Raw genomic sequence first — 115,343 nt, 5'->3', positions numbered from 1 at the left:
TGTCGCACTTTTCGTAACTCTGTTTGCAATTGGAATTTCACTCTTCCTTGTATACGCAAATCGCTCCCCTTCTCCCAATTCTACAATCAAACTTGCAACACAAACGGGTATCCGCATTTCAACAATTGGATACGCGCTCCCGGGGACAGTTCTAGCTGTTGGGTTACTAATGCCAATAGGACCGTTAGATCAATTCCTTACGGGCACTTCACGCAATCTCTTCGGCACCTCACATGGACTATTACTGACAGGCTCAATATCAGTTCTCGTATATGCGCTTACTGTCAGATTTCTGACTGTTTCCTACAATGGAATATTGGCTGGTAGTGAGAAAATTACTCCATCTATGGATGCGGCAGCTCGTTCTCTTGGTGCCTCATCATTTCAAGTATTCAAACGGATACATTTTCCACTTCTCAAGCCCAGTATCGCGGCGAGTGCCTGCTTAGTATTTATAGATGTTATCAAAGAGCTTCCTGCGACTCTAATTCTTCGTCCTTTCAATTTTGAAACTCTTGCAACACGTGTCTATCGATTAGCCAGTGATGAAAGGTTGAACGAAGCATCAACTGCTGCGCTTCTCATTGTCATTGTAGGGCTTATTCCAACTCTCACATTCAATAGAATACAAAAATAGTTTTCCCATTTTGTCACAAACACGCTTGGTCAATCGTCTCTTATAAATAGTCACTATTAATAAGAGGAAATTATGTGGAAACGACTTCTCGCCTTAATTGGTGGATTCTCAATTTTGGCCGCGTTTATAATGTGGTTCTGTCCATTAACGTGGTACAATAATACTCCCGGCGTATCTATGACGGGTCCCTTAAATTACCATTTTGTTCGGGATATCTCACTTTCCTATTTGGTCAGTGGTTTGGCTCTTATATGGGGAGCAAGAACTTACAATAAATCAGTTTGTATTTTTGGAAGTTCTTGGCTTTGTTTACATGCCCTATTTCACGTTTGGATCTGGTTCCACAGAGGAATGAGCTTCGACGCCATCGCTCTTACGAACCTAATTGGGATTCAACTCCCTGCCTTTATCGCAATGATCTCTTCTCTGGAATTATCCAAGTCCGAAGAAAAACCATGATAAAATCTCTTTTAAAAGCAAGCTTTCGGAAATTTGGTGATCAGTACAATTATGACACCGCATATATGCAGGAAGTTGCTGACATATCGACATCGGCCGGATTGAGATTATCCTTTTTACCTTTCATCAGCCAATACCGTGCACCAGATGCATCAATTGGTGTTTGGGCTGGCTCTTTACTCGCCTCTACGCTTAGTGAAGATTGCGGCCCTTGCGCACAGCTAATTGTCGATATGGCATTGGAGGCTGGGGTTAATGCCAACCACATTGAGGAATGCATAAGCGGACAAGCTAAGGAAACAACAGATGCTGGATTAGGCTTTATTTTTGCATCCATGGCAATTTCCAACGATTTGAAAGTAGACGAATACCGCAAACTCATCATTAGGAATCATTGCTCACAAACTCTTTTAGCTGCATCATTCGCAGCAAGCAGTGGTCGGGTGTATCCTGTGTTAAAACGAGCCCTAGGGCATGGTGCCGCTTGCCTTGAAATCAATGTAAATAACAAATCAGTTAAAGTTGAGCGCGCGATATGAACGAACACACTGCTCAATTTGAAAGTGAAAGACCAAAACTCATATCACTATGTTATCGGATGCTTGGTCAACATTCCCACGCCGAAGATGCTGTTCAAGACACATGGATAAAATGGGCTGCCGCTGATAAGTCCACAATTCACAACCCGTCAGCTTGGTTACGAAAAGTCGCAACTAATATTGCCATAGACACTTTAAAATCGGCCGCACATGAACGAGAAGTTTATTTCGGCCCTTGGCTACCTGAACCAATCCTCAGTGATGACAACGCCTCTTCCCTTGCGCACTTTGAACTAGCGCAAGAATGTGAGCTAGCGCTTCTTTGGGCTATGGAACGGCTTAACGCAAAAGAACGCGCAGCATTCATCTTAAGAGAGGCATTCGACGCAAGTTATGCAGAAATTGCGTCCACGCTTCAGACAAGTGAAGCAGCATGCCGACAACTTGTGAGCCGATCGCAAAAGAAACTTCAGGATTCCGGACCACGCTTTGATGCAACGCCTGCTGAAATTATGGATTTAACTCAAAAGTTTTTCTTAGCTGTTGCTACAGAGGAATACGATCAGGCTCTTAAATTGTTAGCACCCAATGCAACGGCAATCTCTGATGGCGGCACTAAAAAGAGAGCCGCTCGTCGACCACTGCACGGTTGCAGCGAAATTTTGCAAGTTCTTTCTGCCATATGGAAGAAAACGAACTCAGAAGATGGCTGGTCCACTCGAATGGCAGTTGTAAACCGCAACCCTTCTATCCTGCGGTATAAAGATAGTGAGCTTGATTCTGTCATCACAATCGCTCCGAGCCAAGATACTCAAATTGGGTGGATCTATATTTTGAGGAACCCTGAAAAATTATTATTTATCAGGCATCAATTAGAAAAACAAACTTGAAGTAATTAAATTTCGTCGAAAATTGTAGGTCAAAAACACAAAGGGCCCAGCCAATCGGCTGAGCCCGTTTGTATTTATACGCGATCGCCATTCTAAATCGAATGGCGCGAGTGACGAGGTTCGAACTCGCGACCTCCGCCGTGACAGGGCGGCACTCTAACCAGCTGAGCTACACCCGCGTATCGTACCAAACTATGAGAAGTCAATGATGATTAATCATCGTTTGGAGCGCTGTGTTTAGTCTTTATCACACCTAATCGTCAAGCACTATTTTTAGGAAAAAGTGCATTTTTTATATTTTATTTTATCACCCCACACACGAAGTCGCGCCCCCAACCGGAATTACCATTTTCCATCCAGCTGAATCACTAATTCTAATTGATGCTTTTGTAATTTGTGACCCACCATCTCCGGGAACCGCTTCATTGATAGTCACTTTAAGCTCTACATTTTCAACAGGAGAATGGAAAACTTGTTCAGTGTAGTGCAAATCAAGCACATCACCCTCGGTCGATGATCTAGCAAATACTGTAGGTTTGCCATTGAGCACCACTTTTGCTGTTCCCTTGCCTGCTTCACTAAAGAAAACAAACCTTGGTTCAGGGCGCGCGGCAAATAGAAACAACCCGCAATCTCCTGCATCTAACTGCTGGCGTTCCAATTCACCTAATTCATAGAAACCCTCAATGCTTTCTTGGGTTATCTGGTCAGGCACATCATTTTTTTGAGCGGAACTTGCACAACTAGCGGTCAACAATGCAGCTCCCATCAAACATATGTTAGCCATTGAATTGCGCATGGTGTTTTCTCCAATATTGCTCTTATTGCTGGGCTGCAAAATCCGCTGATGTTCTAGCATACCTAAAATGCCCTTGCTGAGACTGTCCTTCAAAACCAAAACTGATTAAAGCATTTGATAATCTGCCATTGCGTGTCGTCACATTTGATTCAACTTCATAAGTTAGATCGCTTTTCAGCACTGCCAGCGCCTCCAGCTTATCTGGACCGGCAGTGTTTGACAGAAGAATATGATAATCTTCTCCCTGACAAGAAATTCGACCATTAATCTCAGGACCATCCCATGCCCATGCCCGTCCTACTGCCGTCAACAAATCTGACTTCAATCCACCATTGGCTTCTCTACATTGACCAGTCGAACTGATACGCACCAATGGGACCGAAAGATTTAATGTCGATGGAGAACGCCTCAATTGAACATCTAAGTGCTTAAAGGCGTTTAAATGAATTCTGGCTATCAGTTCACGAATAGAAACCACTTTGTCGAGGCCGACTGAAACTTTTCCCTTGCCGTTTCCAACAGCACCGTCGAATTGAAAGTGTGCAGTAGGTGATAGTTTCAACACGCTCAGGGGCATTAGTTTTATATTGACCTGTCCCAACACCTCTCCCTTTATATGCACATCGGAAAAACCACCATTCCAAATAGTCCCAACGGCACGACTATAATAAACTTCTTCGGACTTTAATCCCGACACATTAGCCAAAAAACTCATTGGCATGTTCGCGATCAATGCACCTGCAAGCGCAATGATGAACAAGACTATACAAAGAAAAATACGCATATTCTCAGCTAATTCCCTCTGCTCACAAACACGTTCGCATTCACTGTCTGTGTATCTTGGTTTATTCTAATGGAGGCCTTGCTGACAGAAATTCCGTAATTTGTTTCAAGATCCGTCAACCATGCATACAGAGATTGAGGGTCTATTTCTTCAATCCAGAGTGTTAGGTCGCCAGTTGATGTCGGCTCTATTCTTGAAATTGAAATTCCAAATACCGCGGAGCTATCAGATACAATTCCCTGCACAGGTCCATTTGTTGAAGAACGCGTCCGACGCGGACTGTTTTCATATACCCTAAGCGTCTGTGTGACTTCTGAATGCATTGCTGCTTGGGATGCGTATCTGTTTGATGCTCGATCCTTAAATGTTTTTGAAGGCACATACACAAATTGAAATGTGATCACGACCAAAGTCAGCAAGCCACCTATACTGAGCAAAAGCCTTTCGCGCGGCTCTAAACTTGTCCACCAAGCCTTAATCATCACAACGTCACCGTTATTTCACCGGTGCGGCGATTACCCACTTGGCGTGATCCACCTTCGCGCATATTCCCACCTAAGCTTTCGATCTTTTGCTTGAACTGCGACAATTGTTCATAGTTTTCGTAAACGATACTGACCTGCATTTCGTCACGTCGTGAATCAAACCTAAGCACTTCCACGGAAATACCATCCACTTCATTCACACCAGTGGAAATCAATCCTGACAATTGCAAAAATATAGATCCCTTACCGCTTGATGCTGTGAGTGTTTTCAACTGAGCCCGAGAGTTAACAATCCTTTTGACTTCAGGAAATACACGTCTAATTTCCTGGCCAATTCCCTCTTTTAATTCTTCGGCCTCTTTTTTAAATGCCATACCTTGAAAGACATTAAACCCAATTGAGGCGATCATAGCTGCTGCCGCAATCCCCAAAGGCAAACGCCATTCTTTTAAACCTACATTGCCGACGCTAGCGCGATTTTCGTACTTCCCCTGCAAAAGAGTATAGTTCTCAGAAATCGCCAACTGAGCCATAACATCCAAATGCGATAAATCATTTTGAGTTATATCTGCATATTGTCTTGTCGTAGCACCTTCATCTTTATCATACTGTTCAACAGCCGATTGCATCACTCTATCAATAACCCGATCATCTTGATCCGTATCGAAAGAAGCTCCCCAATCCCGATATCTGAAGACTTTAGAATGTTCTAATTGCACGAATGAGATGTCATTTTCTTCTCGCGGAAGACAGTAATAATCGGGAATGACTTTATCGACAGTAAGTCCCAAATCATTTGCCACACTTTTCCATTGCACCAATTCTTCATGGGAAATTACATTTAAAGAATATGATTGAGTTTCCGAATGAGGATAACCAACACTTACATGCAGAGTTTCAACATCCGCCCCAACCTCATCTTCAATTGCATACGGAGCTATGGAGCGTAATTGGTTTAAGTTTTTAGCTGTCAGTTTCGTTCGGAAAGATGAAATTTGTTGTCCAGGTAAGATCAATGCCAATCGATCGTGTTTTATGCTCGCCAAATCATGAATTTGTGAATTGCCGCGAGCGGATACTTTCCCTGCATCAGACACGATACGCCAGTCCACTCCCGAAACGGGTTCATCATTTGCAAATATTACTAGCCAATTACCCATTAAAAACTACCATACCTTCTCGAGACCAATGTGATGTCGCCACCTCGTGATATTTGCAAGAGTGAATGCAGGCTAATAAGGGTTTGATAGTAACTTATTTGCGCGTGCAGTTCATAGTAATCAGATGCAAGTCCATAAAACTGTTTTTCTTCTTCAGGAAACTTATCTTCTTGAAAAACATCCAGCTTAAAAAAATCTTCGACTTCATTGAACCCCGTCACCGGGCGTTGTGACAAAATATTGCTTACAACGACTTCATCATATTTGTTACCTAAATAAGATAACACCAGAGGCAGATCTTCAATCGACAATGTATTTAAATTCAATTGATTCAAATTCACATCAGGCCGCACACAAACCCATCTAGCTATCGTTTCCACAAGCTCTGGTGAAAATCCCTTAATAACGTTTAATTCACTCACGTCAGCCAACAACGTGCCTGAAGTTCGATAAGGTGTTTGCAAGACAGCGTAATCGGGATCTTCTGCGCCACCATAGCCAGGACTGGAATTTGAATCGATCCAATCAATTATACTGTTTGCCAGTGATTGTCCTTCTGAAGCATGTACTCCTACCGCCTCTAGCAAAACAACAAACTTTTGCAGAGAAACTTCATCAGCAACTAAAGTATTGCGTTCACCAATTTTCACTAAAGAATTTAGATTGAAACAATTGGAACCATCTTTAATTGAGCCGCTGATTGAACCACCGTCGATTGGGAAAAAGATCGGATTAAGCGTTAAAGTATCCAATTCTGGATAACGTTCTAGCTTAGTTTGTCGCCCGATTTGGTAAGTTGCCTTGATGGTAGATTTAGCTAATTGTTCTGCTCCCAATGCATATAATCTAGCTTGCTCTCTCTGCCCCAAATTACCTGTTAGCTTCATCGAAAATCGAAGATTTTCTATCACGGCCAATGCCGTCAATGACATGACTGAAACGATAAGCAAAGCAGAGATTAAAGCTGCACCATCTTGACCACTACTTACATGCGCTTTTTGTTTCTTCAGATACTGCAAAACCATTGTTAATACCCCACCGGAGTAGAAAACAATAATTGCAGCGGCCCATATCTATTCGTATGTAAAGTCAATGATACCGCTTGGGGCGCAGGTATCTCATTTCCGAGTGAACTTCCACCAGTCCAGCTATCAGCCCAAATTTCGCCATCGAAAAACTCGACTTGAACAGACTTTAAATCACTCATCAAAACACGATCAATCAACGGTGTATCTGATATAGAATCAACACGTGCGCGAACGCGACGGATAAGATTACCGTGTTCAAAGCGGTACTCTATATGCTGCAATAAAGAAGAGACCATAACCAAGCCGGGCATTTCATTGCCGTTGCGCACAAATTGCATAAGTTGCACAGAGTCCAAATCAACCCCACCTACAAATACTCCTGCAGTAGCAAAGCCAAACTCATCTTTTGTTTTACGGTTAGCGATTTGAGCTAAATCACTCTTAATGATTGCTCGTGCCTGCTCTACTTTTTCGACTTCAGAAAGCACACCATCCAGTGTTTCTTTGGTCGATAAAGTATCATCCAACATTACTAAACCGATTATAGACAATACACCCATAATGAACGTGGCAACCATCACTTCAACAAGCGTAAAACCTTCATCGGATCGGGTCATGGCTTTTTCCCCTTAAATGCATTCAATACGACTGCAATTGTGGGGGCCTGCGCAATTTCCGGATCATACTCCCATGCTTCAAGTTTAACGTGCTGGATCAGTGCGTTTGGCGTGGCACTTATGGTTTTTCGCCATTCCCAATCTCTTCCACCATAAGAAACACGACCATTGGACACGCCTTCTTCCAGTTTTTCCTTTTGGATCAATGTCAAAGTCATCTCATTATCAGCAACTATCGCTGCTAACATTCGGCTTTCTATGGCCGCAGCGCCTCTAGTGTTTTCGGATGAGATGTGAACCAACCCCACAGCGGCAATCGCAAAAATACTTAGCGCTGCAAGAACTTCAATTAAAGTGAAGCCTTCTTCCTTTTGCTTTCCCAGCAATCCGAGAGTGAGATCAAATTGTAGCACTATCTAGCAATTCTTTCTTCTCTGGGAATAAATACGACTTCACCACTCGTCGTTACTTTGTGAACAATATCGAATTCTTCACCTGTCATTCGAACCTCGGCTGGTGTGGCTTCACCTGTAGGAAAAAACACAAGAGGCGGTTCGGCTTCTACTCGCTTATCATCAAGTGTTTTTCTTTTGGTCTCTACTCCTAGCAAAACGACACTCACTTTGACGTTCGACGTTTCAGAAATTCGATTAATGGTGCGCGAAGGCGCGCGCAGCGCAACCCATTGCCCTTTTCGATATTGTTCGAATAAGTTTTGCCCCTCAATATGCGTCCAACTCACAGGCTCACCGCTAGCTATGGCTTCACGTGAAAGGGACGCAATGGCTGACGTGAGATCTTCAGCTTGTTGTCCCGCGCTCGTTTTCCCGTCGGGTAATGACATCACAACAACGCCGGACATGAGCCCGATGATGAAAATAACAACAAGGAGTTCAACCAGAGTAAAACCACTCTGTTTTTGTCTAACCGTATTTGAAGCTAGTTTTCCCAATTACCGATATCCGCATCTAGGCCTTCTCCACCGAGTTGCCCGTCGGCTCCCAATGAATAAACATCTACTCCGGACGTATTGTACTCTCCGGGAAATACATATTGATACTCATTGTTCCAAGGATCCAATGGCAATCGCTTGATGAAACCTCCAGCAGGAAATAATTCTGGATTAGGTAAGTCTTGAGGCGCAGTCACCAAGGCATCCAAGCCTTGTTCGGTCGTCGGATACTCAATCAATTGGAGGCGATATCTATCCAAACTGCTTTCCAAAGCAGCAATATCCACCTGAGCTTTTTTCACTCTTGATGTATCAACATTCCCCATAACATTGACCAGAACCACTGTTGCAAGCAATCCCATGATGAAAACAACCACCATCAATTCAACTAGCGTAAACCCTTCTTCTCCTGACTGATTTCTAGAAGAAGCTTCTTTAGATTGTTTCATTTGAAATACCTGTTTCAATATTGTCATTACTTATCTTCCAGTTAAATCATTGCACCTGAATTGAGCTGAAGAATAGGTAGCATAATTGCGAGAATGATGATCATCACCAATCCCCCCATCACAACTGTAATTAACGGCTCCAATAGCCCCAGTGCTACGCTTGATGTTTTCTCAAAATCGCGCTCGAGGTATTCGGCACCTTTTTCAAACATTGGACCGTATTCACCACTTGCTTCACCGCCTGCAGCCATATGAGTAACTAACGGCGGAAATTCTTTGGTACGAGCCATCGATTGACTTAATGATCCACCCTCGCGAACGTCTTCAATTACCTGCTGAACAGCATCTCTGAGGATTAAATTTGGAGTAGTTTCTTTAGCAGCCCTAAGACAATCAAGCACAGGAGCCTTGGAAGCTGCCAATGTCGCAAATGTTCTAGCAAATCTTGCAGATGCTACGCTTCGAACAACTTCGCCGATTAAAGGCAGTGAAAGGCTGAAACGATCCAACCTGCGCTTAACAGATTCTATGCGCGACATTCGACCTAATACGAGGACAGCAACAACTATACCTGCCGATAAGAACAAACCATATGCTTGAAGAAATTCTGAAATATTCACCATGGTTTGTGTTAACAATGGTAATTTCTGTCCCATAGTTTCAAATTGCTCGACAACACGCGGAACTACGAACACTAAAAGCGCAACCACAACCATTAGCGCCACAACGCCAACAACTATCGGATAAATGAGAGCCGAGATAACTTTTCCTCTCATCTCTTCGCTTTTCTCCTGATAGTCGGCAAGCCGCCCCATCACAACATCCAATGCACCGGCTGTTTCACCTGCGGCCACAATAGAGGTGTATAGTGCTGGGAAGGCTATTCGTTGACTGGACAATGCGTCCGATAGTGACTGACCTTCGACAACGTTTGATCGAACATCAGCCAAAACAGAACGAACATTTCCTTTTTTAGCTGAATCACCCACTGCCGCGAGCGCTTCTTCAACTGGTGTGCCCGATGAAATTAGCATCGCCATCTGACGCGTTAAAAGAACGCTATCTTTTGAGGTTAACTTTCGTCCCCTGCTTTTCTTCGCTGCTTTTTCTTTGCTCGCTTCAACGTTAATAGGCGTTAGCCCTTGTTTGCGCAGTTCACGGCGCGCACTTTTAAGCGAATCTGAGGACAATACGCCTTTTTGCTTTTTTCCATTTTGGTCGAGAGCTTGATATTCAAATGCTGCCATCTGAATCTCTCGCTTGTTTGACAACGCGCAAAACTTCTTCCGAAGAAGTTAAGCCATTTCGAACATGCTCAGCTCCACATTGTTGCAATGTTACCGCGTTCGCGAAAGCATGTGCTTCTATGTCCTGTTCCCTCGCATTGTCGTGGACCATGCCGCGTAAGGCTGTGTCCATCTCGATCACTTCATATATACCGAGGCGCCCCTCATAGCCTTGTTCATTACAGTGTTCGCAACCTTCAGGCTTGTATAAAACATCCACATCACTGGCATTCAGGCCGAGTAATTTAAGCTCAGAACTGTCTGGTTGATATGGTGATTTACAATGAGAGCACAGACGACGAACCAAGCGCTGTGCAACGACTGCGGTTAATGTAGACGACAACAAGAATGGCTCCACGCCCATGTCACGCAACCGGGTGACCGCAGCCGCAGCGGAATTTGTGTGGACTGTAGAAAGCACTAAATGCCCCGTTAGACTCGCTTGAACAGCGATCTGCGCAGTTTCACCATCTCGTATCTCACCGATCATCACGATGTCCGGGTCCTGACGTAAGATCGCTCTTAGGCCCGCTGCAAAGGTCATCCCCACTTTAGAATTCACTTGAGTTTGACCAACCCCATCAAGGCCATACTCTATGGGGTCTTCAACGGTTAAAATATTACGTGATTGCTCGTTTAACAGTGTCAAAGCGGCATACAATGTTGTAGTTTTACCCGACCCGGTAGGACCAGTAACGAGAACTATTCCATTGGGCTGTTTCAATACTTTTTTCAAAGTATTTAACATTTGCTCCGGCATTCCCAAATCATCTAGATCAAGTCGTGCAGACTCTTTATCTAGAAGTCTCATCACGACACGCTCTCCATAGCGTGACGGTAATGTAGACACGCGGACATCAATAGGTCGTCCACCTAACGATAGCGATACCCGTCCATCCTGCGGGACCCGTTTTTCGGCGATATCGAGACGCGCCATAACCTTGATCCGCGATACCAATAACGGAGCAACGCGACGAGACGGCGTTAATACTTCGCGCATGACGCCATCCACACGCAACCTTACAGACAAACGATCTTCAAATGGTTCGATATGAACATCTGATGCCTTGGTGCGCACAGCTTCAGCAATCAATCCATTGATAAGACGAATTATCGGAGCATCATCGGAAGTGTCCAAAAGATCTGCATTTTCAGTCAGACCAGCAGCAATGGAATCCAAATCACCGCGCTCATCTAGAGCATCATCTAAATCAGAAGAATCAATACCATCACTTGCATAAATCTCTGATAAGCGGCGATCAAACTTAGCTCGGTCTAGTTCTACTAAAGTGAGAGGTTGCCCTGCTATTCGGCGTGCCTCAAGAATCGCCAAAGGGTCAGCATCCTTGCGAACCCCCACGCAGGCAGTGTCGCCATCCAGAAAAAAAACTAATCCCTTTTCTTTGGCAAAACTGTAATTCAAACGTCTTTCGGCGAAACTATCCACACAACACCTCTACTAAGCAGTAAGAAGATTACTCTTCTGAATCCACTCCTAAAACGTCCTTCATAAAGACATCTAAACTCGCACGCTCACTTCTGGAAGCAGCAAGTTGTTCTTCACGAATATACCGGTACTTCTGATCCGTTGCTCTGCGCATGGTCTCCGCATCACGAACGATAGTTGGCTTCAGAAATATCATCAAATTCGTACGTTTTTTTGTTTTGCCTTCTGATGAAAATGCGCGACCCAATCCTGGGATATCACCAAGTAGCGGGATCTTCTGAATGTTCAGCGTCTCCTCTTCTTGGATCAAACCGCCCAAAACAACTATTTCACCGTCATCTGCAAGAATTGTTGTGTTTATTTCGCGATTATTTGTAATAAAATCGCCATCAATTGAATCAAATATCGAAGAAACTTCTTGGCGCAAATTCAACTTGATACTGTCGCCTTCACCGATTTGCGGTTCAACTTCTAAAGTGACTCCGAGAGGCTTTCTTTCAACCGTTCGGAATGGGTTGGAATTGTTGGTTCCAAGTGCTTCCCCAGTTGTAATCGGAACTTCCTGACCAACGGTGATAGACGCTTTCTCATTATCCATCGTTAGCAAGTGTGGTGTTGACAGCACATTAGATGACACGTCGGTATCCACAGCGTTCAAAATCGCACCAAAAATAGTCCCGTCAGAAGTTTGACCGCCAACACCAAGTAAACCACCTGCCGTACCTATTAATGAGTTGATAGCCGCCGTTTGCAGTGAACTACTAGTGGTCTCACCAAAATCATCTGAATCAAGAGCCAATGCTCCAGCAATAGACAGCACATTGGGCGTCGTGCGGGTAAAGTTCGTGGCAGCAAATGGCGTAGAGGAAGATCCATTAGCACCTCCTAAAACAAACTCGAGCCCTAATTCACGCGCAGCATTGTCGGAAAGTTCAACAATAATCGCTTCCACCAGCACCTGAGATCGACGTTTATCCAACTCTTCTACAACACGTTCAAGCTGGCGAAGTACCATCGGGGTAGCACTTACAACCAATGAATTTGTTGGTTCATAGATCGCGATTTTTGGAACGCCTTTAACAGTACTACTAGCACTGGATTGTTCAGCGAGCCTTTGCCCCATTACTTCAAGAATTGGAGCGATGTCTTTTGCTTCAGAGTGTTTAAGAGACAAGACCTTTAAGGATGAATCATCGCTCGCATTTGTTACATCCAGATCATTAATGATCTTCTGTACTTTTATGACGTCGGTAACGTCACCTTTAACGACTAAAGAATTGTTGCTTTCAACCGCAATCGCTGTGACATCGAACCCTGCTGCTCCACGACCATTCCCCTTCATGCCATTGATGGTTTTTGCCATCTCAGTCGCAGAAACATTAATAAGAGGAATTGTCAGAGTTTGACTTTGATCTTCGTCAATTTCGCCAATAACTTTACGAACGCGCGAAATATTCGCTGCATAGTCGACCACAATCAATGTATTTGAAGATGCACTTGCAGTTAATTGACCTTGCGGATTAGTGATCGGTTTGATCATCTTAGCCGCTTCAGTTGCATCAAAGTTTCTAAGCCTAATTACAGCCGTTTCAAATTGATCTCCAACAACCGAAGACCTGGCCAAAGCTGCTTCCGCAGATGCTGATTGCTCAGGAACAACTTTATAAACACCACCGCGTGATGGAATAGCGGTGAAGCCATGAACTCTCAACGTTGACAGAAATACTTGAAAAACTTCTCTATCAGTCAACGGTGTCTGTGAAGAAACTGTTACACGCCCGCGTACACTCGGATGCACAACAAAAGTATGCCCTGTTATCGCTGAAACATCATCGATGAGGACGGAGATATCTACGTCCTTTAAATTCATAACATGAACACTCGTGCCGTCCGCACGAATGGTCGTTTCACCTAAGTCATCAGCAAATGCTTGTTGCCCAATCGGCGCGATCAAACCACTCAAAACAGCTAATGCCGCACTAGGTAGAACCTTATTTTTATTCGACTTCACCATTTCCAACACCGACTTTTCTTTACAAGCTGACATTTACTGTCAAATGTACGATTTCTTGATTTCGTAGCAATTCTATTCTGATTTGCTGAGCATTTTCCAATGTCGCTTTTAAACTTTCAAAATCAGCAACATTATCAATCTCTACGCCTTGAATTTTCTGCACAATATCTCTTGTTTTCAAACCAGAGCGACTAAACCTGATAGTATCAAGCGGAAACACTGTAACCCCTTGAACATTATTTACCGTGTTCTCGTCCCATCTCGCCCAACCTAAAATGTCTTCAAGGTCCGTCTTTTTCATAGTGGCAGTCGCCAATGTTGGCCCCGCAGACACATTTTGTGCAAGCTCTGTGTTTTTCTGTTTATCACGCTCTCGAGCTTCACGAGCTTGATCTACAGTTGGGATTTTTGACCTTTGGTTCTCATTGCTCACATTTACAGATTTAATGCCGATTTTCTCATCATGCAGATTTGATAAACGTTCAATTCTTCCGCTGCGAGATAACAATACACCATCAGAATAGATACTCTCCACAGAGACACCTTGTAGCCCTGCTATATTATCTCCAACTTGATATCTTTGCTGTTGATTGTTGCCAGAAGAGATAAAGGCCACCCCTGCGCCATTTCCATCAGCCCGCACACCATTCAAAACGATATTCAATTCTGTTTCGGGGGCATCCGGTTGATTAGATACGATAGTATTTTCTAAATCGGAGGCAGATAATTGACCACTAAAGGGAGTAAGGCGCGCCAACATACCAATATCTATCGACACATCCGATGAATTATTGGTTCCAACTTTGCTATTAGTGGACGGCAACAAAGAAGCGCTGGGGCCTGACAAAATTAGATAAAAAGATTTAGCGCAGATAATCGCAAGAATGACAATCGAACCCAACATTATTCCTTTACGAACAACATCTTGCGCAATCAGTGATGCAGCATCAAAATTTAAACGACCGATTTGCATAAACCTGCACCACAACGCCACTAAACAGAAACAGATGTCTGTTTCATTTTTACTCCATCCTGCTAATTCAGCTAGGATTGAAGCTCAGTACACATACTGAACCAAAGTAACTCCAAAACCAACTCTGTCCCGCTTTTAGCCTATATTATCAACCTCGTTATATATGAAATTTTTATGACCATACGTATTATTTGAACCGTTAAGCATAACTCCCCATTGGTTCACGATCAAACATCCCTTATTAGTCGCGCCAGATAGATTAATGATCAAAATCGGGATCTTCATTATGAAAAGTGTTTCATTGGCCGCGGCAATTATACTTAGCGGTGTCTTCATTTCCGCTTGTGAAAATACCGTTCAGCAGGATGCTCCAGAGAAGATTCAGTCTTCAGATAATATTGGCGCAAACAATAAAAGAGAATCAAAACTCCCTGGATGCCAAACATTAATTGACATGGGACAATTGGAAAATATGGAAATCCTAAATGTTTCCAACACAGATTTAGATACCATTCTGAAAAAAACGATTGAAAAATACGCCAGCGAAGAATCCGTGTTGATTTTACAAAATAAGAACACCATTAATTCCTGTACCATCCACCAAATTCATTTTAAAGACATCCCCCAAAGCCCCACTTCCCCCAAACAGGCAATTTTAGTATTTCTTGAAGACAAACAGCTCGGCAGTTTAACGTCTGCTGGTGCCAAAGTAACCTGTTGGAAAGATCCAGTTGAAAAATGGCATCCCTTGTCTGAATGCAAATAGACCTCTGTTATAGGATTTGATTCATGTCAGTTTCCGAATACTCTTCTATGAAACTTAAGGCCCAACGAGGCATGCTGTTCGAGACTCCTATTGTTTCAGCCCATTTGGATAACAGCGATAAATTCCTGACAGAATTGAAAAAGGTTATCTTAGAGAAACGAGCTTCTGACGCTGATGGCCTTAAAAGATCCAATATTGGCGGATGGCATTCAGACACTGATATGATGTCTTGGGGTGGTCTGGCTGCGAAAGAACTTTCTAAAAAAGTTATAGCGCTTACCCATCGGATGTCTCATTTTGCTGATGCTAAAGCTGAAAAGGTAAAATGGAACATCCAAATGTGGGCCAATATCACTCCCAAAGGCGGATCTAACCATATTCATGTTCATCCAGGCAATTTATGGTCGGCCGTATTGTATGTTGATATGGGCGGGATTGACGATATTGGAGACAACACCACAGGTCTTGGAGGCGAATTTTATTTCGAAGATCCTCGCTTTCCAACTAACTCAATGCATCATCCGGGATTTCGTGTTCTAGGCATGGACAACAAACCTCAATCTGTACAACCAGAGATCCGGCCAAAGAGAGGAGACATACTCATGTTCCCCTCTTGGCTAAAGCATGGAGTTCGCCCCTATAATGGCGACAAAGAAAGAATCAGCATCGCCATAAACTTGGACCCACAATGAGTTTTTATCCAAACTAGAAATCTCAACTTATGTTATAAATAGGCTGCAATAATACCTATTTCTGCAATTCATGAAAAAACCATTTTCAAGTGATACCCCACAGCAACACCACCCCATAACATATTGATAATTATGTTTTATCTTAATTCCAAGCAGAGCTTTATTTAGTCGGTTTCAGACATATTACACGCCCCGTTATATAACCGTCACATAACTATGTAATACGGCACTCGATCGAAATTGGTGTGATGGGTTTTGAGGGCCTTAGCATCAATCTTTCAAAACTGCTTCACACATAATTTCCTAGTTCTAGGGGGCTTACCGAAATGAAACCGGCTAAAAATTTGCGCCATGCATTGATGATTGGTGCTGCAAGTCTAGCGTTGTTTGCATGTTCAGACACTGACATCTCTTCACCAGGTTCAACAACGGCACCTACGCCAACACCTACGCCAACACCGACACCGACACCAACAGCTACGAGCTTGGTACCGTCTGGTTTTGACGCGAGCCACCCTGCTGTCTCTGTTGTCAACTACACAACACAAGCTGGTACTCTTATTGAAGTCGCTCAAATTACAGGTCCAATTACTTCAGACCTGACACTTCAAAAAGGCGTTGGGTACTTCCTTAACGGTTCAGTATTCGTGGGTGAGGACGGTACAAACAACGCAGTTCTTACAATCGAGCCAGGTACAACTATTTACGGTGAAGGATCTTCCTCTGGTCTTATCGTAACTCGTGGTTCTCAAATTGACGCCGATGGTCTTACAGTCGCAAACGGTGATGCAGACGACATTGACCCAATCGTATTTTCTTCATTTGGCGCTTATGACCGCGCTGAAGGAAATTCAAACGCCGACGCTACAACAGCACGCTCTGAGTGGTTGGGTCTTGTAATCAACGGTTACGCTCCAATCAACAAATGTGATGTTGTATCTGGCGCAACTGGTGGAACAGCTGACTGTCAAGACGACGGTGAAGCTTCTTCAGGTGTTTACGGTGGTGATCAACCTACAGACAACTCAGGTACTCTTCGCGGTGTGCGCGTTGAATACGCTGGTGTGTTCTACAACGAAGAAGACCAATCAAACGGTATCGCGTTCCAAGGTGTGGGTTCTGGTACGACAGTTGACTACGTACAAGTTCACAACAATGGTGACGATGGTGTAGAATTCTTCGGTGGTACAGTTGAAGCAAACCACATAATCATCACTGGTGCAGCTGACGACGCTGTGGACTGGACTGATGGTTGGACTGGTGGCATCAAAAACCTACTTGTTGTGCAAGCCGATGACGCTGGTGACTATGCTATTGAAGCTGACAACCGTTCAACTTCTGCACCAGACACACAGCCTCGTTCATTCCCAACAATTGCAAACTTCACATTTGTAGGTAACGGAACGGGTGCTGACGGTATCCGTCTTCGCGAAGGTACAGCTGCTAACCTCCTAAACGGTGTGGTTACTGGCTTCGACGATGGTATCAAATTTGGTGATAAAGCAACATTCGATCTACTAGCAGCTGCAAGCTCTGTTGATGGTGCAACATCAAACATTGAAGGTCTACTGTTCAACAACGCCGATGAAACTGGCGATGTTGTTGATGACCAAGGTACAGACGACACTGCTGATGATGTAACAACAGTTACTGACGCTGAAATCGTTGCAGCTATCCAAGCTGAAGGTTCATTCTTCGGTGTAAATGAAATCGCGGCCGAAAACTTTGAATTTGTTCCGGGACTTTCTGCTGGCCAAGTTCCTGTTCGCAACGCAAATGGTTTCCCGTTATACAACTATGATGATGGAAACCAGTATGCTCCTGCAGACTCTGATGTATCTAGCGCAGACGGTGCAAATGCAATTCCAACCGGTGCTGTACAATTAAGCCAAGTATTGGAACTAGGTGCACTGAACCAATTTGGTATCAACGATAGTGCCGCATCTGATCCTTATGCCGGTGCTTTCTCTCCAACCGAAACAGTTGCAAGCAACTGGGCTGCTGGTTGGTCTACTGGCGTATTTGCAGCTGCAACACCTCCAGCAGCATCTTGTCCAACAGGAACAACGCAAGCAGGAACTCTGGGTAGCGACTTAGTTTGTAATTTATCTGGTACAATTTCTGGAGACATTACTCTAACTGCTCAAAATAACATTCTATACCGCTTGGACGGTCAGGTATTTGTTGGTGAAGATGGCGTAAATTCCGCAACTGGTGATCTAAACCCAAGTTTCTCTCCTGCCTCATTGACTATCGAGGCTGGTGTAACAGTATTCGGTGACCGCTCGACAGATGGACTAGTTGTCTCTCGTGGGAACCAACTACACGTAAATGGAACATCGACAGCTCCAGTTGTTATGACATCAGGTGATGCAATCCGAGGAACAGCTGACTATGTCGATGGAAGAGGACAATGGTTAGGCCTATCTATTAACGGTCGCGCTCCAATCAACAAATGTGATGTCATTCCGACAGCAACAGGCGGTGACGCAAATTGTCAAGACGACGGTGAAGCCTCTTCAGGGACTTTCGGCGGTAACATTTCCGATGACAATAGCGGTGACATCAACTACTTACGTTTAGAGTTTGCAGGTATCTTCTTCAACGAAGAAGACCAATCAAACGGTATCGCATTCCAAGGTGTTGGTTCTGGCGGTAATTACGACTACATCCAAGTTCACAACAATGGTGATGATGGTATTGAATTCTTCGGTGGAACAGCAAACGTAAAGCACGCTGTTATTACTGGAGCTGGTGATGATTCAATCGACTGGACAGATGGTTGGACTGGTAAAGCTCAGTACGTGATCATCGAGCATAACAACTCAGATTATGCTTTTGAGGGAGACAACCGCTCGACATCTTCACCTGACCAAACACCTCGTTCTGCTCCTTCAATCTCCAACTTCACTATTTTGGGTGACGAAGGATCTAACGGCATGCGTTTCCGCGAAGGTATGGCTGGTGACTTTGTAAACGGTGTTATTGTCGACACTGGTTTCGGTTTCCGTATCAATGATGAATGTGACGGATCTGGAAACCCACACGGGACTTTCCAAGCTCTGACCGAAACAACAGCTAACTCCGCTGAAGGTAACTTAAGACTAGAATCTGTTATTCTAGATACTACTGGCAGTCGCCCATTCCGGGCTGATCCGGGTAGTGGCTGTACAGTTCAATACACTGACGCTGATGTTCAAGCTGAAGCTTCAAACTTTGCAACTGATGCTGCACTTCAATCAGGTTTCACTTTCTACAACAAAGCAGGCAAAGGCCTTCTTTCTGGTGCGAGTGTGACTGCAGTTGATGCTTCCACGATCGACAGCTTCTTCGATGCAACAACTTATGTTGGTGCTATCGAGAACAGTTCTGACACCTGGTATTTGGGTTGGACAATCAACTCTGCCGGTGAAGTGACATCAGCTAACTAATCAAACCAATCTAGATAGGGCTGCAGATATTTGTCTGCAGCCCCATTCTGTCTTTTTTTAAACAGTCTTTTTTCGGGGAATCCCATGCTCTATCGTCTATCTCTCGGAGTAGTGGCTCTGCTAGCGTCAAGTGCTTTGACACAAGTGAGCACAGCCTATGCTCAAGAAACTCAAACTTCTGAAGCGTCCGTAGACACCGGAGCACAGGAAGATATCGCGCGTCAGGATACAATCGTTATCCGTGGCCAATTCATTCCCGATGAAAAACGAGAAACTGCAGAAGTTGCAAGCTTGCTAGACGCAGAAGACTTCGCTCTTCGTGGTGATAGTGATGTTGCCTCTGCCCTTCGCCGCGCAACGGGTGTTTCCATTGCAGACGGTAAATTCGTAATTATCCGTGGTTTGAATGAGCGCTACGCTTCTTCGACACTTAACGGTTCTATTCTTCCAAGCCCTGAGCCACTCAGAAAAGTGACTCCTTTGGACTTGTTCCCAACATCAGTTCTTGAATCAACATTGGTTCAAAAAACATTCTCTCCAAACTTTTCTGCTGAATTTGGTGGTGGTTCTGTAGATATTCGTACGAAAAAAGTTCCACTTGAAAACTTCTTTGAAGTTGGCCTTTCAACAGGTGGAGACACTCAAACAAACCTTCAAGATGGTTTTCAATATGACGGTGGCGGCAACGACTATTTGGGGTTCGATGACGGAACTAGAGACCTTCCAGCTGGCCTAGAAGCAGTTTTCAATGATGGAACATACGCTTCAAGCGACAGAAACGCGTTTTCTCAAGCACTAACTAACGACCCTAGCCTTTTAGTTGTTCAAGAAGGTTATGTCGGCCCGGACATGGGTGTCGACGCAACAATTGGTCGTCGCTACGATGTTAACAATGCTGTTTCCATAGGTTTCCTTGGAACACTAGGTTATTCTAACGAATGGCAAACAAAAGATGGCCAACAAGGTATTGGTCAATCTTCTTTTGCAGATGCTGAAAACCCAACCCCAGTTCGTTCTCTGTCTAATTTCCAGACTCGTTCGACAACTAACTCTATTGGTTTAAACGGTCTTGCGTCTGTTGGACTTGATCTTTTTGATGCTCACTCACTGAACTTTTTGGCTTTTGGTACTCGTTCAACAGACAAAGAAGCTGAAGTACAACTTGGTCGCACAAACGATAACTCAGGTCTGCGTCGTGATTCAATTGAATGGATTGAACGTCAACTTTGGACAACTCAGGTTCAAGGTGAGCACACATTCGACGCTCTTTTGGGGTTAGAATTTGACTGGCGTGCCTCTTATTCAGAAGCAAAGCGCGATGCTCCATTTCAGTTCAAGACACAGTATCAAGCGGATGAAGACACTGGTGAATTCGAACTGTTTCTAGACAATAGTGTTGAATTCTCTCTCATCGAAGATGAAAACATGGATTGGGGTTTTGATGCCACTCTTCCTCTCTACATCGGTGACAAAGAGATCAACATTCTTGCCGGTTACGCCTACACTGAAAAAGATCGTGAATCACAAAGTGACTTCCTGATTATTCAAAACTTCAACAGAGAGTGTCGCGATCTTCGCATTGATGTCGCTTATCAATGTGAGTTCCAAGATGGCGGCGGATTCCAAAACACACGCTCCTCTCAAGCACCATCATTCTATACTGCAACTCAGGAAACTGATGCTGGTTACCTCCAGGTAGACGCCCAACTAACAAACTTTTTGAGAATGTCCGTTGGTGGTCGTTATGAGGACTTTATCCAAGTTGTTCAAACACAAACTGCCCGCAACACATTCGGTTTGATCTCTCCTCCACTGGAGCAATCAGAATTCTATCCTGCCGGTACATTGACTTGGAACTTTGCCGATGACCTTCAGCTACGTATTGGTTACTCAGAGACTGTCAATCGTCCGCAGTTCCGTGAGGTTGGTCCTAGCCGATTTACAAACACTGCGACGAATGAAAGTTTCATCGGTAACCCATTCTTGAAAACAACTGACATCACAAACTTTGATGCGCGTTTGGAATGGTATTTCAGTCGCGATCAATTCCTGACATTAGGTGTGTTCAAGAAAGAACTAGAAAACCCAATTGAAGCGTTCAATGTTGGGTCTGGTGAAAGCCGCTTGGTGACATTCATCAACATCGACGCTGCTGATGTGGAAGGTTTTGAAGGTGAATACCAACAAGACATTCCAATAAGCAGTTGGGTTGATTGGTCATGGTTTGCGTCAAAAGACTTTCAATTGACTACGAACTACACATACACAAGCTCAAGCATCGAAGCGAACAACCCTGTGCAGATCCTGAATTCTTCGGTCACTGCAAATATTGCTTCTAACTTGACTGAAAACCAATTGTTGGCAAATGACGACCTTGTGCGTGCAATCACACTTCGTACGCCAGATTTCGAAGCTGGTCGTAAACTTCAAGGACAATCTGAGCACATGGCTAACTTCCAAATCGGTTACACCGACTTTGAAGCTAACTCCAGCTTGAACCTCTTGCTTAACTACCAAAGTGATCGCATTCGCTCTGTTGAATCATTCTCAGATGAATCTCCAGCCATTATCGAACAACCACCAATGCTTCTAGACATTGTCTATAAGCGGGAATTCGAATTCATTGGTGGTACGTATGATTTTGGTTTCAAGGTGAAGAATATTCTTGGAGAATCTTATGAAGCTTATCAGGAAGCAGGCGGCAACCGTGTGGATGTTGACGTATATGAACTGGGAACATCAGTTTCAGCTTCGCTAAGCCACAAATTCTAATCTACTTCACAGGCTTATAGAGCTTCAAAATATCAGGGCGTGCTTCATCGAAGTACGCCCTTTTTCTATGCTTGCTTTACAGTAAGAGAGAAAATCTATCTTGGAATAACCACACTAACCAGAACCCTACTGCTAGATGCGGTCCAAATGCGATGCGCTGCTTTAAATCAAAACTTCTTTTTGTAATCATTAAGCTGATACTTAACAAAAGCCCTGACAAAGACGATATCAATAAAACATAAGGGATACCGATCCAACCAAGCCATGCGCCAGCGGCAGCCAATAATTTTGCGTCCCCTAGTCCAATTCCTGCGATACCTCTTTTTTTTATGTAATACCACGCGATGGTTGCAATCAAACCATACCCAATTACCGCACCAATAATATGATGCCCAAGGTCAGATAGATGATAAATGCTAGCCCATATTAAACCGATAATCACCAATCCATAGGTCAACGGATTCGGTAGAATATGACGTTCGATATCGATAAATGACATCCAAACGAGTAACACCGCAATTAGTACGCTTGGATAAAATAGTTCTAAGGGCTGCAACACAAGTGAAGACAAAAGCGCAATGAGAATCGTCACCACGCAGAGGAAGACCCTCAATTTAGACTTCAGACGTAAATGCTCAATCATGCTGATGTCCCTCACCGCATAGCGCCAAGTTTATTATTCAGCAGCATCCTCAAAGGGGGTGATTGTAACGCTTTCTCCACACCCACATGCGTCTGTTTGATTGGGGTTTTTGAACACAAACTTCGAGTGCAAAGGAGAAATTTCATAATCAATCTGTGAACCAAGCAGAAACAACACTGCTTTTGCATCAACGACAATTTCAACACCATTGTCTTCAACACGTTCATCCAACATCTCAGGTGATTCCGCGTAATCCATGACATATTCCATGCCCGCGCAACCGCCGTTTTTCACTCCAACGCGCAAAAAACCTGCACCTTTATCAGACATGATACGCTTAACTTGGTTAGCAGCTGCATCCGTCAAAGTAACGATTTTGGGTCTTGGTCGTCTTGCCATTGGATAATATCCTTTAAACCAGATTACAGCATGTTCAATTGTAATCGCGCCTCATCAGACATGCGGGATTGGTCCCAAGGCGGATCAAATACGAGACTTACCTTACACGTGTGAACACCATCGACCTTCAATACAGCCTCTTCAACCCAGCCTGGCATTTCACCAGCCACAGGGCAACCTGGCGCAGTCAATGTCATTTCAACATCTGCATGGCGATCATCATTCAAATCAACTTTATAAATCAAACCCAATTCATACACATCAACTGGAATCTCAGGGTCGTACACCTCTTTAATCCGCGCAATAATATCATCGGTAATTCGATCCAATTCGTCTTGAGGAATGGGACCATTTGATACAGGCGTTTCAGCTGCAGCAGGTTCAATTACGTCGCGTTCAATCTCTTCAGACATACTTTTCTCAACCTAAGCCAATAACATTGTTCGCGCTTTTTCAAGCGCCTCAACAAACACATCGGCTTCTTCTAATGTATTATATATTCCAACACTTGCGCGCGCTGTTGCACTCACATTTAAGTGATCCATCAAAGGCTGCGCGCAGTGGTGTCCTGCACGGATAGCAACACCATAACGGTCCAATATCTGTGCCAAATCGTGCGGATGTGTTCCATCTATCGAAAATGTCAGAACCGGCCCTTTGTCAGAGGTAGTACCATGCACTCGCAGACCATTTATACCACGAACCCCGTCATACAGGCGCTGATACACCGCTTTTTTATTTTTCTTAGCACCTGCAGTATTGTGTTTGCCAAGCCATTCAACAGCTGCGCCAAAACCAACTGCTTCGAGTATGGCAGGTGTTCCTGCTTCGAAACGATGAGGCGGCGTATTGTATGTCACATTATCACGAGATACGGAATCAATCATCTCTCCGCCTCCCTGATAAGGTCTCATGTTCGCTAATATATCGAGTTTGCCGTAAAGCGCACCAATTCCGGTTGGACCATAAAGCTTATGCGCAGAACACACATAAAAGTCGGTTCCTAAGTCCTGAACATCCACATCTAGGTGCACTGCCCCCTGACATCCATCCAAGAGAACCAGTGCTCCGACACTGTGTGCATCTTCAATAATTGTTTTAACGTCAGGAACAGTACCCAGTACATTGGACATATGCGCAACAGCTACAAGTTTGGTCTTTTCAGACAACTGAGACCGAAAGCTCTCCATGTCGAGTGAGCCATCTTCTGTCACTTCTATCCATTTGATAACGGCACCAAATCTCTCACGTAGAAAATGCCACGGCACAATATTAGAATGGTGCTCCATGACAGAAACCAAAATTTCGTCGCCCGCTTGGATTTTTTCTGCCAGTCCAGACGCAACGAGATTGATCGCTTCGGTTGCACCCTTGGTGAAAATTATCTCATCCACTGAAGCGGCATGTAAATGGCCACGAACAGACTCACGTGCTTTCTCAAAAGCATCAGTCGTTTCATTTGCAAGAGTGTGAAGACCGCGATGCACATTAGAATAAGCAGTGCGTGCTTGGTTTGCCATCGCGTCGATCACAAAGTCAGGTTTTTGAGCTGATGCAGCACTATCGAGATACACCAACGGCTTGCTTCCAATTTGCCTATTCAAAATTGGAAACTGATCCCGGATAGCCTGGATATCCAAAGGCAAGTTTAAAGAGACGTCATCAGCCATTGGTTAGCCTCCTCTTCCAGAATTTCACGTAAAGCATCATCTGAAATCGTCGCAAGCCCTTCGGCGATGAAGCTTTGGGTCAACATCGCCTTGGCTGTCACCAAAGGTATCCCGCGTTGACGCATATAAAACAACGCATCTTCATCCAGAGAACCTGCAGTATTTCCATGCGCACATTGCACATCATCAGCATAAATCTCTAATTCCGGCTTTGCATTTACCTCGGCACCATCTTCGAGTAATAGCGCATTATGTGCCATAGCTGCATCTGTCTTTTGAGCATCACGGGCCACATAAAACTTGCCTTGGAATGCGCCTTTTCCACCTTTTTTGACAGCACCTTTTGTCACTTGAGCAGTTTCACAATGCCCCGCGGAATGGCGAACATGGCTAGTTACATCCACATGCCGGCCATCATCCAATAGATAAGCGGCATTTATCACAGCCTTAGCACCTTCAACCTGATGATCTACGCGAGTTTCCAATCGACACAATTTTGCACCTTTAGCGAGCGCAGATTGAGTAAATTCACTATCACCAGATAAGCGCACATTCGTTGTCACAACTTGAACAGCAGTTTCATTCGCTGACTGATAAATTACGCGTTCAACAGATGCGTTTTTTTCGACATTGTATTCTATCACCGTCGATGAAAAACCACCTTGATTGAAGTGGCTTTCAACAATCGTTGCTTTAACGCCTTCGCGGACATTTAGCTCTATCCGAGAAAACATGTCTGAGGCATTAGCGTCGATCACCAAACGAACAGGTAGACTTTGATCAGCCGATATCTCAATGCGTAAGACTCTCGAATTCTCACATAAAGCAGCGGTCAAAGCGGCCATAGGCAGATCTTCAGAAGCAACAAAAGATGTTTCTAAAAGCTCTTCAGACCAATTTAAGCCTTCTGGCTGGGCATTAGGTGTTTTCACACCTTGTGCTGAAAACGTAAATGTCGGCCCAGCTATCTCCGCAAAAACATCTCTAATAGAATTGCCCTGCACACCACTTGTTTTCAAAGCAGCTCGCAAATCCGACCAACGCCAGTTTTCAATTCGACGATGTGGCAATCCTTTTTTGGCAAACGCTTCAAAAGACCGTAAACGACTTGCATCAGTACCGAGAGTTTTAAATGCAGATATGAAACGCTCTTCTGCCGGAGATGGCTTGGCAATCAATGTGGATACGTCTGTCTCGCTCACGCATTCGCCTCCGCCAACACGCCATCATAACCTTCTTTTTCAAGGCGCAGCGCCAGTTCTGGTCCGCCAGTTTTAATAATCTGACCCGCCGCCAATACGTGCACTTTGTCTGGCTTAATGTGGTCTAGAAGACGCTGATAGTGTGTAATAACCAACATTCCACGATTTTCAGAACGCAACGCATTTACGCCTTCAGATACAATACGCAACGCATCAATATCCAAACCAGAATCTGTCTCATCAAGGATCAAAAAGTTTGGTTCGAGCATCATCGCTTGGAAGATCTCTAAACGCTTCTTCTCACCACCTGAAAAACCAACATTTAGTGGGCGCTTCAGCATGTCTGGTTGTATTTTAAGAACCTTAGCTAGCTCACGTGCTTTCTTTAAAAATTCTGGCGCAGAGATTTCATCCTCACCACGCATTTTACGCTGAGCATTCATAGCCGTACGTACAAATGTCATCACTGGAACGCCGGGAATCTCTAGCGGGTATTGAAAAGATAGATAGAGACCTTTAGCTGCGCGCTCTTCAGGGTCCATTTCCAGCAAGTCTTCATCGTTTAGAGAAGCAGAGCCTGATGTTACTTCATACCCATCGCGTCCAGTTAGAACATAAGATAGTGTCGACTTACCAGCACCATTTGGCCCCATAATCGCGTGCACTTCCCCAGCAGGCACATTCAGGCTTAGGCCTTTGATAATTTCCTTTCCTTCGCCATTTTCGTTTTCAACACGTGCGACGAGGTCATTAAGGGCTAACACGGGGGCTTACTCCAAACTTCTTTTTCTTCCCCACTCACATAGGGAGTTTCATTCTTTTTCACAATACCCGACAAGGTAGGTATGTTATTTAACCGATCAAATTAATTATTGGCACAAAATGTTCTAATCTTCTGCCTTTAGAGGGTTTGTTCGAGATTGGATGATTTTTTCCCGGTCAGTGTCACTAGCTGACAGCCATATCAATTGATCAATTCGATCAACTCCAACGGCGACACCCCATAACAATCCAAAGATTGCGATATAGTAGAGAATGCTCAACACGGAATCAGTAGTTTGAGAAACCAGCATAGCTTTAGCGTAGTCCTCCAAATTGCCATATTGCCCTCTAAATTGGACATAGGAAGAACCTACCGAAACCAAGTTAACTAGCACAGAAATAATCCCTGAAAAATATGCAAATTTTCTAAGAATTCTCATCGAATTCATGGGAGGTCTATCGGCTAAGCCCAACGTTCTTTCCATTCTATTTCCCCTAACCCACGCTACCTTCAAGACTAACTTCCAGAAGTTTTTGCGCTTCCACGGCAAATTCCATTGGTAGTTTCTGAATGACATCGCGCACGAAACCATTCACCAAAAGCGCGACAGCTTCTTCCTCACCCAATCCACGCTGGCGACAGTAGAAAAGCTGATCTTCTGAAAGGCGTGTTGTTGTTGCCTCATGCTCTAATTGAGCATCAGCGCGCTTGTTCTCGATATACGGCACGGTGTGCGCACCACATGTTTGTCCAATGAGCAAACTGTCACACTGGGTGAAGTTACGAGAACCTTTTGCTTTACCGCCAACAGACACCAATCCGCGATAGGTTTGATCAGATTTACCCGCAGAAACACCTTTTGAGATAATGCGGGACTTGGTGCGCTCTCCAAGATGGATCATCTTGGTACCTGTATCTGCTTGTTGATGGCCATTCGTCACTGCGATTGAGTAAAACTCACCAACGCTTTCATCACCGCGGAGAATACAGCTTGGATATTTCCATGTAACCGCAGAGCCTGTCTCAACTTGTGTCCATGAAATCTTGGACCGTTTTCCGCGACAATCACCGCGTTTGGTCACAAAATTATAGACACCACCATTACCTTCAGCATCACCTGGCCACCAGTTTTGAACCGTTGAATATTTGATCTCTGCTTCATCCAGAGCCACAAGTTCAACGACCGCCGCATGAAGTTGGTTTTCATCACGCATAGGCGCGGTACAGCCTTCAAGGTAAGAAACGTATGACCCTTCATCTGCAATAATGAGAGTACGCTCAAACTGGCCTGTACCTTGCGCATTCATGCGGAAATACGTTGATAATTCCATTGGGCAACGCACACCTTTAGGAATGTAAACAAATGTCCCATCCGAAAAGACCGCGCAGTTCAATGTTGCGAAGAAATTATCTGATTGAGGTACAACCGTTCCAAGGTATTTCTTTACCAGTTCAGGATATTCGTGAACTGCCTCAGATATGGACATGAAAATCACGCCAGCTTTCTTTAGCTCTTCTTGGAATGTCGTCACAACTGAAACTGAATCAAAGACAGCATCAACAGCAATACGAGGTTTTTCGCGCGCTTCAGCAGCAGACTCAGCTGCACCTTCAACACCTAGAAGCACCTCTGCTTCACGAAGTGGAATACCTAGTTTTTTATATGTCTCTAGAATTTCTTCTGGTACGTCGTCTATAGACTCGTATTTCGCCTGCCCCTTTGGAGCCGCGTAATAGTAAGCATCCTGATAATCAATCTTGGGATAATTGACCATCGCCCATTCCGGCTCTTCCATGGTCAACCAACGCTCGAAAGCTTGCAAACGCCATTCAAGCATCCATTCAGGTTCATTCTTCTTTTCAGAGATGAAACGCACAATGTCTTCGTTTAAGCCTTTGGGCGCAAATTCTTGTTCAACATCTGTTGTGAAGCCCGCTTCATAATTCTCAGCTTCTAGCGCACGCGCTGCATCAACAGTAGCCTGATCTACACCGTCTTTTACAATCTCTTCCGGACGCACATCGTCAGCCATCAGGCAGTCTCCTTATCAGAGGTGTTCATTTTCACCCCTTTGCGCTTTGCTGCCTCAATCCAGGCATCACCAGCTTTTGTGTAATCTTCTTCTTTTGAGGCCCAGCCAAAGCTAAACCTGATAGCACCCTGAGACAGCGTTTCTGCAACTCCCATTGATGCTAAAACATGCGATTGTTTGACTTTACCAGAGGAACAAGCAGATCCCGAGGAAACCGCAACGCCCGCAAGATCCATAGCCATCACTTGGGTTTCAGCTCGCAAACCTTCAACGCTCAAGCAAGAAGTATTTGCCAGTCTTCGAACTTTTTCCCCAAATACAGTCACATTTGCCACAGTTTTGAGGCGTTCTTCTAAGCCATCTCTATATTTAGCTTGAGATTGATATTCTTCAATCTGACCAAGTGCCTCACCTATTGCAGCTGCAAATCCAGCTGCGCCTGCAAGGTTTTGAGTACCAGAGCGATGCCCCATCTCTTGGCCACCACCCAGCAAAGTCGCTCTGAAAGGCGCTCCAGCTTTCACAAAGAATGCGCCAATCCCAGCGGGGCCTCCAACCTTATGACCGGACAAAGTCAGATAATCTAAATCTCCATCAATCACTGACACTGGAATTTTTCCTAATCCCTGAACAGCGTCACAATGCACCAAACCGCCAAAAGAATGAATGATGTCTGCCGCCGCCTCGACGGGCTGCACTACACCAGTTTCATTATTCGCCAGCATAAGAGACAACAGAGGTAATCGACCTTCATGCGGCCAATTTTCAAGCAAGTCATTCAACGCTTCCAGATCAATCACCCCATCAGGCGTTGCGTCTAACTTAATCGCTTCAGGTAGTTGAGCTAAAACTGCATCATGTTCAAACCCGCATACGATCGGCATAAGCAAAGGGTCATGCAGGCGTGCACCATTCAGAACCGCAGCATTCGCCTCCGTACCACCACTCGTAAAGGTCACGTCCTCACGGCATGCGCCTACCGAAGAGGCCACCACTTCCCGTGCGTTCTCAAGGCACGCCCTAGCAGAGCGGCCCAAACTATGTACTGAAGAAGGATTAGCGCCGATTTCCATTGCAGAGAGCATTGCTTCTTTGGCCGAAGGCCGCAAAGGTGCCGTTGCATTATAATCGCAATATACGGCGCTATTTTTCGCCAAACTCATAATACTATAATTGTTCCAATACGCCAGACATTCCCTTAACTTCACCCGAGAGAATATCGGTGATCGAAACCTCAGAAAGGAATTGAATGATGTGCAGGCGCAACTCACGCCAAAGATCATGTGTCGCACAACGCTCTAACCGTCCTGTGCAAGGCTTTCCGCCCATTTCTCCACAACGAGTTGTTTGAATTGGCTCGTCGACTGCGACGATTATCTGGCTAACCATTGTCTTGTCTGCACCGCGCTGAAGAAGGTATCCACCGCCCGGCCCACGTACACTTTTCACGAGTTCCGCTTTACGGAGTTTTGCAAACAATTGTTCAAGATAAGAGAGTGATATCTTCTGCCTTTCAGCGATGTCAGATAAAGAAACAGGTCCATCTCGATCGTTCGACGCAAGATCAACCAAAGCCATAACTGCGTAACGTCCCCTAGAACCTAATTTCATAAAACGACTCCCGTACTCTATTTTTCGAGTTTGAATATATACCCGATGAAAATAGTCAAGTACTCTCAATTCTACAATGTCTGTTGAGAAAAACTTGAAATTGCCCCCCAATTTAGGGTATCGCCATTTCTTTCACTAGATTTGAAACTAGAAGGATTTCGTTTCATGCCAGAAGTCATCATCCCTGGACCTGCAGGCCGCATTGAAGCCCGTTATGAAGAATCCGAAGTTCCTGGCGCACCGATCGCACTAATCTTGCACCCGCACCCTAAAGCTGGTGGAAGCATGCAAGACCCTGTTGTTATTACACTTTATGAGATGTTTGTGAAACGAGGCTTCTCAACTCTTCGATTCAACTTCCGTGGTGTAGGCCGCTCTCAAGGATCGTTTGATGCTGGTCCTGCAGAGCTATCGGATGCTGCTTATATTCTAGACTATCTAGAATCAATCAATGATAGCGCGCGCGCATGTTGGGTATCAGGATACTCATTTGGTGCATATATTTGCCTTCAACTTTTGATGCGCCGTCCAGAAATTGACGGTTTTATCGCAGTCTCTCCACCTGCAAACCACTATGATTTAGCGTTCCTTGCACCTTGTCCTGCTTCAGGAATCATCATTTCAGGTGATAAAGATGGTGTCGCGGCACCTTCGGACATTGAACGTTCACTAACTAAGGTTCGCGTTCAAAAAGGTGAAGAAATCGAGCGCACAAGTGTTCCAGGTGCAAACCATTTCTATCAAGACAAACTAGCTGAACTTGAAGAAGTTGCCGCTGAATACCTCGACCGACGTCTCGCTGAAGCCAATCCCGATTCTGCGCTTCCATCTATTGAAGAAATGGAAAGTGAGTTGGACGATATCGACGAGGACGAAGACGAGCTATAAGTTTTATAGACTTAGTCTGACTATTTTCGACGGGTGGGTGTTGCAAAACGTCCACCCGTTTTTGGTTCTGCTACACCTGTTGTTTCTGGAAAGCTTATTGGCAAACCAACAGCTGAACGCGCGGCTAGATAGGCAAATGCTTCTGCCTCAATCGCATCGCCACGCCAACCAACTTCACCCGCATCAATTAGCGCATCACCAAGTTCATCCCGCAGGTATTGCATAATGAGTGGGTTATGACGGCCACCACCCGTCGCGACAACAATCTCAGGCATTTTCGGCATTTCCTCCAAAGCCCTCAAAATTGTTCGTGCAGAAAATGCCGTTAGAGTCGCCGCACCATCTTCTAACGACATATTTGAAACAAGCTTGTGAGCCGAAAAGTCGTAACGATCCAATGACTTTGGTGGGCTTGTTGAAAAGTAAGGATGCGCCATCCATTTCTCGATCAGACCTTCATCAACTTGGCCCGCCTTAGCAAATTGTGCATTTTCATCAAATGAACCCTTACCATGCTTTTCAACCCACTCATCAATTGGGCCATTGCCCGGGCCAGTATCAAATGCGATCGGTGCACCACCATTTGATTGCCATGTAAAGTTTGCTACGCCACCGAGATTGAGCACCACACCTGTGAATTCATTTTGTTTTCGATTAGCAGCCTCTTTAGCCAATAATGCAGTATGATAAATTGGAGCCAATGGCGCGCCGTGCCCTCCTGCTTCCATATCCGCTGTTCGTAAATCAAACACGACAGGCATTTTCAATTCTTTTGCTAGAAGCTCTCCATCCCCCAATTGGAGCGTTTGGCCTTTATTTCCATTTTCTGGTGGTGAATGAAGGACCGTCTGGCCGTGAAATCCTGCGAGGACTGGTGTCTCTCCTTTACCAAACTGCAACAATTTCTTAGCTGCATCCGCATGGGCGAGTGTCATCATACGTTCGGCTTTGGCGAAACTTTTTGGTTCAGGTCCATTCCAGTTCCATTTAAGCGCATCCTGTGTAGCAACTGCCAGTACTTTCCGTTGATCGTCAGTATAACTAATTGTTATCCACGATCCAAACTCCTCAATGATTTGACCATCTGTTTTTATGAGTGCGACATCCACGCCGTCCAATGAGGTTCCGCTCATAAAACCAAGTACCCATTGCGGACCAGATTTAAACAAATGCGCCAAATCACTCGACATAACGTCTCTTCCCTCTTTCAAAACTTACGTCTCTTGTGTTAATCGCCCACATTCAAACTTAGGAGACGAATCTTATGGCCGATGATGCCTTCATGCCTGAATCTGAATTACTTCGCACCCTTTATGATCGCGGATATGTTTATCAGATAACAGATGAAGCGGGTTTGGATGAATATGCCAAAACCGAAATTCCGGTCGGTTATATAGGATTCGATGCCACGGCGAAAAGTTTGCATGTTGGTTCGCTAGTGCAAATCATGATGCTTCGTCGGCTGCAACAAGCCGGTGGAAAGCCTATTGTATTGATGGGTGGAGGCACGACCAAAGTTGGCGATCCAACGGATAAGGAAAAAACGCGTCCGATTTTAACTGAAGAAGCAATTCAGGAAAACATCGATTCCATCAAAACTGTGTTCGAAAAATTTCTAACATTTGGAGATGGACCGACTGATGCTGTGATGGTTAATAATGACGATTGGCTATCTACTATCCACTACATCGATTTTTTACGTGAATACGGAAAACTCTTCACGATCAACAAAATGATCATGCAAGAAACTGTAAAACGCCGCTTAGAAAACGAACAACCATACACATTCCTTGAGTTTAACTATGCACTGCTTCAAGCTTATGATTTCCTTGAGTTAAACAGACGTCAAAATGTGCGCCTCCAACTAGGTGGATCTGATCAATGGGGAAACATCACAAACGGAACTGAACTTTGTCGTCGATGCGAAGACACCAAAGCTTTTGGTTTTACAACTCCCCTAATCACCACTGCATCGGGTGTAAAAATGGGCAAGACCGTAGGTGGCGCCGTCTGGCTGAATGCTGATATGAAAAGCCCTTATGACTACTGGCAATTCTGGAGAAATACCGAAGATGCCGATGTGGGACGTTTCCTCAAATTGTTTACTGATCTTCCACTTGAAGAAATCACTGAATTGGAAGCACTCAAGGGCGCAAAGATCAATGATGCTAAAATAGCCCTCGCCGATGCAGCAACAGAAATGCTGCATGGAGAAGCTGCCGCGAAAGAGGCTAAATCTGCCGCTGCGAAAGTCTTTGCTCAAGGCGCAACAGCTGAAGGCATGCCATCTTTTGAAGTTGAATTTTCGGCTATTGAAACAGGCTATATTGCAATTGATGGATTTATAGCCTCTGGACTTGCAAAATCAAAAGGCGAAGTCAAACGTCACATCAAAGCTGGCGCAGCTAAGCTCAATGGTGAAACCATCACCGACGAGTTGGCCAAGATTACATTGGCAGATCTTGAAGACGACAAGACAGCTCGTCTATCCATCGGTAAAAAGAGACATGCACGATTGATTGCAAAATAGTAGAACGGGCAAGCAAACGGCTTGCCCAATTTACATGAGACTAGTTGAGATTAGCTGGCAAACAGCGAGACACCCCATAATCAACGTATGCGTCATAGGTTGCTAAATCCACCTGCTCTACATTGGTCAACTGATCATATCCTGAATAATCAGCGCTATCTTTTTCTCCCCAATCAATGCGAACCGCAACCGATTTTTCAGGTAAGAAGGTAGTAATCTCAGGTGTTTCCCAATCCGTACGAACGTCAAATACTGACTTTGGTCCAAATTCTCCGACGTTCTGTTCGTGGGTATTAAGAATTCGCACTGTGACTGGCATTTGCCCACCGGCCAAATCCGTGCCGCTCAATGTCGTTTCAGCGCCAGTTTGAACCGGCCACATTGCCTGTAAATTACGTCGTTCAGTTGCACTTGGCGCGATATCACCGCAAACATGCCAATACAAACCGGAAAACTCTAAAAAGAAATCTTCTTGCTCAACTGCTGTACGGTCTTCAGGCAGATTCACATACAATGCATAATCTTCACCGGTCGCGACAACTAACTGCCTGATTTCAGAATCGGGTTCACCTTCGGATACAGCATTGTAAGTGACTAATGTTCCTACAACGGGCGGTACATAGTTTGAGTAAGGGCCTGCTGGAGTTCCGGGTCCAGTTGCACAACCAGCCAACAAACCTAAACCCAAAACGGATGCTGAGAGAATACGCATAATTTTAACTCGCTTTTAGCAACGACCAAAGCCCAATTTAATTCTATGGAAAACATCAATCCAGCATGTGCGTCAATAGTATTCCCCAATGACGCTAACGCGTTCAATGTACTATTTAGTCACTAATTGCTGCATGTTCATTTGCAGCACAAGCAGCCTTAAGTACCCCAATAGTAGCACTCGCACCTGCTCCTTCAGAACAGCGAAGCCCTAGATCAAGCAACGGTTTTTGACCAATGCGATCCAATAATGCTTGATGCGCAGGTTCAGAAGAAAGATGCCCCGCTAAACAGTGGTCAGCAGCACCTGGTTTCATAGCATGCACCAACGCTGCCGCCACACATGTTGAGAACACGTCCAGAATGACTGGAATACCCTGCATGCGAGCTGCGATGATTGCACCAACCAATGCAGCAATTTCACGTCCACCCACGCGTTGCAGTATCTCCAAGGGATCAGCAAAATGTCCGCGGTGAGTTTCCATTGCCTTTTTTACAACGTCTACCCGCGCTTCAATGACCTCTTTGGATACCCATGAACCAGCGCGAACCCAGTAAGTCGCATTTCCGCCGAACATGGCGCAGGCTACTGCAGCTGCGGCCGTTCCGCCGCCGATACCCGTTTCTCCTAACACCAGTAAGTCAGGCTTTTCAGCAATAGCTTCCATACCAAAAGCGATTGTTGCAGCAGTCTCTTTTTCAGACATTGCCGGACCTTCAGTGAAATCAGCTGTTGGCTTTTCAATCGCCATCTCAAAAACACGAAGTCCTGCACCGCCAGCTGCAGCGATGTGATTAGTAGCTGCTGCCCCAGTCCGGAGCATTTCTACCATTTGCTGTGTACTAGCTTTATTGTGCGCTTTTATACCGTGCTTCGCAATTCCGTGCGACGAGGCGTAAATAGCGACCATTGGGCGTTCAATTTTTGGTATTGGGCGCCCCTGCCATTGAGCCATCCAAGCGACTATCTCACCCATACGACCTAAACCGCCAGGAGCCTGTTTTAACAGATTGTGTCTGTTTTCTGCTGCCTGCTTTGCAGACATATCCCCATCTGGTGCACTCTCAACAAGCGCACGAATATCATTGAGAGGTGACATTGTCCCGTACCAGTACTAGATCTAAATTTTTAGCGAGATTCATTTATGCCCTTTTCAAAGCTTTCAATCAACACCCAATTCACATAGTAATTCAATCTATATAGTTCAAAACACGATCTTTTTGGAATTTGCTGAACTCAAGACTGATTAGAAATTTAAAGGCAGATATTGATGCGTTCGCCCTGTAAAAAAACATGCGAATTAGATATTGAATTGTTAAATTGCGTAAGCTGTAAGCGGACGCGAAACGAAATAGCAAGATGGTCGCAAATGACACCGTCTGAGCAAGATGTTATTATGGATGACCTACCGAATCGACCACAACCAAAGAAACAAGACAGATAATTATTATTCTATTTAAGCAATCATGATGTTAACCCGCATTCTAACAGCGATCGCACTGATATTAGCGACACTTCTACTCATAGCCTTCTTAACCAATGGCAACTTCCAAAGCCGTGATGGTGAAGATGTATCTATGACCAGAATTGCGACTGCTCTTGGATATCTTATTCTAGTATCGGGTGGATTTTATGGTGCGGCAAAATCAAACGCGACGCAAATGATTAAATATGCAATTGTTTGGGCAGGAATCGTCGGATTGATCGCTCTAGTTTATCAGGTGACACATTGAGTAACAAAATTGGATCTATTCTCTTTGTGTTTATCGCTGCATTTGCAATTGCGATTGGTGTTCGGGACCATTTGGCGGTCGACCAAGATAATTCTCGTGATGAACAAGTTCAATCTGCAGTCACTTCACCCAAACCAATGAACCAATTCCAAATTGAGGCCCCCGGCCACTTGGCTGCATCATTGCGCAAACAAACTGACGGCCACTATTGGGCAAAAGCAAAACTCAACAACAAATATCAATTAAACTTCATGGTTGATACTGGGGCCAGCATTTGTGTTTTAACCCCAGCGGATGCCAAACGATTGGGTTATAATTTTGATACAATGGAAAAAGACATCAAAATCAAAACCGCGTCTGGTACAACTTATGGCGCTTCAATAACTATCGATCGATTTGAAATTGGACGCGTCATGCTTAAAAACATTGATGCGGTTGTCCTTGACGACAATCTTGAACAATCCCTGCTTGGAATGTCTTTTCTTGAACGCCTTACCAAATGGGAAGTTTCAAAGTCCGCGATTATTATCCATCAATAGTTGAAGGCAACTCATCATTCTGATGAACAAATGTAGCAGCTTCATCAACTATTTTGATCGTATCCACACCTTTGGCTCCAGGTGCATTTTCAGATAAAAAACGACGCCATTTTTTGGCTCCCCGTTTCCCATTGAAAAGTCCCATCATGTGCCTTGTCATGGCGTGTAGATGTATACCGTTTTCTAGTTGCTCTAAAATGTATGGCCGATAATTGATTAAAGCCTCGAACTCATCAGTATCTTCTACGTCTTCACCAAATATCACTCTATCTACGCTGCCCAGTAGGCCAGGCGTATGATAAGCAGCTCTTCCGAGCATAATTCCGTCAAATCGAGGAAGCTGTTCAACGCCGGCCTCAAGGCTCCCCAAACCGCCGTTTAGAGAAATAGTCAATTCTGGATGTTGTTTTTTTAAATCCGCCACGAGATCATAATCTAAGGGCGGAATGTCTCTATTCTCTTTTGGACTGAGCCCTTTTAACCAAGCCTTACGCGCATGAACAATGAAAACATGACATCCGGTTTCTGCGACCGTTTCGACGAATTCAAACAACCGCTCTCTTGGTTCATCATCGTCGATTCCGATCCGACATTTAACTGTAACAGGGATGTCAACCGCATTTTTCATAGCCGAAATGCACTCAGCGACATGCTGAGGTCGGGCCATTAAACAGGCTCCAAAAGCACCAGATTGAACACGGTCTGATGGGCAACCACAGTTTAAATTGACCTCAGAATACCCAAAATCTTCCCCAATTTTCGATGCCTTGGCCAACTTCTCCGGATCAGATCCTCCCAATTGCAGCGCAAGAGGCTGCTCCTCAGGGTTAAAGCCAATCAGGTATTCTAAATCACCATGGATCAATGCGTCGGCTGTAACCATTTCTGAGTACAAAAGAGCACGTTTTGTAAATGCACGATGGAACATACGACAATGCCTATCTGTCCAATCCATCATTGGAGCAACAGAAAATCTGTATGATTGTTCGTACATCGAGAGATAGCCTTCTTGGACACCCCAAACAAACGTATCATTTGCGGGTAGTTAGCAAATCAAAGATCGTGTGCTTATTCTAGTACTCCAGCAAAAGCAATTGCTAGGTCCCCTGCCTCACCTACCCAATGTCGCTTCTGCCATAGATTCAAATTCAACAATATAGAATTCACTAGACTTCATTTCCTCATTGTTGAAAGCGGCAGACTGATGAAGCTTATTGGCAGTTGCCAACATTCTATTGGCACCGGCATTAGCAAACCCTTCAACCCAACTCAAAACTTTATCGTCTTTATGTAAAATGGAATATTCTCTTTCCGTATTGATTACGCCAATAGCATTGTTGGTGAGATCAGAAACATAAAGATTCCCTGCAGCATCTATAGTTATGCCATCACCCATTGGTTTATCAGCGTATTTCTCAACACGTGCATCCAATTCAACACTAGATAGAGAAGCATCTATTAGATCACTTGTCTTAACCCGATAAATTACCTCACTCGTCATGGGAGCATAGTAAACCCACTCATCATTAACATCGATAGTGATGGGGTTTACGCCAACACGTGCCTCTACCCCCTGCATATGTAGCACTTTAACTTCTACCACCATTTGCTTGTCTTCAGCGACTGTAGAAACCGAACCTTCTAATACCCGCCGCACATCACCTGTATTCAGATCTAAAACCAGCAAAGCAGATGTTTCTCCCGCTGAAGTATCTGTGATGTACATCATGTCATTCGTTCGATCGACAGCCATATCATTGAGGATGTAAGCATCTTTAAATATCGGACGGGTAATATAGAATACTTTATGCAGCTCATTCTTGTTGATATCCCAACCAATGACTCGCCCTAAAGGAAAGTCCCAGTTCGTATTCAGCATCCAGAGAATATCGTGTTTGTCTACGATAGTTCCAAGGACACCAGTTAGTTCAGGATTAAATTTTGCATCCGGATATTTACGTACTTCACCATTAGGAAGAAGCTCCACGACTTTATTTTCAGCGCCATAAGCTTGGTGGGTGCTCATAAAGACACGTCCCTCCTGGCTGACGGCGATATTTGCAGGTGGAACATCCATCCCCAACTCACGGAAAACGACAAAATCATTCTGTGTTTGCGCGCACGCTGACAAGGATAATGACGAAATCAAAAGCAAAAGGCCCGTGATAGTTTTCATAACAAACTCCGCGAAAAATTTCGGTTAAACAATTGAAGGGAGCCAAAGTGTAAGTGGCGGAAACAAGACCAAAGCAAACAACACCAATATCAACGGCACCAGAAATGGAATTGTTGCTCGAATACATTCTTCCAAAGGCGTATCTGACACTTTAGAAAGGACAAACAAAACCATCCCAACCGGTGGTGTAAGTAAGCCAATCATTAAATTTAGAACCAACAGGATTCCCAATTGTATTGGATCAACTCCTACTGCGATGGAAACCGGTAGAAGTAACGGCACAAGTATTGTGATCGCGGCAATCGTTTCAAGGAAGAAACCAACCAAGAACACAATCCCCATCACAATAAAAAGAATAAGCAGTTTGTTCTGCGTGATATTGAGCAATCCAGCTGACATTTGGTCAGCTATTTGATTAGCTGATAATACCCAAGCGAACAAAGACGCTGATGCGACTATCAAAAGAACTGCCGCTGTTGTTGTGACGGTATCGACCGCTGCTTTGAGCAGATCATCAATCGACAATGACCGATATATCGCCAACCCTAGAATAGACACATAAGCCACCGCCGCTATTGCCGCTTCGGTCGGTGTAAAAATTCCTGAAACTATACCACCAACAATTATCAATGGTGACAATAAGGACAGAAATGCTTGTTTTCCTGTTTCGATAATGTTGGACAGGCTCAATTTAGTGTCTGTGGGATATTCACGAGACACTGACATCCAGAACACCATTATACTTAATGACAGTGCCATTAGTAGACCTGGTATGATCCCAGCTACAAACAAATCACCGATAGAAACTTCAGCCATTACACCATAGATGATCAACGGCAATGAAGGTGGAATGATGGGCCCTATAGTTGACGAAGCCGCTGTAACGCCGACTGAAAATCCCTTTTCATATCCAGCCTTCTCCATTGCTTTGATCTCGACAGCTCCAAGTCCTCCTGCATCGGCCACAGCAGCGCCTGACATGCCAGCAAAAACGACGCTAGACGCAACATTCACCTGCGCCAAGCCGCCTGGGGCTGCCCCTACAAGTGCTCGCGCAAAATTGAAAATTCTATCTGTTACACTTGCCGCATTCATCAAATGACCAGCAAAAATAAACAGGGGAATAGCGATGAGAGTAAATCCATTCACACCTTCAATCATAGTGTGAACTGCAGGTGCTAAGGGAAGACCATCAGCTAAAAAATATGCTAAAGAACTTAGCCCAAGTGCGACATGGACCGGAATTCCCATTACAATCAGAGCGAACAACAATATCACGACAACAAGGAGTTCTATCACTGGACTATCCCCCCTTTGTTGTCTGGGGAATATATTGCAAAAATTTCTTCAGAGGAGAGTTGTAGCAACCCTAAAAGTCTCCGGATACTTCCGAAAAGCAATACAATGAGACACACGCCAACCAAAATATAAAAATATACTTTTGGAATCTCTATGGAAATTAGAGATTGTGAGACTGAGCTAGAAAGTAAAAAAGTTCCAACTGCAAACAAGCCATAAAACACAATACAGCAAGCTTCTCCAATGATTGCCATTGGCTTTGCATTGCTTAAGGGCGCATAGCGGAAAATAACTTCTAGAAAGATCAACTCTCCACGGTTCATGGCAGAAACAGCTCCCGTGAACACAAGACAAATCAGCAAATATCGAGAGATTTCTTCCGTCCACGTCAGACTATCATTCAGAAAATAACGCGTAAAAAATTGTAGCAGGACCACTCCAATAATGGCGAATAGAATAACCACTGCAGGCCAATCAAACCATCTCATAATTTCAGTGTTTTCTTTGCGACCTTCAATCATGTGGCACGAGCGCCTTTAATCGCTTCAATTGTTCATCAGAGAACGGTTTGTCCGTTTCGTTCATTTTTTCAAAAACCAAACGCTGAAAAGCTTCTCGATCAGTATTGTTTATCGTCAGCCCCTGTTCTTCAAACCACCCTTTCAGCTCTTCTTCTTGATTAAAAATCGCATCAGAAGCGCGTTCAGCGGCCAAACGCAGCTCTTGAGTAAGCAGTTCATAATCATCAGGTGAAAGTCGAGAGCGCGTTGCTTTAGAAACCATAACCAGCAAAGTATTGGACATATGGCTCGTCAAATTAATGTTGGTCTGCACTTCGTAAAAACGTTTAAATTTTATGGTTGGTAGTGGGTTTTCTTGTGCGTCTACAACCCCTTGCTGCAATCCAAGATACACTTCTGAAAAAGGCATTGGTGACGGGTTTGCTCCAACAGCTTTGGGCATAAGTAAAAAAGCTGGTGAGTTTGGGACACGTATTTTTAATCCAACCATATCCTCAGGGGAAAGAATTGGTTTATTTGAAGTGACATGACGAAAACCGTAATAGACTGGCGCAATTATTGTGTTTCCGGTTTCTGCTTTATATCCTTCAACAAGCTCATCAAACAACTCGCTGTTTCGATAGGCTTTCCAGTGCTGGTAGCTTTCAATCGTATATGGATAATCTGAAATCACTAGAGGCGGATAATCCGCCGAAGCCAACGTGGCACCTGTGTAGATCATATCCACAGCACCAAGCTGAATAGCCTCATTCAACCCAGCTTCTTTTCCCAAAGTAGATGCAGGAAAAACGAGTATTCGGTACCGACCATTTGTTTTTTCTTCAAATGCCCTAGCAGCTTGCAAAGCCTGTTTGTGGTATGGCGTGTTAACCTCATACACATGCGCCCAACGCAGCGTGCGTTGCTCACTCTTCCCTTTCGAAAAGAGATAAGCAACACTACTGACGACGAAGATCATCAAGATTAGAACGACTGCATATTTGCGTATAAAAGACATGATGTTTACCGCTAATCCACGCAAACAACCTACTTTCCGTATCGACCGGAATAAATAGTGGCGTTCACTTCTTTTGCCGCATCGATTAACTCAGGATATGGAATATCGGCAACGTTGACCAACCCAATATTGGCATTTTCACCATCGTAAGAACGGCCAGTCAAAGGCTCATCGATATATTGGAACCAATGTGCCCCAACCATGTTCGGATGGTTCAACACAGTTTCCATGTATTTCTTATACATTCTTGCACGATCTGCCTGATCATAAGCACTTACAATACCAGGGCTGAAAAGTCCGGAATCAGCGATTGTTCCCATATGAAATTCGCCAATAACCGTCGGTAGATCGACATCTTTTAGAAATGCCCAATTGTTTTCTTGCACACCCTCTTCGTAAATGTTGAAGCTCAACGCATCAGAATATTTTACAGACGCCTTAATGATCTCAGGAGGCATCCCCCAATTCGCCATACGTGCGCCCATGTAAAGATGATTTGGCAAATGTTTCTCAAGCGTCTCATGCACAACTGTAAAGTACTGCTCGCCTAACATTTCTAACATTTGAGATAGGTCGGCCACGTGTTGATCGGAATAAGATGCGAACTCAAGTGGTCGTTTAAACGCTTTCCAATCAGAATAGTTCGTTTCCCACGCCTTGTTTAGCTCTTCAATACTCGAATATTTACTTTGCAGATGCTCGGTGAATGCGGCTTTGGCATAACTTTGCGATGCATCTTTAGAAAGAGCGTCAGTAATGACACCATATTTAGCAACTACACTTCCCTCTAATTCGCCCCAGGCTTTTTCATTGTCTATAAATATTCCGGCACACCAGGGAGAGCCTTGCACCTCTTCAGCAATAACTGAGATTGTCGCCTCTGCGCGTTCACGAAACAATGGGTCATAGAAATCCGGCATTGGGCTCCATCTTGACACACCGGGCTGCAATGTTTGGAAATCTCCAATAATCCAACCATTTGCAAAATAAGGAACTTGTTCATTTGGATAAAAAGCTGGATCCACCCAATTTCCAAAGGAAGTGAACCCCCAGTGTTTCATACGATCAAGGGTTACCTCTTCCCATTTGCGAATGTAAGATTCAGGTTCAGATTGACCATATCTACGTTCTAAGTTTGCGCGATAAAAACTAAATGTTTCTCCGTGTTTTACCGGTCCAATATGTGTTGATCTACGGTATGAATAGTGTTCAGCTAATTCATCATCATAATCTGGCAGCCACTCGAACATTTTATGGCGCATTTCTGAAGTCACATAACGCGTAGCTCGAACCTCGTCAGACACATTGATAATGCCCATAGAATCTTCTGGCGTTACCTCATTTGGATCTACGTATCTAACTGAATCGTCTCTAAAATCTATTCCTGTCGGGGTAGTCATGTTCGCCATGCGAACATTTGCTGGTCCATGAGAGAAAAACAGATATCCCTCTGGATCAACCATCCACCATTTACCATCTACCTTTTGAGTTCTAAAAAAACCTGTTGCTTCCAACTTAGGGCCATTTTTATATCCACCAAATTTTGAACGATCATCAAATTCCGGAGGCTCCGCAAGTTTAGCTAACTCTTTGTCTGCTATAGATTTTAATTGTTCACTCGAAGATATTTTCAATGGAAAATCACGTTTGGCGTCTTGACCAAACTCATCAACAAGCCCAACCAACCAATCGCCTTTTCGATCAGGATTTTTTCTAATGCGTATGTTTGAAACATCCACTTCTCGATCTTCAATCAATCCAACTGATCTAAAGTTTATCAAAGCAATCTCATCAGCGGATACTTTGTCTTTGTTCTTTGAGCGCCAAGTCATTCTAAGGTCTTCACTTGGCCACGGATCAGATATTCCCCACATGCCTTGCTCTAAACGCGCTTCGGGACCTGTGATCGGAAAAAACACTGTGCCGTCAAAATGGGCTGGTAAACTGACGGAACGGCTCTCTTGATTGCCTTCAGAATCTTCAATGACAACATATAATTGTGTCGATATGTCCGCATAATTTACAGCGTCAAATGCGAGATTATGATCGGAAAAGTCTGATAAATTCCATGGAGTGTTCGGCTTGATAACAACATCATCAGTGTTTACATCCGAAGATAATTTCAACTTAAGCACATCACCCGAAGCCGCACTATCTAATATCTTAAAAGCTCCTTCTCGATCAGAGCTTATCAAGCCAGCACTGCTAGCATCCGATAAATCCAAAAGTTGTGTGGAAGATTGGCGTGCTGGTTCATGTTGAGTATAGGAACTCTCACATGCAACTAAGGTTAAACATATTGCGGCACACGAACTTTTTAATAGTCCAGATATAGACGATTGCATTACATACTCCCCGTATGAAAATGAGTTATATTAACTCACTTACAATTTGGCGGCCTTCACGGAGAGAGGCCGCCTGTTTTGAGGTAATTATGCTAAACGCAAGCCAAAATGTCAATTGTATACAATGTTAATTGTATTGAAATAAACGCAATTATATCAGCCGCTTACTTTATTTTTCTTCCATTCAATCATTTTTCGAATATGCCCAAGACTGGTCGTCATCTGATGACAAACCTTCAGCACACCGTTCTTGTTAAATTCATTAAGTCTCTTAGTTGATAAATCTGCAAATTTAGAATCATTTACAGTGTACAGTCCATCAAATGTCTTTGACTGTCCCTCTTCAAACTCAGCCTTTAACTGGACGGGTTCGACCAAATCATTGTCTACCAGCAACTGAACAAAAGCCTGAGATGCCTCCTCGCCTCGTAATACATCATTTAACAATTGCTCCATCCCCATAAGAAAAGGAGTCCTGTTGCCATCCTCATCAAATATACGCTCCCCCAGTTGGCTATTCACCCGCTTACTTTCAACATCCAATGTGATCAAAGCCGAGCGCGTTTTTCCTTCTTCATCTTGGGAAAACCCAACTCTGAATGGCTGGCGACGTACATGTGCTGGAATGTGAGATGATTTCCAGTTTTTTCCATCTAGGAATAAATTTTCATCCGGCTCAAATCCGAGGAAAATGTGGAGTCCAAAATTTCCATTTTCTGGGTCTTTTAACAAACAGACCGGAAAATCTAAAACCAACGCTCCCATTTCATTAACCAAAGCAGGGATCACATTTGCGTTTTCTCCAAAGGCACTTCCTCGGTCTGTAATAATTTTTACATCACGGTGCTTTTCATTGTTAAGAATTTCCAATTTGGACATGCCTGTTTCCTCGAATAATTTCCATCTCAACTACACGCGTTGAAGTCCGTGTGTTGTAATCTTATCTAGCAATTCTCTATTGCTTGGGAGTTTACGAAGCAAATCCTTTGCCATTTTCGCATTTTCTTCAAAAGCCTGCATAGCTGCATTTCGAGCAGCGTCTGAATATCCCAATGGGTTGACCTCAGTTTTAAACCCCATGCCATAAAGAACGTACTGATAACTTGCGGCTGGGAAAACCTCTACCGCCCGATCAAAATCATCATGCCAGGGTGGTTGGTATTTCCAAAAATCCATTAATTCCAAAAGACTATCAGGAATTGTTTCTTTTTTCCTATTGTCTTTCCAAAACGAATGATCCGTACGTTCACTGGCTATGTAATGCAGTTTCAGAAAATCGATTATTCTTTCCCAGCGATAAAGGAAAGTTTCATTAAACCTCTTAGAAACAACCTCCATTGCAAGACGATTAGCAGGCAATTGTTCCGCAATCATGTTTGCAGATATTTCGATCAATAACAGCGCTGAAGCTTCCAAAGGTTCTAGAAACCCTGCAGCCATTCCAACAGCTACGCAATTTCGTTTCCAAAACTGTGTTCGATGGCCGGGATTTATATCTATTTTCCGATAATCTTCTGCTGCAGCCTCTGGGTGGGTTTGCCCAACATAATCCTTTAGATTAGATACGGCCTTGTCTTCGGATAAGTGGTCACTTGAATACACATGTCCAACTCCACGTCTGTTTTGCAATCCAATATCCCAAATCCAACCTGCATTCTGAGCTGTTGAAATTGTATGGGAGGCGATAGGAGCATTATTGTCTTCATAAGGAAGTTGTACGGCCAGGGCGGTATCAATGAATAACACTTCCTTACAGGACTTGAACGGCACATCATAATGACCGCCCAGCAAAAGTGACCTAAAGCCAGTGCAATCTATAAATAGATCACCCAGAATTTCTCCGGCATTTTGAGATATCACTGACTGAATATCACCGTCTTCTTTCGATTTCACGGCAACTACGTCATCTAAAATATGGTTTACGCCTAATTTCTCAACGCAATGATTTTTCAAAAATTCCGCAAACGCTCCGGCATCCAAATGATACGCGTAGTTTGCAACATGTCCGTATTCGGGAGTTGTTATCAATTTTGGAGCAAGACCCTGCTCACACAAAAAATCTTGCGGACACACAGCTTCTGAAAAACTTAAATTCCCAGCCAAATCCGGCCAATGCGGAGCAAGGTTTTGTTCAAAATATGCTTGGGGCAACATAAGGGGGTGATAATATGCATCACCGTCACCCTTATGCCAATTTACGAACTTCGCACCTTGCTTAAAAGAAGCTGAGCACTCCTTGATAAAGTCAGTCTCGCGGACACCCATTTTTCGTAGAGTAGAACGCATAGTGGGCCACGTCCCCTCTCCCACACCAATTATAGGAGTATTGGGGCTCTCCACCAAAGTAACTTTATAAGAATTGCGTTCTCGCTCGGTTTTTAATCGTGCAGCAAGCGTACCTGCAGTGATCCAACCAGCCGAACCACCACCAACAATAACAATTGAAGTCACAGGATCCATTTTACACCCTCCTTCAAGCCACAGACTAAACAATAGAATTCATAGAGAAACAAATGAAGGTCACCAATTAATTGGTGACCTTCGATATATAGATAGTATTTAACTAACTAGAACTTGGCACGCACACCAACATTGAAACGTGCTCCGTATTGTTCAGCATCAATTAGCTGCTCTGAATAACGACCATGACGACGAACAGTTTCGTTGGTCAGGTTCAATCCCTCAACAAACACTGTGAAATGGTCATTTATTTCATAGCTGGCGTTTGCATCAATTTGCCCGTAAGCCTCTGTAAATGTTGGCTCATTTCCACCACTTAACAAAAACTCATCACGCCAGTTATACGCAATACGAGCTTGCAAACCATTTTTATCATAGAATGCCACGACATTTGCGGAGTCACTCAATCCGGTGAGTGCGCGGTTTCCACCAATTTGACGAATGTCATAAGCGACATCGGCGTTTACAATGGTTACGTTGGCAATAGCACCAAAACCAGTGGCACCAAACATGTGTTGCACGTTAAGTTCCCAACCATCAACCTCAGCGGAACCTTGGTTTGTCGTTGTCGTGGTTTCAAAATTGATAACCGGCTGATCAGGACGGTTCAAACACGCCGCTGTTGGAATAACATCACTAGGACACCCAACACCCGGATCAACACTTGGATCTGTCAGAGGGTTACCTGCTGCATCAGCAATCGTACGAATTTCAGTCGATTGACCAATAAAGTTATCCACGTATTTCTGGAAGTAACCAGCCGACACATAACTCGCATCACCATAGTAGTATTCCAATGATACATCGAAATTGTCAGACTCATAAGGCAACAATCCAGGGTTACCTTGGCTAGCCCTAAATGTATCACCTGGGCGACGTTGTGTAATTGTCGTTGATGGGAACATGTTCCCCAGACCACTACGCGTCATAGTTCTGCTATAGGAGAATCGACCAACAAGGTTGTCTAAGATATCTGCTTTTACATCAAAGTTTGGCAAAATACGTTTGTATCCACCACTCAAAGATTGAGCAACATCTGCACCGGTTACAAGCTGAATTTCTTCTTCATGCCAATATTGCAAGTTCTCAATCGCAGGCTGAACCGAATACGCTGTTACATCAGTGTCCTCGAAACGAACACCGGCGTTTGCAGAAATACCCATTCCGTTGAATTCAGTTTCGAAATCCGCGCTGAAATACATGGCCAAAGTTTTTTCCTCAACACCGTTCAAACTTGGTGCGTTTTGAAAGAACAAGTCCTGGTCTTGCGTCAAATTGATGAAACCATTAGCGGAATACTGAGGAATGAATGGGAATAGTGTTGATGCATTGCCAAATTCATCCAGGGCATCGCCTGTTTCATTGAATGTTAGCCCCAAACCTGAAATATCAAGGTCTGTTACAAAGGCAAATGTACCAAACTGTTTTGTATCAACTTGGTATTTTGTTGATTGAACACCAAAGTTTACCGCCGTTAGAGCGCCAGTTCCTGCATTCTCCCATTGACCTGCCAACTTGACCTGCTGAACATTGTTTTCGATCTGATAACCGCGGGTCTGGAACAAGTCTGCAATAATGTTAGCTGGATTATACGCACCACCTGCCAATGCAGAATCATCTACATTAACAACAGGAATATCGCCGGAGAAGTCTGCAGTATAATCAACAACTTTTCCTGGGTTTGCCAAGTTGGCCAAACGTTCAGAGGTCACACCATCAGGATTAGACTTGGAAGTTGAATCGTGGACATCCAACTCAAATGACAGCGTGTCAGTGGCCTGCCACTCAAGGTTCAAACCGATAGAATCATTTTCTATTTTTTCATAAAACTGCCAAGCCCAGAAATTCAGTTCATCCGTAACCTCAATCGGGTTTACCAATGTACCATTTGCGTCTGGCGTCCCTGTTGGAGAGTCAAACCAGAGGCTCTGACGATTCATCTCAGTAGTTTGTTCAAAACGTGTGGCAGTATAATCGACTGTCGCCTCAATGCGGTCAGTTGGTGCAAACTGAAGAACAAGTTGACCATTTTGACGCGTACGTTCGGTGTTCCATGAATCTAAATCAGCGGTCCATGGTGCCCACCAAGATCCAGTTCCATTATCAATATTGCTAGTGTCTATATTCTGCCCTCGATTGCGAACCCAACCTTGTGTTCCCGCACGATCTCTGTGGCTATCTCTGTCGGAATGAGACAGCGCTAACAACACACCCACTTTATCATTTGCAAAGGTGTGACTAACAAGACCAGAAATTTCAGGAGTAATGTCATCTCCACTTTCAACGCTAGTATCAATAATACCTTTAACGCTTCCGAACGCAGTAAAGCCATCATAGTCAAATGGACGAGCGGTTTTTACATTTATCGAGGAACCAATACCACCTGAATCAACATCCGCACGGCCGGTTTTATATACTTCAACACCTGATACGAGCTCTGAAGACAATTCTCTAAAGTTGAAACTTCTTGGGATACCATCAGACAATAATGAAGATGAACGAGGCATTTGACGGCCATTCAAAGTCACCAGGTTAAAGCTTGGCCCAAAACCGCGAACTGTTACTTGGTTACCTTCATTGTTTGAACGATCAATTGATACACCCGTAATCCGTTGAAGTGATTCAGCAAGGTTAGTGTCTGGAAACTTACCTATATCTTCAGCGGAGATCGCATCGACAACCCCCTGAGATGAACGCTTGATATCCATTGCGTTTCTCAGTGAGCTACGAATACCTGTAACCACGATGGTATCTAAACGTTTATCCTCTTCAGCTACGACTTCGGCTGGCTCAACCTCTTGCGCCGCCGCATTCCCCGTTCCTATTACCGCTGATGCAACACCAGCAAGAAGTAGTTTTTTCAACTCAACATCTTTCATGTCGGTCTCCTCCCGTTCTACTTGTTTAATCCGCGAGACCGTTACGATCCCGCTAGATGTTAGACCTGCAGAAAAAGAAGTGCCCTCGAAGATAATCTCCAATGCTTCACGGACTGTGTAATGCCCTTCGACGGGATTTAACCCTGTCAAATTCGCCAATTCATAAGGAAAAATTAATTGAACGCCCGACTGAGCAACGAAGTTTTCCATTGATGCTGCAAGACTGGTAGCCTCAATATCAAACTCATGCCGTGCTGACTTTGCATCCTCAGCGTAAGCCAAGTTGCTAGTAGAAAGAATCGCACAGCTCAAAATTGATACTAAAGCAGAGCGATCTCTATTGGCGTTTCCCCATCCTAAAACTGGTTTCATTTTTGTCCGCTGCTTCTTTTATTTGCAGTCTAGTTGTTAGACAGTCGGATATTCGTTATCCCCACCCCAGTTTGTAGTCTTTTTCATAAAATTACAAGGATATTGTATACTATATCCAATAAACAACTCCGTTATGCATTTGTTTTAAATGGATATTTTATTCTGTGAATTTTGTAGAATAAAGATAAATAGAGCCATCAACTTTCCGTTCCACCTCAACATCGAAAGTCTGCTCTACGGCTTCTAGCAACCCCTCGACCTCACCTGCTTTAAAATACCCACCGATAGGAAGCTGCTCCAAATCACTATCAACAAACACGATTTCAACGTCTGTATATCTACTCACCTCATCCACAACTTCCCGCAATGGATCGCCAGCGAAAGCCAACAGGCCACGACGCCACGACAACTTGCGATTCAGCTCTGTTTCGGAGAGCGGCAACAAAAGCTCAGCACGGGTGTTCACAAATCGAGCAGTATCTCCAGCCGCTAATTCCAATTTTTCTTTAGCAACAGTAATTGCGCTATTCGTCGGAACATCATCGAAAGTGAGATTAGGTAACAACTCCACTCGCCCTTCAGAAACGATAACTTCTACTGCTTCTGCAGCAAGACGAACCGAAAACTCCGTTCCAACAGCCCGCACAATCCCTTCATGGGTCCGAACTGAAAAGGGCTTTGATGCATCTGAGGCTACATCAAAATGGGCTTCTCCTTTTTTTAAGTATACATCACGCTTATCTATTGAATAAACAACCTCAATCTCACTATCCGTATTGAGAGTTACGCTCGTTCCATCTGCTAAAACGACACTTTCTTGTTCGCCCAATTGCGTTGAATAAATTTCTTTATCCAAAACCGTCACACCGTCAGAACCGAGTACAATACTGCTGGAGAACAGCAAACCAACACAAAACAATACAGCCGCCGCAGCAATAAGACTTCTAGCTTCCCATCTTGTTATACTTGTAACCCTTGAAAGAATTGGAGTTTTCTCTTGCAATTCCTCAAAATAGTTCAATTCATCCAGTATATCTAATTGGCCCCATAAAGCTGCTAGGTTTTCAAACTCATCCTTATGGGTTGGACTCAAAGACAACCAAGCACCTAACTCATCATACTGCTCAGGTTTTAATGGACGAGTTTCACACTTAGCTACCCAAGTAGCTGCCTCTTGTTTAATTCTATCCTTGTCAGGAAACGACAATATACGGGAGTTATCAGCCATCATTATTTCCTTCGGAATTCTGTATTTTGCTCCCCGTTTGTATAGTATCTATTTTTATAATTTTTTTCTTATCTGACCGACCAAAATCCGCAGGTTCATACCCTTTTTCTCTCAGGTATTCATCGCACTTTATCAAGCCGTTCGCGATGTGCTTTTCTACTGCACTTACTGAAATCTCCAGCTTTGCGGCAATCTCTTTAACTCTAAGCCCCTCAATTTTCCGAAGTACAAACACCCTTTGGCATTGAGGGGGAAGATTTGAAACAGCTTCAGAAAACGCAACTAGTTTTTGCTTAGAAGCATATTCTTCATCTGCACCAACGTGACTGCGGTCCAACTCCATTGGTAGCTTGCTAAAATCATCTACATTCTGAGTGATTGAATTAGTTTTCTTAGCCAATTCGTTCAAAGCAAGGTTTTTGGCAGTCTGAAACAAGAAGGCCCTAGGTGCTGTGATTTTGGATTTTGTATTGGCGACAAAACTTCGAAGAAAAGCTTCTTGTGAGATGTCTTCGATATCTTGAATACGACTAAAGTATCTTCGTAAAAACCTACGAAGACTGTCTTTATTTTCCAGGTAAACTTTCAACAAAGAACTCATAAGCCGAGCTTTGGCCTCACACAATATCATGTCAAGATTGCAATACGCGCAATTAGTTAGACAGTTGACCTCTAAAAACCCTCACCCTTTCACAACAACAATTTTAAAAAGAAGTGCTCGCACACAGAAAAAGACCGCAGCTCGGGAGCAAGCTGCGGTCAAGTTACTCAAAACAGTTAGGGATAAATCAATTAAAGGTTTTGAGATCTCTAGATAGCCAGTCAAATTCAGAAAACCTGGCCAAATTCAATATACACAACCACAAACACAAGAAATCCTATGCTATTAATGGTTAGACATATCAAAACCTTAAAACCGCATGTCGAAATACCAAAACTTCAGCAAAAAAACGATGATTTTGCTGAAAGTTTTTTTTCAAACAGTGGCTTTTCTAATCGGGTACCACTTTGCGTACATCACTAAAGACTAGCTGCAGCCTGCTTTATCGCGCGACGAATACTCATATACGTTGCGCAGCGACATAAATTACCGCTCATCGCATCATCAATGTCTTGATCAGACGGTTTGGGATTTGCTTCAAGCAAAGCAACAGCGGACATAATTTGCCCAGACTGACAATATCCACATTGTGGAACGTTCAAATTCACCCAAGCATCTCTGATAGCTTTGGCAGCTTTCCCCTCTTTTCCTTCGATTGTGGTGACCTTCCCACCATCGAGTGCGTCATGTGGGATGGAACACGATCTAACAGGCTCTCCATCGAGATGAACCGTACAGGCACCACACTGAGCAACACCACACCCAAACTTTGTGCCCGTCATTTGTAAGTGGTCACGTAACACCCATAAAAGAGGCGTTCCTGGCGCAGCATCGATTGTTTCATCTTTGCCGTTAATATTGATTGTTACAGCCATTGTCTAACCTCCTATTAAGCGTTGTCTGAATTAAGTGGCAAAGTGTAATCATCAGGTCCAATTATCGGTAAAGTTCTATACCGCTTGCCAGTCGCTGCGAAAATCGCATTTGCCAGCGCAGGCGCTGCCGGAGGTGTGCCAGGCTCCCCAACTCCTGCTGGTGGAGCATTAGATTCTATAACCTCAACTTCAAAAGCTTTTGGAGCTTCGTCCATGCGCATCAAACGCCAGTCTGGGAAGTTCGCCTGATCTACTTGACCTTCAGTGACTGAAATTTTTCCATACAATGCATTGGAAAAGCCAAAGATAACACCACCCTCAATTTGGTGTTTAACGTGCTTAGGATTGACGACAGTTCCGGCATCAACCGCAGACCAACAACCGACAATCGTTAAATTACCTTCTGCATCAACTGCCACCTCAACAACCAATGCAACATAGCTCAAGAAAGAACGATGGACAGCAATTCCTAATCCATGTCCCGCTGGAAGATCACGTCCCCATTTGGCCATATCTGCTGCTTTACGAATAACATTTGCCAAACGATCGGCATCAAGTGGATATTCTTCTATATCTGCACCGTAATTACCGTATTTTGAATTCTCCGCGCTGAGATCCACAATCCGAGGCGCTCCGATTAACTCGAGGAGATAATCTTTTTGGTCTTTTCCTGCAGCCGCCGCCATTTCCGCTGCAAAACTCTGAACACCAAACACATGGTGTATGTTTGCTACGGAACGCAACCACCCAATTCTAACACCAGCTTTAGCTTTAACTGCTTCGACTTGTATATTTGGAATATCAAAAGGAGCATCTGTTGCCCCTAAATCACATTCAAATGGTCCCGGCTCATCAGCCGCGGGATTGAACGTGGATCCGATCGATGGAAACGCTGTTCGATGTTGGTAAGCTAAAGCTTTACCATCTGCATCCAGCCCGCCTTCAAAGTTTTGAACGGCCATTGCATGATAATAACCGCCTTGAATTTCATCTTCCCTGGTCCAAACTACTTTAACTGGGGTTCCGACTTCTTTTGCAAGAATAGCAGCTTCGACTACGAAATCACACTTGGATTTCCGTCCAAAAGCTCCACCAAGCCAAGTTGCATTCACTTTGATTTTTTCAATATCGTGCTGCAGTAACTCAGACAATGTTCTACGCGTTGTTTGCGGATCCTGCACACAAGCCCAACATTCCAGCTCGTCACCATTCCACTCAGCTGTCGCACTAGGTGGCTCCATAGGAGAGTGAACGATAAATGCTGATCTATACTCTGCTGAAACCTTTGTGCTGGCATCTTTTATAGCTTGAGCAGCATCACCTTTACTTCTCTGAGGATTCCCTGGATTTTTGGCAGCCGCACTCAACTCATCAAAGTAAGGTTCAGAGTTAAATTCTTTGTTTGGCCCATCTGACCATTCAACAACCAATGCTTCACGGCCCTGAATGGCCGACCAAGTATCTTTTGCTATGACGGCTACACCGCCCAATGGCTTGAAAAGCGCCGGTGCTGTAGCATCGGGCAGTTTCACAGTGCGTACGACACCTTGAACCTGCTTTGTTTGGCTATCATCAAATGACTGCACCTCTGCAAAAACACGAGGTGGATGCGCAATGACTGCATAAACCATTCCCTCGCGTTGAACATCTTGACCAAATGTTCCCTCACCACGAACGATTTTTTCAACGGTCAAAGAAGAAATCTCTTTACCAATGAAACGCCACTCATCTCTTGATTTTAGTACGATCTGATCTTCAGCAGGAACTTGCAGGTTTCCAGCTGCTTCTGCTAACTGGCCATATGTTAGTGTTTTCTTGTTTACAGAATTGGACACTACACCTTGTTCTGCACGACAATCGGCTAGCTCTATTCCCCAATGATTAGCAGCTGCCTGACACAACATCTGACGCATCGCAGCACCAGCAACTCTCAAACGATGAAAATTGTAACGAACCGATCTCGATCCATCTGTATTTTGATCGCCATATTTAGGGTTTCCGAGAGCCTGAACAACTTCAACTTTAGCCCAATCAGCCTCAAGCTCATCCGCCACAATTTGCGTCATGGACGTCCAAGCTTGCTGCCCCATCTCCGAACGGTGGCACGTAATCTTTACTTTACCGTCAGCTTCAATCTCAATCCAAAGTGAAGGTGTTGCATCGCCTCCCTTTACCTCAGTTAGCGGACTCGGTCCCGCTGGCGTCGGTGGCGTCGGATCAATGACGACTTCCTCAGCCTGCGAACATCCTGCTAAAGTAACACCGACAACAAACGCCGAAGTGGTCGTCAAAAAACCACGTCTACTTAAATTGACAGGTATACTCGAACCGCTACTCCCTGACACCACTTCAGTGATTTCCTCATCACCTTTGGGAATAAAATTTTCAAAAAACATTTCTTCCACCCTAAGTTTTACGGAGTTCTTTCACACCGCCCGGTCCAACCACCACCTTCTAGGTCACTGAACAAGCAATTTTTCCGCAGCCATTTGAATCAATACAAATTGTATACAATCCTATTTCAGATTAGTACAAACGGCTACAGCATTTTTCTTTAATCTCGCCATAGCGGAAGATTCACAACAAAAACGATTGAACTACCGACCTTTACTTTCCCTAAAACAGCACTAGACATTCATATTATGTTACAACCGTCACACACACGTTTAGTTTCGTCAACAGAACATCCCCAAGATGTTTTAACCATAGCCTCACAATTAATTGATGATGGAAAAAAGTGCGCATTAGTATTGGTCACTGGCATTCTCGGGGGCGCTGTTCGGGCACGCGGTGCCCAGATGTTAGTTGAAGAAAACGGTCAACATTGGGGGTATGTATCTGGAGGCTGCATCGACGCCGATGTTAAACTACAAGCCATGCAGAGCATAAAAGCCAATTCTCCTAAAACACTCAGGTATGGAGAAGGTTCGCCCTTCTATGATCTAAAACTGCCATGCGGTGGCGCTATTGAAGTTAGCATTTGTCCAAATCCTGATTCCTCAGAAATTGCCAAAACACTGAAAACTTTGGCTTCGAGACAGCCAGCAAGTATCTCTATCGATACTAACGGGCAGTTTAAATCCACTGATCAATCATCGGATGCACAATCCTCAGATATCCAATTTTCAATAACTTACAATCCTAAAATGAAGCTTAGAATCGCTGGGCGCGGTGCCGACCCCATTGCGCTTTTTGAGATGGCCAAATCTGCTGGGATGCTTGTCGAGCTTTGGTCGCCTGATGAAGATACTATATTGTCGGTATCACAGCGGAAAAATGATGAAGTATTACACTTAAAAAATCAGGCTAACCTTCCACAAAATAAAGATGATAATTGGACAGCGTTTGTATTGATGTTCCACGATTCCCAATGGGAAACTGCCCTAATGCGGCAAGCCCTTGCAGGTGACGCATTCTATGTTGGCGCTGTGGGAAGCAAGAAAACCCATGCTAAGAGATGTGAAACATTGAGGAACTCCGGAATATCCGAGCAAGACATTCAAAAAATCCACGGGCCAATCGGTTTAGTTCCATCATTAAGAGACGCCTCCACACTAGCCATCTCTACACTTGCTCAAATTATTGCAGAATTTCAAAAGGCACATAAAAATTGAGTAAAAGTTCTGAAGACGCAGTTGTTATCTTATTAGCGAGCGGTCTCTCTACCCGGTTTGAAAACGGCGACAAACTACTAGCTAACTTAAATGGCAAACTAGTATTAGAGCATGTCATAGAGACCTTCAGTAGAGTAAATGCGCGAAAGTTGGTGGTTATTGGTGTGGAACAAAATGACAGACAATACCTGTTTGAAAACACAGACTGGGAAGTTTTAAAAAACACCCTTCCCGAGCTAGGACAAGGAAGCTCAGTCGCGCTAGCTATCAATCACCTGAATCAGGATAATCCACTAAAAGTATTGGTATGCCTTGCCGATATGCCTTTTATTCCGGTTGAGCACTATCAAAAATTACTTGCTAGCCCTGTTGCGGCTTCAACAGTTACTTTCACTAAGTCAGAGAACTATGTAGGTCCCCCAGCCCTTTTTCCAGAAAGTTCATTGTCTTTTCTTGGGAACCTTTCCGGAGATGAGGGAGCACGCAAAACACTCCCTCCAGAAACTCATATTCAATTTATCGAGCTTGAAAATCATCAAGTATTAGACATCGACACAATTGAAGATCTGCACAAACTCAACAATTAAAACGTTGCGGTAAGTTTATTCATTCACCATCGGCGAAACAGTGATCGCTTCTTCAACACCTTGGACTAGCAACACATCGAAATCACCCCAACCATTGTCAATGCGTGCGCGCTTTAGTTCTTCATATTCTGGACTGTTCCAAAAAGCATGAGCGGCTTCTTTCGAAGGCCATTTTCCGATCACATAGCTAGGAGGAGCATAATCACCCTCCAAAACTTCTGTGCCACCACCTATGGCGATGTAATGACCACCAAATTTTTCATAAAGCGGAGGTAGTTTCGCAGCATAGCCTGCTCCAAATGCTGCCCTATCTTTAACTTCTCCAAGAACCAACATGTAAGCAGGTGCTTGCTTTTGCACAATAACCTCTGATGCTATAGAAACATCCTGTGTTTCCACTGTTTCAACAGGCTGAGTGAAGACCTTAGAAGCCCCGAAACCAGCTAAAGCACCTATAAGCGCAACCGCGACATATTTGATCATTATACCAAATTCCTACAAAATATTTTAATAACACCCTTTTCAAATGGTATATCATTTGAGATGGTTATGCAAAGCATTGCTGACATTTTCATTCGGAGAATATTTTGACACACGACATTTCCAAACCAACAATGGTAATTTCCGACAAATCAGCACGTCAGATTTTTGAAGAGACTCGTTCTAATCCATCTCGCGCTAAATTTGGTTTTGGTTCGAAACTCGCCGTAATTAATGTTGACCCGCAAAAAGGGTATACACGCCCCGACCTATTCCCCAAAACTGGATACATTACCGACCCCAACCAAATGAACCACATTAACGACGTCTCGAAAGCAGCGCGAGATAAAGGCCTCCCAGTCATCTGGACTCATGTAGCCTATATGGAAAACGCTGCTGATGCAGGTGTTTGGGGTACGCGAACAGACACGCCAGATAGTCTCCAAAACATCAAATATGGCTCTGAACGACACGAGTTTGATGATCGGTTGGAAATTGATGAAAAGGTCGATGCTGTTTACACAAAGCGCATGCCGAGCGCCTTTTTTGAAACGCCGCTCAATAGTTTTCTTAACTGGCACAAAGTTGATACGGTCGTGGTTACTGGTGGCTCCACATCAGGATGTATTCGTGCAACGGCAGTTGATGCATTAAGCCACGGCTATCGAACGATAGTCCCTATTGAAACAACTGCAGACAAGCATGAGAGCTTTCATTTCGCGAATTTAACAGACCTTCTGATCAAATACGCAGATGTGGTTGATATCGCCGAAGTCTTCAAAGCTATTGAGGAGTATCAGGCCTAATGCATTCAGACCCAAATTTATATGATTACTGGCCTTATCATGGGCGCCCCAAAATTGTGTGGCCTGACGGTAAAAAGCTTGCCTTCTGGATAGCCCCCAACATTGAATATTATGAGTACATGCCTCCATCAAATCCACTGCGCCAGCCATGGCCAAGAGGTAATCCGGATGTTGTAGGTTACTCGCAACGCACTTGGGGAAACACAGTAGGTCATTGGCGCCTGATGGATCTCTTTGACAAATATAATCTGAGAGGCTCCATCTCTCTATCGATTGGTCTTGTAGATCACCATCCTGAGATCATAGAAGCGGTCGCTGCTCGAAAATGGGAATTCTTTTCTCACGGAATCTATAATACACGTTTCAGCTATGAGATGGATGAAGCACAAGAAATTGCAGTGCTAAAAGACTCGATCAAAACTGTTCAAGACGCAACTGGCGAACGTATTCGCGGCTATTTAGCTCCAGCCCTGACGCACACAGAGAAAACTCTGGACCTCATCGCTGATCATGATTTTTGGTACACCTGCGATTTGTTTCAGGATGATCAACCCCAACCAATAAAAACCAAAACTGGTAAGCTTGTTTCCATGCCTTATTCACTCGAAGTGAATGATGTCATCACATATTCAGTACAAGGTTGGAGCCCTGAAAGGTATACCGACCTTTTGATCAAACACTTCGATCAACTTCTCAAAGAAGGTGAAAAATCAGGCACGGTAATGTGTATTCCCCTACACGCTTATCTTGTCAGTCAGCCACACAGATTACGCTGTTTTGAAGACGCTTTAAAGCATATTTGCGCTCATCAAGATGATGTGTGGTTCACTACAGGGGCTGAAATCGCAGACTACTTCCGTGAAAACTATTGGGACCAATCTATCGCCGATATCAAATCACGCGGTGTTGCTACAGGAGGAACAGGTTTTGCCCCTGCCTAACAGCTATTTAGAGTACAAACACCGTAAACACGGCATGGACCAACACCACTATGGATGGAATCCTGCAGACCGACGTGATCGAATTGAGCTTAGCTCAGGAGAAAAAGTACACGCCAATATTATCGTGCCACTGGAATTTTTTCCATTAAATCCACCAGCATCTCCGTTCAAACACCCGGGTGCAATGAAAACGCCCTATCCAGATTTACGCCATTTCACAACACGAGATTATGGCAATCGAGTTGGTGTATTTCGTATACTGGAAGTGTTGGCCAGAAATGATGTAAAAGCCACTTTTGCTATCAACGCAGAAATTGCAAAGCGCTATCCTCCACTTATCAAAGCTGTGAAGGAAGCAGGACATGAAATTGCCGCCCATGGCGTATCGACTGCGCACATTCACTATGAAGATCTGAGTATAGAAGAAGAACAAGCTTATATCTCTGAAAGTAGAAGCATCTTTCCTGATGCCAAGACATGGATGTCTCCAGCACGCAATGAAAGCACACGCACGCTCGAATTGATCAAACAAGCCGGTTTTGACATTTGTCTCGATTGGGAAGCAGATTCTCGCCCCCTTAAAATGAACACGGAAGCAGGCTCGGTATGCGCCATACCTCACTACAATGAATTAAGTGATTTCAAGCTACTCGTAGATCGCAGTCAATCGGAAAAAGAGTGGATTTATCAAATAGTTGAAGCAGCGAATTATCAAGCGAATCTCTACGAAAAAGAAGGAGCAAGCTCGTTTGCATTCACAGTAACTCCATATGTGCTCGGACTACCGTTTAGAGTTCAAGCAATAGCTGATGCTATAAACTCCATAAAAACAATCAACGGCGTGGAATTTAAAACGGCTCAAGAAACATTTGCCGCTTTTAACGCTATCACCCGATGACCCGCCGCCAATTACTCGCGGGCGTAGGAGCGTTTGCTGCATCCTCCCCCGCTTTCGCGCAAGGAAATCAATCTATGCGATATACTGCTTTAGCATTACAAACCGTGTGTGATGCCGTAAACCAAGACAATAGTTTTGAAGATGCGCACGCGCGAATGGATCGGGCGATCACCAGAGTCCAGCAACAAATTGGTTCGGCCAAAGGTTTTCTAAAAGGTTTTAACGGTTACGACCTGAAATTAGTGGTTCTTCCCGAATACTGGATGACCGGTTTTCCTTTGAAAGAAACAAGAGAAGAATGGCAAGACAAAGCCGCTATTGATATGGACGGTAAGTTTACGGAAAAACTCGCACAGACAGCTCAAAAGCTTGGTGTTTTCTTGTGTTCAAACCACTATGAAAACGATCCAAATTTTCCCGATCTCTATTTCCAGTCAAATGTTGTATACAGCCCATCCGGTGAGACAGTTTTGCGCTATCGCCGGATGATTTCTTTATACACGCCTAGCCCCTACGACGTATGGGACAAATATCTGGAAGTGTATGGGGAAGATGCAATATTCCCTGTAGCCGACACTGAAATTGGGCGTTTGGGAACAATCGCGAGTGAGGAAATCTTATACCCAGAGATTGCACGAATGCATGCTTTCAATGGAGCCGAGATACTTCTCCATCCAACATCCGAAGTTGGCGCACCAACTCTTACGCCGAAGCATATTTGTAAAAAAGCGCGTGCAATTGAAAACATTGCTTATGTCGTATCTGCTAATTCAGCTAGCATCATCGGGACACCTGTACCAGCGGCGTCTACTGATGCCATGTCTACAGTATTAGACTGGTATGGTCGCACACTTGCTGAAGCTGGAACTGGCGAAACTCTAAATGCAAATAGCGTTTTGGATATCGGTGCTTTACGTGAAACGCGTCGTAAAACGGGTATGACGAATACATTGTCTCGTCTACCAAACCAAGCCTTCAGCACCCCATATACAGCCGCCAAACATGCCCCACCCAACCGTACACCGCACGGTCAGATGATAGGACGCATGGAAGCAATATCCCAGCAACAAAAGGTTATTGACAGCCTCGTTGCCCAAAACGTTTTGAAATAGGACCAAATCCATGACCGCATTTCCAGAATCTCCCCCATATGTTGGACGCTTAGAGCAAAATTGTTTTCTTGTTGTGTGTACCGACGGCCCCAATAGCGCCGAGCCTCGCAAAGTCCACTTGGCGGGACATTTAGAACATGTTGAAAAAAACTGGACACGCTACATTACAGCCGGCCCGGTAAGAGAACCAGGCGGAGAAGCCTTAGTCGGCTCAATATTTCTAGTGCTTGCAGACACCCTAGAAGAAGCAAAAGCTCTGATGAATGGCGACCCGTACATTACTTGCGGTATGTATGAGACTATTAAATATCAAGTTTTTTCTAACTCTATTGGCCAATACATCGGCGGTAAAATCTGGGAAAGCATTGAGGCAATCAGTCATCGCGCCGCTGGTGGTCCAACAGATGATCTAAGCAAAGGTGTTAGCAAATAATCACTAAAACCAAGCGACAAATTTAGGAATCCTAGTATATTATTCCTTCTCTCCTATTTGGACATGCCGTCAAATCAAGCTACAAATGGGATAACGAAGATTATCTAGGATTCCAAAATCAATGGCCGAAGCAGCCCCTCTTGTCATATCGCAGTCTGAAATTGATGAAAATTCCGGTACTCCCCTGTATCAGCAGCTCTATGATATTTTGCGTGGAAAAATACTAGACGGCTCTATCCCACTAAATACAAAATTACCTGCGGAACAAGACATTACCAAAATGCTTGGTATTTCCCGTATCACCGTAAAGCGTTCGATGAACGAACTAGCCGTTGCAGGTTTAGTCCGTCGTCAACGGGGTAACGGTACCGTGGTCATCTATGATGCCACAGCCCCTGCAGTTAAAGGTAGTTTCGACACCATGATCGATGGGTTGACGAGAATGGGTCTGGAAACTGAGGTTCAATTGCTAGATTGCACAATGGGGACAGCCAGCCCAGCGATAGCAGAATCGCTTGAACTTCCCCAAGGCTCGAGTGTTCAAAGAATTGTTCGTCTAAGAAAATTAAATGATGAACCGTTTTCATACCTGATCACATACATTCCTGATGATGTTGCAGAAGCTTATGATGATAGCGAACTCACCAATCGATCATTACTAAAATTGTTGGAACGAGCTGGTCACGCGCCAATAGACGCGGAGCAAACTATCTCTGCAGTCTCTGCAGAACCTGCTATCGCTGCTGTATTGGGAATTGCGCCCGGCTCTCCACTCTTGCGGATACATCGAATCATGCGGGATGCCAAAGGCCGTCCTGTTCAAAACATTACAGCCAATTATCGGGCTGATAAATTTGAATATCACATGAGATTATCACGCGGAAACGCCGCTCAAGAAAATTGGCAAACAGATAAATAATATTTAGGTCTCGCCTTTCTATTTCTTAAATGATATATCTTTTGAGAAATGGAGGTGAAGCTTGTTTATTGAAGCTCTAATAACGCTTATACATGTTCTGATTTTCGTCTATTGGCTAGGCGGAGACTTAGGCGCTTTTTACACAAGCAGATTCCTAATCAATACTGAGACGGAAACCTCACATCAAATGATGGCTTTAAAAGTCGTCAATGATGTAGATATGGCTCCTCGTACCGCACTTATACTCGCATTGCCTACAGGTTTATCACTTGCCTTCATAAAATCATGGATTCAAATTCCCTTCGTATTGCTTATTGCAATCATCGCGTTTTCATTGGTTTGGCTGGTAATTGCGTGGAAGCTTCATTTAAGTCACGGGAAAGCTTCCAATAACCTGAAAAACTTGGATTTTGCTATACGGTATGGAGCTATCACTTTGCTCACCATCATATCAATTTTAGGTTTGGTAGGAAAAACCGAAACACCCCTGTTTTTGAACCTAAAAATGCTTATTTTAGCTGGGTGTATTTCCCTCGGCTTATATATTCGAGTTGTTTTAAAGCCTCTTGGGTCTGCAATTGCTCAACTCAATGGCCCAAACAATTCTTCCGCTAAATCAGCTATCGCAGATACTCTCAATAAAGCTCGCCCTCTTGTACTTGGCATATGGGCTTTACTTCTATCTGCCGCCATATTGGGCCTTTGGCTGCCTACCAATTTCTAGGAGTACAGACTATGCAAACAAACATTCAAAATTCTTCTATTCCAGAGTCTGTTTTGGGCCAACTCAAATCACTTGGATGCGCAACCGATCCTAAGACTTGCGAATTCATGAGTCAGGACATTTGGACAAAAGGTGCAACTGCATCTTTTGTCGCCACTCCTGAAACGATCGAACAATTACAACAAATTATCAAAATAGCTTTTGAAAACGATATTGCCTTAAACCCACGCGGTGCAGGTATGTCTTATACAAAAGGCTACATCCCGGACCGTGAAAATGTAGGGATTTTAGATTATTCCAAACTGAACAAAATCACCGAAATCAATGCCGATGATATGTATGTTACCGCTCAATCAGGTACAACTTGGCTTCAACTTGATGAAGCTTTGAAACCACTTGGGCTACGCACACCTTTTTGGGGGCCACTCTCAGGCATTACTTCGACACTTGGTGGCGGACTTTCACAAAACAATGCCTTCTTTGGTGCAGGTACTCATGGTCCTTCTACGGAAAGCGTTACAGCACTAACAGTCATCCTTGCAGATGGAACTCTAGTTAAAACAGCAACTTCTGGAACCGAAAACGGGTCTCCATTTTGGAGACATTATGGTCCTGATCTCACAGGTCTATTTCTTGGAGACGCAGGAGCACTCGCACACAAAGCCGAAGTCACATTACGACTCATTCCAAGACCTGAATTTGAAGATTGGGCAAGCTTTGAGTTTTCTTCACAAGATGAGTGTGCACGCGCTACTGCCGCAGTGTCCCGCCAAAACATTGCTTGTGAAGTATTTGGGTTTGATCCTAATTTGACCAAAATCCGATTGAAACGTGCCTCTTTGGTAGCAGATGTCAAAACACTCGGGAATGTCATTAAAGGACAAGGATCTCTTCTTAAAGGATTGAAAGAAGGTGCTAAGATTGCAATGGCGGGCCGTGGCTTTGTTGAGGACAATGCCTGGTCTCTGCATATAGTTTGTGAAGGACGCTCTGCTGAAGGCGTAAAGGCCGACATCGACCGGTTAAAGAAAATCATTTCAGACGAAGGTGGATCTGAAACAGAAAACTCTATTCCAAAAATCATTCGATCCAATCCCTTTACACCGTTAAACAACATTCTTGGCCCTGAAGGTGAAAGATGGGTTCCGGTGCACGGTATTGTTCCAATGTCTAAAGCTGAAGCCATTTGGAAAGAGATTGCGCAATTATTTGAGTCTAAGGCCGCCGACTTTAAAAAGCACGAAATTGAAACCGGATATTTGATCACAACTCTATCTACAAATGGATTTCTCATCGAACCTGTTTTCATCTGGCCTGACGAGTTATTCCCAATTCACGAGGCGACAGTAGAAGCGAGCACACTGAAGCACGCCAAGCCATATGGCGTGCGCGAAGAAGGCAATAAACTGGTCGCCGACACGCGTGCCGCAGTGATCGATATTTTCCAGAAACACGGTGCAGCCCACTTCCAAATCGGACGCACATACCCTTACAGCGAAAACCGCGATGCAGATTCACAGACGTTGTTGAAGCAGATCAAAGCTATTGTTGATCCAAAAAACAACATCAATCCAGGCTCACTAGGACTAGGATAACATGTCAAACACACTTCAAGTCAGAAACCCTAGAACTGGCGAATATGATTATTCAATCCAATCTGCTTCCGAAGAAGTTATTGCATCAGTCGCGAGCAAATTACGCCAAAGCCAATCGAATTGGGCTCAGCTAGCCCTTTCCGAACGAGCAGATGCATTGAAAATATTCGCTGAATTGTTGATCGCAAATAAAGTCGATATTGCTGCAGCTTTAGAGAAAGATACTGGGCGACGAAAAATTGCAGCACTCGAAGTAGATGCGGTAGCCGGCTCAATTATGGCTTGGTTGGGACAAGTTGAAAGCCTATTACCTAAAGGGTGGACAAAGGGCATTTCTAATCCAGCCCTACAGCATGCTCCGCAGTTTATTCCATATCAGCTTGTTGGGGTAATCTCGCCTTGGAATTTTCCAATGGTCCTTTCAATGATTGATACCGTTCCCGCACTTCTTGCTGGTTGCTCGGTCATGATCAAACCTTCTGAAGTGACACCGCGTTTTGCAGACGTTTTGAGTAAAGTCATCGATGACAGCCCCCTTAAAAACGTTCTTTCATTTGTTCAAGGTAATGGAATGACGGGCGCAAGTCTAATCAAGAATGTGGACGCAGTTTGTTTTACTGGATCAGTTGCGACAGGTCGCAAGGTGGCGATGGCCGCGGCGGAGCAGATGATCCCTGCCTTCCTCGAGTTAGGCGGAAAAGACCCCCTCATCGTTCTGTCTGGTTCAAATCTTGAGCATGCGACAGATGCCGCGCTTCGTGGCGCAACATTATCAACTGGCCAAGCATGCCAATCCATTGAGCGCGTATACGTACAAAACGATATCCTTGCAGAGTTTACTAACCTTCTTACTCAAAAGGCGAAACAGACTCGCTTAAATTGGCCTGAAATCACTCAAGGTGAAATCGGACCAATCATTTTTGATAAACAAGCAACCATTCTTCAAGACCATATTGACGACGCAGTTGCCAAAGGCGCTGAGATTCTTGCAGGTGGAAAGATTGAAAATCATGGTGGAGGTTTATGGTTAGAGCCAACTGTCATCTCAAATGTCGACCATTCGATGAAGGTCATGACTGATGAAACCTTTGGCCCAATCATTCCAGTAATGGGATTTGAAACAGCTCAGGATGCAATCAAATTCGCGAATGATACAGAATACGGCTTATCTGGAGCTGTCTTTGCCAGCGACCTGAAAGAAGCTCAACGTGTTGGTGTCCATATTGAAGCTGGTGCTATCAGCCTGAATGATGCAGCTCTAACGTCTTTATTTCATGAAGCAGAGAAGCACAGCTTTAAGCTATCTGGAATGGGTGGTTCACGAATGGGAACAGTTGGCTTCCAACGCTTCTTGAGACGTAAAGCGCTTATTGCTAATACTGGTGCGCCTGCACCTATCAGCGCTTTTTCCGAGGACTAAGATGACCAAAACAATTAGACTAGACATTGATGGCCCACTTGCCGAGCTAGTCCTCAATAAACCTGATAAACGAAATGCGTTATCACTGGATATGTGGCAAGCAATTCCGCACCTTGTTTCTGAGGTTGACGCGAACAAATCTGTGAAAGTTCTGATTATTCACGGAGGAGATGCTGGTGCATTTGCGGCTGGGGCAGATATTTCAGAATTTGAAGAAATATATAAAACAGAAGAATCCGCAAAAGAATCAGCTGATGCCATTTCCAATGCATTAAATGCCATCGAGAATTGCTCAAAGCCCACAATCGCTGCAATTGATGGCGCATGTGTCGGTGGCGGTGTGAGTTTAGCCATGACAACTGACTTACGCATTGCTCATGAGAAAGCAAAATTCGGAGTAACACCAGGTAAACTTGGTCTCGTTTATCCAGCTGGTGATACGCGACGTTTACTGGCTGCTGTCGGACCTGGAACAACAAAAGACATCCTGTTTACAGGACGTATTTTCGCGGCAACTGAAGCTTTTCAAATGAAACTGATAGACCGTTTAGAGACCGAGAAAACTGGCCTAGAAGCTGGACGCGAGTTAGCTGATCAAATCTGCAGCCTCTCGCAATGGTCCACGCGTGCAACAAAAAAAATGATTAAAGGCCTTCAATATGAAGGCTGGACGCCATCTTCAAAAGAAGCGCAAGAATTGTTTCTTGCAGGTTTTGCCAACGAAGATTTTAAGGACGGTTTCAAGGCGTTTTTAGAAAAGCGCCCGCCCAACTTCACTTTCTCATAGATACAAAAGGCTCTGAATTTTCAGAGCCTTTTTTTTTATTTGTATGGACTAGGTGGACGCCCACACAATTCTTCAATTTGCTGGGCTACAGCTAAAACGAATGCATCTTCGTTTTCTTTTCCGATGATTTGACAAGATAAAGGGAGCTTATCTTCGGACAAACCAATACACACAGCCGTAGCTGGCAGAGCTGCAAAATTGGCCCATGCAGTGAAATCAGCTTGGTTAGCAGGAACATCATCTTCAAATGAAAACGCTTGTTGGGGAGCCGTTGGTGCAATGACGACATCCACATCATTAAACGTAGCCATCGATGCATCCTTAACAGCAAATATATGCTCATAAGCTTTATCAATTTCTTCTTGTGGTCGCGCAGCACCCCAAGCCATTAATTTTTTGAATAAATCAGAAAATCCATCTGGATTGGTTTTCAATTTCTCTTCATGAATTTTTGCAGCCTCCACTTCAGAAACCAAAAGGCCCGCTCGTCGAGACTTACCGTAACCATATACTGGTGGACTAACTTTCTTCAGTGAAATTGCCGATGCACTTAATTTGCTTTGAAGCCCGTCAAACCCTTTTTGAACTGAAGGTGTAAGAACAACATCGCCTTCTCCTGACCAAATTCCAATCTTGATAGACCGAAGATCAACTTTCGTCTGATCTAAAGAACTCGCACCTAGGACTCGTAAGATTGGGAGCAATTCATCTACGCTTCGTGCATGCGGCCCTACATGATCGAGCGTGTGGGACAAAGCTAAAACGCCTTTATCTGGAACCAGTCCAGTCGTAGGTTTGTGTCCTTGAACGCCGCAATAAGCAGATGGAATTCGAACACTCCCCATAGTGTCAGACCCTAAAGCAAAATCACTAAGTCCTGCTGCTACAACACAACCTGATCCTCCTGAAGATCCACCCGGCGTAAATCCGTGTTTCCAAGGGTTTTGGGTCCGACCAAATGTTTCATTATCTGTTGTCGCACCCAATGCACCTTCATGCATATTTACGACACCTAGAACAACTGCTCCGGCTTTTCTTAACCGAGCTACAGCGACTGCATCTTCTATCGCGATATCATCTTTGTAAGCAGCAATACCTGCGTGATGTGGCAATCCTTTTACGGCGATATTGGCTTTAACCGCGACACACCAACCATCGATATCGGACAACACTCGACCATTTCGAACCCGTTGCTCAGATGCCCGAGCATCCTCTTCTGCTTGCTCCAAACACAAGTGGATATAGACATTGAGTTCGGGATTGAGCGTTTCAATCCGCTTTTTATAGAATTCAAACCGTTCCAATGGGGTCATTAGAAACGCTCATCAATCAGACGTATCGGTTTTTGACGCACTTCTGTCTGGGTCAACTTCGCTAAATCACCTGGACCAGACAATTCGACGCCGCAATCAATCCCGATTTTTTGTTTTAGGAAAGCCTTATACTTAGAGACTTCATTTTCATCTCGCTGACCGCTTACTTCAGCACAAACAATAAACTCATCGCGTCCGGCAGAATCACGTTCAGCACGACAAATGAATTCACCCGCAAAACTATCTATTTCTTCAAGTAAAGGCCCCATAGCCTGAGGGAAAATATTGATACCACGGATTTTCACCATGTTGTCTGACCGTCCAAGGAAACCTTCAATCCGCTTAAAGTTTAACCCCAATGATGAACTATCTGTTTTGACACGTGTTACATCATGCGTATTAAAACGAATGATTGGATAGATATCGTCTTTATACAAGCATGTACAAACCATATCACCTTCTTCGCCATCAGCGACTGGCGCACCTGTATCAATGTTGCAAACTTCCAGATACTGAGCATCTTCCATCACATACAGGCCATTACGATCTGGACCTTCACCCGCGATACAACCAGTGTCACCAACACCATACCAATCATAACATTCAACCCCGCCCCATGATTCAGACAGGCTGTCTTTGTCTTCTCGGCCAAGGTGTCCTGACACCATACGAATGTTTAGGTCTTTTAACGGGTCTATTCCCTGCTCCACAGCAACGCGCGCCAGCTTCTTGATATAATCAGCAAAACCAACAATCACAGTCGCACGAAAGTCTCTCATCAATTCGACTTGTTTGATTGAACGCGTCTCAACACCAGTACCAGCAGACATAAAAATCGCATTCGTCCAGTGAATGACCGACTCACGAACATAGTGTCCACCATTGATCATTCCGTGACCATACACCGAATGAACAACATCATCCGGACGCAGCCCTTGAAAGCGATATAGGCGCCCCAACAATAGATTTTGTGCTTCGCGGCTTTTAGCCCCAAATAAAAGCACTTGAGGCGTACCTGTTGTTCCTGATGTAGTATGAAAAATCACCGGCGGACGCCCCTCAGGGTAACCTTCGAATCCGGCAAAATCACCAATAGGTGGCGTGCGGGCAATGGAATCCATAATGTCTTTTTTATCAAACACGGGAAGTGAATTTAAGGATTCCAAACCTTTTATGTCACCCGCTTCAATTCCAGCATCACCCCATAGCTTTTGATAAAATGGCGTTTTCCATGCACGGTCTACACATCTAGCAAATAGCTTTTCCTGATGCGCACGAATTTCGTCTTTTGACTTCTTTGCAAATTCGACAAAATCATCACCAATAGGGTGATCCTTTTGCAGCTGATCCCAATCAACAGAATTAAAATAAGTATTGTGTGTATCAGCCATTTAGGCCTCCTGTCCGGTCGCAAGTCTGGACAAGCGCGAACTGTCTTCGAGCGTTTCCAGATTGTCTGTCAGTTGAATAAGAATGTCTTCGAGTTTTTGATTGGGTGTTCCCCAACCAAACGCGCAACAAGAACGAAATTTTTGAAAATGTTGTTCTCTTGTCAGCGGAGAAGCTGGAGAACCAAATAGTGCATCAATGCTAGCAGTCTTTTGGCTGCCATTTTTCAGCGTGGCTATTGCTGTTTGTGGAGCGAATGCAGCTGGATCAGGATGCCCATCATCCCTAACACATATTTTTTGTCCCAACTGAAAAGTCTGATGGTCATTCAATGCTTCTTCAGTAAAGTCTTGAAGTGTTACATTGCCAGTTTGCAGCGCTACGGCACCAGAATATTGAAAACATAGACGCGCATAATTAGCTGGCATTTCTTCAATAATCGGACGCCCGACAAGCCTTTCGATTATTGGAGGCGCGTTGAGGACGAGACTATCAAGATTATCAGCAGTGACACCCTGTTCTCTAAGTCCTTGAACTAACTCAATTCCACCTTGTGCTGCCCGTCCAGTTGGAAAAGGTTTGTGACTTACTTGAGCAATACGCCAAATCTTTCCAAGCTCTTGCGTAACTTGCGAAAGGTCGTATTCATCTTCAAATAGTTTGAAATACCCAAACGGACCTTCAAAGCTATTGTGTGGACCTTCCATGCCGACCTCTGCGAGGTCGCACGCCATTATAGAACCGCGGGCACCCGCACCTATCTGTACAGGTAAAGCTGGTTTTCCTTCCACATGCGATTGCATCGTTCCCGAACAAAAAGCCAAAGCGTAACCTAAAGCATTTTTTGTTTGCTCAGTCGTAAAACCTCTGAGTTTTGATATTCCCAGTGTTGCTCCGAAAACTCCAGCATTTGCAGGGCGAAAAAACTTTATAGGGCTAGAAACTGCCACACCTATACTAGCCGCTAAATCCACGGCTACGGCCAAAGCAATAGCCAATTCCCTGCCGGAAACCTTTTCTCTTTGGCTATCAATTTCCGCCATCAAGGCAGCAAGAATGGTTGCCAGAGGGTGCACAACAGCAGGTTCATGTACGCAATCATATTCTTGGCAATGAATTTGGAACCCATTCACAAAAGCAGCATTTGCAGCACTGGTTTTTATGCTGTTATTGCCCCAGATATTTGAACGTCCAGACCCAGCCCATTTGCTCGCAGCCGATCGAATTTTCTCACTCAGCGGAGCGCTTGAACCTGCAATTCCAACACCAATTGAATCTAACAAGAATGTCTTCACAGCACTGAGGGCTTCGGCTGGTAAATCCTCAAACGTCGATGAGATACCATGATCTACAACAGCGTCGATAAATTGAGTCATGGCATCACCTCATTCATATGTGACACAATATTTTGACAACTAAGACTTTCATCACACTGAAGAAAATAAGATACAAATTGGGATGCTTGAGATCGATCTACACCACTATATTCGATCAAAGATTTAGCTTTTTCAGACAATTGCTCATTTGAAACAGGGTTTTCTGGGTCTCCCAACGCATCGTTGATAACAACTTTCTGTCCTGCAGTTTCAATCTCTGCACCAAAATGCGCAGGAAAAACGCTATTATACTTGTCTGAATCCTCGACCCGAACTCTATCTCGAACGACCTTAAATTCTTGGCGTTCCAATGCATCCAATTCAAAATCAGCTAATTCTGGTTTTTCTTTTACCCAACAAACTGCAACAGCGTGCTGTAAAGAAAACTTAGCCTCTATCACCGTCTTTGGATTTGGTTTGTCACAAAATTTCAAAGCGTCAGAATAGGACCGGACAATAATCTCATCTGAAAGCTTGTCCGTATCTATAGTTTTATTCAATTCCAGAGCAGCATCTATGGTTGCGTGCGCATGCCGACATGCTGGCCATGGCTTGAAACTTACCTCGTTGATCAACCAATTTGCGTCATATTCGGCAAGTACCTCTTCAGGGTTACCATCCTTACACATCGCTTTAAAAAAGCCCTGCTCACCTTCAATAATGCTCAAAGGCCCAACAACACCTGCTTTAGCTAGCTGTGCTGCTTCCACACCAATTCTAGCTGCATTTGCGGTATGTAATTGTTTTCCCATGCTTTGGGGCTCGTGCCTTGTCTGCCATAAACCTGCAGATAAACTGATGGCATGCGCCAACGCATGTGCTGATTGCCCACTGTTCAATTTCAATATTGACGAACAAGCTGCCGCAGCTCCGATTGGTCCGCATGTTCCGGTGTTATGCCAAATAGAGTAATGGTGCGATCCAACGGCTCTTCCCAGACGAATTGTCGCCTCATATCCACGCACAACTGCTTGCAACATTTCTCGTAACGTACAATTTCGTTTAGCAGCTAACGATAAAACTGCAGGAATGATACTGGGCCCAGGATGTAGCAACGCTCTTTTATCGACATCGTCCATTTCCAGAATGTTTCCCAAGCTTCCCCAATAGAAAGCTTCGCCGACTGCACCGTTATCGAAGACCGCTGCAAAAGCGCGTCCTGTTGCTGTCTGGCTTCCTGCAATACAACACCCCATCCAATCCAAAACATGCAATCGAGCACGATCCAAGGCTGCATCTTCCACTGATCTTTCAGTGATCTGAACCAAACTTTCTAACATAGACGTATTTTTTAATTGTCCGGACATATTAACGTGCTAACATATAAATAGACTACAAGTGAACCCCAAAACCATATCACAGGTAAAATAAATGATATATCATTTAATTTCTGATGCACTAAAAAATTTTAGAGGCAGCCTCCCTAAAGCCCCACGGCTTTACGTCGCTGGATGCACTGGAGAGCCAATCGAAATTGCTAATTCGCTGAAAGAAAACTCTAATTTTGGTGAAGACGTTACGTTTTTGGGAATATGGATACCTGGGGTAAACAAAACAGACTGGGCCAGCTTACACGCAACTTACAAAGCCGAAACAATCTTTCTCAGTCCGGACCTTAGGGCTTCATTCAATGAAAAAAAGACAAGTTTCTTGCCTTTGACATACGTACAAAGTTGGAAATGGCTAGAAACCACACCTCTGGATGGGGCTATTGTGATGGTAAGCCCACCCGATAAAGATGGAAATGTTAGCTTAGGAGTTTCAGCAGACTTTTCTCAAGTCATTCTTGAGAGAGAAGGTGTTCCAACATTGGCGCTTATAAACCACGCAATGCCAACGTCGAAATCTTCCCCAAAATATCCTCTTTCACGGTTTCACACCGTCACAGAAACAAATACTCCGCTAAACCAGATTCCGTCGATTACTCTTCCCGAAACTTTTGACCGTATTGGGCAACATATCGCTGGGTTGATCAAAGATGGAGACACTCTTCAATTTGGGTTGGGCAATGTTCAACAAGCTGTTCTATCGAATTTAACTAAACATAAAAATCTCAAAATCCATGCAGGCATGATATCTGACCCACTACTAGAATTGGTCAAATCAGATTCACTTTCTTCAGATGAAGATGCGGTTACAACGGGGGTCGCAATTGGAACAGACCAATTATACGATTACCTAAAATCCTCTGAAATAGTGTCTTTCAAGCCAGTATCCTACACCCATGACATTCGCACTTTGGCTAAACTCCCCAATTTAAAAGCAATCAATTCTGCCATTGAAATAGATCTATTCGGTCAAGCAAATGCGGAGTTTATTGGGGGGAAGCAGGTTTCCGGAACAGGTGGACTTGTCGATTTTTTAAGAGGAGCAGCCATTGCACCAAATGGTCGCGGCATTATTGCTTTGGCATCTACAGCCAAAAAAGAAACAATATCGCGGATCGTCCCTCGTCTCCCAGCAGATGCAACATCAATTGCTCGAGCAGACATGGATACAGTTGTAACTGAGCATGGTGTGGCAACGCTAAAAAACAAAACGCTAGAAGAACGCGCTCAAGCACTCATTGGTATTGCAGATCCCGCATTTCGCGATGAGTTACAATTGGCTTGGCAAAATATTCGGAACCAACTCTAAAACATGACCAAAGACACGCTACCCCGTTACAAACAATTGGCCGATTCTCTTCGTTCAAAAATCACATCAGGTGAACTTAACGCCGGTGATGCTTTTCCAACGGAAATGGAAATCTGCGAAACTTACTCTGTCTCACGGCATACTGCTCGGGATGCTCTTCGAATCTTGTCAGAGGAACGCCTGATCCTTCGCCGCCGCCGCGCAGGTACAGTTGTAGCCGATATTAGTGCTCCTGCTTTTGCCCAACCCATAGGAGACTTCGATTCCGTTCTGCAATATGCGCGTGAAGCCAAACTTATCATTTTCGATGATGGACTATGCGATGAATATGGACTTGAACGCCTAAAGCTTCACGGCGACTATATCTGGTTTCAGGGAATAAGAGCAATTGGTGATGAACCACCTCAAGCAATCACTAATGTTGTAATCAGAGCAGATGTTGCCCCGCCGGATCGGAACACTATCAATCAATTGTCTGGTCCGATATCTGAATGGATAGAACAGTCTAAAGGTTTATCAGTTCAGAATGTCAGCCAAACCATGGAAGCTGTGGCCCTTACGACAGAACAAGCAAAGCTATTAGAAGTGAAACCACAAAGCCCAGCGCTTCGTACAATAAGACGGTATTCTGATACAAAAAAGGAGACTTTCCTTGTTTCAGAAAGTCTCCATCCGGCAGGCCGGTTTGCCTACGAAATCAATTTAAATCGTACAAATGGCTAATCGATTACCTGATAAATTTCTATGAGCGCACCATCTGGGGCAGCCATAGAAATTGCCTTGATCTTTCCAACACCAATTAATGACAGCTCAACGACATCAGACGTAAATTCGCCGCCTCTTTCTTTAATTGCCGCAATAGTTTGTTCCAGATCTTCAACTGGCCACCTCGCTACAGATAGTCCGTAATTGTATGCCTTAGCTTTAGATGAAAGATCCACCCCGCTGGCACCCTCGAATTTTACCAATTCTATGGAACCATCATTCACGCCTTGTGGGTGCAATATGTAAACATCGCGAGGGACTTGCGTGGCTGTTTCAAACGGTAGTCCCAACACATTTGGACCAGCAACCTTACTTGCTCCATTGTGCTCAAGGTAGGTCTGCATTCCCAAAACGCCTTCAAAAAACGCTCGAGCAGCATCCATGTCTGTGACCATTTGAGTACAATTGAAAACACGGCTCATCACTTTTAAATTTGGCCACCCCTCAAGAGTTGGCTTTAAACGCTCGATGAACGCAACACGAACCCCATCCGGACCACGCGCAATCCATTCAATAACTTCAAAAGGACCAAAAGTGTACTGGATCGGTTGAGAATCGCCCTGCCATCCTCTGTCGATCATTTTCTCCCGAAGAGCATTTAATCCGGCAACCCGAACGTTAAAATCAAAGTACCCGCCTGTATCCCAAGGTCGATCATCAACGCGGATATAATCTTGTTCGATACCCTCTAACTCAACGAATCGTATCGTTCCTTTGTCAGCACCTATATTTGCAAATACAGTCTCGGTTCCCACTACGTCCTCCGGCATGTTCCAGAGGATTGAGAGTGCAGGATCAATAGGACCGTTCTCACGCTCCTCCCACCCAGCATCAAGGGTTAGAAACGACCTCCAATCATCCAAATTCCTTGTCGTGACAACAAGTTCATTCCAGCCGGATAGCCCTGTTTCTGGACCATCAGGAATCGAAAAATCTTTTTTTTCTTTCACCTGATGCTCGTTGCTTGCCTGCTCGGCTTCCTTCACATCACTGCTGACAGAAGCTTTGTCAGCAGAACATGCGGCTATTCCAAGGCTCAATAAAGAAGCAATCAACAATCGCATTAGTTTGAAACCTCTTCAAAAACCTCTATCAAAAAGTCGTTGCCGGTCAAAAATGTGGCGGCGCGAATTTCCCCATGTAATGGGTCATTGATAACAGTTGGTTCGTGCACAATTGTCGTACCAAATTGCCCAGCATTCTCCATGACCTGATCAAGGTTTGTCACAGGGAATGACCACATCCCAATTCCACGGTTTGGTACACGTGGAGGAGCGTTTCCTTCGATACCTTCAATGTTTTTGAAATCAACAAATAGCATGTGACCACCGGGCCCATACCCTTTGGCAGCTAAAATAGCGAAGCGGAATTCCGAGCCGTTTGGTAGAGCCATGGCTCCATCTTGCCCTGCACTTTTAAACAAACTGTCTCGACGAATTTCCAGCCCAAGCACATCTGTGTAGAACACAAAAAGTTCTTCGGAATTATCGACAACTTGCGCTGAATACCCCGGTCCACCTAAATAGCTATCAGCTTCAATCGCACCAAGCGCTGGCATGTCAACGCGCGTTATACCTACAGCATGAACGAAATCAGGTGCATCGAAAATTGTCTCTTGGATTTCATACATTGAACCATCCAAGCGAGGCACTTCATATATTTCATGCGCGTTTCTAGCACCAAAACCTAGTTCCCGAATTTTCGCATCAAGCTGCGTATTATCCATATTGGGAAAACCCATCGAGAAACCACCATACGAGCGTGAGTCCCATGACGCATGCACATGAGGTGTTTCTTTGTTTAATAGCAAAACACGAATGCTCATTGCCGGGCGTCCATTCACATTCGAATTGGGTCGCGTCAGACTGTATTCTTGCCAGCTAACGTCTTCAGGCACTGCCCACAAGGAACGTTGTTGAGATTTCGTTTCCTCTGATACTTCAAATGGCCCCGTAAGCGTCATCCCCATACCATCGACGTAAAAGCGTTTTGTTCCCTCAAGATCAGTAGTTGAAAGAGTTACTGTTTGCAGAGGTAAAGCAAGTGCATCTGATTTATCACTCTGTGGCGACATTGAATCCAATTTGTGAAAACCTTCGGCAACCTCTGCCGCTGGCTTCGATGCATTAGGATCACCTACAAACCCGCTAACCTCTGGCTCAACCGCCTGTTCTTTCTCACATGCAACCAGCCCCACAAGAGCAACTGACGCTACCAATCCTTTGATAATATTTTTCATTTGATCGTCCTTCCCCGAAAGCCCATTTTGAGGCGTATTTCTAATTGTCTACTTTTTCTAATTTGAATTCAGTTGTCGGTTGAGATTCAAGCTTTGGCTCTTCTAAAATCTGCCAGCTTGATCCATCCGGACCGACAAAGAAGAAACTCTCTTCCCCAAATTCATTTTTCATGAGTTTCGTTGGTTTTAAATCATGATCAGATGCTAACGAGTGCACCATTTCTAGCTTTGGAGTGTAGAGTGTGTGCATAGTAATTCCCAGCTCACCGACACGTTGTTCATCAGATCTATCTCTGACAAATTCAGGATCACGAGCCGTGAAAAACTTCAATTTTCCGCATATATTGTTTGGAGAAACAAACCCGCGATACCAGTGCGCTGTACCTTTGGTCATTTGGAAGACTTCTTGAGGCCCCTTTTGCCAATCTCCATCAAGCACAGGGTCGTTTTCAGATACAAAGCCCAATACATCTTCATAATACTGTGTGACCTCGCCGATATCACCTTTGATTATGAAGTCGTTGTGTGTGATTTCACTCGTTTGCAAATCGGCATTTTCAATTGTTCCATATCCAGGAATGACATAGCCATATCTTTGAAAAAAGATGTGATTAAACTCTTCACCGTGGACAGCCATTTCACGCACACCCACGCGGCGCGTAGAGATGGAATATGCTCCTTCGTCCATGTCATAGAGATCATCATAAACAGGCTGTGTTGAGAAAACAGGAATTTCACTTTCGTTTCTCATATCTTCAAATACGTCGTGAAGGCGAAAGATATCTTTGGTCCGCATCACCGCTATACGTTGTCCGATAGTTTCCGGCGGAGAATAACCAACACCATTCCCCAATGGGGTTTCCCACTCAATTAAGCGCAACAAACCGTGAGTTTCGACATTGCCATTTTGGAGCCGATAGACTTTGGCGGCACTTTCAACTCCATAAAGAGATTTCGCTTGCTTGGAGGACAAATCAACTGTTGCGACCTGCTCAAAGCCAAATTCCCTGAAATACTTAAGAGACTTTTGAGCGTCCGCAACACCAACTACGACCTCATAAACACCAGAAATTCCAGTATCAGGACGATCTTCCGCAACTCCCAATGGTGTTAAGATCAACACCATAATCATGCTGCAAACTAAGCGAATACTGGCCATATACCATTCTCCTTCATTGGAACTTACGAAATGGTATATCTTTTAATGAAAATGAAAAGGTCTTTTAACTAAATAGTTTTCTTGTTTTTCAAATTGGATATTTCTTGAGCATCTAGCCCGATTTCTTTGGCAATTTCCTCACTATCTTCACCAAAAGACGGCACTGAAAGATTCGGCTGAGCCGGCTCGCGCCTAAATTTGATCGGTGGACCAATATGTTTGAACCCATCCGCATCAGTAATCACCATTTGGCGCTCTTGCGTGAATGGATCATCCATTGCTTCAGACAAATTTCGGACCCAAGACCAACAACAATCCACGTTTGAAAGAAACTCTTTCCACTGATTCAACGTTTTAGCTTTGAAAGTTTCTGAGAAAAAATCTCTCAACGGTGCCTGCGCTGGGCCCGGCTCGAGCTTGGCGTATTCCAATAGTTCAGATTTACCGAGAGCCGAAAGAAAGTTTGAAGCAAACTTAACTTCTGATCCGCCGAGTATAATAAATTCGCCATCTGACGTTTCATAAAGATTATACATGGCGCTACCGCCGAAACTTCGCATTTCTTTTGCGATGGGTGCTTTGCCTTCACCCCATGTTGGACCGAGCACATTAGGTGTCCAAGCCAAACAAGCATCATACATAGCAATATCTACATAATCGCCCTTGCCCGTCTCCTTCATGCGGTAAAGCGCCATCATTATACCAGACATTGCCATCAGGGATGCAGTAAGGTCTGCTACCGGCATATTGGGCATAGCGGGTTTATTGTCTTCCAAGCCCCGATTTAGGTCTGCAATTCCAGCCATTCCTTGCACAGTCATGTCATGAGCAGGCTTTAACGCTAGCGAACTATCCTGCCCAAACGCAGAAATCGAACAATAAACAAGCTTTTCATTCATTGCTTTAAGCGTGTCAAAATCAACACCCAAGCGTTTCACGACACCGGGCCTGAAGGCTTCAACGACGACGTCCGCTTCCTTAGCCAATGCATAGAAAAGCTCTCGACCATCATCATCTTTGAGATTCAGTTTCAGGCTACGCTTACCACGCGCAATATTGCGAAACCAAACCGACACACCGTCTTCGGTTTTCTGACCGATAGCTCGCGTAGGTTCACCCAATCCATTCGCAGGTTCAATCATGATTACATCCGCACCATGATCAGCCATCATCATTGTCATGTGAGGTCCGGGTAAGAACGCAGATAGATCTAGAACTTTGAGGCCAGCTAGTTTCATTATTCAATTAACTCGTCTGAATGTTCGCCCATTTTTGGGGCACGCGTAAGGGCTGGTCTTTCCCCATTAACTCTAAAAGGTGAAGACAATGAACGTAAGCCATTCGGTGCATCGGGATGCGCAATGTCAGATGTCATTTCTACGTGTTGAACATAAGGGCTATCCAAAGCTTCAGCGATATCCATCACCGGTGCAAATGGAACATGGCCGCCTAGCACCTCCATCCACTCAGATGTGGAACGCTGCGTCATCACAGCGTCCACTTCCGAAGTAAGCGCCTCAAGGTTTTCTCGCCTTGCTGGGATAGTTGCAAAACGATCATCAGTCTCGAGATGCTTAGCATCAGCAAGATTACACCAGAGTGTCCAAAACTTAGGGGTTTGACACATTAGAAGGCCCCATCCATCGGCCGTCTTCACAGATTGACTCGGCGCGATGGATGGGTGTGCGCCACGTGGTAGCCGTCCCGTTTTATGTTTTTGATTAAGATACCACGTTGCGGGGTAAGAAAGTTGGTGAAGAGCCGTATCAAAGAGGCAGACGTCGACATCACACCCTTCACCAGAACGACTCGCTCCTATTATTCCGGCTAGGAGCGAAGTCGCCATATGGCTGCCTGTATGGAAATCCACCATGGAAAGACCAAAGCGGACGGGAGGACCATCAGGCTCACCAGTCATTGACATAAAGCCAGCCTCGGCCTGCATGAGATAATCATAACCAGGCCAAGCAGCGCGTTCGGACTTACGCCCGTATGCTGATAAATGCGCACAAACAATCTCAGGGTTCACCGCTTTTAATGCTTCATAAGTGAGCCCTAATTTTTTCGGTTGATCTCCCCGAAGATTATTCGCAACAGCATCTGCAGTTCTAACTAATTCTTCAAAGTCAGCTCGTCCTTGCTCAGACTTTAAGTCTAGCGTCACTGATTTTTTTCCGAAGGAAAAAGTCTGATAGAATTCGCTATCCTTATCGCCCAGCATATATGGGCCAACCGAACGTGAAACATCCCCACCACGACCCGCATCTTCAATCTTGATGACTTCTGCGCCAAGGTCAGCAAGCAGCATTGTTCCATATGGACCAGCACCATATTGCTCGACGGATAGAATGCGAATGCCTTCAAGTAGTTTCGTGGTCATAGCAGGACGTTCCGGGTAAAGTTGTGGATTAGATAGGGTTACGTTTGACGAGCTGTTTTGAAATGATGATGCGCTGCATCTCATTAGTGCCCTCACCGATACACATAAGCGGTGCATCACGATAAAGACGCTCGATAGGATATTCTTTTGAATATCCATATCCGCCATGGATACGCATTGCTTCTGTGGCACAATACACAGCAGTTTCAGAAGCGAAATACTTTGCCATTCCAGCTTCCATATCTACACGCTCACCCGCATCGTACAGACGAGCAGCATCCTCAACGAGAAGCTCCGAAGCACGTACTTTTGCAGCCATTTCCCCCAGCTTTAACTGAATTGCTTGGTGTTCACAGATCGGCTTGCCCATAGTCTTACGCGCTTGTGCATAAGCGACTGATTCATCCAAAGCGCGTTTTGCTATACCAACGGACCGAGCAGCAACATTGATGCGGCCAATCTCTAAGCCGCCAGTTGCCATATAGAAGCCTTTTCCTTCTTCACCACCGACGAGGCAAAGTTCAGCATCACATTCGTAATCTTTATAGATCAACTCACCTGAATCGATACCTTTATAGCCAAGCTTCTCTAACTTTTTCCCGTTAGTTACGCCCGGCAAAGACTCGCCCGTTGCTGGGTCTTTAGTCTGGGTGATAAGGATGGACATTCCCTTATAGCGAGGATCAGCGTCTGGGTCTGTTTTCACAAACAGCGCAATACACGACCCTTCAATACAGTTTGTGATCCAAGTTTTTGCGCCCTCAACAACGTATTTATCACCAACACGTGTAGCTTTTGTTTTAATGGCCTGAAGGTCTGTTCCGGCATCTGGTTCTGTTAATCCGAGCGCACCCCGAATTTCACCTGTCGCAAATCGCGGCAACCAATGTTCTTTTTGCTCTTGTGTACCAAATTTTTGAACAATCATAGCCATCATTAGGTGAGAATTAAACACACCAGACAGGCTCATCCATTCAGAAGAAATCAATGTTACAATCTTTGAATAAAGAGTAGCAGACATTCCAAGCCCACCAAACTCCGGTTCTATGAGAGCCCCAAAGAGACCAAGCTCTTTCATGTCTTCTACAAGCTCACGTGGGTACTCGTCGTCATGTTCAAGTTTAGCCGCAACGGGCTTCACTTTTTGATTTAGCCATTTCTCGATAGAATCGAGGATCATGACCTCTTCTTCAGCAGTCATTGCTTCGTTAGACATCATAATCTCCTAGTAATTTCCAACTTTATCTTCCACCGCGTGCCCACGCGCTGGAATCAACATGTTGCGTTTAAACGTACACACCATTGTTCCATCTTGATTGTATCCACGTGTCACAATCGTCACGATACCTTGTCCAGGGCGAGACTTACTTTCTCGTTTTCCAAGAACTTCACTTTCACCAACAATAGTGTCGCCAGCAAAGACTGGTGCAGTGAATTTCACTTCATCCATTCCAAGATTGGCAATCGCTTTTTGCGAACAATCAGTCACACTCATACCGATCAAAAGCGCAAGTGTGTAAGGCGACACAACAAGGTTCTTTTTAAATTCAGAGGCTTTGGCAAACTCTGCATCAAAATGCATTGGGTGCGTATTCATCGTCATCAAGGTAAACATGTGATTGTCATATTCAGTCACAGTCTTTCCAGGACGGTGTTCGTAGATATCGCCTTCGTGAAAGTCTTCAAAATAGCGACCAAATGTTTCGCGATAACGGTTTGGCGCAACTTCTTTCCAGTTCTGAACCATGTCTTGTTTTCCTTATTCCTGTGAGGCTTTCGCCAAAATTCTTTGCGCCGCCAAAATTATGGGGCGATCGATCAACTTTCCTTTGAAAAGCACAGCTCCGCCTTCAGCTTCTTCCAAAGCAGCGATGATTGCTTTTGCATCTTCAATTTCACTGTCTGAAGGTGAAAACACCGAATTAACGGCTTCTACTTGTTTAGGATGGATGCAGGTTCGACCGGCAAAACCAAAGGCTTTTACTTTTTGTGTATATTCGATCAATCCTGCTTCATCATTTACATCGAGATATGGCACATCATAAGCGGGCACTCCCGCCTCACCACAAGCTGCTGCAATGGTGCCGCGTGCTGTCAGCATTGCATCCCAATTTGATAAATCCGCACCTAAGCTGGCACTAAAATCTGCCCCACCAAATAAAACACCGCCGCTAGATGAATTCGCTATATCAGAAGCGTTCCTAAAAGCTCTTCCACTTTCGATAACTGAGATTACGGGAATTTGTCCGCCAAGCGCTTCAGCCACTATTTCTACATCAATGCCTGTTTCAGCCTTCGGTATCATTACAAAGTCTGGCGCGGCTGATGTTTCTACCAGTGCAGCAATATCTGCACATCCAGTTGCTGTTCTGGGACTGTTGATACGGATACCCGCAACAACTTTGTCTCCACGTTTCGACAACCATTCCAATGTTGCCTCACGCGCTTCGGCTTTATCATCTGGCAAAACCGCATCTTCTAAATCAATAATGATCGTATCCGCAGAACTTGCCGCCGCTTTATCGAATCTATCCGAACGCGCGCCGGGTACAAAAAGCAATGATCTGAATGTTTGTGTCATCAATTAAATCCTATTTGTCCGGACAAATTAAATCGAACTGCCTTTTTCGTCAACAAAAGATATATCAACTTATAGATTCACACGTCGATTTCGGTAAAAAAAAGCCGCAAAACCTAAGTTTTGCGGCGCAAAAGTTTCCAAATAATAGTTTTGTTAATCCTGCTCTCTAGGATCAAATACCTTCTGATTTAGCTCAATCGTGTGTCCATTCATGTCGATCAACATGGACACCATCACAACAATATCACCTGCAGGCGATGGGTAACGACGCTCTTTTGGAGCACCTAACACCTTCACGCCTTCAACTTTTGAAGCTTTCGCAAATGCCTCCTCCAAATTCTCCGCATGAAATAGCATCACGATTTCACCAGGAGTAAAGTCAGCCGCGTCAGGTTCTGCTAGATCTTTTTCGGTCTGATCGAGGAATTGCCACAATCCAACCATTCCCATCTGACCTGAGTTTGATTGTAGCAAAACAAGGCGTGACCTATTTTTTCCATCAGCCTTGTGGCGAGTCGTTAATCCAGGAGATGATAATTCCTGATCATAAACAACATTCATACCCAAAGCATCGCTATACAACTTTAAAGCTGCATCCATATCCTTCACGACCATGGTCGTACGACGTAGATTAATCGGATATAACGGATAAGGGTTTTTATCGCGCATCTTTACTATTTCAGCGCCAGTCAATTCAGCATGTTTTGCTGGCTGATCATCCATAGTTGCACAAGCAGCTAGAGACAAAGCGGCGATAATAGCGAGAGTTTTATTAATCATTTTCTAGGCTCCAGCAGGAATTTGTTCGGCAAAATGTTGGGCGATCTGTTCGCGAGTAGCAATCCACACATCTGAGTGATTGCTCACATGATCGAGAAACTGCTGAAAAGCCTCAATGCGTCCTGGTCTCCCGATAATTCGCAAATGCAGACCAAGGCTCATCATGCGCGCGCCCTCCTCATTGGCTTCATTATATAACCAATTGAAAGTCCGTTTCGCGTAATCCAACCACATGTCAGGCGTGAAAGCCGGATCAATCCAGAATTTCATATCATTGCTATCAATGGCATAGGGCAAGATCACCATCGGCTCTTTATTGCCATCCGCCATCTCGACATCATCCCAATATGGAAAATCATCTGAGAAATCATCCATGTGATATGTATATCCCTGATCCTTCAGGATTTGTCTGGTATTCTCAGAATAGAGATATCGGGACAACCAACCCGCAGGACGACGACCACATGTTTTCTCTATGCTTTTCGCACTTTGCTCAATGAAAGCGATCTCATCTTCTTTTTCCATGAATGCAGTGAAAGCCCATTTATGACCGTGGTCAGCAGGCTCATCACCACGCTTCATTAAAGCGTCTGCTATCCATGGTGCCTTCTCTAAGGCCTGACCACACACAGTCCAAGTCGCATTCACACCAGCCTTATCGAGAATTTTCAGAATGCGCGGTGCACCACGTTTTATACCATACTGGTAATTACTTTCATTGCAGTAGACACGAATTGGCTTTCTGGGAACCGCTTTTAGCTCGTCCACAGGCTCGGGACCACGATCACCTTCATCAATTCGCTTTTCTGCACCCTCTTCAACGTTTACAACGATTGAAAGCGCAAGCTTTCCTCCGTTGGGCCATTTAAAGTCTTTCGGAGCGGGTTCCATCGAGTGATTCATCAATGCGGTTCCTCTCCACCAGACACATTCATACTTTCGGCAGTTATGTATTTCGCCTCATCAGAGCAGAGCCATGCAACAGCATTGGCAGTATCTTCCGGCAAACCCGGACGCCCCATCGGAATTCGAGCCGCCATAGCTTTCATGTAATCCTCTACGGAATCAGCGCCGACAACTTTTGCGAAATACTCGTTTTGCCAAGCACCCAGCCCAGTCGTTACGTGATTTGGGCAAACATTGTTTACGGTGATATCATCGCCACCAAGCTCAACCGCAGCAGAACGAACTAGCCCAACTAATCCGTGCTTTGAACTCGTGTATGCCTGCGCGTGCGGGAATCCAGATTTAGCGGCCTGACTAGCAATATTGATAATCCTTCCACCTTTTCCCTGCTTGGTCATGATTTCTGCTGCAGCTTTAACTCCGAAGAATGCGCCGGTCAGATTCACATCAATGACGGCACGCCAATCTTCTTCAGTAACATCCAGCAATGGCTTCATAATGTATCCAATACCGGCATTGTTCACCCAGATATCCAGACTACCATGTTCACTCACAGCATGATTTGCGAGGCCACGTACACTTTCAAGCGACCGCACATCACAAACTTGCGTGGATACCTTCACACCCATTTCGCGAAGATCAGACGCAATTGATTCCATTTCGTCCGTTGAACCAATATGCTCCGCGCCGGTTGCAGCATCCTTAGGAGCTCCAATATCGGAAATAACGATATTCACACCAGCTTTTGCAAGGCGTTGGGCAATCGCCTCACCCAATCCAGCCCGACGACCAGATCCAGTTATAACGGCAGTTTTCCCTTTCAAACTCTCCATATGACTACCCCAAAGTCTCTGTTAGAATGAAGAATAAATCACTTGTCATGCCTTGGAATTCAGCAGCGATAGCCTGCATTGCCTCTGTTGAAACATCGGCTCCAAAGCCATCCATGTCATTAACATCTATGATTTCGACATAGGAATAAGGTGGCTTGTCATCTGTGCCGAGCAAAGCAACAGATTTATAAACCTTAAAGTCATCTATGGACTTCAATCCATTTACCGTAGGAATATCTGTTGTCTTAGCCCAATTTTCGTAGTCCTCTACGCTAACTTCAGGCTTCAAATTAAAGAGTGCGACAATTTTAGTACTCATTTCCTATTCCCCTTATTGTAAATATGGTTATAAATGATATATCTTTTATACTATACTCTTCTTCATCAACTCTGCAATACGAGTTTCGAAGAAAGCTTCGCGGACAGGAAATAAAAAGGGAGACGATGAATGGCTGACACAACCAATAAAGGTAACAATAGCCCCTCAAATGAATATGATGGCCCACCTGACTACCGCGTTGTTGGGCAACATGATGTTTATCCAGAGACAACTCATGATGAAACAGCCCGGTTCAACTTCTTAGCCCAAATGAACCGTCACCTTTCTACTAAAGTAATGGGCGGAATAGCACACGCTTTTGAAGATAGAGTGGAGCCAAAATTCAAAGAAGAGAACGGACGCGACTTTGAAGATAGACACGAAGTCCGCAAAGCCCTGAAAGAAGATCCAATGTTTCAGTGGTGGTCAGCCCTACGTCGCGCCACCATGGAAAACAGACAACAAGCCGGCCGCTGGGTTACACTTCGTCAGGCAGAAGCCCTAAATGAAAAAGCGCGAATGCTGACTGAAGGGGATGACCGACTAAAACTTGATCCTGAATTCAAGCAACCACGCTCTACCGAAGCAATCGATCACCACTGTATGCCGGGAAGCTATCACACAGAACTCGTACCTGGTGATGTTACCGGGCCAGCTAACTATGACTCTGGAATCTTCGCCACAACTGGAGGAATGCTGGGACGCTTTAATGATGGCGGCGGTGTTGCTGTTGCGCAGTGGGTTGCCAAAAACCTACCAGATTTCAAACCTAAACGCATTCTCGATATCGGAGCCGGTCTCGGACACAATGTTCTACCTATTGCGGCGGCATTTCCAGATGCAGAAGTTGTTGCCGTTGATGCAGGTGCTCCCATGCTGCGATACGGCTTAGCACGCGCTAAATCACTTGGAATCGAAAATGTCGAGTTTGTTCAGGGAGATGTCGCGGATTTAAGTCGTTTTGAGAATGAAAGCTTTGATTGGGTTCAATCAACAATGTTCCTTCACGAAACAACTTTCAAATCAATGCCGAAAATATTCAAAGAAACACATCGCCTCCTTAAACCGGGCGGCATAGTTCTTCACGTAGAGCAACCCCAATACGACAAAGACATGCCGCTGTATGAGCAGGCAATGAGAGATTGGGACGCATTCTATAATAACGAACCATTCTGGACCAAAATGCATGAAATTGATCTAGACCAGTGGATGGAAGATGCCGGTTTTAATCGCGATGATATTATTCATGGCGGTGTCGCAGCAGTCGTCGATGCAGACATATTCCCTGAAGCTGCAGAAGATAACGAGCAAGAAGATTATGGGCGTAAAGCTGCTTGGCACGTTATTGGCGCAAGAAAGGCTACAAAATGAGCAATCCGAATCTAGATCCATTAAAACTAGCTGGTGCCAAATCTAAAGGTAAGCGTCCTTGGTTTCTTGAAAACACAGATTCTGAACGCGTCCTCAACATAACGCTTGCCCTCGTGCAAGAAGTCGCCGTTATGCGTGAACGAATGGACACGATTGAACGCTTGCTAGAACGCGATGGTAAAGTCACCAAAGATGCCATCGAGGCCTATAAACCTGCCCGCTTCGAAGCCGATGAACGCGGTATGCTTATGCAAGAGTACATTTCGCGAGTGTTCCGTATTCTTCAACAAGACGTCGAAGCTACTGAACTCGGCGATGAAGCCTCTAGCGAAGACGTTGCCGAAGAATTTGCTACGACTGAAGAAAAGTCATGCTAAATCGGCCGCAAACCGAATTCATTCAGGCCCAATTGCTACCTTGGAGGCGTATTGGGCCTGGAAATGCGCGTCCAGATGCTGAATTCAAATTCTTGAGCCGTGACGATGAAACTGGTGGCTGCTCAGCAATCATCCGTTATCCTGCTGGATGGAGACGTGAAGCAGTAGAACATGTTGATGTCACTGAAGAATTTTATATTCTAGATGGTGAGATCGAGATAAATGGTCAGACATACAGTCACGACACATATGGTTATGCTCCAGCTGGTGCAACTCGGCAAACCATGTCATCTGAACATGGAGCAGTTGTCCTAACTTTCTTTAGCGCAGAACCTTCACTGATCGCTGGAGAAGGTGACGGAGATCACATAACGCATATTGATGCCTTGCATATGCCTTGGGACATGACGCTGAATGATCCAAAATTAGCTCACCTCGGTATATCAAGGAAAGATTTATATGCGAATCCAGAGACTGGCGAGCGCACTTTTCTTTCTATGATATTGCCTCACTCTGAACCGCCCAACCTCAAAGGCCCACAAGAGTTACATCCTACCGTCGAAGAAGCCTATGTGGTGTCGGGTTCACTCACCGGACCTCATGGTACAATGACGCCCGGTGCATATTTTTGGAGACCGCCAGGAATTGCCCACGGTCCTTTTGGAACGCGGTGGGGCTGTGTTGCTTTAATTCGCTTTCTAGGCGGAAAACACGAAAACATTTGGACGCCTACAGAAGCTCCTTTTTCGTTCAATGCCCCGTATGATCCAGTGTTGCCGGACGATTTAAGCGCATTTGCATATGCTCCATGGCAGCCACCACCACGATATTAATCTCCGGCAGAATAATAAATCTACCAGATATAACGTAGTGAGACTTGCCATAACGATTAAAAGATATATCATTTAAAAAATAGAATGATTTAATGGAGGGCTCCATGGGAGAGTTTTTTGCAACGAATGAATTGCATATTCTAAGGTGGCTACACATTGTCGCCATGGTATATTGGCTTGGTGGTGAATGGGGCGTTTTTCAAACATCCTATAAAGTTGTGAACCACAAACTTTCACTGGAAGAGCGCAGCCGCCACATGGCAACTGCATATCGCATTGATATTATGGCGCGCACAGGAATCATATCCCTACTACCTCTTGGTCTCCACATGGGATATTTATGGGGCGTTCAACCACTTGGCGGTGGCTGGCTGGTCGCCATGTGGCTCCTATGGATCGTGTGGATGGCAATCACTTGGGGTGCATTTGCAAATCGCACCAATGAACTAGGAAACAAACTTGCTCTGATCGAAGACTGGACACGTTACCCACTAATTCCTGCCCTAATCATTACAGGTCTAACTTCGTTGATGGGCAATGGCCCATTTATCGCAGAAGAGGGTCAAAAATGGTTCAGTGCAAAAATCCTGACATACGGTTTAGCGCTCATCATTGGTGTCATCCTTCGTATTATCATGCACGAATGGCGCAAAATCTTCCCGGTTTTGGCTCAAGGTCCAAATGAAGAGCTGGAAGCAAAACTAGATAAATCTATCCAATTAGGCCGCAACGTTGCCTATCTCTACTGGGTTTTGATTTTGATGACTGCATTCTTTGGAGCAGTAAAACCATTCTAATATGAGGCGCATTGAGAGTACTGAGCTGTGTACTCTTTTCTTCCCTAGGCCGACACATTCATTTGTGTCGGCCTCTTTTTTTGTGGCGTTTAGAAGTCGGGCGCTAAAGGAGCTGAATTGATTTGGAACAATTCATCTTGATACTCTTTATTCACTTCGAAATTAGTCCAAATGGCTTCATTAGATTTTACGCCATCATAAAACAAACGAACTCTGCCTGCTTGTTTCCAATTGCCCTTTTCATTTGAAAAGAAATTGGAATAACGCCTCTCATGCCAACCTCGAGGTGTTTGAAAACCTACATACACAATAGCAAAATCAGTTTGCCGTATCCCAAATAGTGTTTTCTTTGCAGATGGATCAGTTAGTTCGATCATGAAAGTTGAATTTCCATCGATTAGGCGATCAGCCATCCGATTTCGTTTCCACCCTGCATCAAGAGCGTGGCGGATTGCCCCGAAACCAAAACTATTCGACCACATTTGATTCGCAGATTGGCTCTCCATTTTTCCGTCTTTATTGTATGTGTCTTTTCCATCGAAGGATAAAAGCAACTGAACCTCATCTCCGGTCCATCCTTCAATTCGCACCTTGCCATTCGCGACATGTGCATCTTCTTTTTCAGATGCATAGACCCGCCACATTGCGTATTTATCCCAAACGGTTTCTTCTTCTCCTTTTCGGATCAAATTATACCCAGAGAGAAAAAGTGATTGAGGCTTTTGAAAGAGCTCACCTCCCGCGGCAAGATAAGCGCGCGAAACAATCTCAGCTGGAGACAAATCTATATTGGTCTGCACCGCCGCATCCAGACCAGCACGATTGTTCAAGTTTGGAGGCTTTCCATTCAACGGATCAACATGCACTGAACACGCTGAGAGCATTAAGCAGGCGACAATATATTTCATTTGCCCGGCTCCTCCACCACCATCACATGTGCTTGGCAATAGGGTTGCCGAATCTCTTTTAGATTCTGATATTCATCACTATTCCAAAATTTCTCTATTGCAGCTTTATCGGGCCATTTCGAAATAACAACACTATCACCCTCGAACATCCCACCTTCTTTAGATTCGACACCGGGGGCTCGCACTACATATTCCCCTCCATATTCTTGAATTAGTTTGGCTGTTGGAATTGCGTATTTTTGCAAAAAAGGCTCCCTATCCAATACCTTAGCAAACACTATCATATATGCAGACATAAAAACTTTCCTTTTGGGCTAGCACACCACACACTAAATGGTATATCTTTTAATAGGAAACGCTATTTCGAAAGATTTGAAAAGGATATTATTGCAATGAAACTATTACGTGCCGCGACACTAACCGTTGCAGATATCAAAAGATCAACATCACTTTATGCTGAATTTTTTGATTACTCTATCGTTGAAGAAGGTTTAGTGGATTCAAATCTTGCAGCCAGCTGGTCTGCGCCTAATTCAGCTGGTCAACCGTATGCAATCATGCAGCCGAGTTCCGGGGCTGAAATTTATATTCGTTTTATCGAACAACCGGCTGTTGATAGCTTTAAAGCGCTACGCACTTATGGTTGGAATGCAATCGAAATTTGCGTGACTGATGTTCTGGCCGCTAATGAAAGAATGGAGAACAGTCCATTTGAAATCATCGGCCCACCTCGTGAAATCGATGGCCTACCAGCTATTTACCCGATGCAAGTACGCGGCCCTGACGAAGAAATTGTATATCTTACGCAGATTAGATCAGACCTGCCGGCTTTCGACCTTCCTCGCGCTTCAACTTTGATCGATAAACTTTTCATTCTTGTGATGGGTTGTAGCGATATGGATGAAGGAAATGCTTGGCTCGCCAAACACGCTGGTGTGGAAATGGGCCGTGACATGGAAATCGTGTACACCATGCTGGCGGGTGCATATGGCACCGATATGGATGAATTGCACCGTATCTCAACAATGATCCACGGCCGTGATGTATTCCTTGAAATAGATCAATACCCTGAAGCAGCTACACAAAGAGAAAACCACGAAGGCATGCTGCCTCCTGGAGTTGCCATCGGTTCAATGTGGCACCCGGAATTCGACTCACTTCCTGGTCCATGGATTACAGAACCAGTTGTGCGCGATGGTCCTATCTATAAAGGAAAAAGAGCAGGAACTATGATCGGTCCTGATGGCACATTAGTGGAAATGATCGAAGGCTAATCAAAATGAAACTTGTTACTTTAAAGTCTGCCATAGATCACAAACCATGCGCCAATGACTTTGCCGTCATTGAAGTGCCGATGCCACAATGTCCCTCTAATGGAGTTGTTGTTCGAGTCGTGCACTTATCGCTGGACCCTTATGTTGGCTCAACACTTAGAGACAGACACATGGGCCACAACGCCCCAACTCCTATGAAAGATCCAATTACAGGGGGGATTGTCGGGCAAGTTGTTCAATCAACAATGCCAGATGTTGGTGAAGGCGATTGGGTGCATTCCATGGAAGGTGGATGGTTAGAATACGCCGCCATCGACGCACAGCACATCAGAAAAATTGATCCCTCAATCGCGCCACTTTCGGCACATGCCGGTGTTCTAGGCATGCCTGGCCTAACTGGCTGGGCAGGTATTACACAACTCGCTAATGTTGGCGACGGTGACACCGTACTCGTTGATGCCGCTGCTGGCCCCGTAGGCGGGACAGTTGGCCAGATCGCAAGAATCAAAGGTGCCAAACGCGTTGTCGGAATCGCAGGAGGCCCTGAGAAATGTGCCCTCGTCGAGAACGAATACGGTTTTGATAAATGTGTTGATTACAAAAAAGATGGTTGGCGAGACGATTTAGGTGAAGCTTTGCCTGAAGGACTATCAGTGTTTTTTGAAAATGTATCAGCTGAAATGGCGATGATAGCTCTTGGACATGCCAACCTATACGCACGCGGTGTTTTGTGCGGATTGGTGGATGCCTACCAAACCAAAACTCAAAGCCAGCACGCTATGAATATTGGAATGGTGATCGGCAAGAGAGCCAAATTACATGGATTGGTTGTGTATGATTTCTACGAAAGATGGAATGAATACATAGCGGAAGCTGCTCCATGGATCCGCGAGGGCAAACTGAAAATCGTAGAAGATCGCATGGATGGGTTGGAAAACGCACCTATCCTTTTTGAGCGTCTTATGAACGGTCAAAACAAAGGAAAAGCAGTCATAACAGTGGCCGCAGAATAAAATAAGAGGATATAATCATGGGGCGCATTCGACGCGAATATGTAGATGGGTCATTTGGACAAATACACGTTCGCATTGCCAGACCCAAGCAACCGACTAGCGCCCCTCCTCTCTATTGTTTACATCAAAGCCCCAAGTCTTCTCTTGAGTTTGAAGGCTTTATGGAAGCAGCTTCAACTGATCGTGAAGTGATTGCGTTCGATTACCCAAAATACGGAATGTCGGATGGTCCTGACCGAGAAGAAGACATAAGCATTGAAGCGTATGCCCAAGCTGGGTGGCAAGTAGTAGATGAATTAGGCCACAAAACAATCGATTTGTTCGGCAATCATACTGGGGGCAAAGTGGCTGTAGAAATGACCACCATGCGCCCAGAAAAAGTACACGCTATCGCAATGGTATCAGCTGCAATATTGACAGCAGAAGAGCGTGCATCATTTGAGAATTTGTTTACTCCAATTCCACTGGATGAAAAAGGCACAAGGTTTCACACAAATTGGGCACGAATTGTGGAACGAAAAGCAGATTCAGAAGGTTTAACCCTCGAAATGATGGAACGCTCTTTCTACATGACAATGATGGCAGGTGAAGCATATGAGTGGGGTCACACTATAGCCTTTGCCTATGATAAAGAATTCAATGAACGCGTCTCTCAAATTCAACAGAGAATTACAGTTCTAAATCCCAATGACGACCTACATTTCTGCACACCGAGAGTCGCAAAACTTCTCAAAAATGGAGAAGTAGTAGAAACTCCGCAATGGTCTCATAATTTTCTAATGTCAGACCCTACAGGTGTTGCCTCACTTATACGGGCCAAGCTTGACGCTTAGCCCGAAAAAATCCAACAATTCAAAAGTTTTGTAGTCGCTCATGCTGCGACTACAAACGACTAGGACTAATCAGCCGATTCAGAATCCGTTTTGTCCTTCTTCTCATGATCAAACTGGTATTTTCCTAGGAAGAGCAATGGTACCGTTGCAACAAACAAAATGATCGCAGCTGATGTTAGGGTATAAGCCCAATCTTTACCCGGTAAAATACCGAGGTCCAGCCCAAGGAAATGAACACCGCGACCATCAGCGATATCGGTCATGATTGATGGGCCTAATCCCGCGCCAAGTGCGAAGAAACCATAGATCGCACCGTAAATTGCAGAATAACTTTTCATCCCAAAATACTTTGAAATCATGAAAGCCATGAAATCATATTCAACACCAGCACCAAAACCAATCATCAAGATGGCAATGGTTGCAGTGTTTGCATCAACACCTGGCTGCGCCAACAACCATAGAGCAAAAGCAGGAGACGCCAAGAAAGCAAAAGCTACGCCTGGTGCCCAGAACCGATCGATAAGGTAACCACCGATAATTCTTCCACTTAGAACCGCAAGTCCTGTTAGAGTGGCAAGCCCCACTGCTTCATCCATACCTATTCCATTGTGAGTCAGGACACGCTCAATATTAGGAATAATAGCCCCTACAGAATATGAAATTGGAACGAAACAAGCAGCCAACAACCAGAAACGCCAGCCCTTCATCGCTTCCATTAAAGACAATCCTTCAATTTTCATCGACTGGTTAGCGGATGCTTCGGGAGGTGCCTTTTTAATATCCAAGCAAAGCATCAATCCTACAGGTATTAGAATTACCGCACAGAAAAAGTATGCCATAAAATATTCTAGGCGAAGCCCATTTGCTTCTACCAATGGTGACACTTGCTGAACAACAATCCATATCAGCCCTAATGTTCCCACTAAAGACACACCTAGAATTGGATATTTGAAGTTTGAAATGTTTGCATCTTTGGCTGATTCATCATTCACATCCCGCAAACTCAGCCAAGACATAGGAAGCGCAATAGAAAGAGGCAAAAGTCCAATTAAAACATAAGCTGACCGCCAACCTGAACCACCAACAAAATGAAATGCCTCATTGGAAACAATGAATTGCGCGAAAAACTTGGCTAAAGCACCAAACATCCCTGTTGCAATTAACGCAATTCCCAACGCAATTCCCCTGTTCTTCACAAACCAATTTGCGACTGGCCTTGTGAAGGTGATGGGTAAGGTTCCCGCACCTGTAAACGCTAGCATAAGCCACAGGAAAATATACAACGCTTTGTTTCCTGTATTTAAGGAAAGCGCCATCATGGAGAGGCTGAAAGTTACAATTGAGATCAGAGCAACTTTACGAGCTCCAAATTTTTCAGCAAGAAGACCAATTATGGGTGCTGCAGCAAATGCTCCAAATGTATATATTGCAAGTGCGTTTAAAATATCGCCTACCGACCACCCCAATGGAGCAAATTCCTGCATTAAAGGAGGAATAAATACTCCAATGGTATAAAACGGTAGTGGGGACAGACCCAATCCGACACCGACAGCAGCCGCGGTCAAAACTGGCCATCCTTCACTAAATTCTGCTTTAAAACCCAAAACTTCCTCCCAAAAATTACGTTTGCCCTTGGCGGACTGTCTATTATGAGGTCTAATGGTATATCATTTCATCGGTATGTCGAGAGAGGTCAAGCAAACATGTTGACGAAACGCCAATTTTTGATCGCTGGTAGTACACTTGCAACATTGTCTTGCGCTCCTGCTCAAAAGAAGTCACTCCATGCGGATGTTATCATTCTCGGTGCCGGATTAGCAGGGTTGAACGCCGCACGCCTTTTGGCAAGTGAGGGAGCCAAAGTTCTTGTTCTGGAGGGCAGCAATCGCATCGGTGGTCGAATGTATACTCTTGATGATGTCCCCGGACGTCCAGAAGCTGGAGGCCAACAGGTTGGCAGTACATATGCGAGAATATTGTCCACAGCAGATGATCTTGGTTTAAACATTGTTCCGCCTGCCCCTGGTGGTTCAAGAGACAAAACGCTAGCGATCAACGGCGATCTTTTAAATGCTTCGGATTGGGCGGCATCACCGCACAACACTTTTCCAGATGCATTAAAGAGATTTACACCTGACAGCGCACTTTTTGTAGCTGCATCTCAAAAAAACCCACTTGAAGATGAATACGCATGGCGCGAATTAGCGGCTCAGAGCGACCTTTCTGCCAAATCATTTCTTGAACAATCGGGATTCGATGAGCAAAGCTTGAAGCAGATTGATATTGCCTTAAATGCAAACTCACTAGACACTTACAGCATGCTGAATGTCTGGCGTTCATTAGTAATATTCAGCCAGTCGTTCCAAGGAGGCAGCTCGAATGAAATTGAAGGCGGAGCCCAACGCCTACCAGAAGCCATGGCAAAAAGTTTAGATGATGGGACGATAAAAACCAACACAATGGTTCAAGGGATAGACGTCGACCTGAATGGAGTTGATGTTCACACCAACCAAGGCACTATTCGAGGCTCATTCGTGATATCGACATTGCCGTTTCCAGTCATGAAAAAAGTAAAAATCAACGCCCCACTTCATGAAGCAACACGTGAAGGCATTAATTCACTACCATACACACAAATACAGCAAGTGCATCTTACCGTAGAAAATGAATTCTGGAAGAATGATGGTCTTCCGACGACGATGTGGACGGATACACCTATCGAACGAGTTTTTCCTGTTCGCAACGCAAATGGAGAAACAGTCTCTCTTACGTGTTGGATTAATGGAACTGGCACAAAGCCCAACGTTAGCGATCAAGAATGGAAAGATCTCGCCGAGAAAACTATGTTGGATCTAAGAGGTGCAAAAACTACAGCCTCTAAAGTTATTAGATGGGATAAGAACCAACCATTGAGCGGTGGAGCTTATATGCACTGGTCACCAAACCAAGCCGCCAAAATTGCAGAAAACATGGCGACCCCTGCAGGTCGATTACACTTTGCTGGTGAACACACATCGCACCTCCACACAGGCATGGAAGGCGCGATGGAATCAGGAGATCGTGCTGCGTTTGAAGTTATGGATCTAATGTCCAGCTAAGCTGGACATTGAATAGCTTCAAATCCCAACAACTCTACATTCGGGGCAATATATTCTGGCTTTACCGATTCTTCGCGACCCAAGTCTGTAGAAAGGTATTTCTTATTGTCGTCAGCAAAAACTGTTGCGACGATTGCGTTCGAGCCTAACTTGTCTTGTACCTTAAGAGCACCCAGCAGGTTGGCACCAGATGATATACCCACGGCCAAGCCAAGTTGAGATGCCAGTTTTTGAGCCATAATAATTGAATCACCGTCGCTAACAGCAATTACGTCATCGACTTTGTCCAATTCTACGATCGAAGGTATGAATTCATCGGAGATTCCTTGAATTCTGTGTGCACCAACTTTGTAGCCAGTTGTCAGAGTTGGCGATTCAGACGGCTCTAACGGATGAATTGAAACTTTCGCATTTGCTTCTCGTAACGCGCGTCCAACTCCCATTATTGTGCCACCTGTTCCTACGCCAGCTACAAAACCATCTGGTGACTTCCCAATAGACGACAATTGTTTCAATAATTCTTGGCCAGTTTCTACTTCATGTGCGCCACAATTATCGCGGTTACTAAACTGACACGGCAAGAAAACATCGTCACGTTCCGCAGCTAATTTTTCAGTTGCAGCAATAGAACCTAGAAACCCGCCCTCTTCCTTGCTGACGAGATGCAGGTCTGCACCGATTGATTTAAGTAGAGCTTTCCGTTCATTGCTCATCCAATCAGGCATAAAAATACAAACTTTATGGCCTAGAGCCCGCCCCAATGCGGCCATTGAAATACCAGCGTTGCCACTTGTAGCTTCCGCGATCATATCACCCGGTTTCAATTCACCAGAAGCGCTAGCACACTTTAGAATATTATATGCCATACGGTCTTTAATCGACCCAGTTAAACTATAATGTTCAGCCTTAGCATAAACCACTCGTTCTTCTCCCTTCCAGCGCACATGCACTGCCAAAAGAGGTGTCCGCCCTATGAGATTGGACAAACTGTCAAAACGAGAATTTAAATCCAATCTGGATTCTAAAGAAATAGTATCAGCCATAAAAAATCTCCCGCTGACATTATGAATCATCTCCTTTCAAATTGCATTTCAACAAAACAATAGTTATACTTTTTATTTGGTGATAAAATTCGATAAAATACGAAAAAATGATATGATTGACGCAACCGACAAACAAATACTGAGATTAATTCAAAGAGATGCGACTCTATCTTTGGAGAATATTGCTTCAAAAGTTGATGTGTCAGTAAATACGTGTTGGCGACGTGTGAAACACTTGGAAGAAACGGGAATCATTAGCGGCCGTGTTGCTATCGTTGATCCTGAATCTGTTGGGTTGGGACAAACCGTTATCGTATCAATCAAAACAAATAACCATTCTTCGGAATGGCTTGAACGATTCACGGAAAAGACAAAAAACATTCCGGAAGTCGTAGAATTTTATCGCATGGCAGGCGAAGTCGATTATCTATTGAAAATAGTTGTAAACACGGTCGCTGATTACGACCGTGTTTACAAACAGATTATCGCCGATATGGAAATCTCAGATGTCAGCGCAACATTCGCAATGGAATGTATTAAAAATACAACTGAACTTCCCCTCTAACACCATGTCTATTTTTCTTGGTTGGTACAGCTTAATTGTATCCAACGAAGATTAATTCCAATACGGTTTGCACCACCCTCGGCCCATGCATATGACACAGCGCGATCATCTTCGCCTTCCATAACGTATAGCGTCAACGAAGGACGATTGTTTCCATAGGTCCAATCAACATCACGTAAGCGAAGTCGAATTGTTCGAGCAGGATTTTCGTCGGTTTCCAGTTCGGCTACACCGCCCTGATCATGTATTTTCACGCCGCGTTTGAAATACCAATCATTTATTCCTTTACCGCTGTCACCGTGTTCGACACCACGTAATACTGCAGCCCAACATTCAAAAGGTCGCGCTTTTCGCATGCGAGTTTCAACATTTGTATTGTTTACTTGTGTTGAAACCCAAAACTCCGAGTCGGAAAGAGTTGTTGAAATGATTGCATTTTTTATCTCTTTACTTTGACCAAAATACTCAGAACAGTTTGCACCCGTTCCTTTACCTTCAAATTGATCGCCGCGGCGGCTCCAATTGATGACACACCCACCTCCTTCAGTTTCAGAATTTGAAATTGAATGCGTAATCGACATTTTGTCTTCAGAGATTCTAATTGCATGAGACAAAGCTGTATTCGGTGTTTCAGATTTCTGATCTACAGAAGAAAATGCATAGATCTCTTCATTTTTTGTTTCTTCGCCTGCAGTGATTTCTATATGGACATGAGGTGCTAAAGTCTCACCTTCAACACCCGCTGCTTCAGCAAAAAAACGATGACGTTCATTATCCCATCGACCGGCAAGTAGAGTAGAAAACTCCTGAAAATCCTTTTTCAACCACCCCGGAGCTTCTACCGTTTCCTCAGCTTCATCAGCCATTATTGGTGCAGTGGAACAAGCACCAACAAATAATCCTAAAGCAATAAATCGATCTAATTTCATATCGAATTTTTTTCCCAAAAAAAAGAGAGAGACGAAATCATACCGCCTCTCTCAAATACTAAATGAATATATGGTTACAAATCATAACTTCATAAATTTAGAATGTGAGGTTTAGACGAACCCCGATCTGACGCTTGTCTCTTAGACCAAGACGGTTTCCTTCACGACTAAAGTTAAAGAATCCACCCGGCTGCAACCTTGTTCCAAATGAAGTATCAGCGAAGTTTTGAACAGAAGCTGGTACATCTTCTTCAAACAAGTTCGTTACGAACAGCTCTACACCGAAGTTATCATTGCGCAGTCCTCCGCGAATGTTCACATCAGTTGCTGTATCAGTTTCAGCTACATTCGCATTACTGCTGTAGAAACCATCCGTATAGAATACGTCACCACGTGCAAACATAGAATCAAACGGTCCAAAACCTGACACATCTCGCTCATAACTCAATGCAGCAGAAGCTGACATAGGTGGGAAACGCGGTGCTTGTTGACCAGCAACATTTGCAGCTTCACCAAAGATATCGTTGAAATCACCTGAACTCGTTCCTTCTGGGAAGGAAGCAATCTCAGCATCGATATATGCGAAAGAACCTTCAAAGGTCAGATTGTCAGTTATCGATGCTCTACCGTCAATTTCAACACCATAAATTTCAGTTGATGCACCATTGTTTGTAAATGACACAGTTCTAAATGGGTTTGGAGCTCCAGGCGTAGTGTCGATGACCAACTCAAATGCTGAGAAGATCTCATCTTCACGTTTCATGTAGAACGCAGCTGTGTTGAAAGCCACGCGGCCATCAAACATTTCCTGCTTCCATCCAAGCTCGTGGTTTTTAAGAGTTTCCTCGTCAAACGTTACGCCCACGCCACTTACTTTAGAATTCAAGTCTGCTATCTGTGCAGCATCAAGCTCAGCAACTTCAGCATTGAATCCACCAGGTAAGTTACCTTCACTATATGTAGCATAGAGAGTAGTTGAATCACTTGGCTCCCAACGCACTGTAAGGCGTGGCAAGAAACTTTCAATTGTGGATGGTGAAATAGGAGTCGTTAGACTTGCATTCACATCGTCATCACGAATTTCATCTTCTTGGAAACGGCCTTCAACAGTTACTGACCAATCATCTGTTATCTCATAATCTAAAGACGCGAAATAACCTGTTGTTGTTGCTCCACCATGAAACGGGTCTGATCTAAAGATATCTGAGAACAAGATCGTAGGACCGAAGAAACTAGCAGTACCACCAATGCTGGTAATATCAATATCAGTAATGCTCGCTCCAACAGACCAACTCAACTTATCGTTAAGTGATAGCCCGGACAAACGCGCTTCTGCAGAATAGTCTTCAATGTCACGCGCACTGAATGACATGAATGAATGGTCTGGGCTGGCATCGAAATCCCACCAGAAACCATTTGATTCTTCGTTGTAACCACCTTGAACATCTAATGTAATCGTATCAGTAATATCCCAAGAAAGGTTTGCAGCAATACGAGTAGAATCTAAGTTCAATCCGAAGTCATTTGTGTTAAACGGATTATATTCAAAATCGTTTATAGCGTCAGTTGTAGCATATCGACCGTCAGCTAATATTGCGTTTCTAAATGTCTCTAGGTTTTCAAAAGTTGAATTTACACCAATGCGGTCAGCTGGAGGAACAGTAATTGTTCCAGCAAAAACTGATTCTGTTCGACTACCAAATGCTGGTGATTGTGAATCGGCTTGGTTTACTGCACCTGATACAGGATCAATAGCAAAACCACCAAAATTGTGCTGAAGTGTACCAAAGTGACTTACAACAGCTGCTGGACCATCATCGATTTCTTGATATGAACCGCGTACTTTAATTCTTAAGTCATCTGTTGGTTCAAATAACAAAGTACCATTGATGTTCCACTGAGATTCATCACCAAGTTTTTGTCCAGGGTTCCCTACGTTGTCGTAGTGTCCCTCTTTTGAATCGTATGAGCCACCTACCCGATATGACAACATATCTGTAATTGGTCCCTCAAATCCGACAGCGATACTCTGTTCATTCTTAGATGCAACAGTTAGATCAACCTCCCCCTTAAAGTAGTCACTTGGGTCTTTTGATACATAATTGATTGCACCGGCAAAAGTATTACGGCCAAACAAAGCTGATTGAGGACCTTTGATGACCTCAACTCTTGCAAGTTCGTTGATCCCAATCGTAGACGCACCACTAGACATATAAACGCCGTCTAAGAAAACAGTCGCTGTCTGCTGAAGTGGGCTACCGCTGGTGAAGAAAATCCCACGAAAACGTGGTGTCGTGTTTACCCGCGCAAGAGAGTCACTGAATGGCTCCACAAATAGACCAGGTGTAGCTTTGGAAATGTCGACGATATCTACATATCCAGCTGCATCAATTGCTTCTTCTGAAAACGCCGAAATCGCAATAGGAGCGTCCAACAACAATTCTTCTTTTTTACGTGCAGTTACCACAATCGATGATTGTATTGATTTTTCTTCTTCAGCCGCCGCCGGTGCTGCCGCCTCTTGGGCAAAAATTGGTTGCGTATTCGACAATGCAGCTACTGCTGCCGCTGTCGTTAAAAGAAATTTCTTCTTCATTCTCTATCCTCCTCCGAGCCTAATTGAAGTGTCTCCGATAGTCGGTTCCAACTCCGCAATAATCCCCATTGTATTTTCGTCTGAAGTCTGAACAGAGGAAACTTCTTGATCAGCTATCAGATCATTTGGTATATCTTTTACTCTGACAAAAAGTTATAACTTTGCAAGCCCCCTTTGTGGAAAGTTTTGATAGTTTTGACGTGCATTGTAGCTAAAATATCACACACATTTATGTTATTAATTCCTATTCGCATAACGGAGTGTGAAATTGCTTTTGGCTTATGTATGAAATTTACACATAAAAAAAAGAGACGAACACACGGTTCGTCTCTTTCAATTTTATAAATCGCAAAAATTAGAACGACTTCCGGACAGTTACACCCAACTGACGACCGCGCGGCAAGAAGGACACATATGATCTCGCAAAGAATCTGAAATCATTCGGGTCAACATAACGGAACACGTTACCAGCTGTGTCATCATCTCCGATGTTACGCCCCCAGAACACAATGTCTGTACCTGAGTTTTCATGAGCCAGAGTAAGTCTCAAATTGGTCTTGAAACTTTCACCAGTTTCTTGAAGGTTATGAACCTGTGCGTAACGGCTGGATGCATACACTCCATCCACACGAAGATTACCCGTCCACTCGCCAGTATCCATGAACTCATAGTTAGCCATGACTGTACCGGAATTTTTAGATACGCGCGGAACTGAGAACCCTACCAAAGAACCATAGTTCGGGTCTGCTGGATCAGTTACTCCATTATCAATAATCGTAGCTTGCGTTGGGTCCGAGCCTTTCTTGAATTCATTGTCAGACAATGAAACCGCCGCACCAATTTTCAACTGATCGGTCACATTGAAATTAAAGTCACCCTCAAATCCACGAATTTCAGTTTCACCAACATTCAGAACAACTGTTGTTTGAACCTGGTTTGGTTGCCCTTCGCGAAGAATAACGACCTGACTTAATTGTTGATCAACAAGATCAATCGCATAGACCGCTGCAGTAACGCTACCGCGACCATCAAATAACTCTGATTTGAAACCGACTTCGTATTGAGTCACTTTCTCTTCATCAAAGCTCAAGAAAGGAGCTTCTTCAGGATCATTCGGGTTAATTGCTGTGTTAAACCCACCAGATTTGTTACCTGTAGAAACACTACCGTACAGTAGAGCACCATTGTTGAACGTGTAGTCAGCTGTTGCACGCCAAGTGAAACCATCAAATGTCTCAGTTAAGTCGTCACCTGTTTCACCATCTGATGACAGATCAGCACCAACATCTTCACTGTAATAGCGACCTTCGAAACCAATTCCGAAATTATCCGTCACACTGAAATCAATTGATCCATAAGCCGCAACTTCTTGATTGCTTCTTCCTCCACTGAAGTCATAAGCTGTTTCAAGAATGTTTCGGTCAATTCCCGTTTGCTCTTCATCATAAGCAAACACACCTGCGATCCAATCAATGTTATCGCCGATCTCACCATTAAGGCGCAATTCATGAGACCAATATTCACGCTCACCTTGACTGTCGGTTACCCATGCCGAAGCACGCGCAGGACCAAAGGAATAACCGGCTATCACCTCTGAATAAGATTGGTTTACGATGTTGTGTGACTCAGACTTCGTGAATCCACCCATGTAAGATAAAGTTAGGCTGTCGGTAATGTCGTACGATGCATCACCCCAAATCCGAGTTGTTTCATTGTTCAATCCGGCACTAAAATCCCAAGCCGCTGTAACAGGAGCAAAGAACGATGTCGGATTTACAACCTCACCAGCACCAACAGCTGTTGAAATTGCAACTGAATCTGGAACCTCTACAACACCACAATAGTATGAACGCGTAGCCAATACATTTGGACAAGCAGTTCCGCCAGCTCGAGCTGAGTTGTTATTTGTTGAGTCAAACAACTGACCAGCGAATTGACCATCTTCGTCCTCAGAATAATATGCACGGATATTTGCGTCAAATGCAGATGTGCTCTCTGGAGCTATGTTTAGAGCACCATAGAAAGCAGTCGTTTTTTGTGAACCGATGTCACGTGCCCCTTGAGATAGAGCAGCAGTATTTTCGTATTCACCACCGTATTCATAATAACGACCGCCGATAAGACCGTTTACACCTGGAAACAAAGGCCCTGAAACATTACCGGAGAACTCAACCTCATCATGTTCCGCATAAGTTGCCTTAAGAACGCCCTCAAATTCATCCGAAGGCTTCTTAGTAATGTAATTTATCACTCCACCATATGTTGAACGGCCATAAAGCGCCCCTTGAGGCCCTTTGAGTACTTCCACTCTTTCCACGTTGTCCAAAATAGACGAAATAATCCCAGTCCGTACGTAGACACCGTCCACAAATAGACCAACGGGTTGTGGAGTTTCAGATCGGAGGTTGGCTATACCACGAATAACAGGACGTTCTCCTGTACGTCCAAAATCTCCTGAAATTTGAAGACCTGGTGTTAGATCTGCAATGTCTTGTGCACTTGTTGCACCAACAGCATTCAACGCTTCGGCATCAAACGCGGACACTGAAATTGGGGCCTCCAAAAGAGTCTCTTCTCTCTTACGCCCAGTAACAACAATTGTAGATTGAACCGATTTTTCTTCCTCGGCAGCTGTTTGCGCCACTTCCTGAGCAAAAATTGGTTGTGTGTGTGAAAACGCTGCAACTGCTGCAGCTGTCGTCAAAAGAATTTTCTTTTTCATTCTCTGTCCTCCTCCGAGCCTAACTGGAGTGTCTCCGATAGTCGGATCCAACTCCGCAATAATCCCTATTGTTTTTTCGCCTGCAGTCTGAACAGAGGAAACCTCTCGATCAGCTATCAGATCATTTGGTATATCTTTTACTCTGACGAAAAGTTTTGGCATTGCAAGCCCCCCTTATGGGTAATTTTGATAGTTTGAAGGTGTATAGCGACCCAAATGTCACACACCTTTTTGTAAGAATTTATCCGTATCGGACAAAACAATTACCAAATAGTCCGGAAATATTAACAAAATTGGTAAAAAATTCGCTTTATGGTATACTCTTTCAAAAGGTATAACTAATTTGGTCGTTGAAACGGTTAACAACACGCAAATTGAAATACCTACAAAAAAAGGCCGATGAATTTCTTCATCGGCCTTAAAACTTGAATCTTAAGAATCAATTTCGCTATCGTTTTGGCAACTCAATATGCCCTTCCGAAACTTGGTCATAGTATTCCCAACTTGTCATATTTTTACGATCATCACCCACTGGAGGCGGAGCACTGTATTCTGGGTAACTCTGAGCAATTTCTGTTTTCATCGTTTCTGAAAGGTCATCATAACTGGCGAGCTTTGAACCTGCGGTATGCATATAAAGCATCCCTTCGCGTCCATTCATGTTCATCCATGGAAGCCAATCAGAAAAGCGAGACCAACCAACAGTTGCTTCAACGCCAGTTGTAGAAGGATCTAGCAATTCGTCGACATTACCAAAGAAATTGAAAAGTTCAGTGGAATGATAGGTTCCGCCAATTTCTTTTTCATACTTGCTAGCCAGCGGACTAGGATACCAAAGCGGAACAGTGTTGCGCTGCCACCAGAAATTTCCATGCATTTCACCTTGCCATTTAGCGGGCTTTCCACCTCGACCCACTTCATACATTTTGAAGTTAACTGGATCATTGGCAACATGCATCACTTCAACTGTTTCATCCGTCCAAGGGTTATCCCAAGTTTTTAGAACTTCCCCAGTGTCTTTATCTAAATAAAGCAAGATCTCTCTGGAAACGAGATGAAAACCTTTAGTCCCGTCTTCTTTTTCTATTTCTCCACATTGACGGATATTCATTCCCTCAACATCGAAAAGATGAACATCTTTTTCACCTTGCTTACGGCTCAACGCTTTTCCATTCCAAGAATAGACAATCGGAGTATTGTCTTCAGTTGAACAATATATTTTACGAACAATCTGCAGTGTATCAGCTGCATTGTCTGGATTAAGCTGTGCTGGTTCTTTTGCCACGCCAATACTTGCGCAAGCGGACATAGCCGCAATTGATGCAGTGACTAAGGCCGAACGAATAATTGAATTCATGATCCTCTCCCGAAAAAATGATATACCATTTAGAGATTAGACATATTTATCGATAATCGGCAAGCCCCAATTTAACTCTTTCTAAGAATGCTTCTTCAATTCTTTAATTAGTAAAAACGGCAGCAGCGCAAATAACCAAGGGATGATTCTTGACCAAACTCCCCCGGGCCCCGCATCGAGCACAAACTCAAACAACAACGAAAAAGTAAAGCCCAACACAATGGAAAGCAAAACTGCTAGGCCAGCTGGTTTCAATCCCATTGCTCTAACGACCACAGTAGGTCCAAATGATGCCCCCAATGCGATCCAAGCAAATAACGTACGGTCGAAAATAGTTGCAGGAAAGCTCACAGTCACTACGGCTGCCGCAATGCATACCAACAAAATTCCTAAACGGTATCCCAGAACACTATTTATATTTAGCTTTCTAAATACACCAAGGTCATGCCCCAACGCAGCACCGGACACCAGAAGCAAACTATCAACCGTAGACATAATTGCAGACAGCGTTGCGGCGATAACAATTCCGGACAAAATACTAGGCAACAAAAGCTCAGACAATTGAAAAAACACACTCTCCGCCGCCACATCTGGTCCGATAATTACTCGAGCAGCAATTCCTAAAATTGCCATTCCAGTGTAAACTGCCAGCCCCCACACAAGCGCAACGCCAGCTCCTATTACGCGCGATTTAGCGTCCTTTATGGCCATTATCCAAGCCGTTAAATGAGGCTGTCCCAATGCGCCAAAGCCGGTCGCAAAGAGCCCCACGATAAAACCGGTCGCAAGCCACCCCGTCCTTCCTCCAGAAATATCGAAGAATGTAGAATGATATTCAGCGCTTCCTTGCTGACCGGCAGCCAATAACAGCCCATCAAGCCCTCCAACAGCTAAGAATGCGAGCAATGGCAATACCACTGCAACCACCGCTATAAGCATTCCTTGCAAGGTATTTATAATCGATACCGCCAGAAATCCCCCAAAGAACGTATAAGCAAGAATAACGATTGCGCCGATTAATACTCCACCCGTGAGACCAGTACCAAACAAGCCATCCAAAGCTATTCCGGCCCCCTGAAATTGGGATGCTACATAGTAAGCAAAACAGAACGCAATCATTAGAGAAGCAGCCGCACGAATTGCTTGTCCTGTTCTCCGCCCTGAACCTTCCAACAAAAAATCAGTCAATGTTAGATTACCATTTTGAGTACTAGCCTTCCTCAATACGGGACCAGCAAACAACCATACAGCAGCATACCCGATCAGTATTCCTGGAACCATCCACAAGGCAGATATACCGACTGCGTATACAAATCCAGAAAACCCTAACAAAACCCAAGCACTTGAGCTTGAAGCAGCATAAGCCAAGCCAGCAACAATCGGCCCCAATTCACGGTTACCAAGTAAAAACGCTTCTTCCGATTTCGATTTTCGAGCAGCCCAATACCCAACACCAACTATAATTAATGCATATATTAGAAGAGTGATCAGTGCAGTTAGGTTCACGTGTTCCTCATTCCCTATTCAATCACACAATTGTTTAAGACTTGAAACCTAAAGGCAATCCCGCCAATGGCGTAAAACCATACAATGGCTCATCAGGAAGTCCTTGCGACAACAATTCCCGCGTCTTCATAAGAGCATCCATGTCAATTCCGGTGTCTACGCCCATCGATTCAAACATGAACACGAGATCCTCAGTCACAATGTTGCCGCTCGCTCCTGGTGCTGTTGGGCATCCACCCAATCCGCCAAGCGAAGAATCAAAAGTTTTAATTCCAATATCGTAAGCTGCCAGAGCGTTTGCCAACCCCAGTCCACGCGTATTGTGTAAATGCACGCCTGTTAGGTTTTTCTCGCCAATAACTCCTTGAACTGCCTTGATCAGCTTTTTGATAGAAACAGGATCACCATAACCTGTTGTATCTGACACCCCAACCTCGTCACATCCAGCGCCCATAAGACGCTCGGCGCAACTCAATATTACCCTTTCATCTATTGCCCCCTCAAGAGTGCAACCAAATGCAGTTGAAAGAGAACCTTCAAAGTGAGGCCGATCATTTTCAGGTAAACTTTTGATCAATTCAGATATGGCTTCCGCCTCTTCAATTACTTGATCGTGAGTACGTCTGATATTGCGAATCGAATGTGTTTCACTGACAGACAAGGGAAGGGTAATTTTGTCTGCCCCCGACTCAATCGCGAGTTGAGCTCCCTTTAAATTTGGCACCAAAACGGCGACTTCCAATCCATCAATTGTCTTAGAATGCCGGGTAATTTCACCAGTATCGGCCATTTGCGGTAAAAGTTTTGGAGATACAAAAGAACCGACTTCTATTTCCTTGATTCCCGCACGACTTAACTCTGAAATCCATTGCTTTTTCAAATCAGTAGGCATTATAGATTTACAATTCTGAAGCCCATCTCTTGGACCAACTTCACTAATCAACACCTCTGAAACTGACATTTTTATTATCCTTTTTTGCTCTTAGGGAGTGACCTTTTCTTCAAATGATATATCAATTAAATCAGAAGAAACAATCAAAACCTCGTATGAAAGGTTTTATTAGGGAGAAAAACCGTGACAAATTCAGCATCTCTCCTATCAGGCTTAAAAGTTGTAGAATTCACGCATATGGTCATGGGACCTGCTGCCGGCCTCATGCTAGCTGACCTTGGTGCAGAAGTTATAAAAGTAGAACCTGTAGGAGGCGATAAAACACGCCGTTTACGAGGATCCGGTTCTGGCTACTTTTCAATGTACAACAGAAACAAGAAAAGCCTAGCGATTGATCTTAAATCGGAAGAAGGCAAAAAAATCGCTCTCCAATTGATCGAAAAAGCAGATGTGTTCATTGAGAATTTCAGACCAGGCGCATTGGATAAATTAGGGTTTGGGTATGAAGACTTATCCAAACTCAACCCACGGCTTATCTATTGTTCTGAAAAAGGCTTTTTAAATGGGCCCTATTCTCACCGTACTGCCTTAGATGAAGTCGCTCAGATGATGGGGGGACTTGCATACATGACAGGTCCTCCTGGTCGTCCGCTAAGAGCTGGCTCATCTGTGATCGATGTGACTGGGGGAATGTTTGGAGCAATTGGTGTGCTTGCGGCCCTGAATGAACGACACTCAACCGGCAAAGGTAAACACGTTTCGGCTTCATTGTATGAAACCACTGTATTCTTAGTGGGGCAGCACATGGCACAATATGCCGTAACCGGAAAGCCCGCAGCTCCAATGCCTGCACGTATCTCTGCTTGGGCAGTCTATGATGTTTTTGACGTTAAAAACGACGAAAAAGTATTTGTGGGTGTTGTCTCAGATAGTCAGTGGAAACTGTTTTGTGATGCTTTCAACCTTACCGACTGGGCGTCAGATGAAGAACTAGCTGCAAACAATAATCGCGTAGCTAGACGCGACGAAATCATTCCTAAACTTCGTGAACTCTTCAGCAGTTATACTAAGAAACAGCTTATGGAAAAATTGGAAACCACAGGCTTACCTTTTGCTCCAATAATGAAACCAGAAGACTTGTTTGAGGATGAACACCTGAAAGAGAGCGGCGGTTTATTGGACATGACCATCCCGGATGGTGGAGAAATAGCTCTACCTGCTCTGCCAATAGCAATTAATGATGAGCGCCCTGAGCTATTCCAAAACCCACCTGAGGTCGGCGAACATTCAGATGAAATCCTAGCATCCCTCGGTTTAGCCCCGGAGCAAATCAATTCTTTGAAATCTAGCGGATTAATTGACACCGCAAACAAAGAAGAACCAGCAGAATAAACTGCTGGTTCAAACTCTTTTCATATCAAATTTCGACTTCAGACTGTGTATACCCAAGGGCGAGTTTCTTTATCTACTTGAAGAAAAGCATCTATTGCTTTTTCATTAGTGAGAGTCATCTCAATTGGACAAAGCCCTTCCATCAGCATTTTCTTTGGATATGCACCTATTTCAAAATCGCATTTCCAATCTTTTATACTTGCCGCCGATACAGTCTGCTCAACAAGGTCAACAGTAATTTCACCTTCGTTCGATGCGTTGGCTAATGCATCGATATTGTCCTGACTTAAGCTAACAGCGAGAATTCCATTGCGTAAGCAATTGGCGTGAAATATCTCCCCGAAGGAAACGGCCAGAATTACTCTTATGCCGTATTCTGATAACGCCCAAACAGCATGCTCTCGCGAAGAGCCACACCCAAAATTCGATCCGGCAATCAATATGGTCGAATCTATTTTCGAATTTTGGTTTAAAACAAACTCCTGATTAGGCTCACGCCCTCCTACTTCAGTATATCTCCACCCAGCAAAAAGTCCCTCGCCAAGACCTTCTTTACTAACGGTCTTCATTTCGCGTGATGGAATTATTTGATCGGTGTCAATGTTATCTATCAATAAGGGAGCAGCAACACCTGAATGCCGACTAAAAGTTTTCTTCATTTCATTGCTCGCATTTAAAATTTTTAAGTTCACTCGGCGAGCATATAGCCCCTGCGATTGCCGATGCTGCCACAACAGATGGTGCAGCCAGATGAGTTCTCACACCCGGCCCCTGACGGCCCTCAAAATTGCGATTTGTCGAAGACACAACTCGTGCTTCAGGTGGAAAGGTCTCCCCGCCAGCATAAAAACACATTGCACACCCAGGCTCTCCCCATTCAAACCCGGCTTGTTTGAAGATTTGGTCCAGCCCAAGCTTCTCAGCTTCATGTTTCACAGTTTTCGAGCCCGGAACACACACAGCCTTCACGCCGGCAGCAACTTTTTGACCTCTCAAAATTTCAGACGCCGAAATCAAATCTGACAAGCGACCATTAGTACAAGAACCGATGAATGCTCCACCTATATTTTTGCCTTGGATTTTTTCTCCTACTTGTAGCCCCATATAGGTAAGCGACTTTAAGGACGCTGTATCTGGGATGACGTCATCCACACCAATCGTCTCTTCGGGGCTCGTTCCCCAACTGATTTGTGGCTTTATCTGTGATGCATCGATTTCAATGATTTCATCAAACTGAGCGTGATCATCAGAACACAATGAAAGCCACATCGATTCGGCTTTTTCTATATTGTTTTTTTGCGGACCAAACTCACTGTCTCGCACAAAATCCAATGTCTTTTTATCTGGTGCAATTATCGCCGTGAAAGCCGCAAACTCGACAGCTAGGTTACATAGGGTAAGTCGTTCTTCCACGGACAATGCATCTATAGTTGTTCCACTAAACTCTATTGCACACCGCTTTCCGCCGCTCGCACCATGTTTCGCGATGAGATGCAGAGCCAAATCTTTTGCAGAAACTCCATGCTGGAGTTCTCCGTTTACGACTATTTGCATTTGGTCCGGTTTTTTGACGCGAATAGCGCCAGTTGCCATGACATGTTCTGCTTCACTAGAGCCAACGCCCCACGCCAGTGCTCCTAACGCACCTAGACTACATGTATGGCTATCTGGACAGACCATAGACAAACCAGGCAACGCTATCCCTTTTTCCGGAGCAACAACGTGTACAATTCCCTGCATGGGACTGTCAGTGTCGATTAAGTGGATCTGTTCTTTTTGAGCCATTTCTCGTGTTTGAGTTATAAAAACCTCACCACCAGGGCTCCTAGCCTCATCCCTGCCTCGGCCTTCACGAAAAGATACGATGTGGTCCATCAGGGCAAAAACACGGTCAGGAGCTTTAACAGGCAGTCCTCTCTCAGCGAGAGATTTCAGCGCTACTCCTCCGGTTCTTTCATGGAGTAAAAGCCTGTCTATCGCTAACAGATCATATCCATCCCCAGCATCAGCCACGCGATGGTAATCCCACAATTTATCTAAAAGCGTTTTTCCTTGCATATCATCCTCAAAACATAATGATATATCTTTTAGACTAAATTCGAGGATGTGGGAACAAAAAAATGCTATAGGCGTGTGTTACAATTTAATGTGGCACACAAACTTAGCTTGATAACTTATTGATTTTGGAGATTTTTATATTTTCCTTCCAGAGGGAAAGCAAAAAGCAATCCCTCTGGAGGAAATGGTGAGCCCGACAGGGATCGAACCTGTGACCTATTGATTAAAAGTCAACCGCTCTACCAACTGAGCTACGGGCTCTCAAGTGAGAGGCCGCAACATATGTATCTAAGTTGGTCACGTCAATAAGAAATTTGTGCTTTCTACGTATTTTTTTCTATACTAAAAATTCGTCTAAATCGCTTAACCTTTTAGCAACCAAAAGACATCGGTAGATGATGACCGCAAATCCAAATAACCCTATATTATTCAGTGTGTTGATCTGTTCAATTGCGCTTCAAGCTTGTGCAAGCTCTAACGAAAACACAGCAACACAAAAACCTTTTAGCCAAGGAATTGACATCGCCGTTTCCCAAACAGGCGCAGGTTTCGAGGACGCGACTCTTCAGCCTTTGACTGATTTAAACATTAGACGCCAACAAATTCCTCAAATGCTGTTGGAAATGGAATCACCATACCAAACCCCAATTCAGTCTTGCGCGCTGATTTCCGACGAAGTTCAAAGACTGAATACAATCCTCGGTCCGGACCATGATGAATCCCTAGCTTCTGATGATGATACCCCGCTTTCTCAAGAAGCAGGAGAAGAAGCTGCAGAATACACGCTAGACACGATGAGAGGCTTTACAACGGATATCATTCCATTCCGAAGTATTGTTAGACGCGCAACTGGCGCGAGTAATCATGAAAAGAAGATACGGCTTGCCTATGAGAGAGGCTTGCAAAGACGTAGTTATCTAAAAGGCATTGGCTTTGCGCTACGGTGTGCCCCACCCGCCGCACCTAAACCTTTCGTACCCAAGCTGCAGCCGACAATTGAATATAGAAAAACCAAACCGCAATAAAAAAGGCTGCCCCCAAAAACGGAGCAGCCTTCAAATTTGATCTATTGCAGAGAATTTATGCGAGAACGGCTTTGATAATTTTACCAGGCTCACGAGGTGGCTCACCTTTTGGCAACGCGTCTACCGCTTCCATACCTTCTGTGACTTCACCCCAAACAGTATATTGGCCATCAAGGTAAGACACATCATCAAGGCAAATGTAAAATTGACTATCCGCTGAATTTGGGTCCTGCGCACGCGCCATAGAACAAGCTCCACGCACGTGCTTACCTGAGTTGAATTCAGCATTGATCTTCTGACCACTACCACCCATTCCGGAACCTTCAGGACAACCACCTTGCGCCACGAAACCATCGATAACGCGGTGGAAAGTTAGCCCGTCATAAAAGCCTTCACTTACCAATTCCTTGATACGTGCAACGTGATTTGGTGCCAAGTCAGGACGAAGATTGATCTTCACATCACCTTCAGCAAGCGTGAACACGAGCGTGTTTTGTGAGTCGCTCATAAAATTATCCTTCTACATTTTCATTTTCGAATACTAGTGATGGCGTCTGCGGTAGGTCGCAAATATCTCTATCTCGTCCTAAACCATCCAAAAACAAGCCAAATTTCTCGCCGTCGTTTCGCATAACCCATGCTTCAGGTCGTTCATTTGCGCCTAAGTCGGCTGCCATGACAGCTGAAACCAAAATGTCAGGACGCTCGGGTGGTTCACCAACAGTCAAAGATTTGGCAACATCCAAACCTTTAAGCATGCGGCCCCAAGAGGTGTATTTTTTGTCCAGAAACGATGACTCATCTCTCATTAGAAAGAACTGATCTTTCGCACTATTTGGATCATTTGTACGCGCCATGGACACAACACCTGCACAGTGAGGCATCCAACTCTCAACTCTATTATCTTCAGAATAGTTCGACAATTCATCCTGACGTGTCTTAATCGGGAAGCCTTTGTAATAACCCTCATATTCAGGTTTCGTTTTGTCTGCCTCATTTACAGGAACCAAAGACAAGGTTTTCGGGTCACGACGGAATACGAACTCGCCGTCAACATTGTCAAACTCAGGTTCGCGTCCAAGGGTCGCAGCTATATCACCACCTTGCGCCATAAAACCGGAAATCACACGATGGAATTCAGTTCCACTGTAAAGTCCTGATCGAACCACTTTCCGAATTTGAACAACATGGTTTGGTGCAATTTCTGGGGCAAGCTCGATATATACTTTGCCCTTTGTCGTTTCGAAAATAGCCAAATTCTCGGGGTCAACCGCACGCCAATTTTCAGCATCAGCTTTAACAGCTTCTTTTGACAACACTGTTTGCGCCATAGCTAAAGGCGCTGTTGCACACATGTTGAATGCAGCGAATGCGAGGGCAATATTTTTAATCACAGTTAATCCTGCTCTACTTCGTTTTACCATACTTAGAGTATAAACGTTTGCTTACACCATCTGGGACGAAAAGATCTATGCTTCCATCCAGTTTAGCAATCTCTTTTACCAGTCGTGACGAAACAGCTTGATGTTGCGGGTCAGCCATCAGGAAAACAGTTTCGATACTGCTATCCATCTTTTGGTTCATCGCAACCATTTGAAATTCATATTCAAAATCTGAAACGGCGCGCAGCCCACGAACAATAGTGCTTGCACCAACTTCACTCGCAAAATGCACAAGCAAATTATTGAAAGGTTTAGCTTCAATCTCGGCGTCTTTTGCGAAAGGTGCAGTTTCTTGCAAAACCATTTCCACACGTTCTTCAACGCTGAACAATGGTCCTTTCGCTTCATTCATTGCCACGCCAATAACAAGTTTATCTACCAGTTTCACAGCTCGACTAATTATGTCCATGTGTCCATAAGTTATCGGATCAAATGTTCCTGGATATAAGCCTACTCGCATAAGATTTTGCCTCTCCCACTTGGAAAACTAACCAATCAACACATGATTGGGAGTCCCACATTTACGACTCTTCTTGATCGCCTGGTGAGACACTGTCTTCATTACTTGGTTCACCTTGTGGTGCACCCTCAGTGGCTACATCAACAATTTCAGCGCTGTCGTCAACATTCCCTTCAGTATCAGCTTCGTTTACATCATCTTCTTGCTCAGCGAGACGTTCAACGGAAACAACACGTTCGGCACCACTTGTACGTAGGACTTTCACCCCTTGTGTAGCACGTCCGGCAATTCGTATCTGTTTTGCTGGTGTCCGAATAAGTTGTCCTGCATCAGTCACCAACATGATCTCATCCCCATCTTCAATCGGGAATGCGGCAGCAAGACGGCGACCAGCGTTAAGTTTATGTGCTATCAACCCTTTTCCGCCGCGACCAGTTACACGATAATCATAGGCCGACGCTCGTTTACCCATACCATCTTCGGTAACTGTTAATAGGAATTGTTCAGCTGCGGTTAACTCCGCGATGCGTTCTGGAGATAAAGCTGCTTCATCACCTTCATCTTCTCCGTCACTATCTGAAACGAATTCAATGTCTCCCTCTTCCTCGCCTAATGCGCGGCGCATAGCTGAAGAATGTTTGAGGTATGCACGAGCCTCAGGTGACGTAATATCCATATGTCCTAGAACCAACATAGAGATAACTTCATCACCGTCAGCGAGTTTAATCCCTCTCACACCGGTAGACGTACGACCTGTAAACACGCGCACATCTTCCACACGGAAACGGATACATTGACCAAGTGCTGTGGTAAGCATGACATCATCATTTGGCGAACAGATCTGGACACCAATAATTCCATCGTCTGCTCCAGCTACCTGCGCTTCATCCAGTTTCATCGCAATCTTACCATTACGGTTTACCTGCGTAAAATCAGACAACTTATTACGGCGAACTCCACCAGAGCGCGTCGCAAAAAAGATATTCATGTTTGCACGTTCTTCTTCGTCTTCCGGTAAAGGCATAACCGAAGTAATTGTTTCACCTTTATCCAAAGGCAACAGGTTTACAAGCGCTTTACCACGTGACTGAGGGGTTCCAAGCGGCATGCGCCAAACTTTGGTTTTGTAAACCATTCCAGTTGAAGAGAAGAATAAAACTTCTGTATGAGTGTTTGCCACAAACAAACGTGTGACTGCATCCT

109 protein-coding genes and 2 tRNA genes (2 of these 111 only partly in view) are annotated in these 115,343 nt (G+C 44.4%); 37 read left to right on the top strand and 74 right to left on the bottom strand.

What is annotated here, in order from left to right; all coding sequences use genetic code 11:
• The 3 genes from F551_RS0107340 to sigJ all read left to right on the top strand — a co-directional run.
• On the top strand, nucleotides 1-637 hold the end of the coding sequence (locus F551_RS0107340) for an ABC transporter permease (protein WP_018996850.1). Its footprint begins 1,022 nt before the window's first position; the window shows 637 of its 1,659 coding nt (coding positions 1,023-1,659); its start codon lies off the left edge, out of view; its stop codon occupies nucleotides 635-637.
• A gap of 455 nt (nucleotides 638-1,092) precedes the next feature.
• The gene (locus F551_RS0107330) at nucleotides 1,093-1,635 is read left to right on the top strand and encodes a hypothetical protein (protein WP_018996848.1); all 543 of its coding nucleotides are present in this window, start codon (nucleotides 1,093-1,095) and stop codon (nucleotides 1,633-1,635) included.
• Entirely contained in the window at nucleotides 1,632-2,525 is an 894-nt protein-coding gene (sigJ, locus tag F551_RS0107325) for an RNA polymerase sigma factor SigJ (RefSeq protein ID WP_018996847.1), read from the top strand. Before F551_RS0107330 ends, sigJ begins: the two co-directional genes overlap by 4 nt.
• Nucleotides 2,526-2,627: 102 nt before the next feature.
• Here sigJ and F551_RS0107320 read toward each other — a convergent pair.
• The 14 genes from F551_RS0107320 to F551_RS0107255 all read right to left on the bottom strand — a co-directional run bounded on the left by F551_RS0107320 (nucleotide 2,628) and on the right by F551_RS0107255 (nucleotide 14,519).
• Nucleotides 2,628-2,704: transfer RNA gene (locus tag F551_RS0107320), tRNA-Asp, on the bottom strand.
• A gap of 128 nt (nucleotides 2,705-2,832) precedes the next feature.
• The gene (locus F551_RS0107315) at nucleotides 2,833-3,324 is read right to left on the bottom strand and encodes a hypothetical protein (RefSeq protein ID WP_018996846.1); all 492 of its coding nucleotides are present in this window, start codon (nucleotides 3,322-3,324) and stop codon (nucleotides 2,833-2,835) included.
• 22 nt (nucleotides 3,325-3,346) lie between these two features.
• On the bottom strand, nucleotides 3,347-4,108 hold the full coding sequence (gspN, locus tag F551_RS0107310) for a type II secretion system protein N (protein ID WP_018996845.1): 762 nt from the start codon (nucleotides 4,106-4,108) through the stop codon (nucleotides 3,347-3,349).
• An 8-nt stretch (nucleotides 4,109-4,116) separates the two neighbouring features.
• The gene (gene gspM, locus F551_RS0107305; protein ID WP_018996844.1) at nucleotides 4,117-4,590 is read right to left on the bottom strand and encodes a type II secretion system protein GspM; all 474 of its coding nucleotides are present in this window, start codon (nucleotides 4,588-4,590) and stop codon (nucleotides 4,117-4,119) included.
• On the bottom strand, nucleotides 4,590-5,753 hold the full coding sequence (gene gspL, locus F551_RS0107300; RefSeq protein WP_018996843.1) for a type II secretion system protein GspL: 1,164 nt from the start codon (nucleotides 5,751-5,753) through the stop codon (nucleotides 4,590-4,592). Before gspL ends, gspM begins: the two co-directional genes overlap by 1 nt.
• Nucleotides 5,753-6,778 carry a type II secretion system minor pseudopilin GspK gene (gene gspK, locus F551_RS0107295; protein WP_018996842.1) on the bottom strand — a complete coding sequence of 342 codons (1,026 nt, stop codon included), beginning with the start codon at nucleotides 6,776-6,778 and terminating at the stop codon, nucleotides 5,753-5,755. The genes gspL and gspK overlap by 1 nt, the downstream gene beginning before the upstream one ends.
• Nucleotides 6,779-6,780: 2 nt before the next feature.
• A complete protein-coding gene (gene gspJ, locus F551_RS0107290) occupies nucleotides 6,781-7,398 on the bottom strand; it encodes a type II secretion system minor pseudopilin GspJ (RefSeq protein ID WP_018996841.1) in 618 nt (205 codons plus the stop codon).
• Nucleotides 7,395-7,811 carry a type II secretion system minor pseudopilin GspI gene (gspI, locus tag F551_RS0107285; RefSeq protein ID WP_018996840.1) on the bottom strand — a complete coding sequence of 139 codons (417 nt, stop codon included), beginning with the start codon at nucleotides 7,809-7,811 and terminating at the stop codon, nucleotides 7,395-7,397. The genes gspJ and gspI overlap by 4 nt, the downstream gene beginning before the upstream one ends.
• Complete coding sequence (gene gspH, locus F551_RS0107280; RefSeq protein ID WP_018996839.1) at nucleotides 7,811-8,350, bottom strand: type II secretion system minor pseudopilin GspH; 540 nt, start codon at nucleotides 8,348-8,350, stop codon at nucleotides 7,811-7,813. The genes gspI and gspH overlap by 1 nt, the downstream gene beginning before the upstream one ends.
• Nucleotides 8,338-8,826 (bottom strand): type II secretion system major pseudopilin GspG, encoded by a 489-nt coding sequence (gene gspG, locus F551_RS0107275; protein WP_018996838.1) that lies wholly within the window; start codon nucleotides 8,824-8,826, stop codon nucleotides 8,338-8,340. The genes gspH and gspG overlap by 13 nt, the downstream gene beginning before the upstream one ends.
• A gap of 14 nt (nucleotides 8,827-8,840) precedes the next feature.
• On the bottom strand, nucleotides 8,841-10,046 hold the full coding sequence (gspF, locus tag F551_RS0107270) for a type II secretion system inner membrane protein GspF (RefSeq protein WP_018996837.1): 1,206 nt from the start codon (nucleotides 10,044-10,046) through the stop codon (nucleotides 8,841-8,843).
• The gene (gspE, locus tag F551_RS0107265; RefSeq protein WP_018996836.1) at nucleotides 10,033-11,532 is read right to left on the bottom strand and encodes a type II secretion system ATPase GspE; all 1,500 of its coding nucleotides are present in this window, start codon (nucleotides 11,530-11,532) and stop codon (nucleotides 10,033-10,035) included. Before gspE ends, gspF begins: the two co-directional genes overlap by 14 nt.
• Nucleotides 11,533-11,560: 28 nt before the next feature.
• On the bottom strand, nucleotides 11,561-13,579 hold the full coding sequence (gene gspD / locus F551_RS0107260) for a type II secretion system secretin GspD (protein WP_018996835.1): 2,019 nt from the start codon (nucleotides 13,577-13,579) through the stop codon (nucleotides 11,561-11,563).
• Complete coding sequence (locus tag F551_RS0107255) at nucleotides 13,566-14,519, bottom strand: type II secretion system protein N (protein WP_018996834.1); 954 nt, start codon at nucleotides 14,517-14,519, stop codon at nucleotides 13,566-13,568. The genes gspD and F551_RS0107255 overlap by 14 nt, the downstream gene beginning before the upstream one ends.
• 286 nt (nucleotides 14,520-14,805) lie before the next feature.
• On the opposite strand from F551_RS0107255, the gene F551_RS0107245 reads away from it, so the two are divergent.
• The 4 genes from F551_RS0107245 (at nucleotide 14,806) to F551_RS0107225 (ending at nucleotide 22,180) form a co-directional block, all read left to right on the top strand.
• Nucleotides 14,806-15,285 carry a hypothetical protein gene (locus F551_RS0107245; RefSeq protein ID WP_018996832.1) on the top strand — a complete coding sequence of 160 codons (480 nt, stop codon included), beginning with the start codon at nucleotides 14,806-14,808 and terminating at the stop codon, nucleotides 15,283-15,285.
• Nucleotides 15,286-15,308: 23 nt separating this feature from the next.
• Entirely contained in the window at nucleotides 15,309-15,977 is a 669-nt protein-coding gene (locus F551_RS0107240; RefSeq protein WP_081621166.1) for a TIGR02466 family protein, read from the top strand.
• Between the two features lie 326 nt (nucleotides 15,978-16,303).
• Complete coding sequence (locus F551_RS17560; RefSeq protein ID WP_018996830.1) at nucleotides 16,304-19,408, top strand: hypothetical protein; 3,105 nt, start codon at nucleotides 16,304-16,306, stop codon at nucleotides 19,406-19,408.
• Nucleotides 19,409-19,492: 84 nt separating this feature from the next.
• Nucleotides 19,493-22,180, top strand: a complete 2,688-nt coding sequence (locus tag F551_RS0107225) for a TonB-dependent receptor domain-containing protein (protein WP_018996828.1) — start codon at nucleotides 19,493-19,495, stop codon at nucleotides 22,178-22,180.
• A 76-nt stretch (nucleotides 22,181-22,256) separates the two neighbouring features.
• Here the strand turns inward: F551_RS0107225 and F551_RS16445 are convergent, their stop codons facing one another.
• The 10 genes from F551_RS16445 to F551_RS0107175 all read right to left on the bottom strand — a co-directional run bounded on the left by F551_RS16445 (nucleotide 22,257) and on the right by F551_RS0107175 (nucleotide 30,501).
• Nucleotides 22,257-22,823 carry a prepilin peptidase gene (locus tag F551_RS16445; RefSeq protein WP_081621165.1) on the bottom strand — a complete coding sequence of 189 codons (567 nt, stop codon included), beginning with the start codon at nucleotides 22,821-22,823 and terminating at the stop codon, nucleotides 22,257-22,259.
• Nucleotides 22,824-22,856: 33 nt separating this feature from the next.
• Nucleotides 22,857-23,222, bottom strand: a complete 366-nt coding sequence (locus F551_RS0107215) for a HesB/IscA family protein (RefSeq protein ID WP_018996826.1) — start codon at nucleotides 23,220-23,222, stop codon at nucleotides 22,857-22,859.
• A 23-nt stretch (nucleotides 23,223-23,245) separates the two neighbouring features.
• Nucleotides 23,246-23,635, bottom strand: a complete 390-nt coding sequence (locus F551_RS0107210; RefSeq protein ID WP_018996825.1) for an SUF system Fe-S cluster assembly protein — start codon at nucleotides 23,633-23,635, stop codon at nucleotides 23,246-23,248.
• A gap of 12 nt (nucleotides 23,636-23,647) precedes the next feature.
• Nucleotides 23,648-24,892: an aminotransferase class V-fold PLP-dependent enzyme gene (locus F551_RS0107205; RefSeq protein ID WP_018996824.1), complete on the bottom strand. Its 1,245-nt coding sequence runs from the start codon at nucleotides 24,890-24,892 to the stop codon at nucleotides 23,648-23,650.
• Nucleotides 24,871-26,094, bottom strand: coding sequence for a Fe-S cluster assembly protein SufD (gene sufD / locus F551_RS0107200; protein ID WP_018996823.1), 1,224 nt, complete (start codon nucleotides 26,092-26,094; stop codon nucleotides 24,871-24,873). The genes F551_RS0107205 and sufD overlap by 22 nt, the downstream gene beginning before the upstream one ends.
• Nucleotides 26,091-26,858: a Fe-S cluster assembly ATPase SufC gene (sufC, locus tag F551_RS0107195; protein WP_018996822.1), complete on the bottom strand. Its 768-nt coding sequence runs from the start codon at nucleotides 26,856-26,858 to the stop codon at nucleotides 26,091-26,093. The genes sufD and sufC overlap by 4 nt, the downstream gene beginning before the upstream one ends.
• A gap of 123 nt (nucleotides 26,859-26,981) precedes the next feature.
• Complete coding sequence (locus F551_RS0107190; RefSeq protein ID WP_018996821.1) at nucleotides 26,982-27,341, bottom strand: hypothetical protein; 360 nt, start codon at nucleotides 27,339-27,341, stop codon at nucleotides 26,982-26,984.
• 10 nt (nucleotides 27,342-27,351) lie between these two features.
• A complete protein-coding gene (sufB, locus tag F551_RS0107185) occupies nucleotides 27,352-28,890 on the bottom strand; it encodes a Fe-S cluster assembly protein SufB (RefSeq protein ID WP_018996820.1) in 1,539 nt (512 codons plus the stop codon).
• On the bottom strand, nucleotides 28,890-30,053 hold the full coding sequence (locus F551_RS0107180; protein ID WP_018996819.1) for a cysteine desulfurase family protein: 1,164 nt from the start codon (nucleotides 30,051-30,053) through the stop codon (nucleotides 28,890-28,892). The genes sufB and F551_RS0107180 overlap by 1 nt, the downstream gene beginning before the upstream one ends.
• A 4-nt stretch (nucleotides 30,054-30,057) precedes the next feature.
• Nucleotides 30,058-30,501 carry an Rrf2 family transcriptional regulator gene (locus tag F551_RS0107175; protein WP_026296707.1) on the bottom strand — a complete coding sequence of 148 codons (444 nt, stop codon included), beginning with the start codon at nucleotides 30,499-30,501 and terminating at the stop codon, nucleotides 30,058-30,060.
• Nucleotides 30,502-30,666: 165 nt separating this feature from the next.
• On the opposite strand from F551_RS0107175, the gene F551_RS0107170 reads away from it, so the two are divergent.
• On the top strand, nucleotides 30,667-31,389 hold the full coding sequence (locus F551_RS0107170) for an alpha/beta hydrolase (protein ID WP_018996817.1): 723 nt from the start codon (nucleotides 30,667-30,669) through the stop codon (nucleotides 31,387-31,389).
• A 20-nt stretch (nucleotides 31,390-31,409) separates the two neighbouring features.
• On the opposite strand, the gene F551_RS0107165 is transcribed toward F551_RS0107170, so the two are convergent.
• Nucleotides 31,410-32,579: an anhydro-N-acetylmuramic acid kinase gene (locus F551_RS0107165; RefSeq protein WP_018996816.1), complete on the bottom strand. Its 1,170-nt coding sequence runs from the start codon at nucleotides 32,577-32,579 to the stop codon at nucleotides 31,410-31,412.
• A gap of 74 nt (nucleotides 32,580-32,653) precedes the next feature.
• On the opposite strand from F551_RS0107165, the gene tyrS reads away from it, so the two are divergent.
• The gene (gene tyrS / locus F551_RS0107160; protein WP_018996815.1) at nucleotides 32,654-33,919 is read left to right on the top strand and encodes a tyrosine--tRNA ligase; all 1,266 of its coding nucleotides are present in this window, start codon (nucleotides 32,654-32,656) and stop codon (nucleotides 33,917-33,919) included.
• 40 nt (nucleotides 33,920-33,959) lie between these two features.
• Here the strand turns inward: tyrS and F551_RS0107155 are convergent, their stop codons facing one another.
• Nucleotides 33,960-34,631, bottom strand: coding sequence for a hypothetical protein (locus F551_RS0107155; protein WP_018996814.1), 672 nt, complete (start codon nucleotides 34,629-34,631; stop codon nucleotides 33,960-33,962).
• A 115-nt stretch (nucleotides 34,632-34,746) separates the two neighbouring features.
• Complete coding sequence (locus F551_RS0107150) at nucleotides 34,747-35,730, bottom strand: nicotinate-nucleotide--dimethylbenzimidazole phosphoribosyltransferase (protein ID WP_018996813.1); 984 nt, start codon at nucleotides 35,728-35,730, stop codon at nucleotides 34,747-34,749.
• 171 nt (nucleotides 35,731-35,901) lie between these two features.
• On the opposite strand from F551_RS0107150, the gene F551_RS17630 reads away from it, so the two are divergent.
• Genes F551_RS17630 through F551_RS0107140 form a run of 3 tightly spaced genes read left to right on the top strand, consistent with a single transcriptional unit; the run spans nucleotide 35,902 to nucleotide 36,903 of the window.
• A complete protein-coding gene (locus tag F551_RS17630) occupies nucleotides 35,902-36,075 on the top strand; it encodes a DUF1289 domain-containing protein (RefSeq protein WP_081621164.1) in 174 nt (57 codons plus the stop codon).
• A gap of 22 nt (nucleotides 36,076-36,097) precedes the next feature.
• Nucleotides 36,098-36,364, top strand: a complete 267-nt coding sequence (locus F551_RS0107145; protein ID WP_233355221.1) for a hypothetical protein — start codon at nucleotides 36,098-36,100, stop codon at nucleotides 36,362-36,364.
• Entirely contained in the window at nucleotides 36,361-36,903 is a 543-nt protein-coding gene (locus tag F551_RS0107140; RefSeq protein WP_018996811.1) for a retropepsin-like aspartic protease family protein, read from the top strand. The genes F551_RS0107145 and F551_RS0107140 overlap by 4 nt, the downstream gene beginning before the upstream one ends.
• Here F551_RS0107140 and dusA read toward each other — a convergent pair.
• From dusA to F551_RS0107075, 13 genes are all read right to left on the bottom strand, one after another.
• On the bottom strand, nucleotides 36,890-37,897 hold the full coding sequence (dusA, locus tag F551_RS16440; protein WP_018996810.1) for a tRNA dihydrouridine(20/20a) synthase DusA: 1,008 nt from the start codon (nucleotides 37,895-37,897) through the stop codon (nucleotides 36,890-36,892). The genes F551_RS0107140 and dusA overlap by 14 nt on opposite strands.
• 117 nt (nucleotides 37,898-38,014) lie before the next feature.
• A complete protein-coding gene (locus tag F551_RS16435) occupies nucleotides 38,015-39,079 on the bottom strand; it encodes an L-dopachrome tautomerase-related protein (protein WP_018996809.1) in 1,065 nt (354 codons plus the stop codon).
• A 24-nt stretch (nucleotides 39,080-39,103) separates the two neighbouring features.
• Nucleotides 39,104-40,375, bottom strand: a complete 1,272-nt coding sequence (locus F551_RS0107125) for a TRAP transporter large permease (protein ID WP_026296705.1) — start codon at nucleotides 40,373-40,375, stop codon at nucleotides 39,104-39,106.
• Entirely contained in the window at nucleotides 40,375-40,899 is a 525-nt protein-coding gene (locus tag F551_RS17125; RefSeq protein WP_018996807.1) for a TRAP transporter small permease, read from the bottom strand. The genes F551_RS0107125 and F551_RS17125 overlap by 1 nt, the downstream gene beginning before the upstream one ends.
• A complete protein-coding gene (locus tag F551_RS0107115) occupies nucleotides 40,892-41,896 on the bottom strand; it encodes a sialic acid TRAP transporter substrate-binding protein SiaP (protein ID WP_018996806.1) in 1,005 nt (334 codons plus the stop codon). Before F551_RS0107115 ends, F551_RS17125 begins: the two co-directional genes overlap by 8 nt.
• Before the next feature lie 29 nt (nucleotides 41,897-41,925).
• The gene (locus F551_RS16425) at nucleotides 41,926-44,241 is read right to left on the bottom strand and encodes a beta-galactosidase (protein WP_018996805.1); all 2,316 of its coding nucleotides are present in this window, start codon (nucleotides 44,239-44,241) and stop codon (nucleotides 41,926-41,928) included.
• 156 nt (nucleotides 44,242-44,397) lie between these two features.
• Complete coding sequence (locus tag F551_RS0107105) at nucleotides 44,398-45,120, bottom strand: SapC family protein (protein WP_018996804.1); 723 nt, start codon at nucleotides 45,118-45,120, stop codon at nucleotides 44,398-44,400.
• 30 nt (nucleotides 45,121-45,150) lie between these two features.
• Complete coding sequence (locus F551_RS0107100) at nucleotides 45,151-46,701, bottom strand: tryptophan halogenase family protein (protein WP_018996803.1); 1,551 nt, start codon at nucleotides 46,699-46,701, stop codon at nucleotides 45,151-45,153.
• A gap of 107 nt (nucleotides 46,702-46,808) precedes the next feature.
• A complete protein-coding gene (locus F551_RS0107095) occupies nucleotides 46,809-49,580 on the bottom strand; it encodes a TonB-dependent receptor (RefSeq protein WP_026296703.1) in 2,772 nt (923 codons plus the stop codon).
• Between the two features lie 529 nt (nucleotides 49,581-50,109).
• Nucleotides 50,110-51,180 carry a FecR family protein gene (locus F551_RS0107090; protein ID WP_169334127.1) on the bottom strand — a complete coding sequence of 357 codons (1,071 nt, stop codon included), beginning with the start codon at nucleotides 51,178-51,180 and terminating at the stop codon, nucleotides 50,110-50,112.
• The gene (locus tag F551_RS16420) at nucleotides 51,173-51,769 is read right to left on the bottom strand and encodes an RNA polymerase sigma factor (protein WP_169334126.1); all 597 of its coding nucleotides are present in this window, start codon (nucleotides 51,767-51,769) and stop codon (nucleotides 51,173-51,175) included. The genes F551_RS0107090 and F551_RS16420 overlap by 8 nt, the downstream gene beginning before the upstream one ends.
• 431 nt (nucleotides 51,770-52,200) lie before the next feature.
• Entirely contained in the window at nucleotides 52,201-52,656 is a 456-nt protein-coding gene (locus F551_RS0107080) for a (2Fe-2S)-binding protein (protein ID WP_018996799.1), read from the bottom strand.
• Nucleotides 52,657-52,670: 14 nt separating this feature from the next.
• Nucleotides 52,671-55,052, bottom strand: coding sequence for a xanthine dehydrogenase family protein molybdopterin-binding subunit (locus F551_RS0107075; protein WP_018996798.1), 2,382 nt, complete (start codon nucleotides 55,050-55,052; stop codon nucleotides 52,671-52,673).
• Nucleotides 55,053-55,298: 246 nt separating this feature from the next.
• On the opposite strand from F551_RS0107075, the gene F551_RS0107070 reads away from it, so the two are divergent.
• Together F551_RS0107070 and F551_RS0107065 are read left to right on the top strand one after the other, a co-directional pair.
• Nucleotides 55,299-56,270, top strand: coding sequence for an XdhC family protein (locus F551_RS0107070; protein ID WP_018996797.1), 972 nt, complete (start codon nucleotides 55,299-55,301; stop codon nucleotides 56,268-56,270).
• Nucleotides 56,267-56,857, top strand: a complete 591-nt coding sequence (locus F551_RS0107065) for a nucleotidyltransferase family protein (protein WP_018996796.1) — start codon at nucleotides 56,267-56,269, stop codon at nucleotides 56,855-56,857. The genes F551_RS0107070 and F551_RS0107065 overlap by 4 nt, the downstream gene beginning before the upstream one ends.
• Before the next feature lie 15 nt (nucleotides 56,858-56,872).
• On the opposite strand, the gene F551_RS0107060 is transcribed toward F551_RS0107065, so the two are convergent.
• Nucleotides 56,873-57,340, bottom strand: coding sequence for a DUF1330 domain-containing protein (locus tag F551_RS0107060; protein WP_018996795.1), 468 nt, complete (start codon nucleotides 57,338-57,340; stop codon nucleotides 56,873-56,875).
• Nucleotides 57,341-57,471: 131 nt separating this feature from the next.
• On the opposite strand from F551_RS0107060, the gene F551_RS0107055 reads away from it, so the two are divergent.
• The 10 genes from F551_RS0107055 to F551_RS0107010 all read left to right on the top strand — a co-directional run bounded on the left by F551_RS0107055 (nucleotide 57,472) and on the right by F551_RS0107010 (nucleotide 66,972).
• The gene (locus tag F551_RS0107055; protein WP_026296701.1) at nucleotides 57,472-58,143 is read left to right on the top strand and encodes an isochorismatase family protein; all 672 of its coding nucleotides are present in this window, start codon (nucleotides 57,472-57,474) and stop codon (nucleotides 58,141-58,143) included.
• Nucleotides 58,143-59,084, top strand: coding sequence for a polysaccharide deacetylase family protein (locus F551_RS0107050; RefSeq protein ID WP_018996793.1), 942 nt, complete (start codon nucleotides 58,143-58,145; stop codon nucleotides 59,082-59,084). Before F551_RS0107055 ends, F551_RS0107050 begins: the two co-directional genes overlap by 1 nt.
• Complete coding sequence (locus tag F551_RS0107045; protein ID WP_033404698.1) at nucleotides 59,071-59,982, top strand: polysaccharide deacetylase family protein; 912 nt, start codon at nucleotides 59,071-59,073, stop codon at nucleotides 59,980-59,982. Before F551_RS0107050 ends, F551_RS0107045 begins: the two co-directional genes overlap by 14 nt.
• The gene (locus F551_RS0107040) at nucleotides 59,979-61,094 is read left to right on the top strand and encodes a nitrilase-related carbon-nitrogen hydrolase (RefSeq protein WP_018996791.1); all 1,116 of its coding nucleotides are present in this window, start codon (nucleotides 59,979-59,981) and stop codon (nucleotides 61,092-61,094) included. The genes F551_RS0107045 and F551_RS0107040 overlap by 4 nt, the downstream gene beginning before the upstream one ends.
• A gap of 10 nt (nucleotides 61,095-61,104) precedes the next feature.
• Nucleotides 61,105-61,527, top strand: a complete 423-nt coding sequence (locus tag F551_RS0107035) for a YciI family protein (protein ID WP_018996790.1) — start codon at nucleotides 61,105-61,107, stop codon at nucleotides 61,525-61,527.
• Between the two features lie 121 nt (nucleotides 61,528-61,648).
• Complete coding sequence (locus tag F551_RS0107030; protein WP_018996789.1) at nucleotides 61,649-62,446, top strand: GntR family transcriptional regulator; 798 nt, start codon at nucleotides 61,649-61,651, stop codon at nucleotides 62,444-62,446.
• Between the two features lie 61 nt (nucleotides 62,447-62,507).
• Nucleotides 62,508-63,170: a hypothetical protein gene (locus tag F551_RS0107025; RefSeq protein ID WP_018996788.1), complete on the top strand. Its 663-nt coding sequence runs from the start codon at nucleotides 62,508-62,510 to the stop codon at nucleotides 63,168-63,170.
• A gap of 11 nt (nucleotides 63,171-63,181) precedes the next feature.
• The gene (locus tag F551_RS0107020; RefSeq protein WP_018996787.1) at nucleotides 63,182-64,765 is read left to right on the top strand and encodes an FAD-binding oxidoreductase; all 1,584 of its coding nucleotides are present in this window, start codon (nucleotides 63,182-63,184) and stop codon (nucleotides 64,763-64,765) included.
• Between the two features lies 1 nt (nucleotide 64,766).
• A complete protein-coding gene (locus F551_RS0107015) occupies nucleotides 64,767-66,185 on the top strand; it encodes an aldehyde dehydrogenase family protein (RefSeq protein WP_018996786.1) in 1,419 nt (472 codons plus the stop codon).
• 1 nt (nucleotide 66,186) lies between these two features.
• Complete coding sequence (locus F551_RS0107010; RefSeq protein WP_018996785.1) at nucleotides 66,187-66,972, top strand: enoyl-CoA hydratase/isomerase family protein; 786 nt, start codon at nucleotides 66,187-66,189, stop codon at nucleotides 66,970-66,972.
• Between the two features lie 35 nt (nucleotides 66,973-67,007).
• Here F551_RS0107010 and F551_RS0107005 read toward each other — a convergent pair whose 3' ends face one another.
• The 4 genes from F551_RS0107005 to F551_RS16415 are packed head-to-tail and all read right to left on the bottom strand — an operon-like array spanning nucleotide 67,008 to nucleotide 72,357.
• Nucleotides 67,008-68,285 carry an amidase gene (locus F551_RS0107005; RefSeq protein ID WP_018996784.1) on the bottom strand — a complete coding sequence of 426 codons (1,278 nt, stop codon included), beginning with the start codon at nucleotides 68,283-68,285 and terminating at the stop codon, nucleotides 67,008-67,010.
• Entirely contained in the window at nucleotides 68,285-69,676 is a 1,392-nt protein-coding gene (locus F551_RS0107000) for a phenylacetate--CoA ligase family protein (RefSeq protein ID WP_018996783.1), read from the bottom strand. Before F551_RS0107000 ends, F551_RS0107005 begins: the two co-directional genes overlap by 1 nt.
• Nucleotides 69,677-71,050, bottom strand: coding sequence for an MmgE/PrpD family protein (locus F551_RS0106995; protein WP_018996782.1), 1,374 nt, complete (start codon nucleotides 71,048-71,050; stop codon nucleotides 69,677-69,679).
• Nucleotides 71,047-72,357: an MmgE/PrpD family protein gene (locus tag F551_RS16415; RefSeq protein ID WP_155825827.1), complete on the bottom strand. Its 1,311-nt coding sequence runs from the start codon at nucleotides 72,355-72,357 to the stop codon at nucleotides 71,047-71,049. The genes F551_RS0106995 and F551_RS16415 overlap by 4 nt, the downstream gene beginning before the upstream one ends.
• Before the next feature lie 64 nt (nucleotides 72,358-72,421).
• Here F551_RS16415 and F551_RS16410 point away from each other — a divergent pair, with 64 nt between their 5' ends.
• The gene (locus tag F551_RS16410; protein WP_018996780.1) at nucleotides 72,422-73,687 is read left to right on the top strand and encodes an acetyl-CoA hydrolase/transferase family protein; all 1,266 of its coding nucleotides are present in this window, start codon (nucleotides 72,422-72,424) and stop codon (nucleotides 73,685-73,687) included.
• Between the two features lie 3 nt (nucleotides 73,688-73,690).
• Entirely contained in the window at nucleotides 73,691-74,410 is a 720-nt protein-coding gene (locus F551_RS16405; RefSeq protein WP_018996779.1) for a GntR family transcriptional regulator, read from the top strand.
• Here F551_RS16405 and F551_RS16400 read toward each other — a convergent pair.
• The 12 genes from F551_RS16400 to F551_RS0106920 form a co-directional block, all read right to left on the bottom strand.
• Entirely contained in the window at nucleotides 74,407-75,516 is a 1,110-nt protein-coding gene (locus F551_RS16400; RefSeq protein WP_018996778.1) for a VOC family protein, read from the bottom strand. The genes F551_RS16405 and F551_RS16400 overlap by 4 nt on opposite strands.
• Complete coding sequence (locus tag F551_RS0106970; protein WP_018996777.1) at nucleotides 75,516-76,691, bottom strand: VOC family protein; 1,176 nt, start codon at nucleotides 76,689-76,691, stop codon at nucleotides 75,516-75,518. The genes F551_RS16400 and F551_RS0106970 overlap by 1 nt, the downstream gene beginning before the upstream one ends.
• Nucleotides 76,692-76,731: 40 nt before the next feature.
• Nucleotides 76,732-77,850: a hypothetical protein gene (locus tag F551_RS0106965; RefSeq protein ID WP_026296700.1), complete on the bottom strand. Its 1,119-nt coding sequence runs from the start codon at nucleotides 77,848-77,850 to the stop codon at nucleotides 76,732-76,734.
• Nucleotides 77,851-77,918: 68 nt separating this feature from the next.
• Complete coding sequence (locus tag F551_RS0106960; RefSeq protein WP_018996775.1) at nucleotides 77,919-79,088, bottom strand: CaiB/BaiF CoA transferase family protein; 1,170 nt, start codon at nucleotides 79,086-79,088, stop codon at nucleotides 77,919-77,921.
• The gene (locus F551_RS0106955) at nucleotides 79,088-80,230 is read right to left on the bottom strand and encodes a CaiB/BaiF CoA transferase family protein (protein WP_018996774.1); all 1,143 of its coding nucleotides are present in this window, start codon (nucleotides 80,228-80,230) and stop codon (nucleotides 79,088-79,090) included. The genes F551_RS0106960 and F551_RS0106955 overlap by 1 nt, the downstream gene beginning before the upstream one ends.
• Nucleotides 80,231-80,258: 28 nt before the next feature.
• Nucleotides 80,259-81,449, bottom strand: a complete 1,191-nt coding sequence (locus F551_RS0106950; protein WP_018996773.1) for an acyl-CoA dehydrogenase family protein — start codon at nucleotides 81,447-81,449, stop codon at nucleotides 80,259-80,261.
• A gap of 6 nt (nucleotides 81,450-81,455) precedes the next feature.
• The gene (locus tag F551_RS0106945; protein WP_018996772.1) at nucleotides 81,456-81,977 is read right to left on the bottom strand and encodes a MaoC family dehydratase; all 522 of its coding nucleotides are present in this window, start codon (nucleotides 81,975-81,977) and stop codon (nucleotides 81,456-81,458) included.
• A 12-nt stretch (nucleotides 81,978-81,989) separates the two neighbouring features.
• A complete protein-coding gene (locus F551_RS0106940; RefSeq protein ID WP_018996771.1) occupies nucleotides 81,990-82,811 on the bottom strand; it encodes an HpcH/HpaI aldolase/citrate lyase family protein in 822 nt (273 codons plus the stop codon).
• Nucleotides 82,812-82,964: 153 nt separating this feature from the next.
• Complete coding sequence (locus F551_RS0106935) at nucleotides 82,965-83,591, bottom strand: VOC family protein (protein WP_018996770.1); 627 nt, start codon at nucleotides 83,589-83,591, stop codon at nucleotides 82,965-82,967.
• Between the two features lie 3 nt (nucleotides 83,592-83,594).
• Nucleotides 83,595-84,494, bottom strand: a complete 900-nt coding sequence (locus F551_RS0106930; RefSeq protein WP_018996769.1) for a polysaccharide deacetylase family protein — start codon at nucleotides 84,492-84,494, stop codon at nucleotides 83,595-83,597.
• Complete coding sequence (locus F551_RS0106925; RefSeq protein ID WP_018996768.1) at nucleotides 84,494-85,330, bottom strand: SDR family NAD(P)-dependent oxidoreductase; 837 nt, start codon at nucleotides 85,328-85,330, stop codon at nucleotides 84,494-84,496. Before F551_RS0106925 ends, F551_RS0106930 begins: the two co-directional genes overlap by 1 nt.
• A gap of 4 nt (nucleotides 85,331-85,334) precedes the next feature.
• Nucleotides 85,335-85,649, bottom strand: a complete 315-nt coding sequence (locus F551_RS0106920) for a hypothetical protein (RefSeq protein ID WP_018996767.1) — start codon at nucleotides 85,647-85,649, stop codon at nucleotides 85,335-85,337.
• Nucleotides 85,650-85,778: 129 nt separating this feature from the next.
• Between F551_RS0106920 and F551_RS0106915 the strand changes: the two genes are divergently transcribed.
• The 4 genes from F551_RS0106915 to F551_RS0106900 all read left to right on the top strand — a co-directional run bounded on the left by F551_RS0106915 (nucleotide 85,779) and on the right by F551_RS0106900 (nucleotide 89,027).
• Nucleotides 85,779-87,020, top strand: a complete 1,242-nt coding sequence (locus F551_RS0106915; protein WP_018996766.1) for a class I SAM-dependent methyltransferase — start codon at nucleotides 85,779-85,781, stop codon at nucleotides 87,018-87,020.
• Nucleotides 87,017-87,397 carry a hypothetical protein gene (locus F551_RS0106910; protein WP_018996765.1) on the top strand — a complete coding sequence of 127 codons (381 nt, stop codon included), beginning with the start codon at nucleotides 87,017-87,019 and terminating at the stop codon, nucleotides 87,395-87,397. The genes F551_RS0106915 and F551_RS0106910 overlap by 4 nt, the downstream gene beginning before the upstream one ends.
• Nucleotides 87,391-88,230, top strand: coding sequence for a cupin domain-containing protein (locus F551_RS17120; RefSeq protein WP_018996764.1), 840 nt, complete (start codon nucleotides 87,391-87,393; stop codon nucleotides 88,228-88,230). Before F551_RS0106910 ends, F551_RS17120 begins: the two co-directional genes overlap by 7 nt.
• A 104-nt stretch (nucleotides 88,231-88,334) precedes the next feature.
• The gene (locus F551_RS0106900) at nucleotides 88,335-89,027 is read left to right on the top strand and encodes a hypothetical protein (protein WP_018996763.1); all 693 of its coding nucleotides are present in this window, start codon (nucleotides 88,335-88,337) and stop codon (nucleotides 89,025-89,027) included.
• An 89-nt stretch (nucleotides 89,028-89,116) separates the two neighbouring features.
• On the opposite strand, the gene F551_RS0106895 is transcribed toward F551_RS0106900, so the two are convergent.
• Nucleotides 89,117-89,935: a hypothetical protein gene (locus tag F551_RS0106895; RefSeq protein WP_018996762.1), complete on the bottom strand. Its 819-nt coding sequence runs from the start codon at nucleotides 89,933-89,935 to the stop codon at nucleotides 89,117-89,119.
• A complete protein-coding gene (locus F551_RS0106890) occupies nucleotides 89,932-90,231 on the bottom strand; it encodes a DUF1330 domain-containing protein (RefSeq protein ID WP_018996761.1) in 300 nt (99 codons plus the stop codon). Before F551_RS0106890 ends, F551_RS0106895 begins: the two co-directional genes overlap by 4 nt.
• 96 nt (nucleotides 90,232-90,327) lie before the next feature.
• On the opposite strand from F551_RS0106890, the gene F551_RS0106885 reads away from it, so the two are divergent.
• From F551_RS0106885 to F551_RS0106875, 3 genes are read left to right on the top strand one after another with little or no spacing between them, the layout of a single operon-like run.
• Nucleotides 90,328-91,209 carry a glyoxalase/bleomycin resistance/dioxygenase family protein gene (locus tag F551_RS0106885; RefSeq protein ID WP_018996760.1) on the top strand — a complete coding sequence of 294 codons (882 nt, stop codon included), beginning with the start codon at nucleotides 90,328-90,330 and terminating at the stop codon, nucleotides 91,207-91,209.
• Between the two features lie 5 nt (nucleotides 91,210-91,214).
• Nucleotides 91,215-92,222 (top strand): MDR family NADP-dependent oxidoreductase, encoded by a 1,008-nt coding sequence (locus F551_RS0106880; protein WP_018996759.1) that lies wholly within the window; start codon nucleotides 91,215-91,217, stop codon nucleotides 92,220-92,222.
• Nucleotides 92,223-92,239: 17 nt separating this feature from the next.
• Nucleotides 92,240-93,055 (top strand): alpha/beta fold hydrolase, encoded by an 816-nt coding sequence (locus F551_RS0106875; RefSeq protein ID WP_018996758.1) that lies wholly within the window; start codon nucleotides 92,240-92,242, stop codon nucleotides 93,053-93,055.
• 65 nt (nucleotides 93,056-93,120) lie between these two features.
• Here the strand turns inward: F551_RS0106875 and F551_RS0106870 are convergent, their stop codons facing one another.
• Entirely contained in the window at nucleotides 93,121-94,659 is a 1,539-nt protein-coding gene (locus F551_RS0106870; protein ID WP_018996757.1) for an MFS transporter, read from the bottom strand.
• A gap of 99 nt (nucleotides 94,660-94,758) precedes the next feature.
• On the opposite strand from F551_RS0106870, the gene F551_RS0106865 reads away from it, so the two are divergent.
• On the top strand, nucleotides 94,759-96,153 hold the full coding sequence (locus tag F551_RS0106865) for a flavin monoamine oxidase family protein (protein ID WP_018996756.1): 1,395 nt from the start codon (nucleotides 94,759-94,761) through the stop codon (nucleotides 96,151-96,153).
• Here F551_RS0106865 and F551_RS0106860 read toward each other — a convergent pair.
• Nucleotides 96,150-97,196 carry a PLP-dependent cysteine synthase family protein gene (locus tag F551_RS0106860; RefSeq protein ID WP_018996755.1) on the bottom strand — a complete coding sequence of 349 codons (1,047 nt, stop codon included), beginning with the start codon at nucleotides 97,194-97,196 and terminating at the stop codon, nucleotides 96,150-96,152. The two genes, F551_RS0106865 and F551_RS0106860, sit on opposite strands and share 4 nt — an antisense overlap.
• A 115-nt stretch (nucleotides 97,197-97,311) precedes the next feature.
• Between F551_RS0106860 and F551_RS0106855 the strand changes: the two genes are divergently transcribed.
• Nucleotides 97,312-97,761, top strand: a complete 450-nt coding sequence (locus F551_RS0106855; protein WP_026296698.1) for an Lrp/AsnC family transcriptional regulator — start codon at nucleotides 97,312-97,314, stop codon at nucleotides 97,759-97,761.
• Between the two features lie 8 nt (nucleotides 97,762-97,769).
• On the opposite strand, the gene F551_RS0106850 is transcribed toward F551_RS0106855, so the two are convergent.
• The 6 genes from F551_RS0106850 to F551_RS0106825 form a co-directional block, all read right to left on the bottom strand.
• Complete coding sequence (locus F551_RS0106850) at nucleotides 97,770-98,690, bottom strand: hypothetical protein (protein ID WP_018996753.1); 921 nt, start codon at nucleotides 98,688-98,690, stop codon at nucleotides 97,770-97,772.
• Between the two features lie 97 nt (nucleotides 98,691-98,787).
• Nucleotides 98,788-101,286: a TonB-dependent receptor gene (locus F551_RS0106845; protein WP_018996752.1), complete on the bottom strand. Its 2,499-nt coding sequence runs from the start codon at nucleotides 101,284-101,286 to the stop codon at nucleotides 98,788-98,790.
• A 355-nt stretch (nucleotides 101,287-101,641) separates the two neighbouring features.
• Nucleotides 101,642-104,170 (bottom strand): TonB-dependent receptor, encoded by a 2,529-nt coding sequence (locus F551_RS0106840; RefSeq protein WP_018996751.1) that lies wholly within the window; start codon nucleotides 104,168-104,170, stop codon nucleotides 101,642-101,644.
• A 286-nt stretch (nucleotides 104,171-104,456) separates the two neighbouring features.
• Complete coding sequence (locus tag F551_RS16390; RefSeq protein WP_018996750.1) at nucleotides 104,457-105,365, bottom strand: DUF1838 family protein; 909 nt, start codon at nucleotides 105,363-105,365, stop codon at nucleotides 104,457-104,459.
• A gap of 81 nt (nucleotides 105,366-105,446) precedes the next feature.
• Nucleotides 105,447-106,871: a sodium/proline symporter gene (locus F551_RS16385; protein ID WP_018996749.1), complete on the bottom strand. Its 1,425-nt coding sequence runs from the start codon at nucleotides 106,869-106,871 to the stop codon at nucleotides 105,447-105,449.
• A 34-nt stretch (nucleotides 106,872-106,905) separates the two neighbouring features.
• Nucleotides 106,906-107,832, bottom strand: a complete 927-nt coding sequence (locus F551_RS0106825) for a hydroxymethylglutaryl-CoA lyase (protein WP_018996748.1) — start codon at nucleotides 107,830-107,832, stop codon at nucleotides 106,906-106,908.
• A gap of 114 nt (nucleotides 107,833-107,946) precedes the next feature.
• Between F551_RS0106825 and F551_RS0106820 the strand changes: the two genes are divergently transcribed.
• Nucleotides 107,947-109,155, top strand: a complete 1,209-nt coding sequence (locus F551_RS0106820; protein WP_018996747.1) for a CaiB/BaiF CoA transferase family protein — start codon at nucleotides 107,947-107,949, stop codon at nucleotides 109,153-109,155.
• Between the two features lie 38 nt (nucleotides 109,156-109,193).
• Here the strand turns inward: F551_RS0106820 and leuD are convergent, their stop codons facing one another.
• The 3 genes from leuD to F551_RS0106805 form a co-directional block, all read right to left on the bottom strand.
• Nucleotides 109,194-109,814 (bottom strand): 3-isopropylmalate dehydratase small subunit, encoded by a 621-nt coding sequence (gene leuD / locus F551_RS0106815; protein WP_018996746.1) that lies wholly within the window; start codon nucleotides 109,812-109,814, stop codon nucleotides 109,194-109,196.
• A gap of 1 nt (nucleotide 109,815) precedes the next feature.
• A complete protein-coding gene (locus tag F551_RS0106810; protein ID WP_018996745.1) occupies nucleotides 109,816-111,213 on the bottom strand; it encodes a 3-isopropylmalate dehydratase large subunit in 1,398 nt (465 codons plus the stop codon).
• A 185-nt stretch (nucleotides 111,214-111,398) separates the two neighbouring features.
• Nucleotides 111,399-111,474, bottom strand: a tRNA-Lys gene (locus tag F551_RS0106805).
• A 134-nt stretch (nucleotides 111,475-111,608) separates the two neighbouring features.
• On the opposite strand from F551_RS0106805, the gene F551_RS0106800 reads away from it, so the two are divergent.
• On the top strand, nucleotides 111,609-112,238 hold the full coding sequence (locus tag F551_RS0106800) for a hypothetical protein (RefSeq protein ID WP_018996744.1): 630 nt from the start codon (nucleotides 111,609-111,611) through the stop codon (nucleotides 112,236-112,238).
• Nucleotides 112,239-112,293: 55 nt separating this feature from the next.
• On the opposite strand, the gene F551_RS0106795 is transcribed toward F551_RS0106800, so the two are convergent.
• The 4 genes from F551_RS0106795 to gyrA form a co-directional block, all read right to left on the bottom strand.
• On the bottom strand, nucleotides 112,294-112,746 hold the full coding sequence (locus F551_RS0106795; RefSeq protein ID WP_018996743.1) for a peptidylprolyl isomerase: 453 nt from the start codon (nucleotides 112,744-112,746) through the stop codon (nucleotides 112,294-112,296).
• 4 nt (nucleotides 112,747-112,750) lie between these two features.
• Nucleotides 112,751-113,632: a peptidylprolyl isomerase gene (locus F551_RS0106790; protein WP_155825825.1), complete on the bottom strand. Its 882-nt coding sequence runs from the start codon at nucleotides 113,630-113,632 to the stop codon at nucleotides 112,751-112,753.
• A gap of 13 nt (nucleotides 113,633-113,645) precedes the next feature.
• Nucleotides 113,646-114,140 (bottom strand): pantetheine-phosphate adenylyltransferase, encoded by a 495-nt coding sequence (gene coaD / locus F551_RS0106785; RefSeq protein WP_018996741.1) that lies wholly within the window; start codon nucleotides 114,138-114,140, stop codon nucleotides 113,646-113,648.
• Between the two features lie 61 nt (nucleotides 114,141-114,201).
• Nucleotides 114,202-115,343, bottom strand: partial view of a DNA gyrase subunit A gene (gyrA, locus tag F551_RS0106780; protein ID WP_018996740.1) — the 3' end only. The gene runs 1,789 nt beyond the window's last position; only the last 1,142 of its 2,931 coding nucleotides appear in the window; its start codon lies off the right edge, out of view; its stop codon occupies nucleotides 114,202-114,204.

Source organism: Hirschia maritima DSM 19733, from assembly GCF_000378345.1.
Lineage (GTDB): Bacteria > Pseudomonadota > Alphaproteobacteria > Caulobacterales > Hyphomonadaceae > Hirschia > Hirschia maritima.
This window is presented reverse-complemented; position numbering and strand designations above follow the sequence as displayed.

Coding starts and splice junctions, on each gene's coding strand:
- F551_RS0106825 (WP_018996748.1), bottom strand. CDS start 107,832: ATGTCAGTTTCAGAGGTGTTGATTAGTGAAGTTGGTCCAAGAGATGGG.
- F551_RS0107080 (WP_018996799.1), bottom strand. CDS start 52,656: ATGGCTGTAACAATCAATATTAACGGCAAAGATGAAACAATCGATGCT.
- F551_RS0106845 (WP_018996752.1), bottom strand. CDS start 101,286: ATGAAGAAGAAATTTCTTTTAACGACAGCGGCAGCAGTAGCTGCATTG.
- F551_RS0107145 (WP_233355221.1), top strand. CDS start 36,098: ATGATGTTAACCCGCATTCTAACAGCGATCGCACTGATATTAGCGACA.
- F551_RS0106945 (WP_018996772.1), bottom strand. CDS start 81,977: ATGGTTCAGAACTGGAAAGAAGTTGCGCCAAACCGTTATCGCGAAACA.
- gspM (WP_018996844.1), bottom strand. CDS start 4,590: ATGATTAAGGCTTGGTGGACAAGTTTAGAGCCGCGCGAAAGGCTTTTG.
- tyrS (WP_018996815.1), top strand. CDS start 32,654: ATGGCCGATGATGCCTTCATGCCTGAATCTGAATTACTTCGCACCCTT.
- F551_RS0107060 (WP_018996795.1), bottom strand. CDS start 57,340: ATGATCAAATATGTCGCGGTTGCGCTTATAGGTGCTTTAGCTGGTTTC.
- F551_RS0107105 (WP_018996804.1), bottom strand. CDS start 45,120: ATGTCCAAATTGGAAATTCTTAACAATGAAAAGCACCGTGATGTAAAA.
- F551_RS0107180 (WP_018996819.1), bottom strand. CDS start 30,053: ATGAGTTTGGCGAAAAATAGCGCCGTATATTGCGATTATAATGCAACG.
- F551_RS0107075 (WP_018996798.1), bottom strand. CDS start 55,052: ATGTTTTTTGAAAATTTTATTCCCAAAGGTGATGAGGAAATCACTGAA.
- F551_RS0106840 (WP_018996751.1), bottom strand. CDS start 104,170: ATGCCAAAACTTTTCGTCAGAGTAAAAGATATACCAAATGATCTGATA.
- F551_RS16435 (WP_018996809.1), bottom strand. CDS start 39,079: ATGAAAACTATCACGGGCCTTTTGCTTTTGATTTCGTCATTATCCTTG.
- F551_RS0106890 (WP_018996761.1), bottom strand. CDS start 90,231: ATGTCTGCATATATGATAGTGTTTGCTAAGGTATTGGATAGGGAGCCT.
- gspL (WP_018996843.1), bottom strand. CDS start 5,753: ATGGGTAATTGGCTAGTAATATTTGCAAATGATGAACCCGTTTCGGGA.
- F551_RS0107225 (WP_018996828.1), top strand. CDS start 19,493: ATGCTCTATCGTCTATCTCTCGGAGTAGTGGCTCTGCTAGCGTCAAGT.
- F551_RS0107015 (WP_018996786.1), top strand. CDS start 64,767: ATGTCAAACACACTTCAAGTCAGAAACCCTAGAACTGGCGAATATGAT.
- coaD (WP_018996741.1), bottom strand. CDS start 114,140: ATGCGAGTAGGCTTATATCCAGGAACATTTGATCCGATAACTTATGGA.
- F551_RS17630 (WP_081621164.1), top strand. CDS start 35,902: ATGCGTTCGCCCTGTAAAAAAACATGCGAATTAGATATTGAATTGTTA.
- gspD (WP_018996835.1), bottom strand. CDS start 13,579: ATGTCAGCTTGTAAAGAAAAGTCGGTGTTGGAAATGGTGAAGTCGAAT.
- F551_RS17560 (WP_018996830.1), top strand. CDS start 16,304: ATGAAACCGGCTAAAAATTTGCGCCATGCATTGATGATTGGTGCTGCA.
- F551_RS0107040 (WP_018996791.1), top strand. CDS start 59,979: ATGACCCGCCGCCAATTACTCGCGGGCGTAGGAGCGTTTGCTGCATCC.
- F551_RS0106995 (WP_018996782.1), bottom strand. CDS start 71,050: ATGACTCAATTTATCGACGCTGTTGTAGATCATGGTATCTCATCGACG.
- F551_RS0107050 (WP_018996793.1), top strand. CDS start 58,143: ATGCATTCAGACCCAAATTTATATGATTACTGGCCTTATCATGGGCGC.
- F551_RS0106880 (WP_018996759.1), top strand. CDS start 91,215: ATGAAACTTGTTACTTTAAAGTCTGCCATAGATCACAAACCATGCGCC.
- F551_RS0107035 (WP_018996790.1), top strand. CDS start 61,105: ATGACCGCATTTCCAGAATCTCCCCCATATGTTGGACGCTTAGAGCAA.
- F551_RS0106920 (WP_018996767.1), bottom strand. CDS start 85,649: ATGAGTACTAAAATTGTCGCACTCTTTAATTTGAAGCCTGAAGTTAGC.
- F551_RS16405 (WP_018996779.1), top strand. CDS start 73,691: ATGACCAAAGACACGCTACCCCGTTACAAACAATTGGCCGATTCTCTT.
- F551_RS0107100 (WP_018996803.1), bottom strand. CDS start 46,701: ATGGATCCTGTGACTTCAATTGTTATTGTTGGTGGTGGTTCGGCTGGT.
- F551_RS0106925 (WP_018996768.1), bottom strand. CDS start 85,330: ATGGAGAGTTTGAAAGGGAAAACTGCCGTTATAACTGGATCTGGTCGT.
- gspK (WP_018996842.1), bottom strand. CDS start 6,778: ATGGTTTTGCAGTATCTGAAGAAACAAAAAGCGCATGTAAGTAGTGGT.
- F551_RS0107190 (WP_018996821.1), bottom strand. CDS start 27,341: ATGGAAAGAACGTTGGGCTTAGCCGATAGACCTCCCATGAATTCGATG.
- F551_RS0107210 (WP_018996825.1), bottom strand. CDS start 23,635: ATGTCTGAAGAGATTGAACGCGACGTAATTGAACCTGCTGCAGCTGAA.
- F551_RS0106940 (WP_018996771.1), bottom strand. CDS start 82,811: ATGACACAAACATTCAGATCATTGCTTTTTGTACCCGGCGCGCGTTCG.
- F551_RS0107215 (WP_018996826.1), bottom strand. CDS start 23,222: ATGGCAAGACGACCAAGACCCAAAATCGTTACTTTGACGGATGCAGCT.
- F551_RS0107150 (WP_018996813.1), bottom strand. CDS start 35,730: ATGTCACCTCTCAATGATATTCGTGCGCTTGTTGAGAGTGCACCAGAT.
- gspJ (WP_018996841.1), bottom strand. CDS start 7,398: ATGACCCGATCCGATGAAGGTTTTACGCTTGTTGAAGTGATGGTTGCC.
- F551_RS0106800 (WP_018996744.1), top strand. CDS start 111,609: ATGATGACCGCAAATCCAAATAACCCTATATTATTCAGTGTGTTGATC.
- sufB (WP_018996820.1), bottom strand. CDS start 28,890: ATGGCTGACGATGTGCGTCCGGAAGAGATTGTAAAAGACGGTGTAGAT.
- F551_RS0107330 (WP_018996848.1), top strand. CDS start 1,093: ATGATAAAATCTCTTTTAAAAGCAAGCTTTCGGAAATTTGGTGATCAG.
- F551_RS0106955 (WP_018996774.1), bottom strand. CDS start 80,230: ATGACCACGAAACTACTTGAAGGCATTCGCATTCTATCCGTCGAGCAA.
- F551_RS0106895 (WP_018996762.1), bottom strand. CDS start 89,935: ATGAAATATATTGTCGCCTGCTTAATGCTCTCAGCGTGTTCAGTGCAT.
- F551_RS16390 (WP_018996750.1), bottom strand. CDS start 105,365: ATGAATTCAATTATTCGTTCGGCCTTAGTCACTGCATCAATTGCGGCT.
- gspN (WP_018996845.1), bottom strand. CDS start 4,108: ATGCGTATTTTTCTTTGTATAGTCTTGTTCATCATTGCGCTTGCAGGT.
- F551_RS0106965 (WP_026296700.1), bottom strand. CDS start 77,850: ATGGCCAGTATTCGCTTAGTTTGCAGCATGATTATGGTGTTGATCTTA.
- F551_RS0106810 (WP_018996745.1), bottom strand. CDS start 111,213: ATGCAAGGAAAAACGCTTTTAGATAAATTGTGGGATTACCATCGCGTG.
- F551_RS0107155 (WP_018996814.1), bottom strand. CDS start 34,631: ATGCGTATTCTCTCAGCATCCGTTTTGGGTTTAGGTTTGTTGGCTGGT.
- F551_RS0107115 (WP_018996806.1), bottom strand. CDS start 41,896: ATGTCTTTTATACGCAAATATGCAGTCGTTCTAATCTTGATGATCTTC.
- F551_RS17125 (WP_018996807.1), bottom strand. CDS start 40,899: ATGATTGAAGGTCGCAAAGAAAACACTGAAATTATGAGATGGTTTGAT.
- F551_RS0106885 (WP_018996760.1), top strand. CDS start 90,328: ATGAAACTATTACGTGCCGCGACACTAACCGTTGCAGATATCAAAAGA.
- F551_RS0107090 (WP_169334127.1), bottom strand. CDS start 51,180: ATGGCTGATAACTCCCGTATATTGTCGTTTCCTGACAAGGATAGAATT.
- F551_RS0106865 (WP_018996756.1), top strand. CDS start 94,759: ATGTTGACGAAACGCCAATTTTTGATCGCTGGTAGTACACTTGCAACA.
- F551_RS0107245 (WP_018996832.1), top strand. CDS start 14,806: ATGAAAAGTGTTTCATTGGCCGCGGCAATTATACTTAGCGGTGTCTTC.
- F551_RS0106915 (WP_018996766.1), top strand. CDS start 85,779: ATGGCTGACACAACCAATAAAGGTAACAATAGCCCCTCAAATGAATAT.
- F551_RS0107175 (WP_026296707.1), bottom strand. CDS start 30,501: ATGAAATTAGGTTCTAGGGGACGTTACGCAGTTATGGCTTTGGTTGAT.
- sigJ (WP_018996847.1), top strand. CDS start 1,632: ATGAACGAACACACTGCTCAATTTGAAAGTGAAAGACCAAAACTCATA.
- F551_RS0107255 (WP_018996834.1), bottom strand. CDS start 14,519: ATGCAAATCGGTCGTTTAAATTTTGATGCTGCATCACTGATTGCGCAA.
- F551_RS0107095 (WP_026296703.1), bottom strand. CDS start 49,580: ATGAAAGATGTTGAGTTGAAAAAACTACTTCTTGCTGGTGTTGCATCA.
- F551_RS0106910 (WP_018996765.1), top strand. CDS start 87,017: ATGAGCAATCCGAATCTAGATCCATTAAAACTAGCTGGTGCCAAATCT.
- F551_RS0107170 (WP_018996817.1), top strand. CDS start 30,667: ATGCCAGAAGTCATCATCCCTGGACCTGCAGGCCGCATTGAAGCCCGT.
- F551_RS0107240 (WP_081621166.1), top strand. CDS start 15,309: ATGTCAGTTTCCGAATACTCTTCTATGAAACTTAAGGCCCAACGAGGC.
- F551_RS0106960 (WP_018996775.1), bottom strand. CDS start 79,088: ATGAAACTAGCTGGCCTCAAAGTTCTAGATCTATCTGCGTTCTTACCC.
- F551_RS0107055 (WP_026296701.1), top strand. CDS start 57,472: ATGGTAATTTCCGACAAATCAGCACGTCAGATTTTTGAAGAGACTCGT.
- F551_RS0107000 (WP_018996783.1), bottom strand. CDS start 69,676: ATGGCTGATACACACAATACTTATTTTAATTCTGTTGATTGGGATCAG.
- F551_RS0107030 (WP_018996789.1), top strand. CDS start 61,649: ATGGCCGAAGCAGCCCCTCTTGTCATATCGCAGTCTGAAATTGATGAA.
- F551_RS0106795 (WP_018996743.1), bottom strand. CDS start 112,746: ATGAGCGACTCACAAAACACGCTCGTGTTCACGCTTGCTGAAGGTGAT.
- F551_RS0106935 (WP_018996770.1), bottom strand. CDS start 83,591: ATGATTAATAAAACTCTCGCTATTATCGCCGCTTTGTCTCTAGCTGCT.
- F551_RS17120 (WP_018996764.1), top strand. CDS start 87,391: ATGCTAAATCGGCCGCAAACCGAATTCATTCAGGCCCAATTGCTACCT.
- F551_RS0107315 (WP_018996846.1), bottom strand. CDS start 3,324: ATGCGCAATTCAATGGCTAACATATGTTTGATGGGAGCTGCATTGTTG.
- gspG (WP_018996838.1), bottom strand. CDS start 8,826: ATGACAATATTGAAACAGGTATTTCAAATGAAACAATCTAAAGAAGCT.
- gspF (WP_018996837.1), bottom strand. CDS start 10,046: ATGGCAGCATTTGAATATCAAGCTCTCGACCAAAATGGAAAAAAGCAA.
- F551_RS0106860 (WP_018996755.1), bottom strand. CDS start 97,196: ATGGCTGATACTATTTCTTTAGAATCCAGATTGGATTTAAATTCTCGT.
- F551_RS0106930 (WP_018996769.1), bottom strand. CDS start 84,494: ATGAATCACTCGATGGAACCCGCTCCGAAAGACTTTAAATGGCCCAAC.
- F551_RS0106970 (WP_018996777.1), bottom strand. CDS start 76,691: ATGAAAAATATTATCAAAGGATTGGTAGCGTCAGTTGCTCTTGTGGGG.
- F551_RS0106850 (WP_018996753.1), bottom strand. CDS start 98,690: ATGAAATTAGATCGATTTATTGCTTTAGGATTATTTGTTGGTGCTTGT.
- F551_RS16415 (WP_155825827.1), bottom strand. CDS start 72,357: ATGTCCGGACAATTAAAAAATACGTCTATGTTAGAAAGTTTGGTTCAG.
- F551_RS0107165 (WP_018996816.1), bottom strand. CDS start 32,579: ATGTCGAGTGATTTGGCGCATTTGTTTAAATCTGGTCCGCAATGGGTA.
- leuD (WP_018996746.1), bottom strand. CDS start 109,814: ATGAAGAAAACTTTTAGTCGGCATTCAGGTGTTGCTGCTCCCTTATTG.
- F551_RS16445 (WP_081621165.1), bottom strand. CDS start 22,823: ATGATTGAGCATTTACGTCTGAAGTCTAAATTGAGGGTCTTCCTCTGC.
- F551_RS0107020 (WP_018996787.1), top strand. CDS start 63,182: ATGCAAACAAACATTCAAAATTCTTCTATTCCAGAGTCTGTTTTGGGC.
- F551_RS0107205 (WP_018996824.1), bottom strand. CDS start 24,892: ATGGCTGATGACGTCTCTTTAAACTTGCCTTTGGATATCCAGGCTATC.
- F551_RS0106900 (WP_018996763.1), top strand. CDS start 88,335: ATGGGAGAGTTTTTTGCAACGAATGAATTGCATATTCTAAGGTGGCTA.
- F551_RS0106875 (WP_018996758.1), top strand. CDS start 92,240: ATGGGGCGCATTCGACGCGAATATGTAGATGGGTCATTTGGACAAATA.
- F551_RS0107010 (WP_018996785.1), top strand. CDS start 66,187: ATGACCAAAACAATTAGACTAGACATTGATGGCCCACTTGCCGAGCTA.
- F551_RS0107070 (WP_018996797.1), top strand. CDS start 55,299: ATGTTACAACCGTCACACACACGTTTAGTTTCGTCAACAGAACATCCC.
- dusA (WP_018996810.1), bottom strand. CDS start 37,897: ATGTACGAACAATCATACAGATTTTCTGTTGCTCCAATGATGGATTGG.
- F551_RS0106950 (WP_018996773.1), bottom strand. CDS start 81,449: ATGATGTCTAACGAAGCAATGACTGCTGAAGAAGAGGTCATGATCCTC.
- F551_RS16425 (WP_018996805.1), bottom strand. CDS start 44,241: ATGCAATCGTCTATATCTGGACTATTAAAAAGTTCGTGTGCCGCAATA.
- F551_RS0107005 (WP_018996784.1), bottom strand. CDS start 68,285: ATGACCCCATTGGAACGGTTTGAATTCTATAAAAAGCGGATTGAAACG.
- F551_RS16400 (WP_018996778.1), bottom strand. CDS start 75,516: ATGCGATTGTTGATTGCTTCTTTATTGAGCCTTGGAATAGCCGCATGT.
- F551_RS16410 (WP_018996780.1), top strand. CDS start 72,422: ATGATATATCATTTAATTTCTGATGCACTAAAAAATTTTAGAGGCAGC.